Raw genomic sequence first — 84,880 nt, forward strand, 5'->3', positions numbered from 1 at the left:
GGCGACCAGCGCGATCCCGAGGAGCGGCCCGCCCCGCACGCCGCGGGCCCGGACGCGGCGTGCGGGGCGGGGCGGCGAGCACGGGAGCGGGGGACATCCCGACCCATCGTAGGCGGGCCCGCGCACGAGCCCCGCCTACGATGGGTCGGGATGTCCCCCGCTCCCGTGCTCGCCGCCCCGCCCCGCACGCCGCGGGCCCGGACGCGGCGCGGGCCGCTCCTCGGGATCGCGCTGGTCGCCGTCCTTGTCGCGACGCGACTCCTTGCGCCGGACTCGGCGGGCGACGCCCTCTCGGACGCTCTCCGCGACTTCCTCACCCTCTCGATCAGCGTCGTCATCGAGTCGCTGCCGTTCGTCTTCCTGGGCATCGTGCTCTCGATCGCCGTGCAGCTGTGGGTGCCCGAGGCGGTGCTGCTCCGGATCCTGCCGAAGCGCGCCCTCCCGCGGCGGCTCGTGATCTCGCTGCTCGGCGTGCTGCTCCCGGTCTGTGAGTGCGGGAATGTGCCGCTCGCGCGCGGGCTGATCGTCAAGGGACTCTCGGTGTCGGAGTCGATGACGTTCCTCCTCGCCGCGCCGATCGTGAATCCGATCACCATCGTCACGACCTACCAGGCCTTCGGCTGGGCCGACGGGATCCTCGTCTGGCGGATCGTCGGCGGCTTCGTGATCGCGAACCTCGTCGGCTGGATCTTCAGCCGCCACTCCGACCCGATGACTCTGCTCACCGACCGCTTCCGCGCCGCCTGCGAGGCGGGCGAGCGGCCCTCCCGCTCCCTCCGCGACCGCGCGCGCCGCAGCGTGCTGCTGTTCGCCGAGGAGACCGGAGCGATGATGCCGGCCCTGTTCGTCGGCGCGGCGATCGCCGGGCTGATCCAGGTCGGCGTCTCGCGCGACGTGCTGACCGCACTCGGCGGTGACCCGCTCTGGTCGGTCCTGGCGCTGATGGTGCTCGCCTTCGTGATCTCCATCTGCTCGAACGTCGACGCGTTCTTCGTGCTCTCGTTCGGCTCCACGTTCCTGCCGGGAGGCATCATCGCGTTCCTCGTCTTCGGCCCGATGATCGACGTCAAGATGCTCGCGCTCTTGCGGACCACCTTCTCGGCGGCGACGCTGGTGCGCGTGACCGTGCTGGTCGCGCTCGCCGCCGCCGTGCTCGGACTGGCGGTGAACTATGCGCTCTGAGCGCCTCCTCGCCCGCTGGAAGGGCGTGGTCCTGAGTCTGATCGGCGTCGTCTCGACGCTGTGGCTCGCGGCGACCGGGCGCCTGGGCCTGTACATCCACCCGCGTTACTTCGAGTTCTCCGTGGTGCTCGCGATGATCGCGGGCGTGCTGCTGATCGCGGCGTTCGCGGTGGTGCCGGGAGCGGACGAGGACGCGCACGACGTACCCGCGCACGACGCCGACGTCGACCACCTCCACTCCTCCACCCCCTCCGCCCCGTGGCGGCGCGTCCTCGCCCTCGCGGCCGGAGTAGCGGTGATCGCTTCCGCCGCTATCGCCCTGCTCGTGCTCCCGCCCGCCGCGCTCACCGCCTCGACCGCCACTCAACGCGAGGTCAACACCAGCGCGGTCGACGCTTCCGTGACCGCCGCGGCCCCTACCGGCGACACCGCCTCGTTCAGCGTGCGCGACTGGGCGACCCTGCTGCGCCAGGGCGCGAGCGAGCAGTTCCTCGCCGGGCGGACGGCGACGGTGAGCGGATTCGTCACGCCCGACGCCGCCGACCCCGAGAACGTCTTCTACATCGCGCGTTTTGTGGTCACCTGCTGCGCCGTGGACGCGCAGCCGGTCGGCGTGCCGGTCTATCAGGCCGGCTGGGCCGACACCTACACCGAGGGGCAGTGGCTGGAGGCGAGCGGCGGCTTCGGCGCGAACCCGAGCGTCACGAGCGCCGAGACCGTCGTGCTGGAACCGGCGACGGTCACCCCGATCGACGAGCCCGCGATGCCGTATGTCTACTGAGCCCGTCACAACGAAGGCTGAGAGCGGCAGAGCGGCCGAAAATGGCGCGCGGCGGGCTCCCGGCCTTCGTTCTGCGGGCGGTTCCGGCTTCCCCCGCGCCTTCTGGGCCGTCGTCGCTGTGCTTGTCCTCGCCATCGGCGGCCTCACCGCCGCCACGGTGGCCAAGGGCCCCCGTGTCGCCTCCCTCGAGGTCAGCACCGACGGCGTGGTCGAGCGCGACGGCGGGCGCGCGCGCCTGCACCTGGACCAGGCCGTGGAGCCCGACGCGCTCGAGCGGCTCACCGTCACCCCGGACGCGCCGCACACCGCCGAACTCGACGGCGGCGTGCTCACCGTGACCTTCACCGACACCCTCCGCTACGCCACCCGCTACGACATCGGAATCGACGATGCCCGCAGCGCCGCGACCGGCTCCGCCGCCGACGTCTCCGCCTCCTTCACCACGAAGGACCCCGACCTCTTCACCCTCGATCGCACCGCCGAGGACCCCTCGCAGCCCGACGCCGTCCGCGTCCGCCCGCTCTCGGGAGGCGACGCCCGCGTCCTCTTCACGGCCGACCGGATTCAGGACTACACCGTCGTCGGGCCGGTCCTGGTGGTCGTGACGATCGAGCCCGACGACACGAACCTCCTCCGCACGATCACCCTCGACACCGGCTCCGAGGGGATCATCCCGCTGCCCGGCCCCGGCACCGTCCGCGAGCTGCACTCCTCTCCCGAGAAGGGCGTGCTCGGCTGGACCTTCACCGGGCAGACGCCCACGGGCCCACTCGATCGCGCCCTCTTCTCCTACGACCTCACCGACCGGAAGGCCGAGGCGGTACCGGTGCTCGGGATCGACGGCGGGCCGCTGCGGGCCAGCGACTGGATGTTCGTGCCCGGCACCACCTCCGTGGTCACCCACTCGCTCGATGACACGGTGCTGCTGCTCGACCTGCTGACGCCCGGCGCGATCAGCCCGCTCGGGCAGCACGCGGAGTTGCGGGGCTTCGTTCCCGGAGCGAACCGGCTCGTGGTCGCCGACCCAGAGTCCGGGTCGCTGATCGACTTGGCCGACGGCTCGGTCGAGAAGCTCGCGCTCCCGCCGGCCGGGGTGAGTGCGACCGCCTCTCCGGTGCAGACCCTGCTCCTCGACTCCGGGAGTTACGTCGAGCTCGAGGCCGAGTACGCGCCCGAGACGGGGGCGACCCAGTACTCGGTGGTCCGCGTCGACGCCGCCGGCTCCGCAGAGGTGTTCCGCACCTCGCCCACCGGACGCATCCGCGGCGTCTGCCTCTCGCCGAACGGGCAGTACCTGGCTGTCGAGACCGTGTCGGTCGAGGGTCGGCCCGACGACTACCCGGGCGAGCCGGGCTTCAGCGCGACCTCGACCGTGCTCGTCGACCTCGGCACCGGCGACACCGCACGCAGCGTCAACGGGCGCTCGCGCGACTGGTGCGCGTAGGGCGCTCGTCGAACCGGGCGCCCTCGGGCCGCGGCGGCAGCACGAACAGGATCAGCAGGAATACATAGCCGGCGATCGGCACGAGCCCCGCGAGGATCCACAGCCCGCTGCGGTTCACATCGTGGAGCCGGCGCCACACGAGCGAGAGCGAGGGGAGGAACGTCGCCAGGCCGATCGCCCCCGCGGCAATCGACACCCAGGCGGTCTGGAACGGCGCACCGCTGGGATACGGCGTCAGCGTCAGGTCCAGGCCCCACCGTCCGCCGTCGGCGATCTGCAGCAGGACGGACACGATCGAGCCGGTGAGGATGATCCACCAGTACTCGGCGCGGCTCGCGCGTCCGCGGAAGCGGAGGTAGTTCTCGAAGAAGCGGCGGACGGCCGCCATCGGCGGGGCGCCGTAGTAGGGGAGCGCCAGGGGCGGCTCGAGGGTCCGCGGGCTCATCGGAATTCGTTTCTCATCCCTCGACCGTATCCCGTGCTCCGTGAGGCGTCGCGTCGGCCGAGCGGAGGAGATCGCCGTGTTCACAACGCAGGACGAACGGTGGTCGCCGCACGGAATCCTGCGGATCCACGGGCGCCGACCGCGATTCTTCCGGAGTTGTGAACGCGATCAGCGGCTCGCGACCGCCTCCGCTCGCACCGCCGCGGTCGCCCGCGCATCGACGATCAGGCTCACGACGAGCCCCACCGCGACGATCGCGATCGCGACCCACGGCAGCACGTCGAGTCCGCTCAGGTCGATCGCCAGCCCGCCGACCATCGCTCCGCCGCCGATGCCGATGTTGAACGCGGTCGTTTGCAGCGCCGCGGCGAGGCTGCGCAGCTGGAAGGAGGAAGTGCGCAGCATCCGGGTCTGCAGCATCGCCGGGATGCCGCCGAACGCGATGTTCCAGACCACGGCGGCCACGACCACGGCCGTGGGGGCACCGGTGCCCGCCGCCACAGCGAGGCCGACGAGCGCCAGCACGACCGCGATCGCGGCGACCACGAAGCCGGAGCGCGGGAATCGGTCGGTCGCGAAGCCGGCGAGGACCAGCCCGACCGCACCCGCTCCGCCGAACGCGAAGAGCACGAGCGGCACCGTGTCGGGCGCGAACGAGGCGTTCTCGAGCCAGGGCGTGATGTAGGTCGAGAGGGTGTTCTGGCCGATCAGCACCAGCAGGATCACGACGCAGACGCCGATGATGCGCGGGAGAGTGCGGTCCTTCCGGGCGGGCAGGCGGATCTCGCCCGTCCGCAGCGGGATGTGGTGATCGACAGCGGGCAAGAACTTCACCACGATCAGCGCGAGCACGAGGACGACGCCGCCGAGGATCGCAAAGGTGGGCCGCCAGCCGAAGGCGTGCCCGAGCGCGGTGCCCAGCGGGACGCCGAGGACGAAGGCCGCGGATCCGCCGCCCGCCGTGATCGCGGTCGCGCGGCCGAGCTGCTCCGGAGCGACGAGGTGGGCGGAGTAGGCGGCGACGATCGCCCAGAAGAGGCCGTGCGCGAGCCCGCCGAGGATGCGCGCGCCGATGAGCAGCCCGAAGGTGGGAGCGAGCGCGGCGAGGACGTTGGCGACCGCGATGGTGCACAGTGCCACGAGGAGGAGGCTCTTGCGGGAGAAGCGCTGCGTCACGAGGGTGAGCGGAGTCGTCGCGACGACGACGGTCGCGGCGAAGATCGTGACGAGCTGCCCGGTGAGCGAGATACTCACGCCGAGGTCGCGCGACATGTCCGGGATGAGCCCGGTCGGGAGGAACTCGCTCGTGACCGAGACGAAGATGGCGCCGGCGAGCGTGAGCAGGCCGATCCAGGGGAAGGCAGGGGCTTTCGCGATGTCTGGCGAGTTCACAGTGTCCTGAGGTCGGGGGGCAAGGGGAGGGAGCGACCCTCAAGCCTCGCACGCCGGAGCGGCGAGTGCGCCGGTGGGCGGCCGCCGATGCGGCTACCACAGCCGCTCCGGTGCGTGTACGGGGTGGCCCGGAAAGAGCCACGCGGTGATCCGCGCCGCGGGGCGCGAGTGCAGGAGGGCGTCTCGATGCGACGAGCGCGACGCGGCCACACCGCGCTGCCCAGGGGCTGCCCAGCGTGCGCGGGCAGACTGCCTGAGCCGATGATGGCGACCGGACGAGGGAGCAGTACCCGGAACGCGACAAGACTGACTCGAAGGAGCTGTCATGTCCTGGATCGTCCTCATCCTTTCCGGTGTGCTCGAGGCCGTGTGGGCCACCGCCCTCGGCAAGTCGGAGGGGTTCACTCGGCTGGGCCCGTCGGTGGTCTTCGGAGTCGGCGTCGTCGCGAGTATGGCCGGCCTCGCCTACGCGATGCGCGAGCTGCCCACCGGCACTGCCTACGCGGTGTGGGTCGGGATCGGGGCCTCGCTGACTGTGCTCTACGGCATGTTCTTCGGCGGCGAGGGCTTCTCGCTGGTGCGCACGCTGCTCGTCCTCGGCATCGTTGCCTGCGTCATCGGCCTGAAACTCGTGCACTGAACCCTGCCTCCCCTCCGCGAGATGCCACTTCAGGAGGCAACACGCCGATGAAGGCCTACCGAACTGGCATCTCGCCGAGGGTCGGCAGCGGGCGGTTGCAGGGGGCGGCGCGTTCCACCTAGGCTCGGCGCATCAGGGGAGAACGATCGTTCTACTGCTCTCTCCGCTCGCCAAGGAGGACTCATGCCCACTCGCACCGCACGCACCGCCTGGAACGGCTCGCTCGAGACCGGCGAGGGCCAGGTCGAGCTCTCGAGCTCGAAGATCGGCACCTATGACGTCTCGTTCCCTCGTCGCGCCGCGGACGACGCCAACGGCTCGACCAGCCCCGAGGAGCTCCTCGCCGCCGCCCACTCCGCCTGCTACGCCATGCAGTTCTCGGCCGTTCTCGGCCAGGCGGGCGGCACCGTTGAAGCGCTCGACGTCCGCGCCGACGTCTCGCTCGGCCCGGACTCGGCCGGTGGGTTCAAGCTCACCGGTATCACGCTCGTCGTCAGCGGCGAGGTCACCGGTATCGACGAGGCCGCGTTCCTCAAGGCCGCCGACGAGGCCAAGGAGACGTGCCCCGTCAGCAAGGCGCTCACCGGAGTCGACATCACGCTCGAGGCCACCTTCGAGGGCTGAACCTCGCAGAAGCACCCCGTCGCAGGCCGCGGCGGGGTGTTTTTGCGTCCGGGCCTGGGCCGCTGGCCGGTGCGGGCGGTCGAGCGCCCTGTCTGGGCCGCCGGTCGGGCGTCATTCCGTTCATAACGCAGGACGAATGTCCTGACGCACGTCCCGGATCCGCGGATCCACGGTGCGCGCCGACCATTCATCCTGAATGACGAACAGCACAGCCGCCCGAGACGCCGGAATCAGGCGGTGCTCCGGTAGCGGAAGCCGGCGCCGAGGTGCTCCTGGGGCAGGCGATCGCCGCGACCGTGCAGCTTGTGGCGGAGGCTCCCCTCGACGTACTCCTCCGGGTACGCGCCGCGGCGGCGCAGCTCCGGCACAATGAACTCCACCACGTCCTCGAATGTCCCGGGTGTGATCGCGTAGGCGAGGTTGAATCCGTCGACGTCGGTCTCCTCGACCCACTCCTGCAGGTGGTCGGCGACCTCCGACGGCGAGCCGACGACGAATGGTCCGAGCCCGCCGATCACGCTGAGCCTGGCGATGTCGCGGACCTTCCACTCGCTGCCGTCCGCATTCGCCTCCTGGAAGTTGGCGACGGCCGACTGGATCGCATTGCTCTTCACGTTGCCGATCGGCTCGTCAAGGTCGTACTGCGAGAGGTCGATGCCCATCCAGCCCGACATGAAGACCAGCGCCCCCTCCTCGCTGCCGTACGAGAGGTATTCGCGGTGCTTCGCGTGCGCCGCCTCGCTGGTCTCGGCGGTGATGATCGTCAGCAGCGTGTAGATCTTCGCGGAGTAGCGGTCGCGGCCGGCCGCCTCCAGGGCGTCGCGGATCCGCGAGACGGTCGCCGTGAGGCCTGCCTTCGTCGAGGACGCGACGAAGATTGCCTCCGCGTTTCCCGCCGCGAAGCGGATGCCGCGCGGCGACGCGCCCGCCTGGTAGATGACCGGCGTCCGTTGCACCGACGGCTCCGAAAGGTGGATGCCGGGGACGGTGAAATTCGTGCCGCGGTGGCCGATCTCGTGCACCTTCGCCGGATCGGTGAAGACGCCGGACTCGCGGTCGCGGATCACCGCGTCGTCCTCCCACGACCCCTCCCACAGCTTGTACAGCACTTCGAGGTACTCGTCGGCGACGTCGTAGCGGTCGTCGTGCTCGAGCTGGTCCTCGTGGCCCATATTGCGGGCGGCGCTGGGGAGGTAGCCGGTGACGACGTTCCAGCCGACGCGGCCCTTCGTCAGGTGGTCGAGCGTCGACATTCGCCGGGCGAACGGGTACGGATGCTCGTAGGCCGTCCCTGCGGTGATGCCGAAGCCGAGGTGCTCGGTCGCGGCGGCCATCGCCGAGACGAGGAGGATCGGATCGTTGACGGGGACCTGCGCGCCGTGTCGGATCGCGGCCTCGTTGGAGCCTCCGTAGACGTCGTAGGTGCCGAGCACGTCGGCGATGAAGATGCCGTCGAAGGTGCCGCGCTCGAGCAGCTTCGCCAGGTCGGTCCAGTACGAGAGGTCCTTGTATCGCCAGGACTGGTCCTGGGGGTGGCGCCACATGCCTGAGGACTGGTGGGCGACGCAGTTCATGTCGAAGGCGTTGAAGCGGATCTGACGGGTCATGGTGTCGATAGTGCCGAGCGGATCCGCGAACGGGTACCAGCGGCGACGCACGGCGTCACACAGCGACGCCCGTCCGGCGCCGCCGGAATCCGAATCAGCGCCGCCAGCTCAGGCGGATCGGATGCTCGGCGAGTTCCTGGCCTCGCCGCCGATGAACGGAGTCGTCCGGGAGGGACCGTGATCTCGCGCCAGCGGAGCACGTCACCGCCGCCCATGAGTAGCATCCCGGAGAAATACGCAGGGACGGTAGGCAGGGAGACGAGTCGGTTCGACGACGAGACCGGGGCCCGTGCGAACACGACAGTGCTGACCGAACGGATCACGGCGCTATCGGACGAGTTCGCGCGCGACGAGACCGGTGCTGCGGGCCGCCTGTGAGACGAGCTCGACCGACGACTCGTACCGGGTCGTGGCTGTCGCCCCCCTGTGCTGAGGGCTACGACTGCGACCTGCTCATGGAGGACAGTGCTCAGCGCGCTGCCGGCGAGGTGCTTCCCGGCGACGAAGGGGTGAGGGACAAGCCGAACCCCTCCGTGACGCTTGCGCCGACCGGGCGGCTCCTCCTAGGCGAGTTCGCGAGCCAGGAAGCGCACGTGCTCGCCGATCTGGAACGCCTCGCCGCCCTCGTGCCCGTTGAAGGGGTACACCCGGATCTCGCGCGGGCCGGCGTAGCGGTTGTAGGACGCATAGACCGTGGACGGCGGGCAGATGTCATCCCGCAGCGCCACCGAGAACATCGCCGGGGACAGTGCGTGCGGGGCGAACGAGGTGCCGTCGAAGTAGGAGAGGGTGTCGAACACGCGGGCCTCGGCGCCGCGATGGGTGTGCAGGTACTGCACGATCTCGCCGTACGGCATCGTGTCGACCACGCGCACGGCATGCGGGATGTGACTGAGGAAGGGCACGTCCACGATCGCGGCGCGCGCCGACTCCGACTCGCCGAGCAGGCCCACGATCCCGGCGACGGCCAGGGCGATCCCCCCGCCCTGGCTGCCGCCGGAGACGGCCACACGGGAGGCGTCGACGGCGGGATGCGCGCGCAGCACGTCGAGGGCGCGGACAGCGTCGGTGAAGACGCGGCGGTAGAAGTGTTCGGCGGGCGACTCGATGCCCTGCGTCATGAAGCCGGAGGCGTGCGGGCCACTGCCGACCGGGTCGGGTGTGGCTCCGGCTCGGTGCCCTGACCCCTGGCCGCGGGTGTCCATCACCAGGTGCGCGTAACCGGCCGCCGACATCGCGGTCCACTCCGCGAGCTGCCCGCGGCCGCCTCCGTAGCCGATGAAGGTCACGAGGCCGGGGAGGGGGCCCTCGACACCGCGGGGGAGGATCAGCCAGGCGCGGATCGGATGGCCGCCGAAACCGGAGTAGGTGACATCGACGGTGTCCAGCAGTCCGAAGCCGGCATCGACCCGCTCGAAGCGCGGCTCGGTCGCGACGGCGCGTGCCTCGGCGACCGTCTCGCGCCAGAATTCGGCGAATCCGGCGGGCTCGGGGATCTCGGGGACGTACTGCTCGAGGAGGTCGAGCGGGAGGTCGAACTGCGGCATCACGGACTCCTTCTCGGGCACCGGCGCCCGAGAACCGAGGCTACTGGAGCACCGACCTGGGTGCGGAGTGGGAGAACACCGCGGGGCGGAATGCCCCGGCGCCGGCGGCGTTCACCTCAGCATGACGACGTACGGAATCATCGGAGCAGGCAACATCGGCAGCCAGGTCGCACGGGCGGTCATCGCCCTCGGGGATGAGGTGGTCATCGCGAACTCGCGGGGCCCCGAAACCCTCGCCGACCTCATCGCGGAACTCGGCCCGAAGGCCCGTGCCGCCACGGCTCAGGAGGCGGCCGAGGCCGCGGAGGTCGCCGTGGTGACGGTGCCGCTGAAGAACCTCGAGGAGGTGCCGGTCGCGCCGCTCGCGGGCAAGATCGTCCTCGACACCAACAACTACTACTTCGAGCGCGACGGCCGCATCGAGGCGCTCGACAAGGGCGAGACCACAACCAGCGAGATGCTCCAGCAGCACCTCCCGGAGTCGAAGGTCGTCAAGGCGTTCAACCACATCATGGCCGCCGACATCACCACGGACGGCACCCCGGCCGGCACGCCCGACCGCCGCGCGCTCGCAACGTCCAGCGACTACCCCGAGGCGATCCACTTCGTGACCGACCTCTACGACCGGATCGGCTTCGACACCGTCGCGATCACTCCGCTGAGTGAGTCGTGGCGCGTCGAGCGCGACCGCCCCGCTTACGTGGTACGTCAGAATCGCGAGGAGCTCGAGGCGAACCTCGCGAAGGCGCCGCGCACGGTCTAAACCGCCTGCTCAGGGGAGTGGTGCTTCGGCGCCGCTCCCCTTTTTTGCGAGTGGCAGCGGGTGGCGGGGAGGCACGGCGACACAACGTCGGCTGAGGCGCCGTCTCATCCACGATGGTGGCTGAGAGGTGCTCTCAGCTGACGTTGTGTCGGCCGGCTCAGCCGGGAGCGCGTCCCGACGGCGGCCTCGGCGCTCGCGCGGGGGATGCCATAGTCGAAGGACCAGCCACGCACCAGAGAGCCCCGACCGGGCTCCGAGAGGAGAGGTCCGCCATGCCCTCGTCACCCCGTTCCCTCCCTTCCCGCTCCGGGCTCTCGCGCCGCAGCGTCGTGATCGGCGGACTCGCGGTGCTCCCGTTGCTCAGCGCCTGCACTCCGGACTCCTCCGACCCGGATGCCGACCAGGAGGCCCCCCGCACCCGCACGGCGGCACCTTCGACGCCGGTGGTGCCCGCCGCCGATGCGCTCGCTGCGAGTGCGGCCCTGTTCGCGTCGGCCCCGCTGGTTGTCCTGGTCGAGGACGTCGCGGAGTCGCGGCTCCGCGCAGCGCAGGTGAGCATCGCGTGGGGCGTACCGCTGCTGGTCGGCTCGGCTGAGAGCTCCGGAGCGACGGCCGCGCCGACGGCGAGTGCGGCGGACGCCACGGACTCCGCGGACGCCTCCGAATCGGCGACGCAGACCCCCTCGACGCAGACCCCCTCGACTCCGTCCCCCTCCGCTCCGACCGCAGACGCTCTCGCCGCCGAGTTCACCCGCCTGGGCGTGACCCGCGTGCTCGCGATCGGCGACGTCACTGCGCCCGAGGGAGTGGACGTCGTGGTCTCAGCACCCGACGCCGCCTCCCTCAGGACCGCGACCGGGGTGACCGTCGCCGACCTGGCGCTCGCCGACCTCGCAGCCGCCGCGCCGTCCACCGCCTCCGACGCTCCCTTCGGCACCCTGCCCACCCGCGCTGACCCGCTCACCGGCGTGCACGCTCTGGCCCGCGCGCACGATGCCGACGTCGCCGCGCTGGCGACCGCCCGGGCCGCAGGCGTGCCCGTGACGGTGGTCGACGGCGACGATCTGCTCGCCTCGGGTGATGCGGTCAGCGCGATCGCCGACGCCGACGCGTCCTGCACCCTCTTGCTGGGCCCTGCGCTCGCCGCCCAGTCGGAGCCCGAGTGGGCCGTACGGGCGGCGGCGAGCGGCTGGCAGCTGCCGGGCGGCGGCCAGCGCTTGTTCGGCGGGCACCTCTTCGTCGCGATCTACGGCACTCCGGGAGCGCCTGTCCTCGGCGTGCTGGGGGAGCAGGGCCTCGAGTCGACGATCACGCGCGCGGAGGCGGTGGCCGAGCCGTATCGCGCGCTCACCGGCAAGCAGGTCGTGCCGAGTCTGGAGATCATCACCACGGTCGCCGCGGGTGACCCCGGGAAGGACGGCGACTACTCCAGCGAGCTCGACGCCGCCGACCTCCGCCCCTACATCGACGCCGCGCAGGCGGCCGGGATGTACGTGGTGCTCGATCTGCAGTCGGGGCTCACCGACTTCCTCACCCAGGCACAGCAGTACGCCGACCTGCTGAAGCTGCCCAACGTCGGCCTGGCGCTCGATCCGGAGTGGCGGCTGCTGCCCGGCCAGAAGCCGCTGCAGCAGATCGGCCGGGTCTCGGCCGCCGAGGTCGACAGCGTGTCGGAGTGGCTGGCCGACCTCGTGCAGAGCGAGGGTCTGCCGCCGAAGATGTTTGTGCTGCACCAGTTCCAGCTCTCGATGCTGCAGGACCGGGAGAGTATCCGCCGCGATCGCCCCGAGTTGGAGTTCCTGATCCACGTGGACGGCCAGGGTTCGCAGCCCGACAAGCAGGCGACCTGGGATGCGCTGCACGAGGGCGCCCCCGAGGGCATCGCGTGGGGCTGGAAGAACTTCTACGACGAGGACAAGCCGATGCTGACCCCCGCCGAGACGATGGCCGAGGTCCGCCCCCTCCCCGACCTCGTCACCTACCAGTAGCCGCGGCGCTTCCGGGAGCGGCGCGACGCGGGGTCCACGCCGCGCATCAGTAGTGATAGCGCGCTTGGAGAATTGTGATGCGAGCGTCGTCGGCGAGGTATATGAGCCTGTTCGTCTCATCGATGCGCCGCGACCAGGCTCCCACCAATGCATGCTTGAGGGGCTCGGGTTTGCCAATGCCCTCGAACGGGTCGTCTCGGAGCACATCGGCGATGAGGAGGTTCAGCCGACGGAGCGTCCGCCGGTCCTGGGACTGCCAAGAGAGGTAGTCCTCCCAGGCCTCGGCCGTCCAGGCGAGAGTGCGGGGAGTCACGGCTCGAGGAGCTCCCGCTCGACGACGTCGCCGCTGCGGGCGCTCTCGAGGGCGGAGAGCAGACGACGCGCGTTCTCCGGGGAGCGCAGGAGGTGGCTGGTCTCGACCAGCGAGTCGTACTCGTCCTTGGACATCAGCACGGCGGACCCGCGCTTCGAGGTGATCTCCACCTCCGTGTGATCGAGGTTGACCCGCTCGATCAACCCGAAGAGGTCTCGTCGTGCTTCGCTCGTGGTGATTGCCATCTCAGCTCCTGACTCGTACCGGATATGGTACCAGTTATCGGTGCTGCGATGTGCATGCGGCTCCAACGCGACCTGAGAGGTTGCCAGGCGAACGGCCCTGCGGGCGCAGAATCGGCACTTACTAGTAAGGAGAGCGGTGGCGAGAACGCATCAATGGCGCGTTGCAGACCACGACTTTCTTCATTCCTGTACTTTCACCTTCGTTCTTCGAGAGCGAAGAATGCCGTCGGGAATTTTTGAGCTTTTACAGCACAGCGAAGTCACTAGGCGTGACTCAGTACCTCCTGGCGATTAGGTATGCGCCGATCGAGGAACTGGATCCGACCAGTGTCAATCAGGCGAAGGCCATCGCCGCGGAAATTCAGTATCGCGATTGGGAAGCACTTCGCCTCGTGGATGAGGCTGGTCCGGAACATCGGCAGGCCGTGAACGGACTTGCTCAGGATCTGCGGCGGATGATGAATATCGTGCAGTCGCAACCTGCCGCAGGCGCGGCCGAGGCGGTGCTTGTCGCAGAAAAAGGCTCTGTGTTACGGCGCAAAGAAAGCGGGTCGCATCTAGTCGCGGAAGATGATGACGATCCTTACGGTGACCAGCCGTCTCCGTTAGAACTCGTGGCGGACCTGCCCGACCGCTCGAAAGAGTGGACAGATACGATGACCCTTTTTCAGAAAGCCACTGAAGATTTCAGCGCCGTCCTCAATCGGGGGTCTGCCAAGCTCTCGGAAGTCGAAGGTAGGCCGCTAGCGAAGAAGCTCCTCGTCCTTCGCGAAACCGCGGCTGAGCTCGATGAGCCGACGAGGAGGATCGAGGCTGCTGGTGAGCAGTACATGCAGGCCCTCCTCGCAATCGATCCTTCCTTCAAGGCCCTCGCGGAAATCGGGCACTCTCAGAGGAGCGAGCCGAGCGAGAAGGACCGAAACGCGCTAAAGAGTGCGCAGGAGTCGATCCGTTCTATGGTCGGCGCAGGGGTGACGGCAAGTAGGAGTGTGCAGGGTGCAATCGAAAAGGGAAGGGCTCTTGCTCGGATCTCCCGGGACCTTCGAGCGCCCTTGAAGCGTTACGAGATTGGCTCTCGAAATATCATCGACGGCCAAGGTGTCATGGAAGAGTGGCTCGTCCTCATCGAGTCCGTTGAATGGCCGGAGGCCGTCCCGTCTGCCGCGATCGCGCGGGAGTAAAAAACGTGCCTCTGTGATCAGAAGCCGCTCATAGGGCCGACACGAAGGCTGGCATCGACGAAGGTGGCATCTCGCGGAGGGGCGGAGGGGGGACAGGAGGGGGTCAGCGCCGCAGGAGCTCGCCGGAGACGACGCCGGCCTCGACCTCCTCGAGGGCTCGGCCGCGGGTCTCGGGCACGCGCTTCCAGAGGAAGACCAGCGCGAGCAGGCCGACGGCGCCGAAGAGGAAGAACGTGCCGGTGATCCCGACTCCGGAGACGAGGGTGGGGAAGAACAGGCCGAGCACCGCGTTCGTGATCCAGTGGCAGAAGATCGCGATGCCGACGCCGACTCCGCGGATCCGCAGCGGGAAGATCTCGGACAGCATCACCCAGGTGACGATGTTGAGGAACGTCTGCATGCTGCCGACGAAGGCCACGACCAGCACCAGGATCACGAACGGCCGCGCGGGAGTGCCGACCGGCAGGGCGACGGACGCGATGCCGATCAGGACGTGCATGGCCGTCGTCAGGGAGTAGCCGAGCAGGAGTGTCGTGCGGCGATTCATGGTCTGCATGAGCCGCAGCCCGACCAGGCCGCCGATCACCGCGATCGCGCCGGGGGCGATGTTGGCCACGAGTGCGCCGTCGTGGTCGAAGCCCGCCTCCTTCAGCACCGACTGGCCGTAGTACATGATCGAGTTGATGCCGGTGAGCTGCTGCGCGACTCCGATCCCGATGCCGACCAGCAGGATGCGCACCGCCCAGCGCTCGCGCAGCACCTCGAGCAGCGGCACCTTGGGGCCCTCGGAGGTGGCGATCGAGCGCGCGATCCCCGCCGCCTCCTCCTCGGCCCGTTCGGGACTGCGGAGGGTGCGGAGTACGCCGAGCGCCTCGTCGCGGCGACCGTGCGCGAGGAGCCAGCGCGGCGACTCGGGGACGCGGGTCATGCCGAGGAGGAGCGCCGCGGCCGGCAGTGCGGCGACGGCGAGCATGATCCGCCACACGCCGGGCAGCTCGCCCCAGACGGTGCCGATCACGGCGTTCGCCACGAAGGCGGCGAGCTGGCCGATCACGATCATCAGCTCGTTGCGACCGGCGAGCAAGCCGCGGATCTCGGAGGGGGAGATCTCGGAGAGGTAGATCGGCACGACCACCGAGGCGCCGCCGACGGCCAGTCCGAGGACCGCTCGCCCGAGGACCATTACGGCGACGTTCGGCGCCACGACGCAGACGAGCGCTCCGACCAGGAACAGCACCGCGAGCAGTCGGATCGTGCCGCGCCGGCCGATGGCGTCGGCGAGGCGTCCGCCGGAGATGGCGCCGATCGCGGCCGCGAACAGGAGCGAGCTGGTGACGACTCCCTCGGTCAGATCGGTGAGCTTGAGTTCGGCCGACATCGGCTCCAGCGCGCCGTTGATAACCCCCGTGTCGTACCCGAACAGCAGCCCTCCCAGTGTCGCAACAAGAGCAATAAAGCCAAGACGCCGGGAGATGGTCATCCGCTCAGCCTGGCGCATCGCCGGACACCGAGGGAACCCCGGCCCGTCGAGGGAGCCACAAGTAACGGGCGGTCTCGACGGTTCGGGGTTCCCTCACAGCACCCGGTGCTCAGACGCGGAGCGGGCGCCCTCCTCCTTGGCCTGCTGCACGAGCGCGGCGATGCGGCGGCGCGAGCGCGAGCGGCCGGCGAGCAGCGCGGCCAGGATGAGGGCGACGCCCAGCAGCACGAGCAGCTGCGGGACCGGTACGGCCGCGACAGTGATCGACTCCGTCGCGGGCGCGGTGGTGACCGGATCCTGGTCGGGCGCAATGACGGTCGGCGCGATCGTCAGGTCAGCGCCGACTCCGAACAGCGGCCAGATGCCGTCGAGCTGCACCGACACGCTGCGCCGGTCGCCGGGCAGCAGCTCCTGCTGGGGGGCGTCGGCGGCGACGACGGGGGCGGAGGCGCCCTGGGCGCTCGCGGTGCCGTCGAGGAGCAGGCGCACGTTGCCCGTGTTCACCACGTCGGCGACGAGCGAGAGCGAGCCGGGCTGGAACGGGTTCCAGGAGAGGCGGTAGTCGCTGGCGAGGTCCTCGATCGAGAAGGACGGGGTCACCGCGCCCGTCACACGGGTCATCACGCGGAAACCGATCCGGCTCTCGACGCCGACGTTCGCTCCGCCGGCCTCGGTTCCCTCCGAGAGCACGGAGGCGGCGATGCCGGCGGCGTGGTCGCCCGGCGTCGCGTTGGCGGGGACCGTCACGGTGAACGGCACCACTGCGCTGCCGCCCGGATCGACGGTGACGGTCTCGGGCGCCGAGATCCACCGTCCGGCGTCGACCGACTCCTGATCGGAGGTGAGCATGCTGAAGCGGCCCTTGTCGGTGAAATAGCCGTCCGCGCTGGTGACCTGGAACGTCACGGGCTGATCGCTGAGGTTGCGCACGACCGCCTCGTCGGAGGCGCTGACGCCGGGGGCGAGCTCGAGCTCGACCCAGGAGCGCTGGTCGGGCACTCCGTCGGTCGAGGGGCTGACCGCCCAGGTGATCGCTCCGTCGGCGGCGACGGCCTGCGGGGCCACGCCCGCGGCGAGCAGGGCGACGATCAGCGCGAGAAGCGCGGGGAGGAGGGGGCGGCGCGGAGCAGCGGGGCGGCGCGGAGCAGTCATCAGAACCTCATGGTCGCACAGGAGAAGCGCGACGCGGCCGGGCGGGAGGGCCCGGCCGCGTCGGCCGTGAGAGTCGCGGCCGAGGGGTGTCCACCCTCCGGCCGCGGGAGGTCACTCGAAGAGCGACAGGGTGATGGTGGACGAGTACGCTCCGGCGTCCACGCTCACGGGGGTGCGCAGGAAGAGGTCCGCATCGGCGCTCCAGGAGCCCTCGGGGTTGATCTCCTGCGAGTCGATCGCCAACGCGAGCAACTCGCGACCCTCGAGGCCGACTCCGTTGACGCCGCCGTCGATGGCCGTGTCGACCTGGTCGCCGGCCGCGACGAGACCGAGGTCTCCGCCGTCGACCAGAGCCGGGGTCCAGCCCAGGTTCTCGGCGCCGATGGTGGCGCCGTCGGCCGAGGTGAAGTCGCTCGCGGTACCGAGGACGTACCAGCCGGCGCCCTCGGGGACGTCCGCTGCGTCGCGGGTGTCGGTGACGGTGACGGTGGGCAGCGCGCCCGTGAACTGGCGGCGGACGTTGTCCGAGCCGTCCTCGGTCAGCGTCGTGGAGGTTCCCGCGACGGACATCGAGAGGGCGCCGGTCCCGGGCAGGTCGGCGATATCGACGTTGACGTCGACGTCGTCGCTGCCGTAGTCGATCTCGGCGGCGAAGGCCGTTCCGGCGACTCCGAGCAGGAGGACGCCTCCGGCCAGTCCGGCGGCTCCGCGGATCAGAAGGGATCGGGTGTTCATGTCGGGTGTTCTCCGTTCTCCGGCCGGCGTCGTCGCCGGCTCGATCTCAGTGGGTGTCAGGTCGTGCCCGCAGGTCAGCCGCAGCTGGCCGCGGAGTAGGGGGCGGTCGTGGAGGTCGTGGTCGGCTTGCCGTTCACGAACGCGGTCGCCGTGGCGGTCGCGGATCCGTCGGTCACGCTGGTCGCCCGAGTGGTGATGGCGGCCGAGACGGTGGCGCCGGGAGCGACGTCCGCGAAGCTCTTGGAGCCCCACGTCGTGCCGATCACGATCTTCGCGGCGACAGCGTTCGGGTTCGTGGCGGTCGCGGTGACGACGATCTTTCCGGCGATGCAGCGCGTCGTGGCGGTCGCGGTCACGGCGAGGGCGGGCGACGCGTCGGTCACCGGGCCAACGGAGGCGGAGGCCGTCGCCGGCGTCCACTGCGGCTTCGCGGCGGTCACGGCCACCGAGATCGTCGCTCCGCGGTCGGCGGCGGTGAGCGTGTAGCTCGACGCTGTCGCGCCGCTGATTGCGGTACCGCCGCGCTTCCACTGGAAGCCGGTCGCCGTCCACGGGGAGGAGGCGGAAGCGGTCAGTGTGCTGCCCACCGTCGCCTTCCCGGTGATCGAGGCCACGAGCGGCGCGCTGTCGACGACCGTCTGCGGCGCCACGCTGGTGAGGGTCGGGGTGACCTTCTGCATCAGGCCGGTCGTCGGGTCGAAGGCGACCCGGTCGATGGTCGTCTCGCGGGTGGTCCCGTTGCCGCCCGGGATGGCGAAGCGGTGGTAGGCGATGTACCAGTCGTCGGTACCGGGGACGTTCACGATCGAGTTGTGGCCGGTCGCGAGGATGCCCTGCGCCGGGTCCTTCTCGAGGATCACGCCGCGGGAGGTCCACGGTCCATCGACGCTGGTCGCGGTGGCGTAGCCGACCTTGTAGTTCTCGGAGCCGGTGTCGTCGATCGAGTAGGTGAGGTGGTACATCCCGTCGCGGTAATTCACGAAGGTGCCCTCGCGGAAGTCGGTCAGACCGCTGATCCGCTTGATGGTGCCGGCCTTGATCGAGAGCATGTCGTCGGACAGCTCGGCGTAGACCGGGTTGCCGTTGCCCCAGAAGAGGTAGCTTTTGCCTGTCTTCGGGTCGGTGAACGCGGCCGGGTCGATGGCCTGGCCCGAGTTCACCGACTCGCCGTTGGTGATCATCGCGGTCGGCTGCGCGGTGAAGGGGCCCATCGGGCTGTCCGCGACCGCGACTCCGATCGTCTTGCGGTCGAGCGAGGCGTTGTGGCCGGAGAAGTAGAAGTAGTACTTCCCGCCCTTCTCGGTGATGGTCGGTGCCCACGCGTTGCCGGTCGCCCACGGGACGTTCCCGTTCGCGCCGTCGAGGGTCAGGAAGGGCTTCTCGCCGCGGGTCCAGTCGACGAGGTTCTTCGACGACCAGGCGTAGAAGGTGTTACCGCCCCACCCGGGGGTGCCGTCGGTGGTCGCGTAGATGTAGTAGGTGTCTCCGAAGACCGCGATGTTCGGGTCGGCGTACAGGCCCGGGATGACCGGCGACGTCATGGTGACCGCCTTCAGGGTCCAGGTGGTCGTCGCGCCGCCGCCGGTGGGCGTGAGCACGACGGTCTGCGGGGTGGAGAGGTTGCGGACGGTGCCGGAGGCGGGGCTCGCCGTGACTCCCGCCGCCGTGGAGAACGTCGGGGTGAGCGTGGTCAGATCTGTGCCCGGCTTCACCGGGAAGGTGACGGTGCGAGAGGCCGAGTCGACGATCGGAGTCGTCTTGAGGACGTCGCCGGCCAGCGACACATCGACCAGCGCCGTCGTGTTGCCGGAGGCGGCGAGCACGTCGGCGGCGCTGAGCGCCCGGTTGTAGATCGCGAACTCACGGATCTGGCCGCGGAAGCGGTTGTCGCCGTCGTAGTTCGAGCGTCCGATGAAGTTGGCCAATGTGGATCCGCCGCCGATGTCCTTCGGGTCGGTCGTGACGGTGCCGCTGGCGACCTTCACTCCGTCGAGGTAGATCGTGCCGGTGGTCCCCTGGAGCGTGTAGGTCAGGTGCGCCCAGGTTCCGCGCGGGAGGGCGGAGCCGCCCGCGACGGTCTGCTCGGTGGTCCAATTCCCGGTGGCGAGGCTGGTGCGGTAGTTGTTCCCAGAGGTGAAGAGGTAGCCGTCGCCGGCGCCGTTCGTGGTGTTGCCCAGGCCGTAGAGGAAGTAGGGGCTGGCCTGTGCGGGGTCGATCCAGACGTCGGACTGGATGGTGAGGTCCGTCACTCCGGCGAGCAGGTCGTTCGGCAGCTTCACGTAGTCGTCCGTGCCGTCGAGCTGCAGGGCGCCGTCCTTCCAGGTGCCGCCCGAGGGCAGCGTCCCGTTCTGGTTGTTGCCCGAGCTGTCGCGCACGGTGGTGCCCGAGCCGCCGTCGAAGGTGTAGCGGAGGATCTCGCCGGCCGCGGTGACCGGCTTCGCGGCGGGGCCGGTGCTGCTGGTGCCGTAGGCGGCCATGATGCGCGCCTCTTCGGCGCTGGAGAGGCGCAGCACCGAGCCGTGGCGGAACGGCTTCGTGAACGAGGAAGTGTTCGCTCCGGTCGCTCCGGTCGGCAGCGCCGTGAACTGCAGGCTCGCGAGCGAGTCGGTGACGTACGCGGAGTAACCGCCCGAGTCGCCCATCACGACCCAGCGGCCGTCCGGCAGCTGGTAGACGGTCAGTCCCTCGATGTGGTCCGAGAGGCCGTGCGCCTTCTCCTCGCCGCGGGCGATCACTCGCGTCCACGGGCCGGCGAGGCTCGTGGCCGTGTCGACGACGGTGCGCCAGTCGGAGGTGGAGAAGCGGTAGTAGGTGCCTCCCTCCTTCGCGATGGTCGTGTCGATGATGTTCGGGCCGTCGGCGTTGTTGGTCGGCGAGTTCTCGTCGAGCCAGACCGTCGGAGTCGAGAAGGTCACGAAGTCGCGGGTGGTGCTGACGTAGACGCGCAGGGCCCAGTCGTCGGTACCGACCTGCGTCTTGTCGCGGCCGGACCAGTAGACGTAGTACTGCCCGGTCGTCTCATCCCACATCGCCTCGGGAGCCCACACGTTGCCTGCGTTCGGCGAACCGGCGAACACGAGGCTCTGGTCGCTCCAGTTCACGAGGTCGGTGGAGCGCCAGACGACGAGCTTCTGGCTCGCGTTCACCTGGTCCCACGAGCCTCCGCCCGCGGTGCCCTCAGCGTGCAGATCGGTGCCGAGGATCCAGTACTCATCGCCCGTGGGCGAGCGGACGAGGTGCGGGTCGCGGACGCCGAGGGTGCCGGCGAGGTTGGCGAGGACGGCTTTGTCGTTGTTGAGCTTCGACCAGTGCAGGCCGTCGGTGCTCGAGCCGAAGTAGATCTTCTCGTAGTCGGTCGAGGCGAAGTGGGTCCAGAGGTAGCCCGCGTCGTAGTCGGTGTCGAGGTTCGCGGGGGCGGCGGTGACCGTCACAGGCAGCTGACGGGTCGCTGTGGTGCCCGCGATCGTTGCGGTGAGGGTGACGGGAGTGGCGGCGGCCTGGCGCTTCACCACTCCGGTCGCACTGAGCACGGCGGGGTTCGAGGAGGACCACGCGACGTCGTAGGAGCCGGCCTTCGTGGGCAGCGTGACGTTGCCGCGGACGTCGCCGGCGTTGACGATCGAGAGAGCGTCGAGCGCCTTCTGCGCGTCGGCGTTCACGTCCTTGGCCGGCACGGTGGCGGTGAAGGTGCGGGTGGTCGAGGCCGAGCCGCGGGTGATCGTGGCGGTCAGGGCGACCGGGGCGACGCCGGTGGCGGACGGAGTGACGACTCCGCTGGTCGAGACGACCGCGGTGTTGCTGGAGGCCCACGCGATCGTGGAGCCGTTCGAGCCACTGGTCGGCAGAGTGAGGTTCGCCTGCACCGCAGAGAGGTCGCCGAGGTTCAGTGCAGCGGAGTCGCGCGAGACGCGGGTGCTGTCCGAGGCTTGGAGAGTGGCGACATCGGCGGCGCTGAGCGCCGTGCTGTAGACGCGGAAGTCGCGGACCGAGCCAGCGAGGGTCTTGTCGGCGGTGTAGACGGAGCGGCCGATCGCGTTGGCCGTGGTGGCGCCGTTGCCGATCGCGGCGGGAGTGATCGTGACTCCGGTCTGCTGCGCGACCTGGCTGCCATCGAGGTAGAGGCGGGCGGTGTCGCTCGCGTCGTCGAGTGTGTAGGTGAGCGTCTTCCAGACGCCGCGGGCCAGGTTCGCGCCGGAAGTGACGGTCTGCTCGGTGGTCCAGTTGCCGGTGGCGATGGAGGTCTTGTAGCCGTTGCCGGTCGTGTAGAGGTAGCCGTTTCCGGCGCCGTTCGTCGTGTTGCCGAGGCCCCAGATGAAGTAGGGCGTGCCCTGGTTCGCGTTCACCAGAACCTCGGTGCTGACCGTGATCGAGTTCAGCCCCGCTAGGAGGTTGTCTGGCAGCTTCACGTAGTCGTCGGTGCCGTCGAGCGCGACGCCCGCGGCTCCGCGCGGTGCCGCTCCGTTGACCAGCGTGCCGGTGCGGCCGTTGCCCGAGCTGTCGGCGGCGACCGTGCCGCTGGTCTCGTCGAGCGCGTAGCGCAGGACCAGGCTGTCGGCGGGGGCGGCGCTCGCCGACTGGGCCGTCAGGAGGGGGATCGTCAGCGCGACGGCGGTCGCGAGGACGAGTGGTCGCAGGAAAGGCTTCATCGCGCTTGCTCCAGGATCGGCACCATTGCTGAGGGAGGGGGGGCCGACTGATCGTCAGCGATGTTCACGGTAACACGCCGGCGAGTCGCCCGTGAACCCCCAACCCCGCCCTCTGCGGCTTTCCCTTCGTCGCAGATGGTCGCCACCACGGACCCAGACGAACCATGTGTGACGAGTCGGCCCTGCGCACGGGGTGTTCTGCGCGTTGCCGAGACGAGCCGTGTAGACCACTCCGACGAGCGCGGTTCCGCTTGGGTGCCGGCCGTTACCGTGACACGGTGGCGGCGGAAGAGCGTCGATGCACGGCCCTACTCGCGTTCACCCGCTGACGGCGGAGGAGGTGTGCCCGTTCCTGCGCTGTGGAGAAGAAACTGAAGGATACGCGGGTGTTCACCCGGGATCTCGCGAATCTGATTCTTCCTCAGAGAAAAGCTGAAGACAAGTCCCTGGACGGGGGACCAGGTGCGGATGTGTGGAATCCGGGGCGCAGGGGCTCCGTGAGGGCGGCGCGGCGCTCACGCACGGCGCCCCCTCGTCCGCCGGGGGACGAGGGGGCGCCGTGCGTGCGTGAGCGGGCGGGAGCCCGGTTTACGTCTTGCTGCGGGCCATAACCGCGCGCTGGAGGAGGACGAAGATCAGCAGGATGCCGCCGGTGATGATCGTGGTCGCCTCCGGCGGGATGCCGCCGTCGCGGGTGATCAGGACGTTCATCAGGCCGAGCACCAGGGCGCCGACCACCGAGCCGAGCACGAAGCCGACCCCGCCGGTGAGCAGCGTGCCGCCGATGACGGTCGCCGCGATAGCGTCGAGTTCCCAGCCGGTGCCGGTGATGTTCTGCGCGCTGCCGAGACGGGCCGTATAAACCACTCCGGCGAGACCGGCGAGGGTGCCGCTGATGATGTAGATAAACAGCTTCGTCCGCACGACCGGCAGGCCCATCAGGGCCGCCGACTGCTCGGAACCGCCCATCGCGTAGACCGTGCGGCCCAGACGGGTGCGGTGCAGGACGAAGAACGCCGCGGCCACGACGACGACCGCGATGATCACACCGGGGCTGATCACGAAGTCGTTGACCTTCGGCCCGTCGATCAGCTTGATCGGGGCGGCGAGGCTCAGCACCGCGGAATCCTCGGGGAGGCGCTCCGGGACCGTGCTGAGCATCGAGGCGAGGCCGCGGGCCAGGAACATCATCGCCAGGGTCGCAATAAACGGCTGGACGTTGAAGTACTGAATCAGGACACCCGAGATCACGCCGAAGAGAGCGCCGATCACAACCATCAGGACCATCACGAGCCACGGGTTCCAGCCGGCGTTGATCAGGAGCACGCCGCTCACGCTGCTGAACGCGATCACTGCGCCGACCGAGAGGTCGATTCCGCCGGTGAGGATCACGAAGGTGAGGCCCACGGCAAGGATGATCAGGTGCGCGTTATTGACCAGCAGGTTCGAGATCGTGCTCGCCTGCAGGATGCGGCCGTAGGCGGCCTCGCCGTACACGATCATCCCGAAGAAGATGATCAGCGCGGCGAGGGTGGGCAACTTGTCGAGGTGCTGGCTCAGCCAGCCGCGCGCCCCGGAGGTGCGCTTCGTGCTTGCCGGAGGAGCGGAGCGGGTCATCACGGCACTCATGCGGGGATCGCCTCTTTCTGCGGGGCGCTGCGGCGCGCCTCGCGACGGGATGTGAAGGCGGAGCGGATGCGCTCGGACTGCAGGAGGCAGAGCGCGACGATGACGATCGCCTTGAAGGCGGGGGTCGCCGACGACGAGATTCCGAGGAACACGACCGTCTTGTCGAGGGTGGCGATCAGGATCGCGCCCACGGCGGCTCCGGTGATGTTGAATTTGCCGCCGGCGAGCGAGGTGCCGCCGATGACGACCGCGAGAATCGCGTCGAGTTCGAGCTGGTAACCGGTGCGCGAGACGTCGACCGTCATCACGCTCGCGGTGGCGAAGACACCCGCGACTCCGGCGAGGATGCCGCTGCCGATGTAGGCGGTCATCAGCAGGCCCCGGCGGTTGATACCCGCGAGGCGGGCCGCCTTCGGGTCCATGCCGATGGCCTCGATCATCAAGCCGAGCGCACTTCGGCGCACCAGGACTCCGACGACCACGACAATCGCGATAGCGAGGAGGAACACGACCGGAAGTCCGAAGACGTATCCGTTCGCGAGCCAGCGGAAGGGCTCGTTGGTGGCGGCGGTGTTCTGACCGCCGGTGATCACCTTCGCCAGGCCGCGGCCCGCGAGCATCACGACCAGCGTGCTGATGAAGGGTTGAAGGCCCACCACCGAGACCAGGATGCCGTTCACGGCTCCGAGCACGGCGGCCACCAGCAGCGCAACCGCGAAGGCTCCCGCTGCAGCGCCGAGCGACTCGGGCGCTCCGGCGGAGTTGAGGAACTCCATCGAGACGGCGCCGGCGACCACCATGATCGAGCCGACCGAGAGGTCGATGCCCCCGGTCGCGACGACCAGGCACATGCCCACGGCGATCATCAGGATCGGAGCGGCGGCGCGGGCGATGTCGATGACATTGCCGACGAGGTAGCCGGTGGTCGGGCTGACCGAGACGGCCAGATAGCCGGGGTCCTTCACGACGTTGACGAGGAGGAGCAGGGCGATCGCCACGACTCCCCAGAAGTACTGGCGGCGGATGATCCCGCCGAGGACGGATCCCCGGGCGGGTCGGGTGTCGCTGCTCATGATGCGGCCTCCTGCGTGGCGCTCGCGAGGACGACGACGTCCTCGTCGACGACTCCCTCTGCGGCGATGGTAGTGACGATCGACTCCGCAGTGACAGCGGGACCGTTGAGGATCTCCGCGATCACGCGGTGGTCCTTCAGGACGATGATGCGATCGCTGAGCCGGACCACCTCGTCGAGCTCGGACGAGATGAACACCACGGCGACGCCCTCGCCGGCGAGGGCGATGACTTTCTCCTGGATTTCGGCCTTCGCTCCGACGTCGATACCGCGGGTCGGCTCGTCGAGGATGAGAATCTCGGGGGCGGTGGCGAGCCAGCGGCCGAGGAGGACCTTCTGCTGGTTGCCGCCGGAAAGCTTGCTGATCGGTCGGTCGGGGTCGGCCGGACGCACGTTGAGCTCCACGAGGTACTTGCCGACGATCTCGTCCTTCTCCTTTTTGGAGAGAGGGCGGGCCCAGCCGCGCTTGGCCTGCACGCCGAGGATGAGGTTCTCGCGGACCGAGAGGTCGCGGATGATGCCCTCGTCGCGGCGGTTCTCACTCGAGAACGCGATCTTGTGCGCGAGTCCGGCGGTCGGTGTGGGAACGTCGATCTTTGTGCCGTGCATCGTGATCTCGCCCGTGTCGGGCTTGTCGACGCCGTAGATCAGGCGCGCGAGCTCGGTGCGGCCGGAGCCGAGGAGCCCGGCGAAGCCGACAACCTCGCCGCGGTGCAGGGTCAGGTCGGTGCTCTCGATGGAGCCCTTCTTGCCCAGACCGGTCGCGGTGTAGAGCGGAGCGTCGCGGTAGAGGTGGTCCTGGCTCTCGCGCTCGGAGTCGAGGGAGCGCAGTGTCGCGATGTCCTTGCCGATCATCTTCGAGATCAGCGAGGTGCGGTCGAGCTCGTGGGTGAGGTATTCGCCGACGAAGGTGCCGTTGCGCAGCACCGTCAGGCGGTCGCTGATCGCGTAGACCTGGTCGAGGAAGTGCGAGACGAAGAGGATCGCGACGCCCGCCGCACGCAGGCGGCGAATGACGACGAAGAGGTTCTCTACCTCGTTCGCATCCAGGCTCGAGGTCGGCTCGTCGAGGATGAGCACCTTGGAGTCGCTCACCGTCGAGCGGCTGATCGCGACCAGCTGCTGCATCGCGATCGAGAGCGAGGCGAGCGAGGAGCGGGTGTTGAGGTGGCCGAGGCCGAGCTTCTCGAGTGCGATCTTCGCTGCCTGGTGGGTGGCCTTCCAGTTGATGCCGAAGGGGCCGCGGACCTCGTAGCCGAGCATCACGTTCTCTCCGATGGAGAGGTTCGTGACGAGGTTGACCTCCTGGTACACGGTGGAGATGCCCGCGGCCTGCGAGTCGGCCGTGCCGGTGAGGCGTCGGGTCTCCCCGTCGATCACGATGTCCCCGCTGTCGATGCGGTAGACGCCGGTGAGGGCCTTGATGAGCGTGGACTTGCCGGCGCCGTTCTCGCCCATGAGGGTGTGGACCTCGCCCGGGAACAGGCGGAAGTCGACGCCGTCGAGGGCTTTCACGCCGGGGAAGCTGATCGAGATGTTCGTCATCTCGACGATCGGAGGCGAACCTGTCATGTCGCGTCGTTCCGTTCTCGAGCGGGGCGCAGCCGAGCGGGTGCGCCGAAGGGTCGGAGCGACCGGGGTCGGCGGGAGGGCCGGCCCCGATCGCTCCGGGTGGGTGCTGCCGCGTGTGGGCGCGGCGGCCAGTGGTGCGCGGCGACTAGAACTTGCGGTCGGGCAGCGCTGTGGCGGCGGCCTCGGGCGAGTCGAAGGTCTCGCTCGGGACGACGATCGAGGACTCGACCTTCTCGCCGGCGAGCGTCTTCTTCACTGCGTCGAGGGCGGTCTCGCCGAAGAGCGGGTTGTACTCGGCGACGAAGCTCAGCTCGCTGTCGGCCAGCGCCTGGAGGGCGTTCTTGGTGCCGTCGATCGTGGCGATCTTGACGTCGGTGCCGGGGGTGAGGCCGGCCTCCTGGACGGCCTGGACGGCACCGAGGCCCATCTCGTCGTTCTGAGCGAAGACCAGCTGGACGTCGTTGTTGTTCGACTTCAGGACGGTCTCGAAGACGCTCTTGGCCTCCTCGGTCGACCAGTTCGCGGTCTGTGCGCCGATCTTGGTGAAGGCGGGATCGGCGCCGATGACCTCGTCCCAGCCCTCATTGCGCTCGTTCACGACCGAAACGCCCGCGGGACCCTCGAGGGTGAAGTACTTGCCTCCGCTCGGGAAGGTGGTCTTCGCCCAGTCGGCGACCGAGGTGCTGACCGCGATGTTGTCGGGCGCAATGCGGGTGACGTAGAGGTCGGTGGTGTCCGGCTCGATGCCGCGGTCGATCAGGATGACCGGGATCTCGGCCTCCTGAGCGCGCTCGAGCGAGTCCTCCCAGCCGGAGCCCTCCGTGGCGGAGAGCAGGATGATGTCCACGCCCTCGTCCACGAAGGAGGTGAAGGAGTCGATCTGCGACTTCTGGTCTCCGTTGGTGGCGGGTGCGTACTTGAGGTCGAAGCCGGCGTCCTTCGTGAACGTGTCCTCGATGTTGGTCTCGTTCGCCTGGCGCCATGCGCCCTCGGGGCCGACGGCCACGAAGCCGATGGTGGTGAGGTCACCGCTCGAGCCTGAGCCCGAATCGGAGCCGGAACCGCCCGAGCATCCGGCGAGTCCGAACGCGAGTGCGCCGACTGCTGCGAAACCCAGGAACTGGCCGATACGCCTCGTCTTAGACATAGATCTCCTCCTTGAGATCGCGGGCGCGACGAGCGCGCCCGAGATGGTGGACCCTGAAGGGCCTCGAATACGGGCCTAGCGGCCCGAGGTGCGGTGAGTGCAAGATGTGCAGTAGGCGCCGGCCGAAGCAGCGCCGCGTCGAAATGTTACCGTGAACAATTCTAGCGACGCAACAGCGCGCCGCGCCCCTTCGATAACGATCCGGTCGCGGGCCCCCTCGGACCGGGGATCCGAGCGCTCAGGGAGTGTCGGCGCGGACGTGGACCTCGTTGCCCTCCAGGGTGAAGCGCAACGCCGTGCCGACCGGGTACTCCTCGCGCAGCTGCTCCGAGGCCTCCGACGTCACGGTGAACTGCGCGACCGCGGGAAACGCCCCGGCCGTGCAGCCCTGGAAGAACGGGCCGTCCTGCGGATCGACGGTGCGCACGATGTACAGGCACGAGCCGGCGCTCGGGGAGCGCCGCTGCCGGACGACGGTGAGACCGGTGTCGGCGGGACGGCTCTGCCGCACGACGGTGAGCCCGCCGAAGTCGTCCGTGGTGACCGAGCCGTCGAAGCCCAGTCCCTCCCAGCCGGGGATGTCGGTGCCGTTGGTCAGCGGCAGTACGGCGACCTCGCGGCCGGGCGGCTCCGGGGTTCTCGTGACGAGGAGGGTGGCGCCGACCGCGACGGCGGCCGTCAGCAGGAGCGCCGTCGCCCGGCCGAGGACGCTCCGGGCCCGAGCGGAGCGCGGAGCAGGGGGATGCTCCGGATCGCCGGAGTCGGGCTGTTCGAGGGCGGGAGTTGCCGCGACGGGTGGGGCGGGCTCGTCCGTGGCGGACGGAGCTCCGGCCTCGAGCGCGACCAGCCGGGCACGCGCGAGCGGATCGCGGTCGATGTCCGGACGGCGTCCGTAAGCGCGCCGCCTCAGCTCGGCGAGTTCGTCCCTAGCGTGGTCGTCCACCTCCGGATTCTCGCAGGCCGACGGCTCGCAACCGAGGTCGAGAACCGGCAGAAGGCCGGAACAGGCGCATCACGTCGATGCGGGCCTCGGTTGCGAACCGATCCTCAGCGCGCCGCGGCGGCGTGGAGCAGATCCAGCAGATACGGAGCCACGATCTGCGGCGAGATGCGCAAGTCCAGAAGGAGGAACGGCCGCACAACGGGGTCCTGCCCCGTCCACACGGCGAGGGCGCTCAGGTCCGCCATCGTCCGGACGACCACGCCCTCCGCGCCGAGGCTCGTGGCGACTCCGGCGAAATCAACCTCCGGGATCAGCATCGGGCCTTCGGCGAGGCCCAACGCGCCGTAGACGTTGAGCTCGGCACCGTACGCGGCGTCGTTCCAGACCACGGCGACGCCCCGGCCGCCCGCCACGCGGATGGCGGACTCGAGATCAGCGAGCGCCATCAGGCCGCCGCCGTCGCCGGTGACCAGGACGACCGTCGTCTCCGGTCTCGCCAGCGCTGCTCCCACCACTGCCGGGATCCCCAGGCCGACCGCCTGGAACGCGGTGCCGAGCGTCACCAAGCGCTCGGGTGAGGCGTGCGGCCAGTGCATGATCGGCCAGCCGAGGAAGTGCCCGCCGTCGGTGACGACGACGCGGTCCTCCGGCAGGAGCGCCGCCAGAGCGACGGCCGTGGAGCGCGGATCGAGCCGGCCGTCCGCGGCCCGCTGGTCGCCTTCATCACGGGCCAGGTGCAGGTCCGGGTCGACGCAGTCGCGCCATTCGCCCCGCGAGCGCCTTCGAGTGCGCAACTCCGCGACCAGGGCCTCGGCGACCAGGCGAGCGTCGCCCCGGATGTAGTCGTCGACCCGGCCGTCCGTTGCGGCTGGGGTGATGTCGACCTGCACGACGCGGGTGGCGGGGGCGAACAGTTCACCGCAGCGCAGGAAATGGCGGTCCAGCGACGACCCGATCACGAGCGCGAGGTCGGCGTCGTGCACGAGCGAGAGCGCCCCTGTTGCACCGAAGCCGCCCAGTACGCCGAGGTCGTGGCTGCGGGAGGGAAACGTTCCCAGACCGAGGACGCTCGACGCGGTGACGGCTCCCGTGAGGTCGGCGAGTTCGCCCAGAGCGCCCCCGGCGTCCGCGAGCCAGGCGCCCCGACCCGCGACGAGCAGGGGGCGTTCGGCCGCCGCGATCATGGAGGCGAGGCGGGCGATGTCGGTAGAGGAAGGCACCCTCCGCCCCGCCCGGCGAAGGACCTGCGACCTCGGTAGAGCTGCGGCTTCGGCGGTGGCGAGATCGGCGGGGATCGCGAGCACCACCGGTGTTCGTTCGGCGAGAGCGTGCTCGATCGCGCGAACGGTCGTGTAGGCGGCGTCACGAATGCCGACGGTGAAAGTCCGGACCCCGGCCGCCCGCGCCATCGCCGACTGGTCGACGCCCCAGGGGCGCCTCCCGGTGCTCGGCTCATCGCCCGCGACGAGGAGGAGGGGCGAGCGCGCGAGTGCTGCCTCGGCCAAAGCGGTGAGGGTGTTGGTGAAGCCGGGCCCGCAGGTGGTGGTGGCCGCGGCGAGGCTGCCGCCGGCGCGGAAGTGGGCGTCAGCTGCCACGACGGCGCCGCCCTCGTGGCGGAGCGGAATAAATCGTGCCCGAGGGTGGCGCTCCACGGCGTCGATCAGGTGGGCATTGCCGGCGCCCATCACTCCGAAGACGTGACGGACGGAGAAGGCGAGGCTGTGGGCGACGTGCGCGGAGACCGAGGGCATGCGACCTTTCGAGGAGGAACTGATGCCCCGCCAGGCCGAGGTCACCAGCCGTCAACGCTGACAGCACCCCGGCGGCGAGTCCAGAGTGGTCCTCTCAGAAGAGCTGGAGTGTGCTCCGAGGACTCGGAGCACCGCTCGGTCGGGCTGGTGGCGGTCCTCGGTCTCTCGATCAGTCGTCGTCGAAGTCGTCGTCGTCGCGGTCGGCCGCGATCATCTCGACGATCGTGTCGACGGTGAGCCAGGGGCCGTTGCTGACCTCGCCGATCTTTTCGCGGTCCTTGAAGACGACGATGCGGTCGCTGAGGCGCACCACCTCCTCCAGCTCGGACGAAATGTAGACGACGGTCACCCCCTCCTTCGCGAGCTGCGCGATGTGCGCCTGGATCTCGACCTTCGACGCCACATCGATCCCGCGCGCCGGCTCGTCGAGCACGAGCAGGCGAGGCCGGGTCGCGAGCCAGCGCGCGAGGACCACCTTCTGCTGGTTGCCTCCGGAGAGGTATTTCACCGGGATGTCCGGATCGGCCGGCGAGATGTTGAGCGCCTCGACGTAGGTGCGCACCAGGGTGTCGGTCTCGGCGGCCGAGAGCGGATGCGCCCACCCGCGCAGGGCCTGCAGGCCGAGCACGAGGTTCTCGCGGAGGGAGAGATCGCCGATGATCCCGTCCTCGCGCCGGTTCTCGCTCGAGTGCGCGATGCGGTGGCGCAGCCCGGAGACCGGGTCGGAGATACGGGCCGGCTCGCCGTCGATCAGCACCTCGCCGGTGTCCGGCTTCTCCACTCCGCTCACCAGCGACGCCAGCTCGGTGCGGCCCGAGCCGCGCAGGCCCGCGAAGCCGACGATCTCGCCGCGGTGCAACTCCAGATCGGTCGGGCCCACGGCGCCGCGGCGGCCGATGCCGTGGGCGCGGTAGATCGCCGGGCCGACGGGCTGGCGCCGGTGCTCGCGGCGGTCGGAGCCGATCTGCCGCAGCGCGTCGATGTCCTTGCCGATCATGGTCGCGATCAGCTCGGCGCGGTCCATGATGTGCGTCGGGTACTCGCCGACGGTGTCCCCATCGCGCAGGACGGTCAGCCGGTCGCTGAGCGTGAGGACCTGCTCGAGGAAATGCGAGACGAAGAGGATCGCGACGCCCTGGTCGCGCAGCCTCCGCAGCACGGTGAAGAGGCGGGCGACGTCGCCGAGGTCCAGGCTCGAGGTGGGCTCGTCGAGCACCAGCACCCGCGGCCGGTCGACCATCGCCCGCCCGATCGCGACCAGCTGGCGGATCGCGGGCGAGAGCGAACGCAGCGGCAGATGCGAGTCGAGGTCCTCCAGGCCCAGCTCCGCGAGCATCTCGGCGGCGCGGGCGTGCGTGCGCGACCACGAGATGCCGAAGCGGCCGCGGACCTCGTGCCCGAGCATCACGTTCTCGCCGATGCTGAGGTTGTCGGTGAGGCGCTCGTCCTGGAACACGGCCGTGATGCCGGCGGCTTTCGCCTCCGCGGGGCCGCTGAAACGCCGTACGACGCCGTCGACGAGGATCTCGCCCGCATCGGGCCGGTGGATGCCGGTGAGCGTCTTGATCAGCGTCGACTTGCCCGCGCCGTTCTCTCCCATCAACCCGTGGATCTCGCCGGGCATCAGCCGCAGGTGCGCGTTCCGCAGAGCGGGACCGGAGGAGAAGGAGACGCGGATGTCGGTCATCTCGACGACGGGTGCCACGGCATTCCGGGTCGTCCTCGATGCGATCGCCACGTGCCGTCCTCGGTTCGTGTGCGGCGCGCCGTCAGGGTTCGACGCGCCAGGGGCTGCCGCCGATGATACGCGAGCGCGTACGGCGGGATCGGACCAGGAGAGTCACGATCGGGGAGTAGCCGTGGAGGAGCGGATCACCAGCTCGGTGGGGATCCGGGTGCGCTGCGGGATCTCCTGGCCGCGGATCCGCGCGTGAATCACCTCGGCGACCGTCGTGCCGAGCTTGTCGAAGTCCTGGCGCACCGTCGTCAGCGGCGGGAGGAAGTGGCGGGCCGTGGGCAGGTCGTCGAAGCCGACGATACTGACGTCCTCGGGGACCCGGATTCCGCGCTCGACAAGGCCGTGGATCACTCCGAGCGCCATCTCGTCGTTCGCGACGACCATCGCGCTGAAATCGGGCACCGAGCTCAGACTCGCGGCGAAGTCGTATCCGGAGTCGGGGGTCCAGTCGCCGATCACGATGGGGCGCTCGTGCATCCCCCACGACTTCGCGCGGCTGTGGAAGGCGCGTTCGCGGGCGCGCGCGTCGAGCCAGTCGAGCGGACCGGAGAGGTGCAGCACGTCGCGGTGGCCGAGGTTGCCGAGGTGGTCGACGGCCTGGAACATCCCGGCCTGCTGGTCGACCGAGACGGTAAGAAAATTCGGATCCTTGTCGCTCTTGACGACGAGCGTCGGCACGCCGATCTCGACGGTGCGCAGTGTCGCGACGGAGGAGGAGCGCGGCGCGATCACGCAGAGCGCGTCGATCCCCAGGCCCATCAGATGGTCGATGGCGTCGGCGGGTGTCATCTCGAGATCGGGACGCAGGGCGATCGAGGTGATCGAGTAGCCCTTCTCGCGGGCGGCGCGCTCGATCGCGCGCAGAGTGCTGGAGGGTCCGTATTCGGCGCCGCTCTCGATCATCACGCCGATCCGGTCGGTGCGTTGCGTGACGAGGGATCGGGCGGCGATGTTGGGCCGGTAGTTGAGCTCGTCGACCGCCTCGAGGACCTTCTGGCGGGTCGACTCCTTGATGTTGGGGTGGCCGCTGAGCACCCGCGAAACGGTCATGTGCGAGACGCCCGCGACCGCCGCGACATGCCGGAGGTTCGGCCGATCGGCCATGAGAGGACCTCCTCCGCTCCCCGGGCGGGTGAGCCGCGCCACCCCGGCACGGACGAGGCGGAGAAGGCTCGGCTGCCGGGGGTGAGAACAGCATAGTCAGGCGCGCCCGACCGCTCGGTGGGCGACTCCTGAGCGGGCGGAGATCGTCGCCGGGCGGCGCGAACCGCGCGGCGGCAGCGCGGCCGGATGCTGCGGATACTGCGGCTGGGCGGCGCGGATAGTGCGGCCGGGTGCTGCGGAGACTGCGGCTGGGCGGCGCGGGCGGGTACTGTCGGGAGCCACATGGCACGCGACAACGAACCGACCGTCACCCTCACCGATCCGCTCGAGGAGCGCCTGCGCGCGCAGGTCGCCCGGGAGGGGGAGCGCGCCGTCGCTCTGCGCTCCGCGGCCCTGCTGACCGGCGGCTACGAGGGCGAGTCCTTCCTCCTCACCGTGGGCGGCGAGCACGCGGAGGGGATCCTCCAGGGCGCTCCCTCCCTCTACTGGCCCGAGCTCTGGGGCGCTCGCGCCCTGCTCTACGTCTGGGACGACTCCGCCGCCGACGCGGTGACCGCCGGACTCGCGAATCCGTCGTGGCGCGTGCGCGAGATGTGCGCCCGCGTCTGCGCGGAGCGGGTGCTGGGCGGGCAGAAGAAGCTCGCCCGGCTGACGACCGACGAGCACCCGCGGGTCCGTGCGGCCGGGGCGCGCGCGCTGGTGGCGGCGGCCGTGGCGGGGATCTCCTCCGGTCGCGACGCCAAGGGCGAGTTCGCGGCGAGCGTCGAGGCCGTGTTGACGGGGATGCTCCGCGACCCTGACCGCGACGTTCGCCGGGCCGCGCAGCAGTCGGCCGACGTGCTGCGGGAGGCGCGCTCGGCCTGAGCGGACGGTCGTTCGTGACGAAGGGCTGCCTCGCGGCTCCGGTGACGGCCGTTCGCGACGAGTCGGCGGGCCGGGGGCTCAGCCGACCAGGTACAGCTCCCGAACCCGCGTCGCGACCCTGACCACTGAGACGCGCTCGGCCAACGCACGACTCTTCGACTCGCCCCGCGAGGTGTCCGGCCGCGCTGGCTCACGCTGTCGAAGCGCTGGGGAGTCACGCAAAGGTCCTCCTGGTGCTCTCGCTCGAGCACGAAGGCCCCGCCACGGCCGTGGAGCTCGCAGAACGCCTGCGGATCAGTCAACCGGTCCGCCCTGAGGGCCCCTGTCGGATCTCTCGTCGCGCTCCTCGCCGCCGGCGCGGAGTAGCAGTGGTCGGTTGCTCGCGGTTAAGCAACCTCGCGAGGGAGGCTCTCACCGTAGCGTCAGATCGTGAACCCTGTGCAGGGGGTCGTCCCTCTGCTTGCCCCGTTTCCGGCGGCGCGAGCTCCGGCTCGCGCAACGGTCAGGGAGCACCGCAGAAGGGGAGGCGCCCTCGGGCCGGGAGTCGCTCACCGATGCGCCCGAGGACGACGGGTGCACTTGTCGAAACGCACAGCTGGAACTCGGCACTGGTCAGCTCAGTCCATGACCCCGTCAGCGCTTTCACGTCCCTCATTCCGGCCAGCCCGGCCTCGCTCGCCTTCGCAGCTGCCTCCTTTCGGCACCAAATCCTGATCGTGTCGTCGGGACGGCTGCGTAACCAGGCCGCTTCCTCCGCGGAGAGCACCGGCGTGAGATCCGTCGGTGCGACAGCTCGGACGGGCTCGATGTCGACACCGATGGACCTCGACGCGACGCCTGCGACGACCGCTCCACTCGCGTGCGCGATACTGACCCGGAGGTGCGGCGCGCTCGAAAACCTCGGCACGCCGTGACTGCCGCCACAGACCGCGCACTCCTGGCGAAGTTCGAGGCGATCCGGGCCCAGACCGAACCACCCTCCGCAGACGCGGGCGAGAAAGTGCGCCGCTTCAAAATCGTCCCGATCCGGCGCACGGAGCATGAGCGCGGCGCGTTCCTGTTCCGCGGTCGAGAGCTGGTGGGCAGACACCAGCGGATCGGCCAGGACGGCGGGTGTCAGGCCCCAGAGGACGATCGCCGCTGCGGCTCCCGTCATCGCTGCGAGACGGCGCTCGACGGCCTGGTCATGGCTGCAGGATCCGATGTAGGCGTCGGCTCACAAGCCAGATTCCTGCGACCGACATCACCATGAAATAACCGATGTGTACCAGTATGCCGGCGTCCGGAATCCCGAGCGTGAGCGCTCGCATTAGCTCGATCGCGTGGTACAGCGGGAGGGCCTGGACGATCGGCTGGACCGGTGCCGGGTAGACGGACAGTGGGAAAAAGCTGGTAGAGAAAAAGAACATCGGGATCAGAGCGGCCGTCACCCAGTCGAGGTGCTGAAAGCTCTTGACGAACGTTGTGACAGCCATGCCTGCTGCGGCAAACCCGAAGGAGACGAGGACGAGCGCGGGCAACGCGGCGAACGCCCATGCCGAGGTGATCAGGCCCATCGCGAGCATGACGAGAAGGAACCCTGCACCGTACGCGGCTCCCCGGATCAGGCTCCAGCAGATCTCGCCGAGGGCGATGTCGAACGGCCGCAGCGGCGTTGCGATCATCGCGTCGTAGAGCTTCGCAAATCGCATTTTGAAGAACACGTTGTACGTCGAGTCGTAGATGGCACCGTTCATCGCGGATGAGGCCAGAAGCGCCGGAGCAACGAAGGCGCCGTACGGTACCGATCGTCCATCCACCTGCACGTCGTCGATGAAGAATCCGAGACCAACTCCAAGTGCGAGGAGGTAGAAGAACGGCTCGAAGAACCCCGAGACGAGCGGCACGATACTCCGGCGTGCAACCCTCATGGAGCGCTCGACGACGGCACCGCTGCGGCCGACGGTCCGTAGTTGCGAGGCGTGGGGGGCGAGACCGTTCATGACACGAGCCTCCGGTAGTAGATCCATCTCGCGACAAGCATGCCGGAGATCAGCACGATGAGCAGGATCGCGACGTGCGCGGCGGCCGGTAGAGCACTGAGGGTGCCCAGAGTGGTCCCTCTTGCGAGTTCGTTCGCATGCCAGAGCGGAGAGAGGGTGATCGCGCCCTGCAGCCAGTCGGGAAAGCGCGAGATCGGGAAGTACGTCCCTGAGAAAAGCGTCATTGGCAGCACGACGATCCGGAACAGGATGTTGAATGCCTCACCGTCGCCCTTGCCTACGATCCAGGCCCCGAAGGCAAGCGACCAGGCGGCGCAACCCGCCCCGAGAAGGACCGCCACGGGTATCATCCACATCCCGTTGAACCCGCCCGCGACGCCAAACAGCGACAGGACGAAGTAGAACGCGACGGCCGAGATGGCAACCCGGAAGGCGATCAAAAGGATCTGGCCGTCGGCCACCTGGCCGGGCGTGACTGGCGTGGCCGTGATGCCCACGAACTCCCTTCCCCATGCGAACCGTGCGAAGGCGGGATAGCTGCCCTCCGTCGTGGCGATCTGCAGCGCCGCGGACGTCAGGAGCGCCGGGGCGATATAAGCGAGGTACGAGGCGCCGCCGAAGGCCTCAGGATCGGAGGTGTCTACCAACGTGCCGAGGCCGAGGCCGACGGCGAGGAGGTAGATGACCGGTGCGCCAATCGCTTCTGAAAGGCTCGCCGCGAACGCGCGGCGCCAGATCAGGAGCAGGTACTCGAATACGGCCCGACGGGGGCGTGGAGAGCGGGGGGCCATCGTTGCCATCACTCGATGAGCGATCGTCCGGTGAGGATGAGGAAGACGTCCTCGAGCCCGGACCGGCGGATGAGTGTAGACAGGGGGCGAACGCCCGCGGCCAGCGCGCTGGCGAGTACGCTCTCGCCGTTCTCCGTGTAGACGAGCAGGCGGTCGGGGAGTACCTCGACACGGTCGCAGAGCCGTAGGACCTCAGGTTCAGCGACCCGCTGTGCTCCGGGCTCGAAACGAAGCTCGAGGACCTCCGGGGTTGAATAGCGGAGTATGAGCTCGGCCGGGGCTCCCTCGGCGATGATTCGCCCCTCATCCATGACAACGAGACGGTCGCACAACTGTTCCGCCTCATCCATGTAGTGCGTCGTCAGCACGAGCGTCACGCCCTGTTGCTTGAGCTGGAAGAGCTTGTCCCACAGAACGTGGCGCGCCTGCGGGTCCAGGCCGGTGGTGGGCTCGTCGAGGAGCAGCAGCTCCGGAGAGTTCATGAGTGATCGCGCGATCGTCAGACGCCGCTTCATTCCGCCGGACAGATCATCGACGCGCGTATCCGCTTTCTCTGCGAGCTGGGCGAAGTCGAGCAGCTCCAGGCTGCGTTTACGGCAGTCGGCGCGCGACATGCCGAAGTAGCGGCCGTAGACGAGCAGGTTCTCGCGCACCGTCAGCTCGGCATCGAGATTGTCCTGCTGCGGCACGACGCCGATGCGCGCGCGGATGGTGACGCCGTCGCGCTCCGGGTCGAGCCCGAGCACGGTGAGCTGGCCGCCGCTGCGGGGAGAGACGCACGCGATCATGCGCATGGTCGACGACTTGCCTGCACCGTTCGCACCCAGCAGCCCGAACGTCTCGCCGCGCGCCACTTCGATGTCGATTCCGCGTACGGCGTGCACAGTCTCAGGCTGAGCGGCGCCCTTTCGTCGTCCGCCTCGGACCGGGTGTGATTTGATCAGCCCGTGGGCACTGACGGCAGCATCGCGCAACAAGAAATTCCCCATTCCCCCAGAGTATCAGTGATGATCTCTCCTCACATTCACGCAACGAACGGACGCTTCTCATGATCGGACGACCCTCGATCCTGATCGTCGGAAGCGGGATATCGGAGGAGTACCGCGGCTACGCGCTTCGCTCCGTCGCCGAGGCATGCGCGGTTGTCCTCCTCGACGACGCGGCGCCGACCTGGCAAAGGCCGCTGATCGCGGGGTCGGCGCAAGCGGACCTGTCTGACGGCCCGTCCGCGGTCCACGCCGCTCTCGCCCTCGCGAGAAGCCACCCGATCGCAGGGGTGTTGAGCTGGGACGAGCGGCGGATCGAGTTGGCGGCCGTCATCGCAGCGGAGCTGGGTCTGCCGCACAGTCCCCCAGAGGCGGTCCGCAACTGCAGAGACAAGTGGAGCGCGCGGCGCCTCTTCGATCGGGCGGGTGTGCCATCCGCCCGGGCGAGGTTAGTCGCGACGCTGGATCAGGCGAGAGCGGCAGCGGCCGCAATCGGCTACCCGGTCGTCCTGAAGCCACGCGCCCTTGCGGGCAGCATCGGCGTCGTCCGCGCAGATACGGAGGACGCCCTCGAAGCTGACTGGGCGTCAGTCGCAGGTGCCACGCTGACGGGTATCGAAGCGTCGGGAGAGGTTCTCGTCGAGGAGTACCTCGACGGTCCGGAATTCAGTGTCGAGTGCCTCAGCCAAGACGGCGCGGTCACGGCGCTGGCCGTCACCCGGAAGTCACTCGGCATGGCGCCCTACTTCGAGGAATTGGGTCACGTAGTCGATGCGGTCGACGCCGCAGGCAAGGAAGAGGCGGCAATCGCGGACGCGGCGACGGACGCAGTCCGTGCGCTCGGGATAACGACGGGCGCGACGCACGTCGAGGTGCGGTTGACCACCTCCGGGCCCAGACTCGTCGAGGTCAACGCGCGGCTCGGGGGCGACCTCATCCCACACCTCGTCCACCTCGCGACCGGGATCGATCTCGTCCGCGCCGCCGCGGATGTCGCGGTCGGCGCTCGTCCGGGCTTGGAGCCGACGAGCGCTCGCTCGGCCGGAATCCGCTTCGTCTACCCGCCCCACGCCGGAGTTGTCCGAGAACTGGGTTCCGCACCTGAGCTGAGCGCCGACCCGCGCTTCTCCCGGCTTGTCTGGATGAGCGATCCTGGCGATCGGGTCGCGCTCCCTCCAGAAGAGTTCGTGGACCGCCTCGGCTTTCTCATCGGAACGGGCGACTCGGCGCAGGCGGTCACGGATTTCCTCGGATCCGCGGAAGCGTTTCTCGAGGTGGACGTGCAACCGCGATCAGGCGCCTAGCGGGAACCACCGCTCCACAACGCGGGCGACGCCCTCGTCGTCGTTCCCGGTCGTGATCTCCATCGCGGCAGCCCGCACATCGTCGTGTGCGTTGCCCATCGCCACAGGGTGCCCAGCCCAGGAAAAGAGCCCGAGATCGTTGGGCATGTCGCCGAACGCCACGGCCGTGCGCGCGTCGATGCCCCATGAGGATGCCAGCGCGTGGACGGCCGCCGCCTTATCGACACCGGCGGCCATGAGCTCGACGAGTCCGAAGTCTGACGACACACTCACCTCAGCGGCGCCGGCGGCCGCGTCGCTGACGACGTCGACCAGCGAGCCGACATCGAGATGACTCCGCACCAGGACCTTCACGACCGGCTCGCTCACCAGTTCTGCACGCGAGCACACAGAGAAGTCCGCATCGCTCCATAGCCCGAGGTCGTGGTCGTCGACGCGGCCGCACTCAGCCCCGGCGCCGACCCGGTGCACGGCCAGGGAAGCGCTCGGGTCCGCTGCCGCCAGCCGTCCGATGATCGAGACCAGCACGTCCGTCTTGAATGGCGTCGAGGCGATGACCGCGCGCGCGTCGAGGTCGAACACGATGCTGCCGTTCGTGCAGACGGCCACGCCGGAGAATCCCGCATCGGTGATTGGATCCAGCCACCACGGTGGGCGGCCGGTCGCGAAGAGGACCCGGCAACCCGCTGCCACAGCCCGCTGTATCGCATCCGTGGTTCGCGGTGATACCCGACCGTCTGAACCGAGCAGTGTTCCATCAACGTCGCACACGATCAGGGGTGGAGCGGCGGGCGACATCACCGCCCCCTGCGCATGGTCGCCGCGATCTCGAGCGTGCGGTAGCCCTGCACGAGGTTGGACCGCATCCACTCAGGTTCGCCGACCAACGTGAACGACTCGACCTGCTCGACGAGAGCGGCCACGAGCTGCCTGATCTCCACGCGCGCGATAGCGGCTCCCAGGCAGTGGTGCGGCCCGTTGCCGAAGCCGAGGTGACGATTACGGGGTCGATCGGGGATGAAACGGTCTGGATCGTCGAAGACGCGTGGATCGCGATTGGCCGCGGGAAGCCATGCCACGACGGCTTCGCCCTTCGCGATAGCGCGATCGCCCACGGAGGTGTCCTCGGTTGCCACGCGCAGCACATGAGCAGCCGGTGACGTCCAGCGGACAACCTCTTCGACCATCGGATCGAGCAGTTCTGGATCGGAGCGGATCCGACCGAGGACGTCCGGGTGAAGGCTCAGGGCGTGGAAGACCCCCGTGACAGCGTGCCTGGTCGTCTCGTTGCCTCCGATCAACACGTTGTCGCAGTTGATGACGACGTCCTCGATCGTCATGCTCGGGTCCTGGAGCATCGCCGAGATCAAGTCGGATCCCGGCTCGCGCAGACGGCGCTCCGCGAGCTCGAAGAAGTACTGCAGGATCGCCATGTGTGCCTCCATCGGGTTCATCCGATTGAAGCTCGGGTCCTGTCCACCGAAAGCATGATTGGTGAGAGCGATGAGACGCTCTCTCTCGCTCGCCGGGGCGCCGAGCACCTCGCACACAACCGCCGCGGGCAAGCGCGGCCCGATGCTGCGCGCGATGTCCACAGGTTCGGAGGCGCGCAAGAGCGCGACGATATCAGCGGTCTCCGTGTCGATGAGGCCGTGCAGCTCCTGAGTGCGCAGGCGGGAGAGGAAGGGGCCCACGAGCGCACGGAGTGCCCTGTGACGGTCGCCGTCAGTGACGACGATCATGCTCCCGCCCGATGTGTCCGGGTGCTCCGCGTCGAACCCGATCATCATCCCGTACTCCGAGGTGAAAGGAGCGCGCGGCGAGAGGACCCGACTGCAGTCCGCGTACGAGAAGACGGACCAGAAGCCGCTCGGCGAGTCGCCGGGATCGCTCCAGATACACGCGTCGTCCATCGCCATCCGCCGCCAGAACTCGACCCGGTCCTTCGTCATGTAGCGGTCGGGCAACGCCAAGTCCTGCGGGGTCACGCGCGAGCTCCCGCGGGAGGCTCGTCACGGAGAGTCGGACCCAGGCCCCGCCAGACGTCGTCGATCCGCGCGGCGCACTCATCCTCGTTACCGAAAGTCCCCTCGTCGAACCAGCCCGGAGGATTCGGACGGTCTGCGAACCAGATCGAGTGGTGTCCCCGCGCGTTCACGACGACCTTGTCAGTTCCGGGGGCGCTCATGACTCCGCTCCGGGACGCGGAGGCACCGCGTCGACCCATTCGGCGATCCGACCGGCGCAGATCGCCGCCGAGTCCCTACCGGAGTCGACCTCGATGTCGTACACGACTCGCCGGTGGACGGATTCGGCCTGGTGCGCAGCCATTCCGAGCGACCGATCACCGCGCGCCCGCTCCCGCTCCGTCGCGATTCCTGGAGCACACCGGACGCCGACCCAGACGATGTCGAGTCCATCGAGATGATCGCGCAATCGCTCCTGCGACTCCGACCCGTCCAGGAACACATCGTCCAAAATGATCCGCGCTCCGGCGCGAGCCATCGCGACAACGCCTGCCATCCACGCCGCTTCGAGCCGGCGGAACCCGCCGCCGAATTCTACGGCGCCGTCATCCCCGTATGAGACGCCCTCATCGGCCCCGTCGAGATGAGGCGGTAAAGCATCCACCAGGGTGTCGATGGAGATGCTCAGGTGCGGTTCGGGCAGAATCTCTTGCAGGCTCCTGGCAATCGAGGTCTTGCCGGAGCTTGACCCGCCGTTCACGACGATGATGTCCGGGGTCACGATGTGCTGCCTCCTTCGGGCAGGACGTGGACGCGATACCGACCGGTGATTGTTGCGATGTCGTCCTCCAGTCCGGCGGCGCTGGAGCCGACCAGAACAAACCGTCCGCTCGCCTCCCACACGCCGGGGTCAGCGCCGACCACGTCGCCGGACTGCGGATATCGCGCCGCGGCGACCGATCGTGGTAGGTCGTCGACACCACTGACGCGGACCACGATGCCGCGGTCCGTTTGCTCGAACGGCGTGTACAACCACCCGGACGCCCGCCCCGGCATCCTTTCGAGCATGGTCACGGGACCAGCGGTCACCTCGCTCGGATCGCCCAGGCAGGCGAGAACCGCCTCCCGTGCCAGGTCGACGCCGTAGGCGAGCTGGATGTGGTCTTGGATACCGGCGCCACCGAAGCGATTCGCGATCTCCAGAAAGACGAACGAACCATCCGGGAGCAGAAATGCTTCTAGATGAAAGACGCTCGACGTCAGCCCGACCGCGTCGAGTACGTCGGCAGCGAAGTGGAGCGCCGCATCCAGCGTGGCGGGATCGTCGATCGTCACGGAGGCGAGAGGGGTGGTGTTGAAGCGGAAATCGAAGCAGCTGGTCACATAGGACGATCCGCAGAGGAAAATGATCTCGCCGTCGCGGACGACTCCATCCAGATGGCAGACGGTTCCGTCGACGAACTCCTCGACCTCGTGGTCGTCTGGGCAGCCGTTGCGCCGCACCTCGTCGAGGAGTTCGGTCGTATCGGCGAAGATGCGCACTCCGAGACTGGCGGCCTGGCTGCGGGGCTTGAGAACTTTCCGGCCTGGGAGCGGCCCTAGGGCATCGGCGAGGTCCTTCGCAGTCGTACCGGCGTCCACCGGCCAGAACCGAGGCGTCACGATACCTGCGCCAGCAACCGCTTGCTTCATCACAACTTTGTCTCGACAAAGTGTGGCGGTCCTCACGCTCGTGCCTGGCACGCCAAAGCGTTCTCGGAGGCGGGCCGCGGGCAGGGTGGTGTGTTCATGAATCCCGACGATTCCATGCGGCGGTCCGAGCTTCGTCGCGAGCGCTGCAACCAACTCAATCATCTGCGGCGACGCGCGATTATACTCGTCGAGATCATCACCCGCGGCCACGTCCAGTTCTCCGATGGCCCGGATGCCGGGGAGGGCGCGCGCGGCGAGTCGGCGGGCACTCTTGGCTCTGAGGAGCACGGAGTAAGCGAAGCGCTCGGGCTCGAGAGTGTGCTCCTCGGCTTCGTAGAGACCGACGAGGACGACGTGAGGCAGTTGCTCCATGTCAGCGGGCCCGTTCGGCGACGACGTAAGGGAACACGGCGTCCTCCTGGCGGGCCAGGGTCTGGATCACTGTGAGGCCTGCCGCCGCGAGGTCTGCGATGTCCAGCAGGATCGGCGTGTGTCCGAGTAGAACCGCTGTTCCACCGAGACGGAGCGTGGCGACCAAACGGGGCAGGATCTCTCGCGCCTGAACCGTCGTCACGACCTCCGAATTCAGGAACCGGATGAAGAGGATGTCTACCGAGCCCTCTGTGGGGACGGGGTTGGCGGCGTCGCCATGATGCGCCTCGTCGAGCAACTCCGCGGAGTAGCTGACCATCTGCCGGCTGAGGTCCTGGCCAATGGTGTAAACGGCGAAAGGGGCGGACGCGGCGAACTCCGACAAGAAGCGACCCGTCGAGCAGGCGGGATCGTAGGCGACCACCGCGCGACCGACCGGTGCCGGGTACCCGGCGAACCTGCTGCGGGTGAACGCACGGATGTGCCGTTCGCCCAGAGCGAGGAAGTCGGCTCGCTCCCGGCTCACCTTCCATCCGTCGGGCGGGCTGCTCTTCTCGGTCCCGGGTGAGGAGTATTTCGGGAAGGGGAAGGTCACCGCGGTCGTGCTCTGCATCGCGTCGTAGATGCGGCGCCGCTCGTCGATGCCGAGCGGCGCGGCGACGAGACGCGCGTCGGAGTCCGAGGTGCGTAGGGAGTGCAATCTTCCGATGATGTTAAACCAGCGGATTCTGCTGCAGAACACCCCCGGCATGTCGTCGTCGACGACGTAGTCCGAGATCGTCTTAATTCCCGCGTACCACTGCCCGTCGACCTCGAAGACGAAGAGGCGCTCTGGGTACTCGAGCAGTGGTTCGTGGAACACGACAAGGCTGTCGCCGCAGCGCCATCGATCGAAGTCTCCCATGGTGAGCTCGTCACGAATGCAGATCTCGTCGGCGACGAACTCGATGGACGGGTCACCCGTGCGGACCCAGGCCCCAGTCGTGTCAGCGCTCACCGTCTACCGCCCCCTCGAGCTCGAAGAGTCCGCGGAGCCCGCGGAGCACTGGACGATCTCCGGCTACTGCGAACGGCCACCCGTACCCGTCGAGCGATTTGCTGATGGCGGACAGCACGCGTGGGTCGGCTTCGGATTGGGCCGCTTGGCGGAGCCAGAGCTCCGGATCGACGTGGCCCGACTCAGTAAGACCGAGCTCGGCGATGATCTGAGCGGCGGAATAGCTGCGCTCGATCACGAGGTGACGACGACCGGTCCGCGTCGGAGGGAACAACGCCTCTTCGACGACCGTGGAGACGTCGACCATGGGTATCTCGCCGCGGAGGACGGGGAACATCCCGTTCTCGAGCGAGAGTCGGAACATCTGCGCGAAGGTGTCGAGCTCGAGGAACTCGCGTTCGGTCGCGTCGTGGCCGTAGACGAGGCCGCAACGGAGGATGTCGACTGCGCAACCGATCGTGGCGAGAACATCGACGACGCTCTCGCTGATCGCCTTCGACTGCGAGTATGGATCATCGATTGCCGACAGTACTGCCGCAGAGAGCGGCTCGAAGCGCTCGCCGACGGAGGCCGCCGAGAGGAAGACGAAGCGTTCGGCGCCCAGACGTGCAGCCGCACGGACGACGTCCGCGGTGCGAGCGACGCTGTCGAGAAGGTGTTCCCTCAGCGGGAGTGCGTGATTGACATTGTATCCGGCATGCACGACCACATCGCAGGTGTCGGCTTCCGCGGTGCCCTCGGCGATGGCGGCTAGTTCGTCGTAGTCGACGACACGGACCGTCGCGAAGTCTTCCGCCGCGCGACCGAGCCTGTCGCTGTGCCTGCGGACCAGGTCGGCACGCGATGTTGTGCTCACGACCGTGATCGCATCGAACTCATCGATGGCGCGCTCGAGGATGCGACCGCCGATGAAGCCACCCGGACCGCTGAGCAGGAGGGTGCGTCTGTCACCGCAGATCCGGGGTCGCTCTATCCCGGCCAAGTCGGCGCGAAGCCGATCGATGTGGAGCTGCGCTTCGCGGAGGACCGCTGTCTCGCTCGCCGCCCCCTCTTGCTCGACATCCGCCGCGATCGCCTCGACGAACGCGCGGATCGTGAAGTCGTAGTTCATGTGGGCGAACGCCTCTCGCACCTCGTCCTCGCCGTAGACGCTGGCGAGTTTCATCTGGAGGCGCACGAGCGACATCGATGTCCCGCCGGCTCGAAAGAGCGAGGTTGCTTCATCGAGCGGGCGCCCGATCACCTCGGTGACGAATGCGGATACCGTCTGCGCCACCGTCGGGACCTGCTCCACTGGAGCATTACCCGCAAGAACCTGTTGGACCACTGCGGCGCGATCGATCTTGCCGTTGTCCGTCAGCGGAAGGGCTGGGATCGAGACGACCCGGTCCGGCATCTCCCAGGGCGCGAGGGTCTCCGAGAGCGAGTTGCGCAGCACTTCCTCGGAGAGCGATGACTGCTCGCGCACGAGCACGAGCTCATCGTCGTTGGCTACGAGCACTGCGGAGCCGGCTGCGGTACGCGCGATCCGGCTCTCCACGTCGACCGGCGAGATTCGGTGGCCGAGCCGTTTGATCTGGTCGTCGATGCGTCCGCGGTAGAAGATCACGCCGTCCACGATTTCGACGTCGTCGCCACTGAAGTACGCGCGCATCCCATCGAGGACCGTGAACGGCCCGCCGTGCTCATCGCCGCCAACGGCGTATCCGAGAGCAACGCCCGGCCCGAGGAGGACCAGCTCGCCCCGGCCGTTCTCGCGCAGCGACCCGTCCACCCGAACCAGGGCGGCGAATCCATCGATCGGTCGTCCGATGGAGGTGCTGAACTGAGAGGACTCGTAGATCGAGAAGCAGACCGTGGCCTCGGTGGGGCCGTAAGCGTTCAGGACGCGGCTGTGTGCGGACGCTTCCTCGAACTCGGCTGCATGCAGCGCTTCGCCCGCGAAGACGACCGTACCGATCCGCTCCCGCGCCGAGCGACCCAGCCTCGCGTACACGGATGGGGGCAGCGTGATCAGGTCGCAGCCGTGCTCTGCGAGGTGACGCTCGACGCTCGGAAGCCACGGGCCTCCGTGATGAGCGGGGACGACGAGTGTCGCTCCGGCTGCAAGGGTGACCAAGATCTCGGCGATCGATGCGTCGAAGGACAGGGAGGCGAACTGCACCACACGATCGCCCGCTCGAAGCCCGAATGCCTCGCGCTGCGACCGGCACAGCGCCCCGATGCCCTCGTGGCCGACATCGACGAGTTTAGGTTGCCCGGTAGAGCCCGACGTGAAGATGGAGTAGGCGACGGCGGATGACGCGACACGTGATGCGGCCTCAGCGGTCTCCGATGCCATCTCGGCGTCCACGAGCGTCCACGGGCCGCGTCCGCGCAGCGTGACTTCTTGCTCGCCGTCGAGGCAGATCACGGACGTGACGTGCGCAGCTGTGAGGGACTCGACGATGCGGGGGGTCGGAGTGTTCGGATTGATCGGCGTGTAGATGCGGCCGGAGCGTAGAACGGCGAGTGCCCAGACGATAGCGTCCGCGGAGTGCTCGCCGACCAGAGCAACGCGTCCGCCCGTCGGTGTCTCGGCGAGCCTGGCCGCCCGGCGGCGGGTCACCTCGTCCAGCTCGCGATAGGTCCACTGCCGCCGCTCGTCCGTCAGCGCCGTCGCATCGGGCCGATCGGTGAGAATACCGTCCAGCAGTTCGGACACAGTCGCGTGCATGAGACCCCCAATTCGCCCCATCCACCGTAGCGAGCACGGGGACGGTAATTCGGCCAGCATAACCGCACGACTCCTCAGGTTGTACGATCACCCCATGGGGATGGGCAGCAGTACGGCAATGACGCCGCGGGCGGGTTGGCCGGTCAGTCGGATTTCCGAGACTTTGCATGACGCCGCTCTTGCGACCGGTCGGGCGGCTGACATAGCCGTCGAGCAGGGGTCATCTGTGCTCACATACGCCGAGCTTGCCGCGCAGAGCGCGGACGTTGCACGCGCGCTCCTGGACAGGGAGATCGGGCCGGGAAGCTTCGTCGCCGTACGATTCGGCCGCTCCATCGACACGGTGGTCGGCCTGATCGGCATCCTCCGCGCCGGCGCGGCATACGTCGCCCTCGATCCACGTCATCCTGTCGAGCGGACCCGACGCATCCTGGCGCAGTGCGAACCGGTTGCGACCCTGACGACGGCGACGGCACCGGAAAATCTGGGTTCCGAGATGACCGTCGCCGGGTTGCTCGCGGAGCGCAGAGGTCTTCCTCCCGGCGACCTCCCCGCCGTCTCGTCGACCGCGGCCGCTTATGTCACCTATACCTCTGGTTCGACCGGCGTTCCTAAGGGTGTCATCGCCGAGCACGGCGGGGCCTCCGTCTTCGTGTCCGCTATTGTGTCGCGCCTGGCGATCACCAGGGACACGAGGTTCCTCCAGTTCTACCCTCTGACCTTCGACTCCGCCGTGGTCGATCTCCACGCCGTTCTGGCCGGCGGAGGGACCGTTGTCATGCCGCCGGCCGACGTTGATCCCGCGAGCCAGGAGCTCGTCGGTTTCCTGCGCGAACGGAGCGTGACGGCCGCGATGCTCCCGCCCGCCCTTCTCGCCGAACTCTCGGAGGAACCCGCTCTTTCGGCGCTGACGACCCTCGCGTACATCGGCGAGACGTGCCCTGATGCGGTGGCCGAGCGCTGGGGGAAGAGTCGGCGCCTAGTGAACGTCTACGGCCCGACCGAGGTCACAGTCGCGGCGACGGCGTCCGATACACGCGATCCCGGACGGGCGCCCACGATCGGTGCGCCCCTGGACGGCTACCGGGTTCACGTGCTCGACGCGGAGATGGCGGAAGTTGGCCCCGACGAGGTAGGCGAGATCTGGGTCGGCGGTCCAGGCCTCGCCCGCGGCTACCTCGGGCGACCAGGATTGACGGCGCGCGTCTTCCGTCCTGACCCGTTCGGCTCCGAACCGGGCGGACGCCTCTACCGCACCGGAGACCGCGCCCGCGCCCTCTCTAGCGGCGGACTCGAACTCCTCGGGCGCACCGACGACCAGTTGAACATCCGCGGCCACCGCATCGAGCGAGCAGAGGTCGAAGGCGCCATCACAGCTCAAAATGGGGTGCGCGCGTGCGCCGTACTCGCCCATGGGAGCGGGGCCGACGCACGACTCGAAGCCTTCGTTGCGGGTGACGCCGACAACGATCGCCTCTCCGTCGGGATTGCCGCGATCCTTCCCGACTAGGCACTACCGAGGCTGCACCGCGTTCGTGCGCTCCCGGTGAACGCCCACGGCAAGGTCGATCGTGCAGCACTGCTGCGTCTGCTGGACGCGCCCCCCGCCCAGCAGATGTACATCGGGCCGTCCGACCCCGCGGATCATCGGCTCCGAGGCGTAGTGCAGGAGGTCCTCGGCGACACGACCGTCGCGCCGGATGCGTCCTTCATCGCCTCAGGAGGGAACTCCCTGCACGCGGTCCGCGTGGTCTCTCGGATGCAGGAGCGATTCGGCACAGCACCGCGGATCCGGGACCTGCTGGGGCCCGCGACGCTCCGCGAGCTGGACGACGCTCTCGCTTCCGGGAGCGCGAGCACACGCGCGGATCTGCCGCTCCTCGCGCCGATCGATGGCGCCGGCGACCACCCGGCCTCCCTGCACCAGGAACGGATGTGGTTCCAGACCGCGCTGTACCCCGGCGCGTCCGTCGCGTACAACGAGACCTCTGCTGGCCTGGTGGATGGACCTCTGGACGTTGAGGCGCTCGAGGCGGCGGTCAACAGAGTCGCCGAACGCCACGAAGCGCTGCGCTCCGGACTCCACCTTGTCGGCGACGCGCTCCTCGTCCGCGTGGAGGACGAACCGGCCCTCCGCATCCGCCGCGCGGACGTGTCGACCGAACCCGACCCGCGCGCAGCAGCGCAGCGGATGGCAGACGACCTCGCGCGCGAGCCGTTCGCAGTCGACGTCGCCCCCCTCGTCCGCGGACTCGTCGTCTCCCTCGCGGACGAACAGCATCTCGTCGTCTGGACGATGCACCATCTCATCGCCGACCAGCTCTCGTTCGCCGTGTTCGAACGGGAGCTGGCAACGAGTTATGGGATCGAGCTCGGGGAGGACGTCCAGCACCACTCTCAGGCGCGGCCCTTGCAGCCCCGCGATCACTCGCGCTGGCAGCGGGCCGTCGCGGCTGGCGTGGCAACTTCCGCCGCTCTCGAGCGCAGGCGGGCAGAGCTCGACGGGGCCCCGACGACGCTCGACTGGGGTCGAGAACGAGTCGGGCGCTTCGCTTTCCAGGGAGTCCGCGGCGCCACCCGCTCCTCGACGCACCTGAGGAGGTCCGTGACGCAACTCGCAACGCGCGCGCTCGTCACTCCATACACCGTGTGTCTAAGCGCCTATGCAATCCTTCTGAGTGGACGCACGAAATCCTGCGACCTGCTCGTCGGCACGCCGATTGCAGGACGAACAACCCCCGCTGCCGAGAGCGCCCTCGGCTACTTCGCTAACACCGTCGTGGTGAGGATCCGGCTCCGGGAGGACGAACCGTTCCGTTCGCTGCTCGAACGGACGAACCTCGTCGTTCTCGAGGCGTTGGAGCATCAGCATGTGGGCTTCAACGACGTGGTCCGCGCGGTAAATCCCTCGGGGCAGCCGGTGCCGGGGCAGCCGCTCGTGCAGGCAGTGCTCGCCTTCCAAGGCGACATTCGCCCCGCACCGGAACTCCTTGGAACGACTTCCCGTACCGTCCTAGTAGACAACGGGTCCGCCCGCGTCGACCTCGCGCTAGAGATATTCGAGGACGCCGACGAGTATCAGCTTCTCGCCATCGCTAACGCACAGCTCTTCGCGCGACCGGACGTTGACGCTGCGCTCCAGGACTATCTCTTCGTGCTGGGGCGTGCGCTCGCGGAACCCGACGCGGAGATCGGCGCAACGATCGCGGCACTCATCGATAGGCTGGGCGGCGACGCCTCATGAGGGCCGTTCGGCGGGTGTGAGATCGACCGGGCGACGCTCCGGAAGGGTCCCTAGGACCGCATCAATTTCGTTCATCGTCGGTTCCTCCAGCCGAACACCCGATGCCCGGACGGTCTCCTCCAGCTGGGCCGGCCGAGAGGCGCCGACGATCGCCCCGGCGACGGCGTCATTCGACAGCACCCAGGCGAGCGCGAGCTGAGCGGTCGTAAGCCCCAGATCTCGAGCGATGGGCGCGAGCCGTGCGATGGCATCCACGATCGGCGACGTCAGGAAAGGAGCGATCTCCTCCCTGGTCAAAGGGTCAGCAGCGCGACTGCCGGCGGGCGGTGCGGCATCGACCGCGTACTTTCCAGTCAGGACGCCCTGGGCGAGTGGCGACCACACAATCTGCCCGATACCGCAGTCCTGCGACGCCGGTACGACCTCCGCCTCGATGGCTCGCCAGAGCATCGAGTACTGGGGTTGATTCGCGATGAGTCGCAAGCCGAACTCGCGTGCGACGGCTTGGCCCGCCCGGATTTGGGGAGCCGACCACTCGGAGACGCCGACGTACAGGGCCTTGCCCGCACGCACGATATCGGCGAACGCCTGCATCGTCTCCTCCAACGGCGTCTCCACGTCGTACCGGTGGGCCTGGTAGATGTCGACATGATCGGTCCCCAGGCGGGTGAGTGAAGCGTCGATCGCGGTGAGGATGTGCTTGCGGGAGAGTCCGGAATCGTTGTGACCGCCGGCCCCGGTAGGGAGGTACACCTTGGTGAGGATCTCGACAGAGTGTCGGGGTACGTGCCGCAGAGCCTGACCGAGAATTACCTCAGCCCGCCCGTCTGCATAGGCATCTGCTGTGTCGAAGGTGCTGATACCGAGGTCCAGTGCGGCGCGCACGATGGCTATGCTGGCGTCGTCCGGCGTCCGGTCGCCCTGCGTGAGCCAGGTACCGAGCACGATCTCCGAGATTTTCAGCCCGCTCGCGCCGACATGTCGATACTGCACGGCGCCCACCCTAGCCGAGTGACCTTCCCTTGCCGCCGGCCGGCGACCCCGCGGAGCGGCGCCCGTCCTGCATCTCCTGGGGGCATCTTCAGTGCATTGCCACCTCGTAGTTCTTCTCGGTCGTCAGCGTGGGGTCCGGATGGGGATCATCCACCGGAGCGCAGCGTGCTTCGTGCTGCTCCGAGATCTGGCTGGTCCCGTTGCGGCGTTCCGCCTCTTGGTCCGGTTGCGGCGCCTCGAGCGATATCTCGGACAACGATCGTTTACGAGCACCCGTCAACGAGTCGACGGAGTAGAGGTCGGAGTCCGCGAGATCTCCTGGTCGGTCGAGCGCGGCCACATGCACGAAACTCGTGGTCGAAATCAGAAAACTCGTGGTCGAAATCAGATCAGCCAGAACCGCCCTCGTGACGTTTCCGAGCAGTACTGTTCCGGTGTGATCTCCCGCCCACTCAGCGCCGCCGACAAGGCGAACGCCGGGCTCCCAGTGAGCTCGCTGCGGTCTCCTCCGGTGTCGAGCTCGAGGGAGAGGTGACCTGATGGCGATCGTCGGCCACCCCCGCGTCTCAACGCTGGATCAGAACCTGCACTCGCAGATGGACGCGCTCTCCGCCGCCGCCGCGGTGAGACCTTCAGTGACAAGCTCACCGGGGAGAACGCGAACCGTTCGGGTCTCACGGCGTGCCTCGACCTCCTCCGCGACGACGCTGACGACGTCCTGCTCGCCTTCAGCACGGACCGTCTCGGTCGGTCGATGTCCGACGTCGTTTCGATCGTCGGTCAGCTGCAGCGCCGGGGTATCCAGTTCCGCTCCCTCACCGAACCGTTCGACACCACGACCGCCGGTGGAGACCTCTTTTCCCCAACTGCGCTGCCTTCGCGCAGATGAACGGCCGCATCACCTCCGACCGCACCCAAGCCGGCCTCGCCGCTGCTCGCGCTCGAGGACGTCACGGCGGACGTCCGAGCGTGGTCACTCCGGAGCGGCTCTCGGCCGCGCAGCACATGCGGACATCGACTCCGCCGACGCCCTGGGCGACGATCGGCTCCACGCTCGGGGTCGACGCATCGACGATCCGCCGTGCGGTCGAGATCGCCTCAGCGGACGCGACCGGCGCCGACGGTCTCTCGGGACATCGGCAGAGCAGATCGAGGACTACCGGGTCCGCCTGCGCTCTCTCATCTGGGCGGCACGGCTCCTGCGAGAGCTCAGCCACACGAAGGACGAGGGCGCCGTCCTCGTCGCGGTCAACTGGGCGTTCGATGCCGTCTACGACCTTTCCGAGGCCTACTGGATCCTGACCGGTACGAAGAAGCCATCGCTGGAGTGGCAGAACGACCACCTCGCGTCGCTGACCCCGACCGCAGGCGAGAAGGTCGGCGGGCTCCTCGCCGTGCGTGGGGCGATGACCCACCGGCTACTCCGATCGAGCGTCCTCAGCCCGTTGCGCGATCTGCCCTACGACTTCGCGAAGCTCACAGACTGGGTCTGGGCGGAGCAGTCCTGGCCAGCCGCCCAGCGCCTCGAGCGTCGAATGAGCTGGTACGTCGACCACGTCAGCACGAGACCGCTCTGGCACGCCTTCGACGAGGCCGAATACTGGTTCGTCACAAACAGCCCCGTCTCATTGACACCCCTGAATCCGGACGACACCGAGGGTTGGGTCTACGGCGTCTCGCCTCAGTATCAGGACACGTAGTCCGTCTGACGGGGAGCATCGACGTCGCCGACCTGGCGGAGTGCAGCGCCCGTCCGCGGTTGGTCTTCGGCACGTGCACGCGGCCGGACTGCGCGACCGCCTCGCTCGGTCCTTCGACCTGACCGAGGTCGCCGCGTCATCTTCGACGGCAGCAGTCGGCCGACGTGCTGCGGGAGGCGCGCTCGGCCTGAGCGGACGGTCGTGCGTGACGAAGGGCTGCCTCGCGGCTCCGGTGACGGCCGTTCGCGACGAGTCGGCGCCCACCGCGAGACGGCCCGTGCCTGGGTGACCCCGGCAGGGCCTGGCTCGCACGGGCTCGCGCTCCTACGGTCGTGCTGCAGTCGTGAGCACAGAACCGGAGGGGGTCGCCGTGTCGGACGAGCCGTCAGTGAGCATCGGCATCCCGTACGTCGACGGGGGGACGTCCGCGCAGGTGCTGGACGTGTACGGCAGGACGGTGTCCCCGGCGGAGGACGCCGCTCGGCCGGCCGTCGTGCTGGTCCACGGCGGAGGGTGGTTCCGGGGGGGACAAGAGCAAGGAGCGAGCGCTCGCGACGATGCTGGTCGACGCCGGCTACCTCGTGTTCGCGGCGGACTACCGCGAGGCCCCGGACTCGATCTTCCCGGCCAGCAGGGACGACGTGCTCGCCGCCGAGCGGTGGGCCGTCTCGTCCGAGTGGGCGTTCGACCGGAGCGGGCTGGCGTTCTTCGGCGGATCGGCGGGCGGGAACCTGGTCGTGGAGGCCGCCATCGCCACCGGCCGGCCCGCCGTCAGCTGGTCGGGGATGTTCGATCGCCTCGGCATCGTCGAGGCGACGGACGGCCTCCCGGCCACGCCGACGACGCAGGACCTCGACGCCATGAAGAGCGCCGACATCAACCAGACCGGCCGGAACGACGCCTTCCTCCGCTGGACGATCCTCAACGAGGTCGGAGGCGACCGGGGGCTGCTCGCCGCCGCCTCCACCTCGCGCCACGCCTCGCCGGACGGCGGACCGGTGTTCCTGGCCAACTCGCTCGACGAGTTCGTGCCCGTGAGCGACGCGCAGGCGGCGCTGTCCGCGGTCGGAGTCGCCAGCACGCTGCAGCTGATCCCGGGCACCCGACACGCGGAGGGGTACACGGAGGCGCCCCTCGGCCCCTCGCTTGCCTTCCTCCGCGACGCCCTCCCGGCGGCCCGGGCATGACGGTGCCGGAGTTCGCCGGAGTCGGCAACGTCTTCTCCTTCGTCGACGACCTCGACGTGGCGGTCGCCTGGTACTCGGCGCGGCTCGGGCGCGACCCCGTCGTCCGGGGCGGGGCGCTCGTAGCCTTCGACCTGGACGGCACCCGCCTGACGCTGCACGAGCGGGATGAGCTGAACCGGCCCGGACCCGCTGGGACGAGCCCGTACTGGACCGTCCCCGACGTCGACGCTGTCGTCGCGGACTGGACGGCGAACGGCGCCGTCGCCCACCGCGGTCCGAAGACGGCGTTCACGGGGGAGCGGCTGTGCCAGCTGCTGGATCCGTTCGGCAACCTCTTCTCGGTGCGGCAGGTCGTGCCCGGTGGCTGAGGACGTCGCGCCCGCTCCCGCCGCCTCCGCGCCGGTTCAGCCCTCCGCCTGGGCGCCCCTGGCGATCACCGCCTTCCGGGTGCTGTGGTTCGCCCAGCTGGGCAGCAACATCGGCACCTGGATGCAGACCGTCGGAGCCCAGTGGTATCTGGTCGAGGCGGCTGCGGGTGCGGCGGTCGTCGCGCTCGTGCAGACGGCGAGCCTGGCTCCCTCGATCCTGGTTGCCCTGCCCGCCGGTGTGCTGGCCGACTCGCTCGACCGGCGGCGGCTGCTGATCTGGGGCTCGTCGGCCAGCGCCGTGCTGGCGGCCGCTCTGACGGTCGTGGCGGCGGTCGGCGCGCTGACTCCCTGGACGATCCTGGCCTTCACCTTCCTGCTCGGCGTCACCTCCACCCTGACCTCGCCCGCCTGGCAGGCGATCCAGCCCGAGCTCGTGCCCCGGAAGCTGATCGCGGCGTCATCGGCTCTCGGCGGCGTGACGGTGAACGGCGCCCGCGCGGTCGGACCCGCGCTGGCGGGAGTCGTCCTCTCGGCGTTCGGCGCCCCCGTGGTCTTCGGCATCAACGCGCTGAGCTTCGTCGGCGCCGTGCTCGCCCTCCTCTGGTGGAAGCGGCCTCCGCAGACCGGTCTCGACGACCGCGAGCAGTTCGGTGCTGCGCTCACGGGAGGGATCCGGTACGTCGCCTCCGCGCACCTCGTCCGCCGGATCCTGCTCCGCTCCGCGCTCTTCGCCCTGCCGGCCAGTGCGCTCTGGGCTCTGCTGCCGCTCACGGCGAAGCGGCTCCAGCTCGACTCGAGCGGCTACGGCTTCCTCCTCGGTGCCCTCGGCGGCGGCGCCGTGCTCGGCGTCTTCGCCCTGCCGCTCGCCCGGCGGAAGCTCTCGGACGACGTGGTCATCGCGGCGAGCGCCGTGCTCTTCGCGGCGGGGACGCTCGCGGCCGCCTTCCTCCCGCTCGCGCCGACGCTGCTCCTGCTCGTGCTCGCGGGGCTGGCCTGGATCGGCACGCTGACCGTGCTGAACGCAGCACTGCAGCTCACCCTGCCGCAGTGGGTGCGGTCGCGCGGGGCCTCGATCTACATCCTCGTCTTCATGGGGACGATGGCGCTCGGCTCGATCGGCTGGGGTCTGGCGGCGCAGGTACTCGGCACCTCGGACGCCTACGCGGCGTCGGCCGCCCTGCTCCTCGTCGTGGCGGCCAGTGTGCGGGTGCTCCCTCTGCTGCCGGGGACGGGCACCGTCGACCGCAGCATCTCGATGTCGTGGCCCACGCCCACGCTGGTGTTCGAGCCGCAGCCCGCGGACGGTCCGGTGCTCGTGCAGATCTCCTGGACGGTCCGGCCCGGCTCCCTCGCCGCATTCCAGTCGGCGATGCGCCTCCTCGAGAGCTCTCGACGCCGGACCGGCGCCTCAAGGTGGGCCCTCTACCGCAGTGGGGAGGAGGCCGACGTGCAGCTGGAGACGTTCCTGGTGCCCTCCTGGGGCGAGTTCCGGCGGCAGGAGACCCAGCGGCTCACCGGCCGCGACCGCGAGATCCGCGCGGCGGCGCTGGCGCACGCCGACCGCGATCCGGTCGAGCGCCACTTCTTCCCGAGTCGGGCCGCGTCGTCCTGAGGGGCAGAGACATCGCGCGAGGGGGACGGAGGGAGGGGGCGGCGAGTCAGCCGCCGGCGGAGGAGCCGAAGCCGGACTTGCCGGAGGAGCCGAAGCCGCCGGAGAGGGTGGCCTTGGAGCCGACGGTCGAACCGGCCGGCGCCTTCTGCACGACGTCGGGCTGCGTCGCTCCGCGCGCCGCGAAGCCGCCGGAGCCGACGGGCGCCCAGCTGGTCGCGCGCGTCGAGTTCCAGCGGGACGACGCGAAGATCAGCGGGCCGATCCAGTAGCCGCCGGCGTAGTGGCCGCGGTACTCGTCGGTCGACTCGCACAGCTGCTCGGGGTCGTCGCCGACCTGCTCGCCCTGCGCCTGCAGCTGCGCGATCTGCTCCTGCACGTCGGCGAGGCAGTCCTCGCGGCTCGCGTACACGGGGCGCTCGGCGTTCTCGGGGATGACGTAGTCCTGACCGTCCGCACCGGTGGCGACGACGCCGTCGGTCGACGGGTCGCCGCTGGCCAGGGCGACGGCCAGGCCGACCGCGCCGACTGCGACCACGCCGCCGATGATCAGGCCGCGGCGGTTCTTCGCGATGCCGCTGATGCCGACGCTCCGCGAGCGGTGGGGAGCGGTGCGGGTGGCGCCCTCGGAGTCGGCGGTGCTGCTGCGCGTGCCGGTGCCGCTCGCGGGCTCACGGCTGCCCCAGGTGTCGCCGGAGCGGGGCGTGCCGGAGCCGTCGTTGCCGGAGCCGTCGTTGCCGGAGTCGCCGTTGCCGGAGTCGCGGTCGCCGGAACCGGGTGCGCCGGAGCCGGGTGCCCCGGGATCGCGGGTCCCGGAGTCGCCGGGGGTGCGGTCGTCGTCCGTCATCGGGTCTCCTCGTCCTGGGGGCGGGCCCCGCGGGTGTCCTGCGGGCGGTCGGGCTCGGGGACGCCGTACGCGGGCGCGGGGGTGCCGGGCTCGGGGGCGCCGAACGGGGGAGCGGGCTCCTCGCCTGCGCCGCGCGGGGGCCGGCCGGCGGCCGACGTGCCGTCCGCGGTCGGCGCAGCCCCGTCACTCCGTCCGCCCTCGATGAAGTGGGGGACGAACTCGGCCAGATCGCCGGTGATCGGGCCGCTCGTCTCGCGCACGTCGATGCCGGCCGGGGTCTCGCCGACGATCCAGCTGCCGAGGACGACGGTCTTCCCGTCGATGCGGGCCAGCTCGGCGCGCTCCTGGTGGATGAACCCCTCCGCGCCGTAACCGCCGCCGTTCTCGGCGACGACCGTGCCGTCGGCGTCGAGGACCGTCACGTTCGCGCCCTCCCGGCCCAGGCGCGGCTTGCGCACCTGCGCGGTGCCGGCGAGCGGCTGCACGGAGGCGGGCAGCAGGTTCGGATGACCGCGGAACATCTCCCAGAGCACCACCAGCAGCTGCTTGTTGCTGAGCAGGAGCTTCCACGCGGGCTCGACCCAGCGGGTGCGCTCGCGCCGGTCGAGGAGGAGCCCGCCGAACTGCTCGCCGAGCATCCACTCCCAGGGGTAGAGCTTGAAGACGTGCCGGATCGGTTCGCCGTCGGCGTCGAGGAAGCCCGCGCCGTCGAGCTCGTAGCGGATGTCCTCGACGAAGATCAGCTTGGGGTCGAAGCCGGCCTGCGCGGCGGTCTCGGCCATGTACGCCACGGTGTCGGCGTCCTCGACGATCAGCTCGCCGTCGCCGGAGTCGTGCAGCGACGCGAGGTGCAGGCGGGCGCCCTCGTGGAGCTGCCAGCGTTCGAGACGGAGGTGGCGCCACTGCTCGATCAGTTGCTCGTGCAGGCTGTTGAACTGGTCGGCGTCCGGCCCGCGTGTCTCGACCAGCCACTGCCACTGGGCCGCGGCCGTCTCGACCAGCGAGGTCGGAGTGTCGGCGTTGAACTCGAGCAGCTTCACCGCGCCCGCAGTGTCGTAGGCGAGGTCGAAGCGGCCGTAGACCGTCGGGTCGTCCTCATCCCAGGAGGTCCGCACCAGGTCGTGGAAGCGGGGCGGGATGCCGAACTCGGTGAAGCGGTCCTTGCGTACCACGAGCTCGCACGCCTCCATGCAGAGGTCGAACAGCTCCGAGGTCGTGCGCTCGAGCAGGTCGATCTCGGCGGGCTCGAAGGAGTAGGCCGCGGACTCGTTCCAGTAGGGGCGGCCGCCCTCGGAGGGGAGGTCGTAAAAGCTGAAGCCGATCTCGTCGCAGTGGGCTCGCCAGTCCGCTCGCGGAGTGAGGGTGTGTCTGCGCATGGTGTCCGATCAGTCTAGGTCTGGGGGTGCGCGGGAGGGCAGGGATGGCGTCGCTCGCCGCGCTAGCCTCGACGGGAGCGAAAGGCCGTGCCATGACCGCACCCCTCCCGCTCGCGGGCGTACGCGTCCTCGAGCTCGGCAACTTCATCGCCGCACCCACGGCGGGACGACTGCTGGCCGACTTCGGCGCGGACGTGATCAAGGTGGAGCGTCCGGGCACGGGGGACGAGCTGCGCCGGTGGCGGCTGCACGAGGGCTCCGAGACCTCGCTCCTCTTCCACACCATCAACCGCAACAAGCGCTCCGTCACGCTCGACCTGCGCACGGACGAGGGCCGCGACACCGTCCGCCGGTTCGTCGCCGAGTGCGACGTGGTGCTCGAGAACTTCCGCCCCGGCACGCTCGAGCGCTGGGGGATCGGACCGGACGTGCTCGACGAGGCCCGCCCCGGCATCGTGATCGGCCGCATCTCCGCGTTCGGGCAGACCGGCCCGCTCTCGGCCCGACCCGGGTTCGCGGCGGTCGCGGAGGCGATGGGCGGGTTCCGTGAGCTCGTCGGCGACCCCGACCGGCCGCCTGTGCGCGTGGGCGTCTCGATCGGCGATTCGATCGCGGGCCTGTACGCGGGCTACGGAGTGATGATGGCGCTGTTCCAGCGTGAGACCCGCCGCGCTGCGGGGCTCGGTCCGGCGCCGCTGGCGGAGCGGGTGATCGACGTAGCGCTGCATGAGGCGATGTTCTCGATGACGGAGTCGCTGATCCCCGACTATCAGGCGCACGGCATCGTCCGGGAGCGCGTCGGCGGACGGATGGAGGGCATCGCCCCGACCAACGCGTACACCTGCGCCGACGGGTCGAGCATCGTGATCGCGGGCAACGCGGACGCGATCTTCCAGCGGCTGATGGCGGTGATCGGCCGCAGCGACCTGGGCGAGGACCCGGCGCTCGCCTCGAACGAGCAGCGCTGGCTGCGGCGCGACGAGCTGGACGCCGCGATCGGTGCGTGGACGGCGGGCCGCACCGGCGCCGAGGCGCTCGCGGTCCTCGATGACGAGGGGGTCCCCTCCGGCCCGATCTACACCGCCGCCGACATCAGCGCGAGCGAGCAGTACGCGGCGCGCGACATGATCCAGCCCTTCGACGTCGAGGACGCCGGCGGCACGCTCCACGGCGTCGGTTTCCCCGGGATCGTGCCGGTGCTCGGCGGGCGCTCGCTTCCGATCCGCTCGCTCGCGCCCGACCTGGGGCGGGACACGGAGGAGGTGCTCGGAATCCTCCGGGGCGCCGATCCTGCTTCTCCCTCCGCTGCCGAGGAGGCCGGGCGGTGACCGCGCTCGCCGCTGCGCGCCTGCGCGACGTCACCCTCCGCGACGGCCTGCAGCTCACCGGCAAGCTCCTGACGACGGAGCGCAAGGTCGACCTCGCGCGCACGCTGCTCGCCGCAGGGGTGCCCGAGCTCGAGATCGGCTCACTCGCGCGCGGCGACCTCGTTCCTCCGATGGCGGACACCCTCGACGTGATCGCCGCGCTCACCCCCGAGGAGCTGGAGCGGTGCTGGGTGTGGGTCGCGACTCCGCGCCACGTGGAGCGGGCCGCCGCCGCGGGGGCCCGGCGCTTCCAGTACTGCTTCTCGGCGTCCGACTCGCACAATCTGGCCAACGTCGGCCGGCTGACGGAGGCGAGCCTGGCCGCGATGCCCGAGGCGGTCGCGCTCGCCGAGAGCGTCGGCGGGCGGATCCAGCTGTGCATCGCCACCTCGTTCACCTGCCCGTTCGAGGGGCCGGTCGATCCGGATCGTGTGCTCGCGATCGCGCGCGATCCGCGGGCGGAGGGTGCGGCCGACGTGGTCGTCTGCGACACGCTCGGGCAGGCCCACGCCGCAGAGGTGTCGTCGCTGGTCTCGCGCGTCGCCGCCGAGACTCCGCCCCGCGAGATCGTGTTCCACGGGCACGACACCTGGGGCTCGGGCGTCGCGAACGCGATTGCGGCCGTGCAGGCCGGGGCAGCGGTGGTCGACGGCGCACTCGGCGGCCTCGGCGGCTGCCCCTTCGCCTCCGGCGCCAGCGGCAACACGGCGACCGAGGACCTCCTGTTCGCTCTGCGCCCCGACTGGTTCACGCCCGGTGCGCTCGCGGTCCTCGTCGGCGAGTCGGAGTCGCTGCTCGCCGAGCTCGGCGAGCCCGGCCGCTCCAAGACCGCACAGGGCGCCCGCTCGAACGCGCCCGCCTTCCCCTGGGCCCTGCCCGCCTGAACCTTCCGGAGTCCGCCGTTCCGATTCGTCGCGAACGGTCGCCTCCCGGTGGAGATGACAACGGTTCGCGAGCGGAGGCGCCGGGGTCAGCGCGCGAGCAGCGTGCCGAGGCGGGTGTGCTCGGTGCGGAGGACGTCGACCAGGAGTGTGGTGTCGGGGGCGGCGAGCCAGCGCTCGAGGGAGAGGTCGAAGAGGGCGGAGGCGGTGAGCGCGACGAGGGCGGCGTCGTCGGGGGCGACTCCGGCATCGACGAGAGCGGCCCGCATGCTCTCGGCGAGAGCGGCCGACGTGAGCAACTCGCGCTCGCGCAGCTGCGGCTCCGAGCGGACAACGGCGCGGCGCGCGGCGATCTGGGCGCGCCAGGTCTGGAGGTCGCCCGAGGCCGCCGCTTCGAGGCCGTGCATCACCAGGGCCATCGGGTCCAGGCCGTCGGGGGCGTCGGCGAGCAGGCGGCCGACGATCTCCGGGAACTCGCGCTCGCGGAGGAAGAGGACGTCGCGCTTGTCGGCGAAGTGGCGGAAGAAAGTGCGGGTGGTGAGTCCGGCGCGCTCCGCGATCGCGGGGACGGTGGTGCCCGCGAAGCCGTGCTGGGTGAAGAGCTCCATCGCTGCGCGTTCGAGGCGGAGGGCGGCGTCGGGGGCCCAGCGTGGCATCCGCCCAGGATAGCTGACGACACGACGTGTCATCAGGAGTAGTGTGATGACACGTCCTGCCATCACTCTCGACTGGAGCCGCCCGTGCCCGAGAACACCGCCGCCCTGCTCACCGCCCCACGGGCCGACCTCGTCGTCCGCCCCGCACCGATGCCCGTCGCCGGCCCGGGCGAGATTCTGCTGCGCACTCGCGCCCTGGCCGTGAATCCGGTCGACGACATGAAGCAGTGGACCGGGGATCTGATGTTCCGGTGGGTGCAGTACCCGGTGGTGCTGGGGGAGGACGTAGCGGGAGTGGTCGAGGCGGTCGGCCCCGGAGTGACGCGGTTCGCCGTCGGCGATCGGGTCGTCGCGTACGCCGTCGGGATGGAGCGCGGGCGGCGGAATCACGATGAGGGCGCTTTCCAGGCGTTCACGGTCGTGCGCGAGGACCTTGCGGCGCCGATCCCCGACCAGCTGAGCTTCGAGGACGCGGTGGTGCTGCCGCTCGCGGTCACGACGGCGGCGGCGGCGCTGTTCCAGAAGGACCACCTTGCCCTGCCGCACCCGAGCGTCCCGGTCCGCCCGACGGGAAGGACGGTCGTGATCTGGGGCGGGACGACGAGCGTGGGGAGCAACGCGATCCAGCTCGCCGTCGCTTCCGGGCACCGGGTGGCGACGACAGCGTCGCCGCGGAACCACGAGCGGATGCGTGAGCTGGGCGCCGAGATCGTGCTCGACTACCGCAGCCCCACCGTGGTCGCCGACCTGGTGGCGGCGCTCGCAGGACACGAGGTCGCGGGGGTGCTCGCGATCGGCACAGGGTCCGGCGCTTCGTCGGTGGCGATCGCCGCCGCCACCGGGGTGCGTCGCGTCGCCCTGGCCAGCCCCTCCGTCTCGTTCGGCTCGCTCCCGCGGCGGCGCGGGATCAGCACCGCCTTCGTGCGGACGATGCTGCGCCTGGCCGGCGGCACGGCGGCGCTGCAGATCGCGGCCCGACGCCGCGGCATCCGCGCCCGCTTCATCTGGGGCGGCTCGCCCATGACGAACGAGGTGGGACCGATGCTCTGGCGCGACCACCTGCCCGCCGCGCTCGCCGAGGGCCGCCACGTCTGCGCCCCGGCGCCCGAGGTGGTGGGCGACGGACTCGCCGCGCTGCAGCCCGCTCTCGACCGGCTGCACCGGGGCGTCTCGGCGATGAAACTGGTCGTTCGGCTCTGAGTGTCCGGGGTGCCGGCCGCGCCTCGACTACTCCGCTCAGCGACCAGGGGCAACCGGGTCGTGCCGCTCGCGCCTCCGGAAGCGGCCGCTCAGGCCCGGCCCTGCAGGATCAGGTTCCAGTACACCCAGGGCAGCACGCGGCGGTCGGCGATGAAGGTGATGCGCCGCTCCTTCGCCAGGCCGGTCCAGAAGGGGATGGTCGGCTTCGGGCGGTAGCGGTCGTCGAACTCGGCGAACACGACGCTCGAACGCGAGACGACGAAGGGGCAGACCGAGTAACCGTTGTAGACGCGGGGCAGCGGGCGGCCCTTCTGCGCGGCGACCAGGTTTTTCGCGAGCGTGGTGGTCTGCTGGCGCAGGGCTCCTCCTGACTTCGAGTTGACCGTGGCTGCGGCGTCGCCGAGCGCCCAGACGTCGGGGAACCGCGGGTGCCGCAGGGTCAGCGGGTCGACCTCGACGAAGCCGCCCTCGTCGCCCTCGGCGGCCAGTCCGGTGCCGGCGAGCCAGTCGGGGGCCGACTGCGGAGGGACGGCGTGCAGCACGTCGTAGGCGATCGTCTCGCGCGGGCCGTCGGTCCGGCGCTGCGCCCGGTCGGGGCCGGGGAGCGCTGGGGCGCGGTCGTCGACGGCGAGGACGACCCTCCGCTCGCCCGCGTCCACCTCGACCAGCTCGCGGCCGTAGCGGACCTCGATCCCGTACTCCGTGACCTTCCGCTCCAGCTCGGAGTCGATCAACGGCATCCCGAACAGGGTGGGGGTCGGCACCACGAGCACGACGCGGATGCGGTCGAGGACACCGGTCGCCCGCCAGTAGTCGCAGGCGAGGTACATCGGCTTCTGCGAGGCGCCGGAGCAGGTGCCGGGGCCGCCGGGCTGCGTGAAGACCACGGTGCCCGAGCGGACCTCACGGAGCACGCGAGACGCCTTGCGCGCGTACTCGTACTCGTAGTTCGACACTCCGAACGGCGAATCCATCGCCTCCTGCAGCCCGGGGACTGCGGCCCAGTCCATCTGAATCCCGGGACAGACGATGAGCTGCCCGTAGCCGATGCGATGGCCGGAGAGGAGGGTGACCGAGTGCGCGACCGGGTCGATCGTCTCGACTCGATCCTGGATCCAGGCGACCCCCTTCGGGGTGACCGAGCCCTGGGGCCGGGTCGCGGCGGACGCGGGAGCGGTGCCTCCGGCGACATGGGAGAGCATCGGCTGGTAGACGTGCGTAGACCGGGGTTCGATCACCGCGACGTCCGCGACTCCGGAGCGCCGCAGCCGCCCCGCCGTGGAGAGGCCGGCGTTGCCGCCGCCGATGATGAGGACGTCGTGGCGGGCTGCGCCGGGATCGGTCATGGCCTCACCCTAGGCTCGCGCGCTGGCGCGGGGACGGGGTTGCGCGCAGCCCCGGAGGCCGACGGACGCTCCTTGTGTTCATAACGCAGGATAAATTTGGTTCGACCGGCGGGAACAGGCGGATCCAGCGCCCTGCTCCGCCATCCTTCCTGAGTTGTGAACATCCTGTGGCGTCCAGGGCCCGCCGGTACCCTGAGATCGTGTCCGTCTCTCCCACGTTGCTGTCGCGCTCCCGCGCGCGCGCCGCCGCGGCGTACCCGAATCGGCTGCTGCTGACCAAGCGCGCCTCGGGCACCAACGGCTGGCTCAGCTCATGGGGGACGAACGCGCACGGCGAGATCGCCGGCTGCCCGCCGCCGCGCGCCTGACCCGCGACCGCCCCTCCTCCGGAGTCAGCGGCCGCGTCCCGCGCTCGCCCACCCCTCCGGACGGAACCCCTCATGCCCCACCAGTCCCTGCCCTCCGACCAGGCCCCCCACTCGATCTGGAGGGGCTTGCGCCAGACCCTCCAGAAGGACACCGTCGGCGGGGCGTTCCTGCTCACCGCGACCCTGCTCGCGCTGATCGTCGCGAACAGCCCCGCCTCCGCGCTCTACACGGCCGTTCGCGATGTTCGCTTCGGCCCCGAGGCCCTGCACCTCGAGCTGAGCGTCGGATCGTGGGCGGCCGACGGACTGCTCGCGATCTTCTTCTTCGTGGTGGGCCTGGAACTCAAGGAGGAGTTCGTCGCGGGCAAGCTGCGCGACCCCAGGACGGCGCTCGTGCCGATCGTCGCGGCCGTCGGCGGCGTGGCCGTCCCCGCGCTGATCTTCACCGCCGTGAACCTGCCTCGCGGCGGTGCTGCGCTCGATGGCTGGGCGATCCCCGCCGCCACCGACATCGCCTTCGCGGTCGCGGTGCTCGCCGTGGTCGGCCGCTTCCTCCCGCCGGCGCTGCGGACATTCCTGCTCACGCTCGCTGTGGTGGACGACCTCATCGCGATCACGATCATCGCCGTCTTCTACACCGCCGGCATCGACGTGCTGATGCTCGCTCTCGCGCTGGTGCCGCTGGCGGTCTTCGCGGTCTGCGTGCAGCGCGGCGTGCGCGCGTGGTGGGTGCTGATCCCGCTCGGAGTCGCGACCTGGGCGCTCGTGCATGCCTCGGGCATCCACGCGACGGTCGCCGGTGTGCTGCTCGGCTTCACGGTGCCGGTCGTCGCCACGACGCGCGCCCGCGTGCAGGTAGGGGCGGATGCGGAGGGCCGGCCGGTCTACGACGGCCTCGCCGCCCACTTCGCCGACCGCTGGAGCCTGCTGTCGACGGCGGTCGCGGTGCCCGTGTTCGCGTTCTTCTCGGCTGGAGTGACGGTCGGCGGCGTCGCGGGCCTCGCCGACTCGTTCCAGGACTCCATCGCCGTCGGCATCATCGCAGGCCTCGTGCTCGGCAAGCCGCTCGGAATCGCCGGGAGCACGTTCCTCGTGACCCGGTTCCGCGGTATCGGGCTCGATCCGTCGCTGCGCTGGGCGGACGTGATCGGCATGGCGTTCGTGGCGGGCATCGGATTCACCGTCTCGCTGCTCGTCGGCGAGCTCTCGTTCGGCGCGGGTAGCGAGTCCGACGACCACGTGAAGGTCGGCGTCCTGGCCGGCTCGTTCCTCGCGGCGGTGATCGGAGGAGCGATCCTCGCGGTCCGCAACCGCCACTACCGCCGTGTGCGGGACTGACGGCGGCGATCCTGCTACGCCCGTTCATGCTGGTCGAGGAGCGGCCGTGGGCGGCTCGAGACCCCGATGCTCGGAGGGGTGGATCGCGAGTCGTTCGCCTGCGCGCGCTACCCTCGCCCGTGCTCCTTCGAGCACCCGCCCCCGACCCCAGGAGCCCCGATGGCCGCCCCCACCGTCCTCTTCGTCTGCATCCACAACGCGGGCCGCTCGCAGATGGCCGCCGGCTATCTCCGCGCGCTCTCGGGCGGCGCCGTCGAGGTCCGCTCCGGCGGCTCCGAGCCCGGCGACAGCATCAACCCGGTCGCGATCCGGGCGATGGCGGAGGAGGGCATCGACATCTCGCAGGGGGTGCCGCAGCTGATGACGACCGAGCAGGTGCAGGCGTCCGACGTCGTGATCACGATGGGCTGCGGTGACGTCTGCCCGGTCTTCCCGGGCAAGCGCTACGAGGACTGGGACCTCGCCGACCCGCACGGGAAGGACCTCGACGAGGTGCGTCCGATCCGCGACGACATCAAGCGGCGCGTGCAGACGCTCGTCTCGGAGCTGCTGCGAGCCTGAGTCGCGGCCCCACCGACGGCTCGCGGGCAGTAGGTTGCGGGGATGAGGTGGCGAGCGGGAGTGGTGGCGGCGCTCGTCCTTGCGCTCGTCGGGTGCACGCCGCAGTCCGGGGTCGCTCCCGAGCCCGAGACCACGGTCGCCTCCCCCGCAGGGCAGGTGGTCGGCAACTACGGCGACCTGCACGTCGCCCCCGACGGCTCGATGCTGTTCTGCTTCTCCGACGTCGACCCCGGATTCACCGGACTCTGGCGCGAGTGCCAGGACGGGATCCGCACCGACGGCGTCGACCCGGCCGCGGTGGACGCGACGCTCGGGGAGACGGCGACCGCCGATCCGGGCGGGCACCGCTGGGTCGGCGCAGCGGCAGGCAAGCGTACGACGGAGGACGGCACGGCCGTGTACACGGTGTTCCTCGCGGGCACGCGGACCGAGGACACCTTCACCGTGACGGCGGTCGGCGAGGGCTCCTACCGGGTGCCGTCCCAGTACCAGGAGCTGCAGCCTGGCGTGCCGGGCGGGTTCCTGGTGCGGCTCGATCCGATCCTCGCGCCGTCGCCGACGGACTAGCCCCTCAGGTCGCCCGATCAGCCTCGACTCGACCGCCTAGAGCGGCCGCGGCCGGTACCGCTCGATCAGCGCGTCGAACAGCCCGTTCATCCGCTCGTCGACGACTCGTCGCGACGGATCGGCGTCGTACCACTCCACGATCTCGCGCGCACCGTCGCTGAAGCGCACCGAGGGGGAGTAGGCCGGGACGAGGCGGCGGATCTTCGCGGTGTCGAAGACCATCGAGTGCGCCTTGTCGCCGATGATGCCGGCGCCGAGCTCGGGGTCGGCCGCGGCGATCGCGTCGGAGGCGACGTGGACGAGGCGCGGTTCGACTCCGGCCGCCGCGGCGAGGCAGCGGTGGATCTCGTCCCAGGTCGGTGTCTCGTCGCCGGTGATGTGGAAGGCCTCGCCGATGGCGGCGGAGGCGCCGAGCAGCCCGACCAGGCCGACCGCGACGTCGTCGGCGTGCGTAAGCGTCCACAGCGACGTGCCGTCACCCAGGACGACCACTTCCTGGCCGCGGCGCATCCGGTCGACGACCGTCCAGCCTCCGTCGACCGGCAGCGCGGTGCGGTCGTAGGTGTGCGAGGGGCGGACGATCGTGACCGGGAAGCCGCTCGCGCGGTACTCGGCGACGAGCAGGTCCTCGCAGGCGATCTTGTCGCGCGAGTACTGCCAGTAGGGGTTGCGCAGCGGAGTCGATTCGGTGACCGGGAGGCTGCGCGGCGGCTTCTGGTACGCCGAGGCCGAGCTGATGAAGACGTACTGGCCCGTCCGGCCGGCGAACAGGTCGATGTCCTGCTGCACGTGCTCGGGGGTGAAGGCGACGACGTCGATCACGGCGTCGAAGCTCCGGTCGCCCAGGGCGGCGGTGACGGAGTCGCGGTCGCGGCCGTCCGCCTGCACCGCACGGACGCCCTCGGGCAACGGCCGGAGCGACGTCCGGCCCCGGTTCAGCACGGTCACGTCGTGGCCGACCCGCAGTGCCTCGCGGACGCAGGCGGCGCTGATGATGCCCGTCCCGCCGATGAACAGCACGCTGAGCGACATGGATCCTCCTCCGACGGCGCCCACAGTGGACGCCATCCCGATTCCCGCACATCGCGGCCCCGAGCGGGAGACCCTTGACCGCGCCGGCGCTCGGGCCGACTAGCGCTCGACGGGACGCGGCTGCTCGTCCTCCGGAGTCCGGACGAGTAGCGCCTCGGGGGCGACCGCGGGCGCGATCCGCTGCTCGATCCAGCGCCCCCAGGCCGTGCCCGCCAGGATCAACGCGATGCCGACGAAGCCGACCGGCGCGATCGCATCGCGAGCGAGCGCGACTCCGACGACCGCGGCCCACACCGGCTCGGTGCCCAGCAGGAGGCTGACCCGCGACGGGGAGGTGCGGCGCACCGCCCAGGTCTGCACGAGGAAGCCGAACACGGTGCAGACCAGGACGAGGTAGAGGAACAGGCCGGCGCCGACGGGGTCGAGCCCCGCGACGTACTCGGGCATCGGCACGCCGACGACGAGCGAGGCGGCGCTGAATACGACGGCGCAGGTGCCGAGCTGCACCGTCGTCAAGCGGAGGGAGTCCATCGGCGCCCGGGCCGAGAGGCGGTGCATCGAGGTGACGTGCACCGCCCGCACGACGGCGGCGCCGAGGATCAGCAGGTCGCCGGGGGAGAGCGGGCGGAGGGCGCCGTTGCCCGCGAGCAGCGCGACTCCGACGACCGCGACGACGCAGGCGAGCAGGAAGCGGCCCGGGAGTCGGCGCTTCGACACGGCGGAGTCCAGGATGGGGGTGATCACGATGGTCAGGCTGATGATGAGGCCCGCGTTGGTGGCCGAGGTGCCGGCGATGCCGTAGGTCTCGAGCGCGAAGATCGTCGCGAGCAGCCCGCCGAGGGTGACGCCCACTCGCCACTCCGCCGCGGTGATCCGATGCCGTCGCACCACGACGATCGCGGCCAGGCAGAGGGCGGCGAGGGTCATCCGCGAACCGAGCAGCGCCAGCACGCTGGAGTCGGAGACGAGCTCCTTCGCGGCGAAGTAGGTCGAGCCCCAGGAGGCGGCGACCACGAGCAGGAGGAGGTCGACCCGGAAGCGGGAGAGGAGAGCGCGCACGGCTCATGGTGCGGCACCGGGACGCCCAGGACAAGGCCGGCTCTTCTTCGCCGACGCGGGAGGGGAAACTGATGGACCGGCTCCCTCTTCTGCTCAGCGAAGCGGCTCGCCAATCCCGATGGCCTGACCCGAGCGCCTCAGCGCGCGCGAAGAAGCATCTCCACCCCGAGGTGATCGCTCCCGTTCGCGGGAAGCACGCTGCCGGCGCTGTCGAAGCCGCGCACGAGGACGTGATCCAGACGCACGAGCGGAGCATCCGCAGGCCAGGTCGGCCGCAGATCGGGAGCCTCGTCGGCAGCGTCTCGGAGGGGAGCGACCACGGGGTCGAGCGAGCCGCCGTTCAGATCGCCGGCGACCAGGAGCCGATCCGACTCGTCGTCGGCGAGCTCGGCGCGCAGCTCGGTCAGCATCGTCTCGCGTCCGCCGTCACCGGTCACGCGGAGGGAGGCCGCGTGCACGACGTAGAGGCGGACAGGTCCGGCGTCGGAGGCGACGTCGACCCGCAGCGCCCTGTTCCAGCTCAGGCCGAGAGCGAGAGGAGACCCGTCGCTGAGGGGAAGCGTGCTCCAGACTCCGATCGACCCGACGCGGTACAGGTAGGGGAACTGCCCCGCGAGGGCGTCGGCGATCGCCTCCGCGGACGACGGCGTGAGCTCCTGCAGAGCGATCACGTCCGGATGGCGCGCCGCGAGGGAGAGCGCGGTGGCGGCCGCGTCCTGGTTCTCGGCGTGCACATTCTCCGTGATGATCGACAGCGTCGCCGTGTCGGGGGCGATCCGCGCGACGAGCGCCGGCGCGAAGATCGCGGTCCAGGTCAGGGCGAGGGCGAGCAGCCCGGCGGCGATCCCCCGCGAGCGCAGGGCGGCAGCCAGCAGAGCCGCCGGAACGACCAGGGAGAGCGACCACGGCAGAAGGGTTCCGACGAGGGAACCCGGTGCGCCGAGAGCGGCGAGCGGGCGAGGAGAGAGGAGCAGTCCGCTCGTCGTCAGCAGCAGGGTCACCACGGCGACGACAACCGCGGTGCGCCCCACGGATGTGCGCGGTCTCCGTACGGGGGGAGCGGGCGTCGGTAGGGCGATCGTGGTCGTGGGCAGCATGGGCTCAGCGTCCGGGACGTGGATGAGGGGGAGGTGAGGTCAAGCGACCGGGAGCACGATCCGGATCGTCGTGCCGCCTCCCGGCGAGTCCTCGGCGGTGATGCGGCCCCCAGAATCCGCAACGATCTGCGCGGCGATCGCCAGCCCTAGGCCGGAGCCCGGCGTCCCGCGAGAGGCCGCACCGCGCCGAAACCGCTCGAACACGCGCTCGCGCTCGGCGCGGGGGATGCCGACGCCCTGGTCGACGACGTTGATGACCACTCGTCGAGCGTCGTCGAGGTCCACCTTGATCCGAACCGGCCGACCGGCACCGTACTTACCGGCGTTGTCGAGGACGACGTCCAGGAGGCGGGTGAGCCGTCCGTCCGGAACGAGCGCCTGCACGCCCTCGACAGCGGTCTCGACCGTGACAGGACTCGGCCACCGGCGCTGGGCCGCGGTCGCCGCCGCCCGAGCGGCGCCGACGACCTCCACCGCGGTCAGGGCGGGAGGACGTGCCCGGTCGCCCCGAGCGAGCTCGACGAGGTCGTCGATTGTCAGCGCCATAGCGTCGAGCTCCTCGACGAGCGCGGTGCGGAGGGTGGCCTGCGTCGCGTCGTCGAGGATGTGCGCGCCCGTGAGCAGTTGGATGTTCGTCCGCAGTGTCGTCAGCGGGGTCCTCAGCTCGTGAGAAGCGTCGGCGACGAAATCACGTTGCGCGTCCTGAGCGATCGCGAGCTCGGCGAGCATCGCCGTGAACGAGCGGGACAGGCGCCCCAGTTCGTCGTTCCGAGCGGAGTCCGGCCCGAGATCGAGGGGTGCGTGCGGGTCCGCTTCGGCTCGGACTCGGCGGACCGCGTCGTCCAATCGCCGCACGGGGCGCAGGGCTGCCGTGGCGGCCGCTGCCCCGAACGCCGCGGCGAGGAGGACTCCCGCAGATCCCGTCACGGCGAGGGCGAGTGCTGTGCGCTCCAGAGCCGTATCAGTCTGCCGAGTCGGAAGGCCGACCATGACTGCGCCGCCGTCCCCCACGGGCAGGACGAGCACCCGCACCCCCTCTGACGTGTACCGCTCCCGCGGTGAGGTCCCGTCGATCACGGCCAGCACCTGGGCGCTGGTCCGCAGGGGGCCGTCGGCGGCGGCGGACATGCGATCGACACGTCGGACGCAGGCGGGCTCGATGACGTAGCGACAGGTGGACCCCTGGCCGCCCGTCCACTCCGGATCCGACACCAGCAGGCGCTGCACGCGAATCGCCTCACGGTCCAGCGCCGTGTCGAGAGAGCCGCGGAGCTGATCGGAGACGACGAGCCAGGTCAGGGCGGCCACGAGAACGACGGCGAGTGCGACCGCCCCGGCGACGACCGCGGCCAGGCGGTGTCGCAGCGATCCGCTCCGCACGCCGGTCACGGCTCGAGCCGGTAGCCGAGGCCGCGGACTGCGCGTATCGCAGGCGCGCCGGTGGCGGATGCCACCTTCTTGCGCAGGGAGCTGACGGTGACGTCCAGCGCGTTCGAGGCGGGGGCGCGGCCGGTCGGCCAGGCCGCGTCGCTCAACTCATCCCTGGTGCGCACCCGCGAGGGATCGCGGAACAGCAGGTCGGCGATGAGCGTCTCGAGGCGCGTCAGCTCGGTCTCGCCCGAGGGGCCGGTGAGCCGTCGCTGCTGCGTGTCGAGAGCGACGCCGCGCCAGAGGGGTGCTGCGGAGGCTGACGCGCCGCGACGGATCAGGGCACGCACCCGGGCTCGCAGTTCGTCCACGTCGAACGGCTTCCCGAGGTAGTCGTCAGCCCCGGCGTCAAGTCCGGCGACGCGGAGAGGAGCGCTGTCGTGCGCGGTGAGCATCATCACCGGCACGTCGTCACCGACAACCCTGAGCGCGCGGCACACCGCGGATCCGTCCAGGAGCGGCATGTTCACATCCAGGACCACCGCATCCGGATCGTGCTCGGCCACGGCCGCGAGGCCGGCGCGTCCGTCGGCGGCCGTGACCACCCGATGTCCGTCGGTCTCGAGGGCGACCCTGATGCCGAAGAGGAGGTGGGGGTCGTCGTCGATGACGAGCACGATACTCACGATTCCGTGCCCCTCTTCTTCTTACCCAGCGGTGTCCGGTGACCCGCTGAATGGTAGAAGAATGCGCTGCCGGTCTCTGCCGGGGGCGCGTCCCGCTCCCGCGGCGGCGCCCCCTGCCTCCCGGCCGAGCGGGATATCGCCGAGCAGGCGTGGCAACCGTGCGCCGTGCTGGGCGGAAGGAGTCAGGTGGTCTCCTCGCCGTCGTGCTGCAGACGCGCCTGAACGCGGCGGACGGCCGAGGCGATGCCCACCGCCAGCGCCGTCTTGAGCGCGAGCATCAGGCGTGGACCGGTGAGAGCCTCCCGCCCAGGCGAGGGCGCTGCGCGACGTCCGGGTGCGGGGCATCCCGGCACCCTCCGGGAGGGTTCGGCCCAGCTCGCTCCGCTTGAGAGCGTCGGTCGCGGCGCTCCGGCGCTCGCCGCGGTCGCGCGGTTCACAACTCAGGAAGGATGGCGGAGCAGGGCGCTCGATCCGCCTGTTCCCGGCGGCCGAACCAAATTTATCCTGCGTTATGAACGGTTCCGCGGCGGCGGACCATTGCGGGAGAGGGAAACGCCCCGCGAATGGGGGCCGTTGAGTGCACGCACGTTGCCTGTTACCGTGAACAGGACCGCACAGCAGGCGGTGTCGGAGACCTCGAGGTGGAGGTACCGCCGAGTCCTGCGAAGCGCGGTACGTCCCTCCCGAGGCCGCAGAGCCTTTCTTCCCGAGGCCGCTCCGGCGTCGGAGCCCCGCACTCCCGGGGGCGCGCCGCCCACGGTGCGCCTCCGGGCCCCACCCTTGACGACGGAGTCACGATGACGACCGGACCAACGCGCTCCGACGCCGAGCGCCCCCGAGCCGCGGGGCTCCGGCGCCGCCTCACCGCCGGGCTGATGATCCTGCTCGCCGCGGTGATGGCCCTGCCCCTCACCGTCGCCTCACCGGCTGTCGCCCTCGGCGAGCCGACCTTCACCAACCCGATCGCGCCGGATACTGCGGACCCGACGATCGAGTTCCACGACGGCAACTACTACATGGTCGCGACTACATGGGACAACCGCGTCGTGATGCGCAAGGCGCCCACCCTCGCGGCGCTGGGAACCACCGCTCCGACCACGGTCTACACCGACACCAACCCCGGCCGGAACGCCGCCATGTGGGCGCCCGAGCTGCAGCGGCTCCAGGGTCCGAACGGCTGGCGCTGGTACCTGATGTACACGATGGGGGCCGAGGGGGACGTCGACCGTCAGCACCTCCAGGTGATCGAAAGCGCGGGCGACGACCCGATGGGCCCGTACACCTACAAGGGTCGGCCGATTCCCACCGACGACTGGAACATCGACGGCGCCTACCTCGAGCTGAACGGCGAGCTCTACATCACCTGGTCGGCGTTCTCGCCCGAGCCGAACCGGCTGCAGAACAACTACATTGCCAAGCTGTCCAACCCGTGGACCGCCAGCGGTCCCCTCACCGTGCTCTCGTCGCCCACCGAGCCGTGGGAGACCATCGGCGCCCCCGTCAACGAGGGCCCCGTCCCGCTGCAGAAGGATGGCCGCACCTGGATCGTCTACTCGGCGAGCTTCTGCGGCACCGAGGATTACCAGCTCGGCACCCTCGAGTACGACGGCACCGGCGACCCGGTGCTGGCCTCCTCCTGGACCAAGAGCGACGGCCCCGTGTTCTCGACGGCGAACGGCGAGTTCGGTACCGGCCACAACGACTTCTTCGACTCGCCGGACGGCACGGAGACCTGGAACCTCTACCACGCGAACCCCGGCCCGAACGACGGCTGCAGCCGCCAGCGCTCGGCCCGCGCGCACATCGTGGACTGGACCGCCGACGGCGAGCCCGACTTCGGCACTCCGCTCGGCACCTCGGCCCGCATCCCCGTGCCCAGCGGCGAGAACGCGCCGCTCACGGCTCGGGTCGAGGGCGCACCCTGGCAGTTGGTCAGCCGCAGTACCGGCCTGTGCGTCACCGTCTCCTCCGCGCAGAGCGGCGACGGCGCCGGAGTCGTGCAGGGTCCCTGCTCCAGCCCGCGCGCGAACTGGATGCTCGACGCCACCGGCGAGGGCGCCCTCCGCGTGATGAACGCCTCCAGCGGCAAGGCGCTCGGCCCGGTCGGCTGCGCCACCGGCTCCGCCGGACTCCAGCAGTCCGCGTGGCTCACCACCGGCTGCCAGCAGTGGACGGTCGCTCCGGCCACCGGCGGCTACTCCACCCTGACCAACCGCGCCAGCGGCACGCTGCTGGAGGCGTCCGGGACGACCGTGCGCCAGGCGGCCGCCACCTCCGCGGCGGCTCAGGAGTGGGTGCTCCGCCCCGCCGGACCCGTCGCCGTCACCTCGTTCGTCACCGGCAAGACCGTCGACCTGCCGAACTGCTCCACGGCCGGCAACGCGGTGCTCCAGCAGCAGGATTGGCTCGGCTCGCCCTGCCAGCGCGTCACCTTCGGCTCCGCCCCCGACGGAGCGCTCGAGATGCACCTGGTCTCCGCCGCCGCTCCGTGTCTCGCGGTCACCGGAGGCTCCACCGCCGACGGTGCGACCGTCACCCAGGGCGCGTGCGGCGTCGCGGGCAGCCGCTGGCGCCTCCGCCCGGGCAACGACGGCACTGTCGAGCTGCGGGCCGCGCACAGCGGCAAGGCGCTCGACCTGTCGAACTGCTCGGCGCAGAACGGCACCCGGATCGGCCAGTGGAGCGTCCTGAACAACGACTGCCAACGCTTCCGCGTCTCACTCGGCGCTCCGGCGTCGACGGTGCCGCTACAGCCGGTGGCGACCTCAGCCGCGCGCTGCGTCGCTGGCACGGTCGTGGTGACCACGGTCGTGAAGAATGCGGATGACCTGCCCGTCGACATCACCATCGGTACCGGCGCCACGGCGAAGCGGGTCACCGCGCTCGCCGGCGGAGCGAGCACCGCCACCGCCCTGACGACCCGCCAGACCAGCGTTCCGACCGGATCCACGACGGTCGCCGTGGCGGGCACCGACGACGCGGGCCGCACCGCGACCGTCACCGCGAACCACCCCGCCCTCACCTGCGGCTGACCCGCGCCGATCGAGCAGTCGTGCCGTCGTGCTGGTCGAGTAGCCGCGCAGCTGCTGAGTCGCTGACGCGCCTCGCCCGCGTCGAGACGGCGCGGATCTACCCCCTCGCGGGGCCGACCGGATTCAGCTGCCAATGACTGCCAACAGACGGATGTCCCCGGCCCTCTTCGCCACTCTCGTGCTGGCTCCCGTCGTCGCGGTTCACGTCGTGATGCAGGTCGTGACTGCCCCAGGGTTGTCGTGGGAGCTTCTTTCCGTCCTGATCATCTACGCCGCGTTCTGGCTGAGCGTCTTTGCTGTGTGGCGCAGAACCGGCCGTCGGCGTCCCTGAGCGAGGTGCGGGAGACGTCCTGATCCCCTTCCTCCTCGTTCGGCGGGGAGTGGGATGAGGCGCTCGGCTCGTCCGCCGGTGCTCGCGCGAACGGCCGAGCCGCCGCCGCTTCGCTGAGGCCCCGCCGCCTCGACGGTGCCTCGGCGCACACCGGGTGGTCCTGACCCGCCGGAGCAGGCCCGGGCCGCCCACATTCGGGCACGGCAGGCTGGAGGGATGAGCGCGCCAGGAACCACCGACTCCTACGACCGCGTCCGCGTGCGCGGGGCCCGCCAGAACAACCTCCGGAGCATCGACGTCGACGTGCCGCGCGACGCCCTCGTCGCCTTCACCGGCGTCTCCGGATCGGGGAAGAGTTCGCTCGCCTTCGGCACGCTTTATGCGGAGGCGCAGCGCCGCTACCTCGAGTCGGTCGCCCCTTATGCGCGGCGGCTGATCGACCAGGTCGGCGTTCCGGACGTCGGTCGACGCGGGCAACACGGTGATCGTGGTCGAGCACGACATGCGCGTGGTTGCGGACGCCGACTGGGTCATCGACCTCGGGCCGGGAGCGGGCCGCGCGGGCGGCTCGGTCGTTGCGACGGGGACGCCGGAGGAGGTGGCGGAGGCGGCGGGCAGCCGCACGGCTGCGTACCTCCGCGCGGCTCTCGACCGGCGCCGCTGAATGGACGCCGCGTTACCTGTTCGTTATGAAAAATGCAATTACACGACCAAACTAGCGACACCCTGGGAATCGGCAGGTCGCAGGTGAAAACTCTCCCGTATGAACCAGACAGCGGCACCCGTGCGCGAGCACCGAGCGCGATACCTCCTGCTCGCTGCTCTCGCGGGCATCATCACCGGAGGAGTCCTCCTCGCCGTCGCCGAGCTCGTCGCCCTCGCGGTCGCCCGGACGGCGAGCCCCGTGCTCGCGCTCGGCTCCTTCGTCGTCGACATCGTCCCGCGCCCCCTCAAGGAGTTCGCGATCGAGACCTTCGGTGAGAACGACAAGACCTTCCTCCTCGGGAGCATCGGCGCCGCCGTTGTCGTCGCGGCCGCGATCGCCGGCGTGCTCCAGCTCATCCGCCCGCCGCTGGGCCAGGTACTGCTGATCATTGCCGGCGGCCTCTCGATCGCCGCCATCGTCACCCGCGCCGGTGCCGCTCCGCTCGCCGCGGTGCCCACTCTGGTCGGCCTCGTCGTCGCCGTTCTCGTCATGCACCTGCTCTTCACGCGCCTGCGCGGCTGGCGCGCTGCACGGGTCTCGGAGGCGAGGGGAACATCCTCCGAGGCCCGTCCGGGGGCGCTCGAGCGCCGCGGTTTCTTCCGCATCGCGCTGATCACCGCCGTCGGCGCGGCCGTCGTGGGCACCGGAGCCCGCCTGGTCAACGCGGCGACCTCCTCGCTCGCCGGCGTCCGCAACGCCCTCCGCCTGCCGTCCCCCCGCAGCTCCGTCTCGGTGCCCGCCGGCGCCGAGCTCGACATCGACGGCATCACCCCGCTCTACACGTCGAACGCCGACTTCTACCGTGTCGATACCGCCCTCACCGTGCCCAACCTCGACCCGTCGGCCTGGTCGCTGAAAATCTCCGGAATGGTCGACCGCGAGGTGACGCTGAACCTTCAGCAAATCTTCGATATGGGTCTCGACGAATACGGCATCACCCTGACCTGCGTCTCGAACCAGGTCGGCGGCAACCTCGTCGGCAATGCCAAGTGGCTCGGCGTCCCGCTCCGCGACGTGCTGAAGATGGCCGGTGTGCAGAGCGGAGCCGACATGCTCCTCTCCACCAGCAGCGACGGCTACACCGCGTCCACCCCGATCAGCGCGGTGACCGACGAGAACCTCGATGCGATCCTCGCTGTCGGGATGAACGGCGAGCCCCTGCCGTTCGAGCACGGCTTCCCGGTGCGGATGATCGTGCCCGGTCTCTACGGCTACGTCTCGGCCACCAAGTGGCTCACCGAGCTGAAGGTCACCACCTTCGAGGCCGACCAGGCCTACTGGACCCCGCGCGGCTACTCCGCTGAGGCCCCCATCAAGATGTCCTCGCGGATCGACACCCCGCGGATCGGCGCGCCCGTCGCGTCGGGTGCCACCAAGATCGCGGGTGTCGCCTGGGCGCAGAGCATCGGCATCGAGAAGGTCGAGGTGAGCATCGACAGCGGCGACTGGCAGGAGGCGACGCTCTCGACCCCGGTCAACCTTGACACCTGGGTGCAGTGGTACGTCGACTGGGAGGCCCAGCCGGGCTCGCACTACGTCGCGGTCCGCGCGGTCGACAAGAACGGCCTGGTCCAGATCGAGGACCGCGCGCCGGTCGCGCCCGACGGCTCCTCCGGCTGGCAGCGCACGCTCATCAACGTCACCTGACGCGCGGCGGGCTCACGACCGCGAGCGTGCGGGCCGAGGACGATGGCGAGGGTCGCGTACCGGTGTGGAAGGGCGCCGCCCCAGAGCGTCACATACCCCGCGAGAGAGCCGTCGGCGATCTCCTCCACCGCGAAGCCGACAGTGGCCGCGGGATCGCGTTGGCGCTCCACAACCGAAGCATCTCGCTGAGCCCGCCCGTCGGCCGCGGCAGAACGCTCGCCTGCTGGAGGACCGCCGTCGCCGGGTCGACCTCGAGGAGATCCTCCTCGATCGCCCGCCGCGAGATGCCACTTATGCGCGTTTTCCTCGGCGTGTCGCGCACATAAGTGGCATCTCGCGGGGAGGTACTGGGGGGATGGGGGAGGCGGAGGGGCGGGCGCCGGGGACGACGTCCTGGCCGTGCTCGCGGCAGCCGACCACGCTGATCCACGGCACCCTCGACGAGGACGTGCCCGTCGCCTACAGCCGCCGCTCCGCCGACCGCCATCCGGGCGTGCGCCTGCACGAGCTCGCGGACACCAGCCACGTCGACCTCGTCGCCCGCCTTCGCCGCACTCCTCGCCGTGCTCGCGCGCCGGAGCACGCGCTACAGAACAGGCGGGTAGAGGAAGAGCGGCACCTTCGCGGTGGGGAAGGTGCGGGTCACATAGCTGTGCTTGCCGCCGTAGTTGTACTCCTCGAGGAGCACGGTGCCGTCGTCGTTGACCTTCTGCACGTAGGAGACGTGGTTGTAGGTCCACCACGCGACGCAACCGACGATCGGGACGCTGCTGGTCGCCCAGCCCTTCGCAGCCCAGTTGTCCGGCCACTCGTACGCGCTGCCACCGAGTGGCGTGATGTTGCCCCAGGTGTACTTCCACGGCGCGGAGGTGCGGCCGGCGTCGCGGTTCAGGCGCCACGCCACGAAGTCGACGCACTCGCGGTAGTAGTAGCCGAGCGGCGAGAGGCCGCCGCCATTGTCGTCGATGGTCTCGTAGGGCCACGGGTAGTCGTCGCCGGCCGCGCGGGTCTGCACGGTCGAGAACTCGCCACCGTTGGAGCCGGAGAGCACCGCCGCCTGGCGGCTGGCCTCGTCGAGTTGCGCCTTGGTTGGAGCGGCGAAGGCGTCACGCACGGCGGTCTGGCGGGTCGCGTCGGAGGAGACGGTCAGATTCTGCAGGCCGACCCGGTCCGCAGCGGCGCGGCCGGTTGCGGTGGCGGAGGCACTGCGGGCACCGTACGCGGGGATGGCGGCGGTGGCGAAGAGGCCGCCGACCACCGAGAAGGTACCGAACGCGAGGGCTCGGCGGCTGAGGCCGCGAGTCCGGGCCGGCTCGGCGGCGCGGGGTGCGCCGGGGCGCGAGGCGGCGCGGCGGGGTGCGGCGAGGCTCGATCGGGAAGCGGGGGAGGCGACCGCGGGGACGTCGACCGAGACGGTCCGAGCGGTCGCGACGGCGGCCGCGTCATCGACGTCGGGGGAGGCGGTATCGACCGACGCAGGGGTAGCGGAGGCGGCGGGCACGCCGGAGGCGGCGGAAGCAGTGGCGGACGCGGTCGCGGCGGCTGGCTCGGACGCAACGCCGCCCGCGACTACGGTCTGCTCCGCGGCGGCCGCAGCGGCGCGACGCTCGGCCTCACGGGCCTCCCGTCGCGTCCGGGGCGCACTCCGGGTGCCGGCACTCTCCTCAGGGGTGGGAATGCCTGGCTTCGACACGCGTGCGTTCTCCTCGGGTGACAGTTTCGACAGGGGTGGCAGTGATGACACGGCCGGGTGCCGGAAGGGCATCCGGCGAGGAGCCACTCTAGCCCGAGGCCCCTGCGTAACGGAACGATCACGGCGGATCAGGAGGGATGTTCCGGCTTCGCGCGCCCGCGCAGTGGGAGGATGGGGCGCAACCGGGAAGGAGCTTCTCATGACCGCACCCACCCCCAGCGCACCGATCCCGAGTGCACCCGCCCCGACCGGGCCCGTCCTCGTCGGCGTCGTCGACGGCCAGCGCCCCGAGGTCCTGCGCACCGCCGAGCGCGTCGCCGCCGATGCCGGAGCCGCGCTGCTGCTCGTGTCAGTCTCGGCCGATCCCTACCTCGTCGGCGAGTACGTCGATCCGATGACCGGCGGCGTCCCGATCGGCTTCGTCGGGGCGGGGGCCGATCGAGGCGACGGTCCGGCCGTCCCGCCCGAACTGCGCGAGACGGTCGAGCGCGAGCTCGACGACAGTCCTGTGGCCTGGTCGTTGCGGGCGGTCCGCGGGGAGCCGGCGCTGGCCCTCGCCGAGGTCGCCGACGAGGTCGATGCGCGGATGATCGTGGTCGGCACCCGCGACGCGGGCGTACTCGCGAGCATCGCGGAGTTTCTCGGCGGCAGTGTCGCCGCCCACCTCGCCCACCGTCAGCACCGTCCCGTTCTCGTCGTCCCGCGCGCCGACCGCGACACCTCGCGTCCCGCGCCCTGGGACCTCGCGGAGTGACGCGGCCCCTCCACCTGCGGCCCGCTGAGATTCTCCTGGTCGCGGCGGGCGGAACGGTCGGTACGGCGGCTCGTGCGGCGATCGGCGCCGCGCTGCCCCCGCTGGGGGTCGTGCCGGTCGCGACGCTCGTCGTGAACCTGCCCGGTGCGTTCCTCCTGGGCCTGCTGCTGGAGGCGCTGGCGCGGCGGGGATCGGACGACGGTCGCCGCCGCTCTCTGCGCCTCCTGCTCGGCACCGGTGTGCTCGGCGGCTTCACCACGTACAGCACCTTTTCGCTCGACACGGTTGCGCTGCTGCAGGGTGGGCACGGTGTCGAGTACCTCGCGTACACCGGTGGCTCGCTCGTGCTGGGGGTGCTCGCCGCCGCGCTGGGCATTGCGGTCGCGGGGAGCCGGAGGGGAGCGGTATGACGCCGGGTCTGCTGGTCGCGGTCGCTCTCGCGGGCGGAGTCGGCGCTGCGGCGCGGCTGGTGGTCGACTCGATCGCCCGCTCGCTCGTGCCCGCGCGCTGGCCGGTCGGCACCGCGCTGATCAACGTCAGCGGGTCGCTGCTGCTCGGGGTGGTCACCGGGCTCGTCCTGGCCGGGGTCCTCGACCCGGTCTGGCGGGCCGTGCTCGGGACGGGCGTGCTCGGCGGTTTCACCACCTTCAGCACGGCGAGCGTCGAGACCGCGCGGCTGCTGCTCGAGCGGCGCTGGGCGGCCGGCCTGGGCTACGGGATCGGTACGGCGGCGCTCGCCATCGCTGCGGCGGCCGCGGGGCTCGCGCTGACGGGTGTTCGATTCTCCTGAACCGGGCCCGCCTCGCCGCGCGATCCGCCCCGTGCACCCGGCGCCGTCACTCCTGAACCCCGCGCGGGCGAGGAGCCGCTGCCACGTCGGAGGGCGGCGCGGATCCCCGGCAACACTCCCTCTTCGAGGGACGCCCCGACGTCCGCGGTATGGGTGAAGATGGGCCAATGACATCCGTGGGGGGCGTTTCGGAGCTGAGGCTGGCCGTCGTCGACGACCAACCTCTCTACCGCCACATGCTGACCTCGCTGTTGCGCTCGATCCCGAGCGTGCGGAGCGTCGTGGAGGCCGGCTCCGCCGCGGAGGCGCGGTCGGTGCTGCGCCCTGCGGAACTCGACGTCGCGATCCTCGACATCGAGCTCGGTGACGGCGACGGCATCGACCTTGGACGCCGGCTCCGGATCACCGCGCCCGGGCTGGGCATCGTCCTGCTCTCGGCGGTCGATGCGATGCACCGCTTCCTCCGCCTCGACCGCGCGGAGGCGCGCGGCTGGAGCTACCTCTCGAAAAGCTCCTCCCTCTCAGCCCCCGCGCTGCTGAGTTCCGTGCGCGCGACCGCGGACGGCCGCACCGTGCTCGATCCTGCGCTGGTCGCCGCCCGGTCCGCCCGCCGCGACTCCCCGGTCGCCGCCCTCAGCCCGCGCCAGTACGAGGTGCTCGCGGGTCTCGCGTCCGGCCTGACCAACGCCGCAATCGGCGAGCGCCTGGGCATCGCGGTCCGCTCGGTCGACAACCACGTCAACGCGATCTACTCCGCGCTCGGCGTCCGCTCCGACGGCGAGCGGAATCCGCGGGTCGACGCGACCCTCCAGTTCCTCGAGCACACCGGATGACTGCCGAGCCGGGCGATGCGCGCGAGGACAACCGGATCGTCCTCGGTGCGATGGCCCTCCTCGGCGGGGTCCTCTCGCTGCTCGCCGCGCTCCAGGCCGTCTTCGCGCTCGGCATCCTGTCGCAGACGCTCCGGGGCATCGATCCCGGCCCGCTGCTCGACGTCACGACGCGCGTGCTGGTCAACGTCTCGACGATCGCGCTCGCGATCGCTCTGGTCGCGCTGCTGCGCCCGGAGCGCTTCGCGGGCGGCGACCGAATCGCCCGGACAGCTCTGATCGCGGTAGGCGTGGGAGTCGTGCGCTGCACCCTCCAGGTGCTGACGGGTATCTACCCGATCGCCGCCCTCCCCGCGATCGTGATCGAGCTGGTCGTGGGGTCCGTGGTGGTCGCGCTGATCTGCGGTTACGGCTACCTGCTCGTGCGAGCCGCGCGGCGGGTGCGCGAGAAGGAGCGGGAGCACGCCCGCGCCCGCGTGCAGGCGATCGAGGCGGTGCAGGCGCTTCAGCGCGAGGAGCTGCGGGTGCGGCGGGACGTGGCGCAGAGCCTGCATGGCCGGCTGCAGAACGGCCTCGTGGTGCTGGCCGCCGAACTGCACGCGGTCGCGAGCGCCGCGGATCCGGACGTCTCGGCCCGCCTGCTCGCGATCGCCGCCCGCCTCGACCGGTTGCGCGAGGAGGAGGTGCGCACGGTGGGCCACGCCCTCTACCCCGTCGAGATCGACCACGGCCTGGTCGCGGCCGTGCGCGACCTCCTCGCGCGTCTCCCACCCGAGATCGCCGTCGATCTCGATCTCGGACGCATTTCCGAGCTCTCCGCCGAGGGTCGCGAGCCGCCGCTGGATCAGCGGTTGCTGCTTGTCCGGCTTGTCGAGGAGGGCCTCACCAATGCGCTCAAGCACGGCTGTGCCTCGTCGCTGCGCGTGCGGGGCGCGGTGCAGGCGGGCGTGGTGGTGCTCACCCTCGATGACGACGGGAGCGGAGTCGCCGCGGGCTCGACGCGCTCGGGCCTGAGCCGGCTGGATCGGCAGCTGGCGGTCTACGGAGGATCGCTGGCGCTCTCGGACTCGCCGGTGCTCGCGGGTGCGCGGCTGCGAGTGCGACTTCCGCTCTGTGGCGGGGCGTCGGTGGCGTCCGAGGCTCAGGCCGGGTAGATCAGCAGCGACCGGGGGCTGACGCTGAAGCGGGCCTCGCGGCCCGGGGCGAGGTCGAGTCGCGCCGCGTCCGCTGGGGCGATGTCGGCACCGAGGAGCGCACTGCGCACCCGCACGGCGTCGCCGTGCTGCTCCACGTCGGTGATCACGGCGCGCACGCCTCCCGCGTCGCCGAACTCGCCGCCGTCGCCTCCGCTCTCCCCCGCGCGGACCTCGCGCACCTCGCGCACCTCGCCGACTGAGACGGCGGAGGGGCGGACCGCCGCGAGCACCGCGGCCCCGACCGCGATCGGCTCGGCCGCGACTCCGGCGAGCTCGTGCCCCTCGGCGATGCGCAGCCCCGTCGCCGTGCGCACGCCCGTGAGCAGGTCGAGCCCGGCGAGCTGCGCGGTGAACCCGGTGCGCGGGCGCGTGAGGACCCGGGCCGTCGGGCCCTCCTCGACCACCCGCCCGCCGTGCAGGACCAGCACCCGATCGGCAAGCGTCCAGGCATCGAGCACATCGTGGGTGACCACGATCGCCGAGCGCTCCGCGAGCACCTCGCGCAGCATCCGCCGGAGCGCCGGGGCGACCCGGGCGTCGACCGCGGCCAGCGGCTCGTCGAGCAGCAGGAGGCGCGGATCGGTCGCGAGCGCGCGGGCGAGGGCCACCCGCTGCGCCTGCCCGCCGGAGAGGCTCGCCGGGCGCCGGTCGGCCAGGTCGGCCACCCCTGCGGCGGCCAGCTCGCGCTCGGCCCGCGCGCGCGACTCCGCCCGCCCGACCCCGGCGCTGCGCGGCCCGAACGCCGCGTTCTCGCGCACGCTCAGGTGCGGGAACAGCATCGGATCCTGCGCGAGCAGGGCGACAGGGCGGCGGTGCGGAGGCGTCCAGCGGCGGTCGTCGAAGAGCAGCATCGCTCCCACACTCGCCCGGCCGGCATCGGCGCGGGCGAGCCCGGCGATCAGCTCGAGTACGGTCGACTTGCCCGCGCCGTTCGGGCCGATCAGGGCGAGGGTCTCGCCCTCGGCCACGTCGATCCGCACGTCGATCCCGCGTGCCGCGAGCCGCGCCTCCAACCGCAGGCTCACCGCGGCACCCCCCGGGCCGAACGGCCGTGCGCGAGCCCGATCACGAGGACGGCGACCACCACCAGTACCAGCGCCAGGGCCACCGCCGCGTCCGGGTCGCTCTCGCGCTGCAGGTAGATCTCGAGCGGGAGCGTGCGCGTCGTGCCCTGAAGGCTCCCGGCGAAGGTCAGCGTCGCACCGAACTCGCCCAGCGCCCGCGCGAACGAGAGGATGGCGCCCGAGGCCAGGCCCGGCAGGATCAGCGGCAGCGTGATCCGCCGCAGCACCGTTGCGGGGGAGGCGCCCAGCGTCGCGGCGACCGCTTCGTACCGGGCGCCGGCGCTGCGCAGCGCACCCTCCAGCGTCAGCACCAGAAAAGGCAGCGCCACGAAGGTCTGCGCGAGCACCACGGCGGTGGTCGAAAACGCGATACGGATGCCGGCCGCCTCCAGCGCACCGCCGAGCAGGCCCATCCTGCCGACGGTGTAGAGCAGCGCCAGCCCGCCGACCACCGGCGGCAGGACCAGCGGCAGCAGCACCAGCGAGCGGAGGAGGCGCTGCCCGGGGAAGGCGGTGCGCGCGAGTACCAGGGCCATCGGCGTCCCGAGCAGCAGGCACAGCAGGGTCGCGGCGGCGGAGGTGCGCAGGCTCAGCAGGAGCGCGGCGACGGAGGAGTCGGAGGTGATCAACGGCAGGAACTGCGGCCAGTCGACCCGGGTGAGGATCGCGACGAGCGGCAACAGCACCAGCAGGGCGCCGAGCGCGGCGACCGCCACGACCCAGCGCGGCAGACCGGAGCCGGTGCGCATCAGCCCCGCGCGAGCGGCGTCTCGACGATCACCGTCGTCGCCTTGACCACCGCCACCGCGGGCGATCCGGGTTCGAGTCCGAGCTCGCGCACCGCCTCGCTGCTCATCAGCGAGACCACCCTGTGCGGTCCGCACTGCAGCTCGACCTGCGCCATGACGGTGTCCATCACGATGTCGGTGACGATCCCGACGAAGCGGTTGCGGGCCGAGCGCGCGACCGGCGACGGATCCTCCGGCAGCACCGCGGTGGCGCGGGCGAGCCGGGCGACCTCGAGGCCGTCCACGACCCGCCGCCCGGAGGCGTCCTTCGCGCTCGCGAGCGCCCCGTTCTCGATCCAGCGCCGCAGCGTGTCGTCGCTCACGCCCAGCGCGGCGGCAGCCTCCCTGATCCGAATCTGCGGCATGCCACCGATCCTACGTCCGCACCTGCCCCCCGCCCCCCGCCC

The 84,880-nt window shown here is 70.3% G+C and carries 75 protein-coding genes, 3 pseudogenes and 1 riboswitch; of the genes and pseudogenes, 34 read left to right on the top strand and 44 right to left on the bottom strand.

Annotation, left to right across the window (positions count from 1 at the left end; translation table 11 throughout):
• Positions 1 to 150: 150 nt before the first annotated feature.
• The 3 genes from C5D07_RS04050 (at position 151) to C5D07_RS04060 (ending at position 3,407) form a co-directional block, all read left to right on the top strand.
• Positions 151 to 1,182, top strand: coding sequence for a permease (locus C5D07_RS04050; RefSeq protein ID WP_084416101.1), 1,032 nt, complete (start codon positions 151 to 153; stop codon positions 1,180 to 1,182).
• Positions 1,172 to 1,963: a TIGR03943 family putative permease subunit gene (locus C5D07_RS04055; protein ID WP_068256427.1), complete on the top strand. Its 792-nt coding sequence runs from the start codon at positions 1,172 to 1,174 to the stop codon at positions 1,961 to 1,963. Before C5D07_RS04050 ends, C5D07_RS04055 begins: the two co-directional genes overlap by 11 nt.
• A 118-nt stretch (positions 1,964 to 2,081) precedes the next feature.
• Complete coding sequence (locus C5D07_RS04060) at positions 2,082 to 3,407, top strand: hypothetical protein (protein WP_104258744.1); 1,326 nt, start codon at positions 2,082 to 2,084, stop codon at positions 3,405 to 3,407.
• Here C5D07_RS04060 and C5D07_RS04065 read toward each other — a convergent pair.
• Positions 3,376 to 3,852, bottom strand: coding sequence for a DUF805 domain-containing protein (locus tag C5D07_RS04065; RefSeq protein WP_068256422.1), 477 nt, complete (start codon positions 3,850 to 3,852; stop codon positions 3,376 to 3,378). The genes C5D07_RS04060 and C5D07_RS04065 overlap by 32 nt on opposite strands.
• 168 nt (positions 3,853 to 4,020) lie before the next feature.
• Positions 4,021 to 5,244: an MFS transporter gene (locus C5D07_RS04070; protein WP_104258745.1), complete on the bottom strand. Its 1,224-nt coding sequence runs from the start codon at positions 5,242 to 5,244 to the stop codon at positions 4,021 to 4,023.
• Between the two features lie 252 nt (positions 5,245 to 5,496).
• A riboswitch (guanidine-III (ykkC-III) riboswitch) is annotated at positions 5,497 to 5,560 on the top strand.
• Between the two features lie 9 nt (positions 5,561 to 5,569).
• On the opposite strand from C5D07_RS04070, the gene C5D07_RS04075 reads away from it, so the two are divergent.
• Positions 5,570 to 5,884, top strand: a complete 315-nt coding sequence (locus C5D07_RS04075; protein WP_068256416.1) for a DMT family transporter — start codon at positions 5,570 to 5,572, stop codon at positions 5,882 to 5,884.
• A 183-nt stretch (positions 5,885 to 6,067) separates the two neighbouring features.
• Entirely contained in the window at positions 6,068 to 6,508 is a 441-nt protein-coding gene (locus C5D07_RS04080) for an OsmC family peroxiredoxin (protein ID WP_068256414.1), read from the top strand.
• 230 nt (positions 6,509 to 6,738) lie between these two features.
• Here the strand turns inward: C5D07_RS04080 and C5D07_RS04085 are convergent, their stop codons facing one another.
• Together C5D07_RS04085 and C5D07_RS04090 are read right to left on the bottom strand one after the other, a co-directional pair.
• Positions 6,739 to 8,115, bottom strand: coding sequence for an LLM class flavin-dependent oxidoreductase (locus C5D07_RS04085; RefSeq protein WP_068257727.1), 1,377 nt, complete (start codon positions 8,113 to 8,115; stop codon positions 6,739 to 6,741).
• 563 nt (positions 8,116 to 8,678) lie between these two features.
• Positions 8,679 to 9,662, bottom strand: a complete 984-nt coding sequence (locus C5D07_RS04090; protein ID WP_104258746.1) for an acetylxylan esterase — start codon at positions 9,660 to 9,662, stop codon at positions 8,679 to 8,681.
• Between the two features lie 67 nt (positions 9,663 to 9,729).
• Here C5D07_RS04090 and C5D07_RS04095 point away from each other — a divergent pair, with 67 nt between their 5' ends.
• A complete protein-coding gene (locus C5D07_RS04095; protein ID WP_257722300.1) occupies positions 9,730 to 10,425 on the top strand; it encodes an NADPH-dependent F420 reductase in 696 nt (231 codons plus the stop codon).
• Positions 10,426 to 10,697: 272 nt separating this feature from the next.
• Positions 10,698 to 12,413, top strand: coding sequence for a hypothetical protein (locus C5D07_RS04100; protein ID WP_104258747.1), 1,716 nt, complete (start codon positions 10,698 to 10,700; stop codon positions 12,411 to 12,413).
• Between the two features lie 46 nt (positions 12,414 to 12,459).
• On the opposite strand, the gene C5D07_RS04105 is transcribed toward C5D07_RS04100, so the two are convergent.
• Positions 12,460 to 12,726 (bottom strand): Txe/YoeB family addiction module toxin, encoded by a 267-nt coding sequence (locus C5D07_RS04105; protein WP_068256402.1) that lies wholly within the window; start codon positions 12,724 to 12,726, stop codon positions 12,460 to 12,462.
• Positions 12,723 to 12,971, bottom strand: a complete 249-nt coding sequence (locus C5D07_RS04110; RefSeq protein ID WP_068256399.1) for a type II toxin-antitoxin system Phd/YefM family antitoxin — start codon at positions 12,969 to 12,971, stop codon at positions 12,723 to 12,725. Before C5D07_RS04110 ends, C5D07_RS04105 begins: the two co-directional genes overlap by 4 nt.
• 161 nt (positions 12,972 to 13,132) lie before the next feature.
• Here C5D07_RS04110 and C5D07_RS15225 point away from each other — a divergent pair, with 161 nt between their 5' ends.
• Complete coding sequence (locus C5D07_RS15225) at positions 13,133 to 14,152, top strand: hypothetical protein (protein WP_146076688.1); 1,020 nt, start codon at positions 13,133 to 13,135, stop codon at positions 14,150 to 14,152.
• A 103-nt stretch (positions 14,153 to 14,255) separates the two neighbouring features.
• Here C5D07_RS15225 and C5D07_RS04120 read toward each other — a convergent pair whose 3' ends face one another.
• The 12 genes from C5D07_RS04120 to C5D07_RS04175 all read right to left on the bottom strand — a co-directional run bounded on the left by C5D07_RS04120 (position 14,256) and on the right by C5D07_RS04175 (position 33,121).
• A complete protein-coding gene (locus C5D07_RS04120; RefSeq protein ID WP_237358207.1) occupies positions 14,256 to 15,632 on the bottom strand; it encodes a sugar porter family MFS transporter in 1,377 nt (458 codons plus the stop codon).
• 93 nt (positions 15,633 to 15,725) lie between these two features.
• Complete coding sequence (locus tag C5D07_RS04125; protein WP_104258749.1) at positions 15,726 to 16,784, bottom strand: WxL protein peptidoglycan domain-containing protein; 1,059 nt, start codon at positions 16,782 to 16,784, stop codon at positions 15,726 to 15,728.
• 111 nt (positions 16,785 to 16,895) lie between these two features.
• The gene (locus tag C5D07_RS04130; protein ID WP_068256389.1) at positions 16,896 to 17,519 is read right to left on the bottom strand and encodes a hypothetical protein; all 624 of its coding nucleotides are present in this window, start codon (positions 17,517 to 17,519) and stop codon (positions 16,896 to 16,898) included.
• A gap of 74 nt (positions 17,520 to 17,593) precedes the next feature.
• Positions 17,594 to 22,165: a family 43 glycosylhydrolase gene (locus C5D07_RS04135; protein ID WP_104258750.1), complete on the bottom strand. Its 4,572-nt coding sequence runs from the start codon at positions 22,163 to 22,165 to the stop codon at positions 17,594 to 17,596.
• 588 nt (positions 22,166 to 22,753) lie between these two features.
• Positions 22,754 to 23,794 carry an ABC transporter permease subunit gene (locus C5D07_RS04140; protein ID WP_068256383.1) on the bottom strand — a complete coding sequence of 347 codons (1,041 nt, stop codon included), beginning with the start codon at positions 23,792 to 23,794 and terminating at the stop codon, positions 22,754 to 22,756.
• Positions 23,791 to 24,867, bottom strand: a complete 1,077-nt coding sequence (locus C5D07_RS04145) for an ABC transporter permease (protein ID WP_068256381.1) — start codon at positions 24,865 to 24,867, stop codon at positions 23,791 to 23,793. Before C5D07_RS04145 ends, C5D07_RS04140 begins: the two co-directional genes overlap by 4 nt.
• The gene (locus tag C5D07_RS04150; protein ID WP_068256378.1) at positions 24,864 to 26,438 is read right to left on the bottom strand and encodes a sugar ABC transporter ATP-binding protein; all 1,575 of its coding nucleotides are present in this window, start codon (positions 26,436 to 26,438) and stop codon (positions 24,864 to 24,866) included. The genes C5D07_RS04145 and C5D07_RS04150 overlap by 4 nt, the downstream gene beginning before the upstream one ends.
• A gap of 145 nt (positions 26,439 to 26,583) precedes the next feature.
• Positions 26,584 to 27,585: an ABC transporter substrate-binding protein gene (locus C5D07_RS04155; RefSeq protein WP_068256375.1), complete on the bottom strand. Its 1,002-nt coding sequence runs from the start codon at positions 27,583 to 27,585 to the stop codon at positions 26,584 to 26,586.
• A 238-nt stretch (positions 27,586 to 27,823) separates the two neighbouring features.
• Positions 27,824 to 28,528 carry a hypothetical protein gene (locus C5D07_RS04160; RefSeq protein WP_068256372.1) on the bottom strand — a complete coding sequence of 235 codons (705 nt, stop codon included), beginning with the start codon at positions 28,526 to 28,528 and terminating at the stop codon, positions 27,824 to 27,826.
• Between the two features lie 104 nt (positions 28,529 to 28,632).
• Entirely contained in the window at positions 28,633 to 30,279 is a 1,647-nt protein-coding gene (locus C5D07_RS04165) for a thiamine pyrophosphate-binding protein (protein ID WP_068256369.1), read from the bottom strand.
• Between the two features lie 169 nt (positions 30,280 to 30,448).
• Positions 30,449 to 31,966 carry a sugar ABC transporter ATP-binding protein gene (locus C5D07_RS04170; protein ID WP_068257726.1) on the bottom strand — a complete coding sequence of 506 codons (1,518 nt, stop codon included), beginning with the start codon at positions 31,964 to 31,966 and terminating at the stop codon, positions 30,449 to 30,451.
• Positions 31,967 to 32,119: 153 nt separating this feature from the next.
• Complete coding sequence (locus C5D07_RS04175; RefSeq protein ID WP_068256366.1) at positions 32,120 to 33,121, bottom strand: LacI family DNA-binding transcriptional regulator; 1,002 nt, start codon at positions 33,119 to 33,121, stop codon at positions 32,120 to 32,122.
• Positions 33,122 to 33,403: 282 nt separating this feature from the next.
• Here C5D07_RS04175 and C5D07_RS04180 point away from each other — a divergent pair, with 282 nt between their 5' ends.
• Positions 33,404 to 33,985 (top strand): HEAT repeat domain-containing protein, encoded by a 582-nt coding sequence (locus C5D07_RS04180; RefSeq protein WP_068256363.1) that lies wholly within the window; start codon positions 33,404 to 33,406, stop codon positions 33,983 to 33,985.
• Positions 33,986 to 34,487: 502 nt separating this feature from the next.
• Here the strand turns inward: C5D07_RS04180 and C5D07_RS16380 are convergent.
• From C5D07_RS16380 to C5D07_RS04200, 4 genes are read right to left on the bottom strand one after another with little or no spacing between them, the layout of a single operon-like run.
• A complete protein-coding gene (locus C5D07_RS16380; protein WP_068256360.1) occupies positions 34,488 to 35,141 on the bottom strand; it encodes a 4'-phosphopantetheinyl transferase family protein in 654 nt (217 codons plus the stop codon).
• Positions 35,142 to 35,169: 28 nt separating this feature from the next.
• A complete protein-coding gene (locus C5D07_RS04190; protein WP_068256357.1) occupies positions 35,170 to 35,967 on the bottom strand; it encodes an ABC transporter permease in 798 nt (265 codons plus the stop codon).
• On the bottom strand, positions 35,964 to 36,767 hold the full coding sequence (locus tag C5D07_RS04195; protein WP_146076689.1) for an ABC transporter permease: 804 nt from the start codon (positions 36,765 to 36,767) through the stop codon (positions 35,964 to 35,966). The genes C5D07_RS04190 and C5D07_RS04195 overlap by 4 nt, the downstream gene beginning before the upstream one ends.
• Complete coding sequence (locus C5D07_RS04200; RefSeq protein ID WP_104258751.1) at positions 36,767 to 37,747, bottom strand: ABC transporter ATP-binding protein; 981 nt, start codon at positions 37,745 to 37,747, stop codon at positions 36,767 to 36,769. Before C5D07_RS04200 ends, C5D07_RS04195 begins: the two co-directional genes overlap by 1 nt.
• A gap of 59 nt (positions 37,748 to 37,806) precedes the next feature.
• Here C5D07_RS04200 and C5D07_RS04205 point away from each other — a divergent pair, with 59 nt between their 5' ends.
• Positions 37,807 to 39,048 carry an ATP-grasp domain-containing protein gene (locus C5D07_RS04205; RefSeq protein WP_068256351.1) on the top strand — a complete coding sequence of 414 codons (1,242 nt, stop codon included), beginning with the start codon at positions 37,807 to 37,809 and terminating at the stop codon, positions 39,046 to 39,048.
• On the opposite strand, the gene C5D07_RS04210 is transcribed toward C5D07_RS04205, so the two are convergent.
• From C5D07_RS04210 to C5D07_RS04240, 7 genes are read right to left on the bottom strand one after another with little or no spacing between them, the layout of a single operon-like run.
• Positions 39,037 to 39,846 (bottom strand): HAD family hydrolase, encoded by an 810-nt coding sequence (locus tag C5D07_RS04210; RefSeq protein ID WP_068256348.1) that lies wholly within the window; start codon positions 39,844 to 39,846, stop codon positions 39,037 to 39,039. The genes C5D07_RS04205 and C5D07_RS04210 overlap by 12 nt on opposite strands.
• Positions 39,846 to 41,036, bottom strand: coding sequence for a cytochrome P450 (locus C5D07_RS04215; RefSeq protein ID WP_211286325.1), 1,191 nt, complete (start codon positions 41,034 to 41,036; stop codon positions 39,846 to 39,848). The genes C5D07_RS04210 and C5D07_RS04215 overlap by 1 nt, the downstream gene beginning before the upstream one ends.
• Positions 41,033 to 41,275: an MbtH family NRPS accessory protein gene (locus C5D07_RS16385; protein ID WP_373408355.1), complete on the bottom strand. Its 243-nt coding sequence runs from the start codon at positions 41,273 to 41,275 to the stop codon at positions 41,033 to 41,035. Before C5D07_RS16385 ends, C5D07_RS04215 begins: the two co-directional genes overlap by 4 nt.
• The gene (locus tag C5D07_RS04225) at positions 41,233 to 41,796 is read right to left on the bottom strand and encodes a chloramphenicol phosphotransferase CPT family protein (protein WP_211286327.1); all 564 of its coding nucleotides are present in this window, start codon (positions 41,794 to 41,796) and stop codon (positions 41,233 to 41,235) included. Before C5D07_RS04225 ends, C5D07_RS16385 begins: the two co-directional genes overlap by 43 nt.
• Positions 41,793 to 43,079, bottom strand: a complete 1,287-nt coding sequence (locus C5D07_RS04230; protein WP_068256342.1) for an ATP-grasp domain-containing protein — start codon at positions 43,077 to 43,079, stop codon at positions 41,793 to 41,795. Before C5D07_RS04230 ends, C5D07_RS04225 begins: the two co-directional genes overlap by 4 nt.
• 1 nt (position 43,080) lies before the next feature.
• Entirely contained in the window at positions 43,081 to 44,076 is a 996-nt protein-coding gene (locus tag C5D07_RS04235; protein WP_104258752.1) for a class I SAM-dependent methyltransferase, read from the bottom strand.
• Entirely contained in the window at positions 44,066 to 46,792 is a 2,727-nt protein-coding gene (locus tag C5D07_RS04240) for an AMP-binding protein (protein ID WP_068256336.1), read from the bottom strand. The genes C5D07_RS04235 and C5D07_RS04240 overlap by 11 nt, the downstream gene beginning before the upstream one ends.
• Positions 46,793 to 46,910: 118 nt before the next feature.
• Between C5D07_RS04240 and C5D07_RS04245 the strand changes: the two genes are divergently transcribed.
• Both C5D07_RS04245 and C5D07_RS04250 read left to right on the top strand, forming a co-directional pair.
• Entirely contained in the window at positions 46,911 to 48,302 is a 1,392-nt protein-coding gene (locus tag C5D07_RS04245; RefSeq protein ID WP_258061940.1) for an amino acid adenylation domain-containing protein, read from the top strand.
• Positions 48,303 to 48,338: 36 nt separating this feature from the next.
• Positions 48,339 to 50,036 (top strand): condensation domain-containing protein, encoded by a 1,698-nt coding sequence (locus tag C5D07_RS04250; protein WP_104258753.1) that lies wholly within the window; start codon positions 48,339 to 48,341, stop codon positions 50,034 to 50,036.
• Here C5D07_RS04250 and C5D07_RS04255 read toward each other — a convergent pair.
• A complete protein-coding gene (locus C5D07_RS04255) occupies positions 50,031 to 51,029 on the bottom strand; it encodes an aldo/keto reductase family protein (RefSeq protein WP_068257718.1) in 999 nt (332 codons plus the stop codon). The two genes, C5D07_RS04250 and C5D07_RS04255, sit on opposite strands and share 6 nt — an antisense overlap.
• A gap of 88 nt (positions 51,030 to 51,117) precedes the next feature.
• On the bottom strand, positions 51,118 to 51,369 hold the full coding sequence (locus tag C5D07_RS04260; protein ID WP_068256321.1) for a hypothetical protein: 252 nt from the start codon (positions 51,367 to 51,369) through the stop codon (positions 51,118 to 51,120).
• A gap of 342 nt (positions 51,370 to 51,711) precedes the next feature.
• Here C5D07_RS04260 and C5D07_RS16390 point away from each other — a divergent pair.
• The 5 genes and pseudogenes from C5D07_RS16390 to C5D07_RS04285 form a co-directional block, all read left to right on the top strand.
• Positions 51,712 to 51,918, top strand: a pseudogene (locus C5D07_RS16390) (recombinase family protein); the annotation flags it as partial.
• Complete coding sequence (locus tag C5D07_RS04270) at positions 51,875 to 52,729, top strand: hypothetical protein (protein ID WP_068256318.1); 855 nt, start codon at positions 51,875 to 51,877, stop codon at positions 52,727 to 52,729. The pseudogene C5D07_RS16390 and the gene C5D07_RS04270, both read left to right, overlap by 44 nt.
• 536 nt (positions 52,730 to 53,265) lie before the next feature.
• A pseudogene (locus tag C5D07_RS04275) lies at positions 53,266 to 53,916 on the top strand (alpha/beta hydrolase family protein); the annotation flags it as partial.
• Positions 53,913 to 54,284 carry a VOC family protein gene (locus tag C5D07_RS04280; protein ID WP_146076691.1) on the top strand — a complete coding sequence of 124 codons (372 nt, stop codon included), beginning with the start codon at positions 53,913 to 53,915 and terminating at the stop codon, positions 54,282 to 54,284. The pseudogene C5D07_RS04275 and the gene C5D07_RS04280, both read left to right, overlap by 4 nt.
• Positions 54,277 to 55,896: an MFS transporter gene (locus tag C5D07_RS04285; RefSeq protein ID WP_104258756.1), complete on the top strand. Its 1,620-nt coding sequence runs from the start codon at positions 54,277 to 54,279 to the stop codon at positions 55,894 to 55,896. The genes C5D07_RS04280 and C5D07_RS04285 overlap by 8 nt, the downstream gene beginning before the upstream one ends.
• Before the next feature lie 46 nt (positions 55,897 to 55,942).
• Here C5D07_RS04285 and C5D07_RS15670 read toward each other — a convergent pair whose 3' ends face one another.
• Both C5D07_RS15670 and C5D07_RS04295 read right to left on the bottom strand, forming a co-directional pair.
• Complete coding sequence (locus C5D07_RS15670; protein WP_068256307.1) at positions 55,943 to 56,740, bottom strand: hypothetical protein; 798 nt, start codon at positions 56,738 to 56,740, stop codon at positions 55,943 to 55,945.
• Positions 56,737 to 58,116 (bottom strand): glutathionylspermidine synthase family protein, encoded by a 1,380-nt coding sequence (locus tag C5D07_RS04295; protein ID WP_104258757.1) that lies wholly within the window; start codon positions 58,114 to 58,116, stop codon positions 56,737 to 56,739. The genes C5D07_RS15670 and C5D07_RS04295 overlap by 4 nt, the downstream gene beginning before the upstream one ends.
• A 92-nt stretch (positions 58,117 to 58,208) precedes the next feature.
• On the opposite strand from C5D07_RS04295, the gene C5D07_RS04300 reads away from it, so the two are divergent.
• Together C5D07_RS04300 and C5D07_RS04305 are read left to right on the top strand one after the other, a co-directional pair.
• Complete coding sequence (locus C5D07_RS04300; RefSeq protein ID WP_104258774.1) at positions 58,209 to 59,444, top strand: CaiB/BaiF CoA transferase family protein; 1,236 nt, start codon at positions 58,209 to 58,211, stop codon at positions 59,442 to 59,444.
• Positions 59,441 to 60,367 (top strand): beta/alpha barrel domain-containing protein, encoded by a 927-nt coding sequence (locus C5D07_RS04305; protein WP_104258758.1) that lies wholly within the window; start codon positions 59,441 to 59,443, stop codon positions 60,365 to 60,367. The genes C5D07_RS04300 and C5D07_RS04305 overlap by 4 nt, the downstream gene beginning before the upstream one ends.
• Before the next feature lie 86 nt (positions 60,368 to 60,453).
• Here C5D07_RS04305 and C5D07_RS04310 read toward each other — a convergent pair whose 3' ends face one another.
• Positions 60,454 to 61,020, bottom strand: a complete 567-nt coding sequence (locus tag C5D07_RS04310) for a TetR/AcrR family transcriptional regulator (RefSeq protein ID WP_170063504.1) — start codon at positions 61,018 to 61,020, stop codon at positions 60,454 to 60,456.
• Between the two features lie 84 nt (positions 61,021 to 61,104).
• Here C5D07_RS04310 and C5D07_RS04315 point away from each other — a divergent pair, with 84 nt between their 5' ends.
• A complete protein-coding gene (locus C5D07_RS04315; RefSeq protein WP_104258760.1) occupies positions 61,105 to 62,220 on the top strand; it encodes a zinc-binding alcohol dehydrogenase family protein in 1,116 nt (371 codons plus the stop codon).
• A gap of 89 nt (positions 62,221 to 62,309) precedes the next feature.
• Here C5D07_RS04315 and C5D07_RS04320 read toward each other — a convergent pair whose 3' ends face one another.
• Positions 62,310 to 63,566 carry an NAD(P)/FAD-dependent oxidoreductase gene (locus C5D07_RS04320; protein ID WP_104258761.1) on the bottom strand — a complete coding sequence of 419 codons (1,257 nt, stop codon included), beginning with the start codon at positions 63,564 to 63,566 and terminating at the stop codon, positions 62,310 to 62,312.
• Positions 63,567 to 63,766: 200 nt separating this feature from the next.
• On the opposite strand from C5D07_RS04320, the gene C5D07_RS15675 reads away from it, so the two are divergent.
• From C5D07_RS15675 to C5D07_RS04335, 4 genes are all read left to right on the top strand, one after another.
• Positions 63,767 to 63,934, top strand: coding sequence for a hypothetical protein (locus C5D07_RS15675; protein ID WP_170063502.1), 168 nt, complete (start codon positions 63,767 to 63,769; stop codon positions 63,932 to 63,934).
• Between the two features lie 72 nt (positions 63,935 to 64,006).
• Positions 64,007 to 65,272 (top strand): Na+/H+ antiporter NhaA, encoded by a 1,266-nt coding sequence (gene nhaA / locus C5D07_RS04325; protein ID WP_104258762.1) that lies wholly within the window; start codon positions 64,007 to 64,009, stop codon positions 65,270 to 65,272.
• Between the two features lie 159 nt (positions 65,273 to 65,431).
• On the top strand, positions 65,432 to 65,833 hold the full coding sequence (locus C5D07_RS04330; protein WP_068256285.1) for an arsenate reductase ArsC: 402 nt from the start codon (positions 65,432 to 65,434) through the stop codon (positions 65,831 to 65,833).
• A gap of 42 nt (positions 65,834 to 65,875) precedes the next feature.
• Positions 65,876 to 66,400, top strand: a complete 525-nt coding sequence (locus C5D07_RS04335) for a hypothetical protein (RefSeq protein WP_146076805.1) — start codon at positions 65,876 to 65,878, stop codon at positions 66,398 to 66,400.
• A gap of 36 nt (positions 66,401 to 66,436) precedes the next feature.
• On the opposite strand, the gene C5D07_RS04340 is transcribed toward C5D07_RS04335, so the two are convergent.
• The 5 genes from C5D07_RS04340 to C5D07_RS04360 all read right to left on the bottom strand — a co-directional run bounded on the left by C5D07_RS04340 (position 66,437) and on the right by C5D07_RS04360 (position 71,642).
• Entirely contained in the window at positions 66,437 to 67,432 is a 996-nt protein-coding gene (locus tag C5D07_RS04340; protein WP_068256280.1) for an SDR family oxidoreductase, read from the bottom strand.
• Between the two features lie 99 nt (positions 67,433 to 67,531).
• Positions 67,532 to 68,491, bottom strand: a complete 960-nt coding sequence (locus C5D07_RS04345; RefSeq protein WP_068256277.1) for a DMT family transporter — start codon at positions 68,489 to 68,491, stop codon at positions 67,532 to 67,534.
• 137 nt (positions 68,492 to 68,628) lie between these two features.
• Positions 68,629 to 69,588: an endonuclease/exonuclease/phosphatase family protein gene (locus C5D07_RS04350; RefSeq protein WP_104258764.1), complete on the bottom strand. Its 960-nt coding sequence runs from the start codon at positions 69,586 to 69,588 to the stop codon at positions 68,629 to 68,631.
• A gap of 39 nt (positions 69,589 to 69,627) precedes the next feature.
• Positions 69,628 to 70,977 carry a HAMP domain-containing sensor histidine kinase gene (locus C5D07_RS04355; protein WP_104258765.1) on the bottom strand — a complete coding sequence of 450 codons (1,350 nt, stop codon included), beginning with the start codon at positions 70,975 to 70,977 and terminating at the stop codon, positions 69,628 to 69,630.
• Entirely contained in the window at positions 70,974 to 71,642 is a 669-nt protein-coding gene (locus tag C5D07_RS04360; protein WP_084416093.1) for a response regulator transcription factor, read from the bottom strand. Before C5D07_RS04360 ends, C5D07_RS04355 begins: the two co-directional genes overlap by 4 nt.
• Before the next feature lie 797 nt (positions 71,643 to 72,439).
• On the opposite strand from C5D07_RS04360, the gene C5D07_RS04365 reads away from it, so the two are divergent.
• From C5D07_RS04365 to C5D07_RS04380, 5 genes and pseudogenes are all read left to right on the top strand, one after another.
• Complete coding sequence (locus C5D07_RS04365; protein ID WP_104258766.1) at positions 72,440 to 74,674, top strand: family 43 glycosylhydrolase; 2,235 nt, start codon at positions 72,440 to 72,442, stop codon at positions 74,672 to 74,674.
• Positions 74,675 to 74,807: 133 nt separating this feature from the next.
• Positions 74,808 to 75,005, top strand: coding sequence for a hypothetical protein (locus C5D07_RS04370; protein WP_146076806.1), 198 nt, complete (start codon positions 74,808 to 74,810; stop codon positions 75,003 to 75,005).
• A gap of 216 nt (positions 75,006 to 75,221) precedes the next feature.
• Positions 75,222 to 75,449 (top strand): annotated as a pseudogene (locus tag C5D07_RS16035) (hypothetical protein); the annotation flags it as partial.
• A 43-nt stretch (positions 75,450 to 75,492) separates the two neighbouring features.
• Entirely contained in the window at positions 75,493 to 75,669 is a 177-nt protein-coding gene (locus tag C5D07_RS15680) for a hypothetical protein (protein ID WP_167542315.1), read from the top strand.
• Positions 75,670 to 75,768: 99 nt separating this feature from the next.
• Complete coding sequence (locus C5D07_RS04380) at positions 75,769 to 77,358, top strand: molybdopterin-dependent oxidoreductase (protein WP_104258767.1); 1,590 nt, start codon at positions 75,769 to 75,771, stop codon at positions 77,356 to 77,358.
• 586 nt (positions 77,359 to 77,944) lie between these two features.
• Here C5D07_RS04380 and C5D07_RS04390 read toward each other — a convergent pair.
• Positions 77,945 to 79,051, bottom strand: a complete 1,107-nt coding sequence (locus C5D07_RS04390; protein ID WP_068256254.1) for a CHAP domain-containing protein — start codon at positions 79,049 to 79,051, stop codon at positions 77,945 to 77,947.
• A 199-nt stretch (positions 79,052 to 79,250) separates the two neighbouring features.
• On the opposite strand from C5D07_RS04390, the gene C5D07_RS16040 reads away from it, so the two are divergent.
• From C5D07_RS16040 to C5D07_RS04415, 5 genes are all read left to right on the top strand, one after another.
• A complete protein-coding gene (locus C5D07_RS16040; protein ID WP_068256252.1) occupies positions 79,251 to 79,805 on the top strand; it encodes a universal stress protein in 555 nt (184 codons plus the stop codon).
• On the top strand, positions 79,802 to 80,215 hold the full coding sequence (locus tag C5D07_RS16045; RefSeq protein WP_068256249.1) for a fluoride efflux transporter FluC: 414 nt from the start codon (positions 79,802 to 79,804) through the stop codon (positions 80,213 to 80,215). The genes C5D07_RS16040 and C5D07_RS16045 overlap by 4 nt, the downstream gene beginning before the upstream one ends.
• Positions 80,212 to 80,595 carry a fluoride efflux transporter FluC gene (locus C5D07_RS04405; RefSeq protein ID WP_068256246.1) on the top strand — a complete coding sequence of 128 codons (384 nt, stop codon included), beginning with the start codon at positions 80,212 to 80,214 and terminating at the stop codon, positions 80,593 to 80,595. The genes C5D07_RS16045 and C5D07_RS04405 overlap by 4 nt, the downstream gene beginning before the upstream one ends.
• Positions 80,596 to 80,762: 167 nt before the next feature.
• Positions 80,763 to 81,428, top strand: a complete 666-nt coding sequence (locus C5D07_RS04410; RefSeq protein WP_068256244.1) for a response regulator transcription factor — start codon at positions 80,763 to 80,765, stop codon at positions 81,426 to 81,428.
• On the top strand, positions 81,425 to 82,579 hold the full coding sequence (locus C5D07_RS04415) for a sensor histidine kinase (RefSeq protein ID WP_068256242.1): 1,155 nt from the start codon (positions 81,425 to 81,427) through the stop codon (positions 82,577 to 82,579). The genes C5D07_RS04410 and C5D07_RS04415 overlap by 4 nt, the downstream gene beginning before the upstream one ends.
• Here C5D07_RS04415 and C5D07_RS04420 read toward each other — a convergent pair.
• Genes C5D07_RS04420 through C5D07_RS04430 form a run of 3 tightly spaced genes read right to left on the bottom strand, consistent with a single transcriptional unit; the run spans position 82,567 to position 84,838 of the window.
• Positions 82,567 to 83,646: a sulfate/molybdate ABC transporter ATP-binding protein gene (locus C5D07_RS04420; RefSeq protein WP_068256239.1), complete on the bottom strand. Its 1,080-nt coding sequence runs from the start codon at positions 83,644 to 83,646 to the stop codon at positions 82,567 to 82,569. The genes C5D07_RS04415 and C5D07_RS04420 overlap by 13 nt on opposite strands.
• Positions 83,643 to 84,434: an ABC transporter permease gene (locus C5D07_RS04425; protein ID WP_068256236.1), complete on the bottom strand. Its 792-nt coding sequence runs from the start codon at positions 84,432 to 84,434 to the stop codon at positions 83,643 to 83,645. The genes C5D07_RS04420 and C5D07_RS04425 overlap by 4 nt, the downstream gene beginning before the upstream one ends.
• The gene (locus tag C5D07_RS04430; protein ID WP_068256234.1) at positions 84,434 to 84,838 is read right to left on the bottom strand and encodes a TOBE domain-containing protein; all 405 of its coding nucleotides are present in this window, start codon (positions 84,836 to 84,838) and stop codon (positions 84,434 to 84,436) included. The genes C5D07_RS04425 and C5D07_RS04430 overlap by 1 nt, the downstream gene beginning before the upstream one ends.
• Between the last annotated feature and the right edge of the window lie 42 nt (positions 84,839 to 84,880).

The sequence above is a fragment of the Rathayibacter tritici genome, assembly GCF_002932875.1.
Taxonomy (GTDB): Bacteria; Actinomycetota; Actinomycetes; order Actinomycetales; family Microbacteriaceae; genus Rathayibacter; species Rathayibacter tritici.

Coding starts and splice junctions, on each gene's coding strand:
- C5D07_RS04405 (WP_068256246.1), top strand. CDS start 80,212: ATGACGCCGGGTCTGCTGGTCGCGGTCGCTCTCGCGGGCGGAGTCGGC.
- C5D07_RS04130 (WP_068256389.1), bottom strand. CDS start 17,519: ATGAACACCCGATCCCTTCTGATCCGCGGAGCCGCCGGACTGGCCGGA.
- C5D07_RS04415 (WP_068256242.1), top strand. CDS start 81,425: ATGACTGCCGAGCCGGGCGATGCGCGCGAGGACAACCGGATCGTCCTC.
- C5D07_RS04295 (WP_104258757.1), bottom strand. CDS start 58,116: ATGCGCAGACACACCCTCACTCCGCGAGCGGACTGGCGAGCCCACTGC.
- C5D07_RS04230 (WP_068256342.1), bottom strand. CDS start 43,079: ATGGAGCAACTGCCTCACGTCGTCCTCGTCGGTCTCTACGAAGCCGAG.
- C5D07_RS04145 (WP_068256381.1), bottom strand. CDS start 24,867: ATGAGCAGCGACACCCGACCCGCCCGGGGATCCGTCCTCGGCGGGATC.
- C5D07_RS04210 (WP_068256348.1), bottom strand. CDS start 39,846: ATGTCGCCCGCCGCTCCACCCCTGATCGTGTGCGACGTTGATGGAACA.
- C5D07_RS04240 (WP_068256336.1), bottom strand. CDS start 46,792: ATGCACGCGACTGTGTCCGAACTGCTGGACGGTATTCTCACCGATCGG.
- C5D07_RS04135 (WP_104258750.1), bottom strand. CDS start 22,165: ATGAAGCCTTTCCTGCGACCACTCGTCCTCGCGACCGCCGTCGCGCTG.
- C5D07_RS04310 (WP_170063504.1), bottom strand. CDS start 61,020: ATGCCACGCTGGGCCCCCGACGCCGCCCTCCGCCTCGAACGCGCAGCG.
- C5D07_RS16385 (WP_373408355.1), bottom strand. CDS start 41,275: ATGGGTCGACGCGGTGCCTCCGCGTCCCGGAGCGGAGTCATGAGCGCC.
- C5D07_RS04365 (WP_104258766.1), top strand. CDS start 72,440: ATGACGACCGGACCAACGCGCTCCGACGCCGAGCGCCCCCGAGCCGCG.
- C5D07_RS16040 (WP_068256252.1), top strand. CDS start 79,251: ATGACCGCACCCACCCCCAGCGCACCGATCCCGAGTGCACCCGCCCCG.
- C5D07_RS04330 (WP_068256285.1), top strand. CDS start 65,432: ATGGCCGCCCCCACCGTCCTCTTCGTCTGCATCCACAACGCGGGCCGC.
- C5D07_RS04175 (WP_068256366.1), bottom strand. CDS start 33,121: ATGGCCGATCGGCCGAACCTCCGGCATGTCGCGGCGGTCGCGGGCGTC.
- C5D07_RS04380 (WP_104258767.1), top strand. CDS start 75,769: ATGAACCAGACAGCGGCACCCGTGCGCGAGCACCGAGCGCGATACCTC.
- C5D07_RS04195 (WP_146076689.1), bottom strand. CDS start 36,767: ATGGCAACGATGGCCCCCCGCTCTCCACGCCCCCGTCGGGCCGTATTC.
- C5D07_RS04205 (WP_068256351.1), top strand. CDS start 37,807: ATGATCGGACGACCCTCGATCCTGATCGTCGGAAGCGGGATATCGGAG.
- C5D07_RS04120 (WP_237358207.1), bottom strand. CDS start 15,632: ATGACCATCTCCCGGCGTCTTGGCTTTATTGCTCTTGTTGCGACACTG.
- C5D07_RS15670 (WP_068256307.1), bottom strand. CDS start 56,740: ATGACGGACGACGACCGCACCCCCGGCGACTCCGGGACCCGCGATCCC.
- C5D07_RS04155 (WP_068256375.1), bottom strand. CDS start 27,585: ATGTCTAAGACGAGGCGTATCGGCCAGTTCCTGGGTTTCGCAGCAGTC.
- nhaA (WP_104258762.1), top strand. CDS start 64,007: ATGCCCCACCAGTCCCTGCCCTCCGACCAGGCCCCCCACTCGATCTGG.
- C5D07_RS04165 (WP_068256369.1), bottom strand. CDS start 30,279: ATGCCCTCGGTCTCCGCGCACGTCGCCCACAGCCTCGCCTTCTCCGTC.
- C5D07_RS04280 (WP_146076691.1), top strand. CDS start 53,913: ATGACGGTGCCGGAGTTCGCCGGAGTCGGCAACGTCTTCTCCTTCGTC.
- C5D07_RS04090 (WP_104258746.1), bottom strand. CDS start 9,662: ATGCCGCAGTTCGACCTCCCGCTCGACCTCCTCGAGCAGTACGTCCCC.
- C5D07_RS04180 (WP_068256363.1), top strand. CDS start 33,404: ATGGCACGCGACAACGAACCGACCGTCACCCTCACCGATCCGCTCGAG.
- C5D07_RS04200 (WP_104258751.1), bottom strand. CDS start 37,747: ATGGGGAATTTCTTGTTGCGCGATGCTGCCGTCAGTGCCCACGGGCTG.
- C5D07_RS04065 (WP_068256422.1), bottom strand. CDS start 3,852: ATGAGCCCGCGGACCCTCGAGCCGCCCCTGGCGCTCCCCTACTACGGC.
- C5D07_RS04300 (WP_104258774.1), top strand. CDS start 58,209: ATGACCGCACCCCTCCCGCTCGCGGGCGTACGCGTCCTCGAGCTCGGC.
- C5D07_RS04080 (WP_068256414.1), top strand. CDS start 6,068: ATGCCCACTCGCACCGCACGCACCGCCTGGAACGGCTCGCTCGAGACC.
- C5D07_RS04100 (WP_104258747.1), top strand. CDS start 10,698: ATGCCCTCGTCACCCCGTTCCCTCCCTTCCCGCTCCGGGCTCTCGCGC.
- C5D07_RS04320 (WP_104258761.1), bottom strand. CDS start 63,566: ATGACCGATCCCGGCGCAGCCCGCCACGACGTCCTCATCATCGGCGGC.
- C5D07_RS04245 (WP_258061940.1), top strand. CDS start 46,911: ATGACGCCGCGGGCGGGTTGGCCGGTCAGTCGGATTTCCGAGACTTTG.
- C5D07_RS04350 (WP_104258764.1), bottom strand. CDS start 69,588: ATGCTGCCCACGACCACGATCGCCCTACCGACGCCCGCTCCCCCCGTA.
- C5D07_RS04140 (WP_068256383.1), bottom strand. CDS start 23,794: ATGAGTGCCGTGATGACCCGCTCCGCTCCTCCGGCAAGCACGAAGCGC.
- C5D07_RS16380 (WP_068256360.1), bottom strand. CDS start 35,141: ATGACGGGAGCCGCAGCGGCGATCGTCCTCTGGGGCCTGACACCCGCC.
- C5D07_RS04055 (WP_068256427.1), top strand. CDS start 1,172: ATGCGCTCTGAGCGCCTCCTCGCCCGCTGGAAGGGCGTGGTCCTGAGT.
- C5D07_RS04410 (WP_068256244.1), top strand. CDS start 80,763: ATGACATCCGTGGGGGGCGTTTCGGAGCTGAGGCTGGCCGTCGTCGAC.
- C5D07_RS04050 (WP_084416101.1), top strand. CDS start 151: ATGTCCCCCGCTCCCGTGCTCGCCGCCCCGCCCCGCACGCCGCGGGCC.
- C5D07_RS04430 (WP_068256234.1), bottom strand. CDS start 84,838: ATGCCGCAGATTCGGATCAGGGAGGCTGCCGCCGCGCTGGGCGTGAGC.
- C5D07_RS04075 (WP_068256416.1), top strand. CDS start 5,570: ATGTCCTGGATCGTCCTCATCCTTTCCGGTGTGCTCGAGGCCGTGTGG.
- C5D07_RS04085 (WP_068257727.1), bottom strand. CDS start 8,115: ATGACCCGTCAGATCCGCTTCAACGCCTTCGACATGAACTGCGTCGCC.
- C5D07_RS04335 (WP_146076805.1), top strand. CDS start 65,876: ATGAGGTGGCGAGCGGGAGTGGTGGCGGCGCTCGTCCTTGCGCTCGTC.
- C5D07_RS04190 (WP_068256357.1), bottom strand. CDS start 35,967: ATGAACGGTCTCGCCCCCCACGCCTCGCAACTACGGACCGTCGGCCGC.
- C5D07_RS04425 (WP_068256236.1), bottom strand. CDS start 84,434: ATGCGCACCGGCTCCGGTCTGCCGCGCTGGGTCGTGGCGGTCGCCGCG.
- C5D07_RS04125 (WP_104258749.1), bottom strand. CDS start 16,784: ATGACTGCTCCGCGCCGCCCCGCTGCTCCGCGCCGCCCCCTCCTCCCC.
- C5D07_RS04370 (WP_146076806.1), top strand. CDS start 74,808: ATGACTGCCAACAGACGGATGTCCCCGGCCCTCTTCGCCACTCTCGTG.
- C5D07_RS04110 (WP_068256399.1), bottom strand. CDS start 12,971: ATGGCAATCACCACGAGCGAAGCACGACGAGACCTCTTCGGGTTGATC.
- C5D07_RS04150 (WP_068256378.1), bottom strand. CDS start 26,438: ATGACAGGTTCGCCTCCGATCGTCGAGATGACGAACATCTCGATCAGC.
- C5D07_RS04340 (WP_068256280.1), bottom strand. CDS start 67,432: ATGTCGCTCAGCGTGCTGTTCATCGGCGGGACGGGCATCATCAGCGCC.
- C5D07_RS04170 (WP_068257726.1), bottom strand. CDS start 31,966: ATGACCGACATCCGCGTCTCCTTCTCCTCCGGTCCCGCTCTGCGGAAC.